Source organism: Desulfosporosinus sp. BICA1-9, assembly GCF_000802135.1.
The window spans coordinates 1-93714 of the sequence record NZ_JUEE01000015.1; the positions used below are offsets into that span (position 1 = coordinate 1).

The window sequence follows — 93714 nt, forward strand, 5'->3', positions numbered from 1 at the left end:
TGGGCCTTTAGCATCGATCTGGCAGTCATTGCGATGAGCAGTCAGATTTTTTTCCGGGTTTTATGGCCGGCAGGCCTTGGAACAACAACCATTAAATCATTTGTACTGATCAATTCACTCTTTCCAGGCATCTGGGGAAGCTTTTATTTTGTTTTAATGACGATGTATTTCGGACAAACGCTGGGGAAAATGATCATGGGAATTAAAGTTGTTAGCAAAGACGGCTGCCTTCTCAACTGGTCTACTGTCGTCATACGGGAAGTTGCCGGAAGAACGATGTCACAGTTGCTCGGCACTTACCTGGGCTATTTGGTTTGCGCATTTCATCCCCGGAAGCAATCCTTGACCGATATCATCAGCGATACCTATGTAGTTTATGATGAGAATAAAAAGTGGGGCAAATGGGTTCAGATCCCGGCAGCAGTGAGTACGAAGCCGGAATGATCAATTTTTGAGTTAGAATAATGGGACATAGCTGATAATATTTTAATAAAGGGTGCAAGTTGGCAGACTAGTTGAAACAGCAGATGACCCGAACTTTATTCTTTTCCGGGTTGTGAACGGGGAGGCCCATTTTTGGACATGGGAAGACAATCTTAAGGAAGCGGACATACCGAGAATTAGATTTTAGTTTATCCAACCTTATTCCTATTTAAAATCCGACTTTAACATGACTTCTGAGCAGCTTATTACCGGGACCGAACCCTAAACAGAAATGGAAGCGGGGGAAATGATTGGATTCAGGACCAATGACCGGACAGCTACTGGCTTTGACGGCAGTAAGCAAAGTATTCCCTGGTCCGCCATATTAAAAGATTATAGGAAGAATGACAGAGGGATTCTCCAGCCGACTGTATTTCAAGCGGTCTGGTATTATCCGGAAGCTGACCTCGTTTATTTTGACGGGAAGATTTTATCATCGGTAGCAAATTTGATTCTAAGACCCGACTTTTAACCTTCAAAAATATATTGGTTTATTGATAAGGATTATTGCATATCATACAATGATTTTAAGCGATCAAGCCCATGTTCCTTCCGAGGACTGGGCTATTTTTATGAGTTAACCACTTTTTGATAAGCGAAAACTTATATCCCAGAGTCAGGGCACGTGGAGTGCTTAATAGTGCTATATGTGCGACACGTTTCTAAATGAAAAGTTTAGACATTTGTAGAAATACAAAGAGAACTAACATCTTGATGAGTCGAATGATAGGGTAACGCCTAAAAAGGCTCCTTTAATACTCCGATGGGCGTGTATATGTATAAGCGTCGAAGCGTCTAGAGCTCGGTGAAGTCGCGTGACCCTGCCCTTTTGGAATTAAAAACCTTTTGGAAACCTGTTCAGAGGTGAACAGTGCGGGTTTAGCGCGGAAGTCTATAAAATATCCATGGTAAGAATGTAGGCAAAACCTACTGACAAAGTTCCGAATGTACGGGTGAATCACTAGGCTAATAGAAATGTTAGTACAAGCAAAAGCTTGGTAGATGAGGAAAAGTAAAAATATATAGTATGAAAATCCTTATGATGTTAAAGGCATCATCAAGTCTACAAACCCAAAGGAACAATCTAAAGGTATATGCATAGATAAAGATGTTGGAACGTGGTAAGCATTGGACGTTAAGGACTTATATTCTATGAAACGGTGATAAGGCAACTTATCTTTATCAATGTGAAAGTAGGGCCACAGTACCAATGAAACCATGATAACAAGTGGTGGAGGGATAGGCCCAAGTCAATCTATTATAAATGAAAACTTACAATCACAAAATCACTCCATAGGTTCTGGTGAGACTAAAAGAGGCTAACCTCGAAAGGAGGTGTTGCCGACTATGGCTACCACTGCCGCGAATGCCAAGTTGCGTCATAACGAATATTATGGGCAACAAAGTACCTTTGATGAATTGTACGAAAGAAGTCTAGATGATGCAAAGTTTAATAAACTATACGAAAAAATTGTAGAAGAAAACAACATCCTCCTAGCCTATCGAAACATCAAGGCAAATACAGGAAGTAAGACAGAGGGCACTGATGGTTTAACCATCAAGGACATCTCAACTATGACCAATGAACAGGTTATTGCCATGGTAAGAGTAAGGTTAAAGCGCTATGCACCACAATCGGTCAGACGAGTAGAAATCTTAAAGGACAATGGCAAATTGCGCCCTCTTGGAATTCCCGCTATGTTCGATCGGCTGATCCAGCAATGTATACTTCAAATCCTCGAGCCAATCTTTGAAGCAAAGTTTCATAATCATAGTTTCGGCTTTAGACCCAATAGAAGCACGGAACATGCCCTATCTACAATGCAAAGAATGATTAATATACAGCATCTACATTTTGTCGTAGATCTTGATATAAAAGGTTTTTACGACAACGTAGACCATGGGAAACTTCTTAAACAGATGTGGACGATGGGAATTCGGGACAAAAACCTTCTTTGTATTATATCGGCAATGTTAAGGGCAGAAATTGAGGGAATAGGAATCCCAAGCGAAGGCGTGCCCCAGGGTGGTATTTGTTCACCATTATTTTCAAACGTGGTTCTGAATGAACTAGATTGGTGGATTAGTGACCAATGGGAAAGCTTTGAAACTTCATCCCCCTACTCTCATAACAGAAGTAAGCTAAAGGCAATACGCAAATCATCGGAACTCAAGGAATGCTACATTATCAGGTACGCGGATGACCTCAAAATCATGTGCCCAACTAGAGAAGTCGCAGAACGAATGTTCATCGCAGTTAAACGTTGGCTCAAAGAGAGATTAAATCTAGATATAAGTCCAGAAAAGTCGAAGATTACAAATCTGAGAAAGAAGTCATCTGAATTCCTTGGTTTCAAGATCAAGGCGGTTGTTAAGGGTATGAAACGAGTCGCTAACTCAAATATTAAACCTATTGCTATTGTGAAAATAATGGCCAAAGGAAAAGCACTAATCAAGAAAATCCAAAAGAATCCAAACCCCAAGAATATAAGTCTCTACAATTCTTATGTTCTTGGTACTCAAAATTACTATCGTATAGCCACGCATTGTACCAAAGATTTCTCAAAAATCGGATATTATCTCGATAGGAATATTAAAATCAGGTGGAAGTCACTTTCTACTAATAAGGGTTCTCCTAGCAAGATATACTTGGAAAAGTACAAGGAATATGCAAAGCAAAAGACATATATTAAGGGGCTTATCATATTTCCAATGTCAGCATGTAAAACTAAAAATGCAATGTCTTTCTCCAAAAAGGTAAATAAGTTCACACCAGAAGGGAGAAAACACATTCATAAACAAATTGAAAGTGTATCAGACTTCGAATTTATACATCTCACTAAAAATCCGGTGACAAAGCGAAGTATTGAGTATAATGATAACCGAATATCCCTATTCTCTGCTCAAAATGGAAGGTGTGGGGTTCTCGGCGAAAGATTAGAGGTAAATGATTTCCACTGCCATAATATCATTCCAATTATTGCTAGTGGAGGAGATCAATACCGTAATCTAGTCATAATTTCTCCTGATATTCACAGATTGATACATGCAACTAAATCCGAGACAATCCATCAAATACTGGCGAAACTTGAACTATCTAAAAAGCAGATAGCCAAAGTGAATAAATTCAGGTTAAAAGTAGGAAATATTGTGATATAAGGAAGTAGTTTTAGATTGATGGAACGCCGTGTGATTACGAAAGTATCATGCACGGTGCGGGGCGGGGGAAAAAGTGGAGATAATATCAAAGCTTTACCTATCGCCATTTAAGCTGAGCTGAAAGCCTTGGTAGAGCGGGTTTGAGAAGTGCATGTTCTTTTTATAGTGACAAAGTGTTTGTGGAAATACATTGAGCCAGGCCTGTGTTTAAGCTAACACTCCAAATAATAGATAATGGCGAGACGGGGAGTAGAATTCTGATTCGTTACGTTTTAGGAGTCAACTTAATTACTTTGTACAAGAGTTGTTATATACGTTGGCTCATTTCAAGCAGTAGGAGAGATCAATGAGGTGATCAATATCCACCTGGAGAAAAGCAGAAGAATATTTTAAGCATTATCTCAGGAGGATCATCGCCTGGTTTCTGTTCAAATTCGGAATCGATTCCGAATTTTAAATTACCATGATCTGAGCGGGCCTGGTTTTTATCCATAAGAGCGGCCATTTGGCCGCAAAATCAAGTGCCATCGGCAGGCGGGGCATTTCCCCTCTGGGGGCTTTAAAACAGGGGTGGATCATACAAATCGGTTGTTGTTGAATCCGTGATTTTTATATCTCTTTTGCCGACTAATTCACCGCCGGTCGTGACAAACATATTTTTGGCAATAATCAGTTCCATAGCGGCTTCAGCTTCCGCGGCGGTCAGGTCTGCCCTTGGCGCCGGCAGGGTAAGCGTAAATGTGCTGCCCAGCGTTGTGGCAAAGGTTAGCCGAAGGGTTTTCTGCTGCGTATTTGCCATCCCCAATCCCCCCTCTCCTTTATGATCGATTGAACAAAGATCTATTCCACAGCCAGGTCAAAGCGGTTATTCCGGGTTACGGATACCAACGGGTATTCCAGCAAATTGAATAATGTGGTTGCAACTTCATAAAGATCCTCATCGGACACGTCCATTTTCAACCCGGAAAAGCTTTTTTGCCGGATAACCGGGGAACCCTCGGCGGTCGTACCGGTCTGATAACGGACAACCATCTCGGTTTCCACCCCTGACGAAATAATAGGCATGGATAATCCCCCCTTGTTTTGGATTTTGACAGGCCAAGCCTTGGTCTGTCTTTTTATCTTATGCACCTTGTCCGGCTGGGGTTACTCTTGTCTAAGGATATTTATGACAAAATAAAGGCAAGACTGCAAAGTGCCTAGGCTCTTTACAGTCTTGTCTTTATTTTTGTCACAAGTGAGGGCTTGAACACATAGGCTATGAGTAAGGTTGTTCAAATCTGTCTTGTCTTATGGGAGCTTTTCCTCCGGAAAAGCTTATGAATAAGCAGAGGAGCTCGAAAATCATGGCGAAGGCAATAAGCGAGCGGACGCCGCAGATTATCGCGGCCGAAATTAACAGTATTAAAGATCAGACCGGCAGAATGCTCCTTTACAGCTCCGTCGAGATCGGACGGCGCCTGACGGAGGCCAAATCCATGGTCAATCATGGAGAATGGGGAAAGTGGCTGGAGAACTCGGTGAGTTACTCCCAAAGCACGGCCAATAAACTCATGCGCCTCTTTGAAGAGTATGGGGCCAAACTCACCGTCGGCCACCAGGACAGTTCAAATTCGGAATCGATTACGAATTTGAGCTACACCCAGGCGATTATCCTCCTGGGAATTCCCGAGGAGGAACGGGAGTCCTTTATAGTAGAGAATGATGTGGACGGCATGTCGACCCGGGAGCTTAAGGAGGCAGTCAGGGAAAGGGACCAGGCCCTTAACGAGAAAGCGGAGCTGCAAAATACTCTGACCGCCAACCAGGGCGCAGTCACGAAAATTACCTCTGAGCGGGACGAGTTGAGAAAACAGACTTCAGGTCTCCGAGCGGCAATCCACACTAAGGAGTTAACCATCAAGACTTTACAGGAGAAGCTGGACGTTGCCAAGGAGGGCGAGGCTTCAGCCACGAAAATCGTCGCCCTGCAAAAGGATATCAAAGCCGCTCAGATCAAGCTGTCATCTAACAAAGTCAGCTTTCTCTACAATAATATCGCTAAAGAATTCGAAGAGTTGCTGAAGGAACTGACTAAGTTAGCCCCGGCAGACCCGGAAGCTCATGAAAAGTATAAAAGTGAGGTAAGCGGGCTTATCGGGAAAATAGCGGAGAGACTGTAAGGCCGCGGGCCCAGGTGCAGGCGGGTTAGTTGAAGGGACTGATGCAAAATGAAGAAAGTTCGTGGAGCATCAGTCTCTTATTACCAAAGGCCATCAATCCCTTCTCGGCCTCATTTATTCTTGGGACTTCCGCTTTTTAACAAGTTCGGCGGTATGTATTATTAGTTCTTCCGGCCTGGGAATCTTACCCTTCTCGCGGAATATTGTCCCAAAACGTTTTCACCTTTGGATCAGCTCTGCATAATCCGTTCATCATAGCGATCTGCATTTGCGTTTTTACATATTCGACGGTAACGCCGTCACGTCTTGCGATTTCCTTGATGGCGTTTTCCACCACTATCTGCTTCTTTTTATTCAATCTGCCGCCTCCACAGGTGCATTTTAGCATATATTAACACTTTGAGAGGCATAATTCAATATAATAAACCTCCAATAGCGTGAATATTACCACTGTCAAAAGTGTAGAATGATATCTAATGACAGTGAGGTGAGAATATTGGGTGTTGAGTTTATCAGAAAGCGCATCACGGATTTACGCTTAAAAAAAGGTGTTTCGGAATATAAAATGAGCCTTGACTTGGGGCACAGCAGAAGCTATATACAGAACATTATCGCAGGGCGTTCCTTGCCATCCATTGAAGAATTTTTGTATATCTGTGAGTATCTGAATGTCACGCCGAAAGCCTTTTTCGATGACAGTGAGGCAGAACCGATTCTGATTCAAAAAGCTCTTGACGGTATGCGCGGTTTGCCCGACAAAGACCTTCTGATGTTAATCGGCCTGATAGACCGTTTGAAGGAAGGCAAAAGCGAATAAATCCGTAAGATATTTAGAGAGGCTGCACAGCCTCTTCTTTTAATTTTTTAACCACGTGCGACAAGAAGTCTCCCACCTTTAAGCTACCTTGCTCACGCTAGTGAGTGCGTAGGAGGGAGATGAATTGTCGCCATTTTATTCCAAATAAGTATTGATAAATTACTTCTATGTATGATAAAATATAATCAGTAGTAATCAAGATAGACGGTGATAAATCAATGGAATTAGATAATAATAATCATTCAGTATTTCTTATGTATTATCATCTTGTTCTGGTCATTAAATTCCGTAGAAACGTAATCGATCAAGTAATTTCTAACAGGCTCAAAGAAATATTTGAGTATGTGTCTCCCCACTACAATATCACGTTGCAAGAATGGAATCAGGATAGAGATCATGTTCATATTCTGTTCAAAGCCCATCCAAACAGTGAGTTATCAAAATTTATTAACGCCTACAAAAGTGCATCATCGCGGTTGATTAAAAAAGAATATCAGCAATTACGTGAATCTCTCTGGAAAGAATACTTTTGGTCAAGAAGTTTTTGCTTGCTAACGACGGGCGGTGCACCGATTGAAGTTATTAGACGTTACATCGAAAATCAAGGTGAGAAGTTATGAATAAAGCGTTCAGATATCGCCTTTATCCCAGTTCTGAACAAGCGATCCTTATCAATAAAACCTTTGGCTGTGTACGATTCATTTATAATCAAATGCTTGCTAACAGGAAAACTATTTATGAGCAGTATAAAGATGACAAAGAAGCGTTGAAGCAGCAGAAGTATTCTCTACCAGCTGCTTACAAAAACCAATTTGAGTGGTTAAAAGAAGTGGACAGTCTGGCCCTTGCTAATGCCCAGCTCAATCTAAATACCGCTTATAAAAATTTCTTCCGGAATAAGTCTGTAGGTTTTCCAAACTTCAAACGAAAGCATAGGGATCGATTATCTTACACAACGAATAACCAAAAAGGAAGCATACGGCTTATTGATAGTAAAACCATCCGGTTGCCTAAATTGAAAGATGTTCGAATTAAATTACACAGACAATTACCGCCAAATTCCACCATTAAATCAGCCACGCTCAGCCAAACACCAACCGGTAAATACTACATAGCGATCTTGGTCGAGTTTGAAGCAAAACTAGAACCAGTAACAGCAACCGTCGAGTCAACGTTAGGTTTGGACTATTCCTCAAAGTCGTTGGTCATCGATAGTGAGGCAAGAAGTGCCGACTATCCCAGATTTTATCGTAATGCGGAGGCAAAACTAAAGAAAGAGCAACGAAAACTATCCAAGAGACTGAAAGGGAGTAAAAACAGAAACAAACAACGACGAAAGGTCGCTGAACTTCATGAAAAGGTAGCGAATCAACGAAAGGACTTTTTGCATAAGCTGTCAAGGCAGATAGTCAATGCCTATACCGCTGTTGCAATCGAAGACTTAAACATGAGAAGTATGGCGCAAGGCTTAAATCTGGCAAAATCAACGAATGACAATGGCTTTGGGATACTAAAAACATTTTTGGCGTATAAGCTGGTAGAACAAGGTAAGCAGCTGGTCAAGATCGATAAATGGTTCCCATCCAGTAAACAATGCCACGTTTGCAAGAACCTATATGTGGAGTTGACACTGGCCGATAGAAGTTGGAGTTGTAAGCACTGTGGTGCAGAACTTGATCGAGATATAAACGCCGCAATAAACATTAAAAATGAAGGCTGTCGGATATTGGGTATAGCCTAATACACTAAGAACCGTTGGGCAAACGGGGATAGCTTGGTAACTATATTGGCATTAGTCGGTACGTCCCAAGAAGCCCCCACCTCTTAGGTGGTGGGAGTATGTCACTTCAAATACTTTCCAGTGCTAAGTACGTAATATTTGAGGCGCAGCCGTCCTTGGCTGCTCTGGCTTCGTAGGGCGTGAGGCTCCGTATAACAGAGAATTTCCGGTGCGTCCTGGCAGGTCGCACGTTCTAGCGGGGGAGGATCCCGTCGGAGTAAGGTCTAGCCAACCGCTCCGTATCGAATGTCTTAATTTTGCATGTGATTATTGTGATTATGGATGTTTCGTAGGAGAATGAGAAAAGACCCCCGGCATGTGGGTCTTAAGGAATGCTACTCCATATTCTTTAAAATAGTCACCTTCTTGAAGAACTAAAACGAATTTCGACTTTCCTTCGGGATATCTTCGATCAAAAGTATATGAGAATTTAACAAAATATACTTCTCCCCTAAGAAGCTCTGCCACTACACTTTCTCCCTATATCACTTGATCGTTTTATATGTTTCTTCTTCTAAATCTTTAAAAAGTTCATTGTATTTTTGCACTTCGCTCTTTGTTGCTTGGTGTCGTAAATCGGGTCTCTGTTTTCTAAATTCTGCTCGTTGTTTTAAGTTGTCTATCTTAGAGGTTTTATAGATAGGTTCTTGCAAAGCAGATAACATATCTTCCCCCTCCTTACTAACTTTATCTTCTTCCTTGTCCATATCATACCACCTTCCAAATAGTTGTTCAATATATTATGCCCAATTTTACCAATTTAGAAGGTGATAATAACATGGTTGTAGAATAATGTAAAATGTTAGTAGAGGGGATTGGAGCTATCCTGAGCTACGAAAATTGGCCAAAGAAAGATTCGAAGTTGCCGTACTTCGCCTACGATGGGATTCCCAATACTTTGCCGAGATGAAGGTAGTATTAGTATGGCGCGTCGGAATTCCCAGAACGCATTGCGTCGAGGGATAATCTATGGGAAATAATTTAATGGCTTGTTAGGAGAAGTACTAGTATGGCACGTAGGCTGTTAAGCGAGATGCACCCAATATTATATTTCTTATCAGTTTGGTCTCGAAGATTAGTAAGATACTCAAGATGGTGTTTCGAGGATAAGAAGTTTGCTTCATTACAAAGTCTTGAAAGATTACCATACAGAGTTAAGAAGCATCAGTCAGTACTGATAAGGAAACTCGGTGACACAGATATGCAGTTGCAGTATAACAAGGTCAAAAATCTTGCGATAGCAATAAAGCGTATTGATGGTATTCTCATAAAACCTGGTGAAACATTCTCTTTCTGCAAATTAGTAGGATTGACTACAAAGCGAAAGGGATATCTACCTGGGATGTTATTGTCTGGTGGAGAAGCAAAGCCTGGTATTGGGGGAGGAATCTGTCAAATCGCTAATTTAATCCATTGGTTGGTCATTCATAGTCCTTTGATAGTTACGAAACGTTATCATCATAGTTTTGATCCGTTTCCCGATGCATAGAAGGGTTTTGCCGTTCGGAAGTGGGGCAACAGTCTTTTACAACTATATAGACTATCAGTTCAGGAATTGTACTCCTTACACTTTCCAATTAAGACTTTGGCTTTCAGATAAGTGTTTAGAAGGAGAATTACGAGTCGATCAGGATCTAGATTTTGCATATCATGTTTTTGAAAAAGACCATCAGTTTCTTAAGATTGGCGAGAAATATTACAGAAAAAATGAAATATGGAGAAACAAGATAGTCAGAAGGAAAAGTGGCGAAATACTAGAAACTGAATTAGTGTCTAAAAATTTTGCTGAGGTCAAATATGTACCGGAGTATTGTCAAGAGGTATCTTCAGTAATGTATGAGGAAAGATCGTATTTGTAATTATGCTAAACATTGAAAAAACATTAGGGGGAGCAGATGGATATCATTATTAGAAACTCAAAACTTGAAGATTTTGATGATGTGATATTACTTTTTAACCAACTTTGGCCTGGTAAAGAATTGAATATAAATGATTTAATGGTTGTTTTTTCTCGGGGTATACAATCGGATAGCGATGAGTTACTTTGTGTGGAGCAAAACGGGAAAGTTATTGGTTTCTGTTCTTTTGCGATAGTCAATAATTTTTGGCAGGAAGGGTATATTGCATATGTTTATGCAATGATAATAGATGATTCCTTTAGAGGACGGGGCATTGGAACAGAGTTGCTTAAAAAGGCATTTGATAAAGCAAAATTAAGAGGTTGTAAGAAGATTGAATTAGATTCGGGATTTCAACGAGAAAAAGCACACAAATTTTATGAAAAAATTGGTTTTACAAAAAGAGCTTATTTATTTTCAAAGGATTTATGAATTATTAATTTGAATAATGTCTAAAAGGAGAGTTTATTATAAGTTGTTATTTTGTTGCCCAAATTCAAATTAATAATTTGGATGAGTATCAAAATTATTTAGGCTTAAATAATAAGACAGTTGAACCATGATCTGGTTCAACTGTCTTATAAACATAAACATCGCTTGGTTACATGCCTAACATTTTCAAAATACAGCCGGCTAATTGTTGACCAGTTGCATCACATTGTTGAATACATTGTGCTAAAGCTAATCCAATCATGAAATTTTGTCACCTCCAAAAATATATAAGACAAGTATAACTTAGAAATATGAAGATCCTATGAATTTGGATCAAAGGATTCTATTTAATTGATTTGATCAGATTGCAATGGGGGGTGTAGTATAAATGAGGTTAGCCAAAATGCTATTTTGGAAATGATAAATTCGTAGATACATCCTACCAGGGAGGGGGGACGGAGCATTGTTTACTTTACAAATCGCATTGGCTGATGACCTAGAATCATTGGCTCAACTCTATGAAGAACTGCTTGACGAACGAACCGATCTTTCGAAAATGAAAGAGAATTTTAAATTGATGGAGGCAAATCCTAACTATGTAGTCTTGATCGCCAAAGAGGACAACTCAGTAGTTGGATCAGTGATGGGGATTATTTGTCTGGATTTAGTTGGTAAGTGCAAACCTTTTATGGTCATTGAAAATGTTGTAGTTAAAAGTGCTTGCCGTGGAAGAGGAATCGGCACCCGACTCATGGAAAAAATAGAGGAAATTGGGCGAAAAAGAAAATGCTATTATACTATGTTCGTTTCCGGAGGTCATCGAAAGAAAGCACATCAATTCTATAAGGCTGTTGGCTACGATTTGGATTTGGTTCAAGGATTTAAGAAGTACCTGTAACATTACTCAAAACATTAAGTGGGTTAACAACAAGTACTTTTCGTTAATAGTAATGTTTTTGATTATTAAGAATAGGTGAGATAATTTAATTTTATTCAAATACTGTCGGCTTTTGAATCGCGTAATTTGTGGAGGGAGTTAATGATGGCAGTAAATGAAGGTTTCAAAGATTACGTCGTCGACCAACTTGAACAGTTGGGTTGGGTTACCGTTAAAAAGATGTTTGGCGGTGCAGGTATTTACTATGAAGGTATCATTTTTGGGTTACTTGCAGATGACGTCCTGTATTTTAAGGTGGACGACTCGAATAGGTCAGACTATGAACAGATCGGAATGGAGCCCTTCCAACCATTTGCTGACAAACCCATGGTAATGCCATGTTATGAAGTTCCTGTTGAAATTTTAGAAAACAAGGAACTGTTATCGGATTGGGCTCGGAAAGCTCTATCGGCTTCCAAAAATATGCCTTCCAAGGGCTCTAAAGGCAAGAGGAGAAGTAAAAATAATTATTCTAATATCTCTTCGCTGGCCAGTAACCGTTCTAAAACCTCCGGTTTAGGAGTCAGGTATAAGGTCCAGTTCAGATCATAGATCACCATTCCGGGTTTAGCTGAGTTAGGCTTTTTTAACTGTTTGACATGTGTGTAGTCGACAGGGACTTGGGAAGAACCACGAGCTTGGCTGTAATAGATTGCCAGGGCCGCTGCTTCTTCAAGGGTGGTGTCGTCTGGAAATTCTTCTCCATCCTCGAGGGGAACGAGGACGTGAGAACCTGGAATTTGCTTGACATGGAGCCATAGATCATTGGGTTTTCCTTTGCGCAACGAGAGCCAATCGTTTTGAGCATTATTTTTACCGACAAAGATACTTTTGCCCTGACTGGAGCGATAGACGCGGGGCTGAGGAACCTCCTTGGGAGATTTTGCTTTAGATTTGGCATTTCCCTGGGGGCGGCCTTTTTTAAGTTTCAGGGTACTTCTTTTCAAATGCTTTCCAGTCACATACCCTTGTCCAACCAGTTCGATATGGATTTCATTCAGCTCAGCAAGGCTGGAGGCCTGATCCAAATTGACTCGCAATGAAGCTAGGTATTGAACTTCATCAAGTGTGGTTTCTTTGAGCGACTTTGTCTTGAGCAAGGTGGCTTTTGCTTTGTTATAAAGTTTGTAGTAGTGCTGGGCGTTGTCAATGACACTGATATGAGGATTGAGCGGAATGACTAGGCTAGTGAGGTTGGGATCAAAATAATCTTCCACAGAGGTTTCGACTGATCCTTGGGGGATGCGGTAGAGGTTCGCAGTCAACAGTTCTCCCCACTTTTGGTAGTTGAGGCTTGAATTAGCGTTGAGTAGAGCCTCCTCATAGATTTTAAGCTTCTTAGTGAAATGGGCATGTTTTTCTTGGACAATCTTTCTTAGAGAGCCCCGTTTCGATTCAAGCGAGTTGTTGCTGGATTTTGACTGATAAAAGATCTGGACTGCGTCATTTATCGAAAGGACGTCTTCCCTTCTTAATTCTTGATATTGTTGAAAAGGGGTAAAACTAAAGGCGATGAGTTTGGTTTCCGGTAGGGGATTATAGTAAAGGCAGGGTTGAATTTCGGGATTCTCCTCAGGATTGCCTAACTTACGGTAGGCCCGGAAAAGCCGTGAACAATCGATGTCACCGCACTGGTGGAGGAGGATTTCTGGATTCAATCCCGCTTGAATTACCATTTCACGGGCCAATTCTGGGCTGATCCCGGCAAAGCGGGCGAGAAGGATACCGGTTATGGAACGATCTAGATCTTCCTGGTAAAGGGTCTCTCGCCAGAGTTCTTCCTCTGCTAGAGGCGGCTGTTTTTCCTGAGAAGGAGGAGAGAGATAAGAGCGACCGGGTAAAACCTCACGGTATTGGCTTAGGACATGTGAGTATCGTTTAAGTCCGTCAAGGATCGTATTTGTGGTTGGGTCAACGAGAATAAGATTACTGTGTTTTCCCATAATTTCTAAATGGAGATGCAACGAAACTAAATCGCCACGGTCATTGTAATTTTGAATTTCAAAGGTCACAACACGTTCCAGATCTTTTTGGTGCAGGTCAATGAGTTTACCACCCTCCAGATGTTTGCGGAGAATCATACAAAACATGGGGGGAGAAGGTGGATTTTTTTTGTTTTCTTGAGTGAGGTGGAAGCGGGGGGAAGTGGCACTGGTACTAAGCAGAAGGCGTCTGGATCCCTGTTGACGCAATTGGAGATGAATCTCATCTTTTTCGGGTTGATGAATTTTATCGATACGTGCTCCGATGAGTTGTGGAGCAAGTTCATTTACGAGATAGGCGAGGGTAACACCGTCTAAGGCCATGTGATGACATCCTTTCTATAGAGAATCCACTTTTTAGTATAACACACTTGTTTTACTGAGGCATTTTTCCATACTTTAGGGAATAAGCATGTACTACAAAAGGGACAAATAGTAAGTCCCCTTAATACTGTTTAGAAAGCAAAAGGAGGAAAAAGGGCATGCGGCAACAGGCGTGGCATGTGCTGCCTTGGCTTGACGTGGCCAAGGCGTTGGATGTACATCCGGCAAAAGGGTTAAATCTTAAAGAAGTTCGTAACCGATTACAGGAGGTTGGAAAGAATGTTTTAGCGGTAAAAAAAGGGACGCATCCTGTGTTTTTGTTTCTGGGACAATTTAAGGATTTTATGGTGCTAGTTTTACTAGCGGCCACTGTAGTCTCAGGACTATTAGGTGAGATCGCGGATGCCATCACGATCTTGGCAATTTTAATGATTAACGCCATTCTAGGTTTTGTGCAGGAGTTTCGCGCGGAGCGTTCCATGGAATCGCTGCGCTCCCTCACGGCTCCAGAGGCGCGAGTGTTACGGGAAGGTATGGAACAACGGATTCCAGCAGCAGATGTTGTGCCTGGAGATATTGTGCTTTTGGAAACCGGAGATCGTATTCCGGCGGATTTGCGTTGGATTCAGGCAGTCAACATACAAGTGGAAGAATCAGCTTTGACGGGGGAATCTCATCCTGTGGGCAAAAGTATTTTTCCACTTCAGGAGGAATTGACCCCCATGGCAGATCGAAAAAATATGGGATACATGGGGACTTCTATCGTGAACGGTCGAGGGGCAGGGGTAGTCGTAGCGACTGGGATGGAAACTGAGATGGGCGTCATTGCCGACATGATCCAAAATGTAGAAAATGAAGAAACCCCTTTGCAGAAGCGTTTAGCGGAACTGGGTAAATGGTTGGTCCTGATCAGTTTTCTTGTCTGTACTGCTGTGGTGGTTACAGGGGTCTTAAGAGGTGAGGACTTTTATAAGATGTTTTTTACAGGAGTTTCCCTGGCTGTAGCGGCTATCCCAGAAGGTCTGCCGGCTATTGTTACCGTTGCTTTGGCAGTAGGAGTTCAACGAATGGTTAAGCGCCAAGCGATCATTCGGAAACTGCCAGCTGTTGAGACGTTGGGGTGTGCAACAGTGATTTGTTCGGATAAAACGGGGACCTTGACCCAGAATGAAATGACAGTACGCCTAATCTATTCAGATGGACGAAAGATTACAGTTTCAGGTGAAGGGTACGATCCCAAAGGTGAGTTCCAGGGTGCTAATCCAGAAAAAGAACGGGATCCCCTCAACGTCGGGTTAAAGATCGCAGCACTTTGCAATAATTCAATCTTGACAAAGAAGGGAGTTCAAGTTGCTGGCCTCTTCCGTTCCAAAGGAAAGGATGCCCCTTGGGGCATCGAGGGAGATCCGACTGAAGGCGCTATTTTAGTGGCTGCGGCGAAGGCTGGGATCTGGCGAGAGGTTTTGGAACGCAAGCAAGAGCGAATTGGCGAGTTGCCCTTTGATTCGGATCGCAAGAGAATGAGTGTTGTTTATCAGACGAAACAGGGACGCAAGGCCTATGTCAAAGGGGCGCCTGATATGGTGTTGCGACTTTGCCAGAACGAGCTGACTGGGCATGGCGTTGTAGAGCTATCCCCGGAACGCAAGAAAAACATCATGCGGGCCAACGACGACATGGCAAGGCATGCTCTCAGAGTTCTAGCAGTTGCTGAAAAACCATTATCAGATTCCGAGCCCCTCGATGAGAACGTAGAACACGGCTTGACCTTTGTCGGGCTGTTAGGAATGATTGATCCACCGCGAGCCAGTGCGGTAAAAGCAATTAAAGTCTGTCGACAAGCTGGGATTAAACCCGTCATGATCACGGGAGATCATCGCCTAACCGCTGAAGCCGTCGCTCATGAATTAGGAATTATCCGCGGTTCGAGCGGGGGTGTCATAACCGGAGCAGAACTGGAGCAGACGTCTGATCGGAATTTAAGTGAGCGAATCATGGATATATCCGTATTTGCCCGAGTGACCCCGAAAGATAAACTCAGAATTGTACGTGCCTATAAAAAGCGGGGACAAGTGGTGGCTATGACTGGGGATGGGGTTAATGATGCTCCGGCAGTCAAAGAGGCGGATATTGGGGTAGCGATGGGTAAAACGGGGACGGATGTGACGAAGGAAGCATCATCGATGGTTCTAGGTGATGACAATTTTGCGACAATTGTGGCGGCAGTGGAAGAGGGCCGAGGGATCTACGACAATATACGGAAGTTTATTCGCTATTTACTTTCCTGCAATTTGGGTGAAGTTCTGACGATGTTTTTAGCAACGCTGGTGGGGCTACCACTTCCTTTACTACCTATTCAAATATTATGGGTTAATCTAGTTACTGACGGGTTGCCTGCGATGGCCTTAGGGGTAGATGGTGCTGAACCAGGTATTATGAACCGTCCACCAAGGGTCCCCGGAGAAAGTATTTTTGCGCGGGGGTTGGCCAGAAAAATTGCAGTCAGAGGTACATTTATTGGCCTAGGAACTCTATTCGTATTTGTAGTGGCACTTTTCATGGGGGTCAATATGCTGGGTGCCCGGACTATGGCCTTTACAACGCTAGTGTTTTCCCAATTGTTCCATGTTTTTGATTGTCGGTCAGAGGAACGTAGTATTTTTGAAGTAGGCCTCTTCTCAAATCTCTATCTTGTAGGAGCGGTGATGGTCTCTACTATCATGCAGCTCTGCGTAATCTATCTTGAGCCTTTACAAGCCATCTTTAAGACCGCACCGTTAGTTAGTTGGCAATGGATTTTAATTCTATGCGTAGCGGGTGGACCGTCCGTTTTGATTGGACTTGCTCGGTTCATTAAGCTCAGTTGGCAAGGTAAAGTGGTTATTGCCAAGGGATAGGGTGTTTTAATCCACTCAGTGAATAACTAACTGAACATAAACTCAAAGGCTGATCGTCTTTTACGGAAAGAATTCTCTCAAAACTTGGGTGATTATAAAGTGTTGGTTGACCATTTAGGACGTATAATGTATATCTCTTTCCCTCCTCGTGTATACTTGCTTCAAATAGGTTGACCCGCTTCATATTGCGTAGTATTCTTTTAAAGAGAAAATGCGTATGATGGAAAAACAAGAGGGGGGAAGCACAGTGGAATTCTTAAAAATGCATGGTCTGGGAAATGATTTTGTTTTCCTGGACCATTTTTCTGTTACTTTGGACGGAGATGCGGATTACCCCGAATTGGCCAAGAAGCTCTGTCACCGTCAATTTGGAATAGGAGGAGACGGATTAGTCGTAATTCTGCCTTCGAAGGTTGCAGATGCCCGGATGCGGATCATTAATTCAGACGGATCTGAACCTGAAATGTGCGGTAATGGCATCCGATGTTTCGCGAGATATGTATACGATCAAGGGATTGTAAGACATAATCCAATGAAAGTAGAAACCCTCGCTGGTGTCTTGACGATTCATCTAAATATCAAAGATGCTCAGGTTCAAGGGGTGCGAGTAGATATGGGAGAGCCCATTTTGCGGGCAGACCTCATTCCAGTTTTAGTACAAGGGGAACCTGTGGTGGGAGAGACCCTTGAAGTGTTGGGGAAAACGTTCCAATATACTGCCGTATCTATGGGGAATCCGCACTGTGTTATCTTTGTGGAGGATCTTGCTACGCTGGATTTTGAGCGTCTTGGCCCGGCGATTGAGAAGCATTCTTTGTTTCCACGTAAGACCAATGTCGAGTTTATAAAGGTCAATTCCCCTCAGGATATGACCATGAAAGTTTGGGAACGGGGAGCCGGACCGACACTAGCCTGCGGGACAGGTGCTTGCGCTTCTGCAGTTGCTGCCGTGCTCAATCAAAAGACAGAACGCACAGTGACAGTTCATCTACCGGGGGGAGATTTATTGATTGAATGGGGATTAGACAATCACATCTATATGACCGGCCCAGCGACGTATGTGTTTAAGGGTGAATGGTTGGAGCCAATGGAATAATGAATTTTGAAATGGAAAATGGTTTGTAGGAGGATTTATCGTACTATGGAAGAAGCCCAACGAATTAAAGCATTGCCTCCTTATTTATTTGCTCGGATTGATGAAAAAATTGCGAATGCGAAGGCAAAAGGTGTGGATGTCATTAGTCTTGGCATCGGAGATCCCGATCTTCCAACCCCAGATCATATCATTGATGAGCTTGTAAAAGCAGCGCGTAATCCGGAGAATCATCGTTATCCATCTTACGCAGGAATGTTGGAGTTTCGTCAAGCGGTGGCGGAGTGGTATAAACGACGCTCAAATATTGTCCTTGATCCCAAAAAAGAAGTGGTTACTCTCATCGGATCTAAAGAGGGGATTGCGCACATTGCGTTTTGTTATTTGAACCCAGGTGATGTAGCCTTGATTCCGGATCCTGGGTATCCTGTCTATGGCGTAGGGACCTTACTGGCAGGAGGAGTTCCTTATACTATGCCGCTTAAGGAAGAAAACGGCTTTTTGCCTGATTTAGAGGGGATTCCAGAAGAGGTTGCGCAGAAGGCTAAACTCATGTTCTTGAATTACCCCAATAACCCTACTGGTGCAGTTGCAGATGAAAGCTTCTATTTAAAGGCCATTGCCTTTGCTGAAAAATACGATATTATTATTTGCCATGATGGGCCTTATTCGGAAATTGCGTTTAAAGGCTATAAGCCTTTGAGCTTTCTTGAGGTTCCAGGGGCCATAGACGTTGGGATTGAATTCCATTCAATGTCAAAAACCTACAATATGACGGGTTGGAGGATTGGTTGGGCTGCAGGAAATGCAAGGGTTATCGAGGCGCTAGGCCGTATTAAATCGAACATTGATTCAGGGGTTTTTCAGGCAGTACAAAAAGCTTCCATCAAAGGGCTTTTGGGAAGTCAGGAAATAATCCAAGAACTTTGTAAGATCTATCAAGAACGACAAGATATAGTGATTGAAGGGTTGACTGCCTTAGGGTGGAATGTGGAAAGGCCGAAGGCGACAATCTATATTTGGCCTAAAGTACCCAAAGGATTTACCTCAACGTCTTTCTGCGAGTTAGTTTTAGATAAAGCCGGTGTGGTACTTACCCCTGGCAATGGTTATGGAGAATATGGTGAGGGTTACTTCCGTATATCTTTGACCATTGGTACGGAACGACTTAGGGAGGCATTAACGCGAATTAGGGAAACTTTAGGAAAATTTGAATTTTAGTATTACTACCAATATCTACGATTCTTAATTAGACATCGGAAAACCTCCATTCGTGAGGGGAAAAGTTTTAGGGGGCTGCTCGTCTGCAGCCCCCTAAAACTTTTTCATTAAACTATTCAATTTCTGCAGAGTTATCATTTTTTAGGAAGGCACCGTTGAGTTCTCATAATTTATAAGGTTATAGGTTATATATCTAATCTGGTATAATATATAAGAAAGAAGTTTAGAGGCATATTAAAGATAGTGTTTCATTAAATAGGGGGTGAATGACCTGGTTGATTGATTCGCCAGGTGACATATGGCAAATAGTATGACTGGATTTGGCCGAGGAGAGGCAAGTGGAAGTGGTTATCAAGTATCTATTGAACTGAAATCTGTTAATCATCGTTTTTTGGAGATTGTAGTAAGGACCCCGCGCAACTATAGCAGCTTTGAGGAACGGATCCGTAAAATGCTTCAAGAAAAGTACCAACGCGGTAGGATTGAAGTATATCTTAATGTGGTGGAAACAGAAGGACGAAAGAGATTGGCGAAGGTTGACAATGATTTGGCACTGTCGTATGATAAGACATTGAAAGATCTCTCTTTAGCTCTACATACAGCGTATGAAACAGATATTTACCGTTTAGTCTCTTTACCAGAGGTTCTCTCGGTTGAGGAGCCTGTCATCGATCTGGATGCTTTATGGGGGGTATGTGCCGAAGCCCTTTTTAAGGCTTCTGAAGGATTCGGGCAAATGCGCCGTACTGAAGGAGGAAAGTTGACAGTCGATCTACTTCAAAGGCTCGATCTCATCAGTGAGCATCTGCAAACAATAGCTGAGCGCGCACCGTTTGTCGTAACAGATTACCAAGAACGTTTACAGGAACGACTTCAGACAATCTTGGGCGAGGTTGAATTGGATGGGGCTCGATTGGCAAACGAAGTTTTATATTTTGCGGATCGTGCCTCGATCACGGAAGAATTGGTTCGTTTTGACAGTCATCTAGCTCAAGGTCGGGAAGCCTTGGGAAGTCAAGATCCGGTCGGTCGTAAACTCGACTTTTTAGTTCAAGAAATGAATCGCGAAATCAATACTATTGGATCTAAAGCGAATGATTTAAGGATTGGCCAACAGGTGGTTAGTGTCAAAACTGAATTGGAAAAGATTCGCGAACAAATCCAAAACTTAGAGTAATGGAGGATTCAACGTGGACATTAAGCTCATTAACATAGGGTTTGGCAATATTGTCTCTGCCAATCGAATTATATCCATCGTGAGTCCGGAATCCGCCCCGATTAAACGTATTATCCAAGAAGCTCGAGATACAGGTATGCTGATCGATGCTACTTATGGACGGCGTACACGTGCCGTGATTATCTGTGACAGTCATCATGTGATTCTTTCTGCCGTTCAGCCTGAAACAGTGGCTCACCGTCTTTCTGCGAAAGAGTCAACTACCCACGCTGAAGACCCGGCAGATTAGGGGTGTAGTGTGGAAAAAGGTCATGGATTATTAATCATACTTTCAGGTCCTTCTGGAGCGGGCAAGGGGACGCTTTGCCAAGAATTGCTTCGCCAGGTACCCAATTTAAAATATTCTGTCTCTATGACGACGCGGTCGCCTCGCCCTGGTGAAGTGGAAGGGATTCATTATTTCTTTCGCCCACAGACAGAATTTGAAGCCTTGATTGCCGTTGATGAATTATTAGAATGGGCATCGTTTTGCGATAATTATTATGGAACGCCACGATTTGCTGTTGAACAGGCGATTCAAGAAGGACAGGATGTCATTTTAGAGATCGAAATTCAAGGTGCATTACAAGTCAAAAAGCGGTTTCCTCAAGGTGTCTTTACGTTTATTGTCCCGCCTTCTTTGGATATTCTAGCTGAACGCATTCACAAACGGGGAACTGAGACGGAGGCTGTCATTCAGAAACGCTTAGCCACCGCAATACAGGAACTGGAATATGTGAGTGAGTATGACTATGTAGTCATCAATGATGAAGTTCCTGTGGCTGTCGATAAACTTAAGAGTATTTTAGTGGCAGAAAAATGCCGGGTTAAACGAAAACCGTTTGTTTTTAAGGGGGAATATTAATGAAACAACCGTCACTTGATGTGCTTATGGGTAAAGTCGATAGCAAGTATACATTAGTCATCGTGGTTGCCAAACGGGCGCGAACGATTATGGAAGAAGCTAAGCATGAGGATTTAGCTAAGGGTATGAAGCCAGTGAGTATTTCATTGGAGGAGATTTCACACTCTAAATTCAGCTATGAGTGTACCCCTGAAGAGGAAGTGTAATATTATGTTTACTGGGAGGAAAATCCTTGTCGGGGTCACCGGTGGAATTGCAGCTTACAAAGCGGCGGAAGTCGTTAGCCGCTTAAGAAAATTGAACGCTGAGGTCCATGTCGCGATGACAAAATCTGCGACAGAATTTATTACTCCCCTTACACTGCGGAGCCTTTCGGCAAATCCGGTGTACGTAGACATGTTTGACGAACCGAAGCATTGGAATGTGGAGCATATCGCCCTAGCGGAGCATATCGATGCAGTCATAGTTGCTCCGGCCACGGCCAATATATTAGCTAAGATGACAACTGGCTTAGCCGATGATTTTCTTTCAACGGTTCTATTGGCAACACGTGTACCCATCTTTGTGGCACCGGCCATGAACCAGGCCATGTATCATCATCCAGCCACTCAAGCTAACCTGACACGTCTCCAAGAGCGCGGGATAAAGATCATTGGCCCTGGCACTGGTTTTCAAGCGTGTGGCACCGAAGGGGTTGGTCGCATGAGTGAAGCGATCGAGATCGTGGAGTCCTTAGCACAGTTTTTCTCTGGGTCGGATTGGTTGAAGGGTAAGAAGGTGCTTGTGACGGCTGGAGGAACTCAAGAACCGCTTGATCCGGTTCGTTATCTGGGTAACCGAAGTTCTGGACGAATGGGATATGCCATTGCTCAGGCCTTACAAGAGGTAGGCGCGGAGACAGTTCTCATTAGTGCACCTACGGATTTGCCAACTCCGCAGGGAGTGACAAGGGTATCAGTGCAGACAGCTCTGGAAATGTACGATGCAGTTTTGGAGCGTTTCCCTGAGGTAGATGTTGTTATCAAAGCAGCAGCCGTAGCGGATTATCGACCTGCGGTTCTTGCTGAGCAAAAGATTAAAAAGGATGGGACAAACCGTACGCTAGAGTTAGTTCCTAACCCGGATATACTTGCGGAACTTGGGCGCAAGAAAACATCTCAAATTTTGATTGGGTTCGCTGCGGAGACGGAGAATCTGATGGCTAATGCCCAAGCTAAAATGCTCAGAAAGAACGTCAATCTCTTGGTAGCCAATGATGTTACCAAGCAGGGAGCCGGCTTTGGTAGTCCAACAAACATTGTCAGTTTTCTCTTTCCCGATGGAAGAAGAATAGATTTTCCTCAAATGAGCAAACTGGAGGTTGCACGGAATCTCGTTGGTGAAATTGCCAACCTCCTCGGCGTAAAAACAAAGGAGTGAAATAATTGGTCAGAAAATTATTTACATCAGAGTCTGTGACAGAAGGGCATCCGGATAAGATCTGTGACCAGATTTCAGATGCTATTTTGGATGCGATTTTTGCCTTAGATCCTAATGCCCGAGTTGCTTGTGAAACAACTGTTACGACAGGATTAGTTCTTGTCGCTGGTGAAATTACAACCTCGTGTTATGTGGATATTCCACATGTGGTACGGGAGACAATCCGGAAAGTGGGGTATACCCGTGCCAAATATGGCTTTGACGCCGATACTTGCGCTGTCTTAACCTCAATCGGAGAACAATCTGCGGATATCGCTCTGGGCGTGGATCGGGCCTTGGAAGCAAAAACGGGGGATATGAGTGATAGTGATATTGAAGCGATCGGAGCCGGTGACCAAGGAATGATGTTCGGCTATGCAACGAATGAAACCGAAAGCTACATGCCAGTTCCCATCGATTTAGCTCACCGTTTAGCACGTCGGCTTAGTGAGATGCGTAAATCAGATCTTTTAAACTATTTGCGTCCGGATGGGAAAACCCAGGTGACTGTGGAATACGAGGACAACAAACCGATTAGGGTAGATACCATCGTAATATCTACTCAGCATCATCCGGATGTAACTCAAGATCAAATACGCCGCGATTTACTTCAATATGTTGTGTACCCAACGGTTCCCAAAGAACTACTTGATGAAGACACGAAGTATTTTATCAACCCAACGGGGCGTTTCGTGATTGGTGGTCCTCAAGGGGATTGCGGACTGACGGGACGTAAAATCATTGTGGACACTTATGGCGGGATGGCACGCCATGGCGGCGGCGCTTTCTCTGGCAAAGACCCCACAAAGGTTGACCGTTCGGCTGCTTATGCTGCACGATACGTGGCTAAAAATGTTGTAGCTGCTGGATTGGCTGACCGTTGCGAACTACAAATTGCTTACGCTATCGGTGTGGCCCGCCCGGTATCTGTCTCTATTGAGACGTTTGGGACCGGTAAATTGCCTAATGATAAGATCGTGGAGTTGATCATGCAGACCTTTGACTTGCGACCAGCGGGTATTATCAAAGCCTTGGATCTCCGTCGACCCATCTATCATCAAACGGCAGCCTATGGACATTTCGGAAGAACAGACCTCGACCTGCCCTGGGAAAGAATGGACAAGGCTGAAACCCTGCGCAAATTAGCAGGACTATAAGGTTTAATTTTAAAACTATGGAAGGAGCCCCTCAGCAGTTCAACTTGAACTGCTGAGGGGCTCCTCATATTATCTACTGATTGTAAACCTATTTATTTACAATTAATGCCCCCTGCTGTATGCCTGGATAGATAAAATCGCCGCCAAGTATCCTAGGCAATGAGGAAAATAAGTGGAATGAAAACCAAAACTGTAGTATATTAGATCATATAATTGCGCTCTAAGGGTAGTGTGTTATAGTAATAAGCATAATTAATAGGCGAATTTTTATAAAAGTAGGAGATGGGGTAATGGACATAGCAGATAAAGTGTCTAAGGTAACAGAGTCTACAGAGAAACAATGGCTAGCGGGTCTTCAAAAAACGGTGAAGCGAGTATGGCCTATCCCCCATTATCAAGAAAGCTATGGTGCTGTAGGAATAACCCAAGCAGCGGATATTAAGTCACTCAGAGATTTTCAGAGACTTCCTTTAACGACAAAAGAAGATTTGCGCAAGAATTATCCCTTTGGACTTTTTGCCGAACCGATGGAAAATATTGTGCGTCTTCACGCCTCCTCGGGAACAACGGGTAAGCCGACTGTTGTAGGGTATACTAGCCAGGATATTTCGTTATGGGCAAAGATTGTGGCCAATGAACTGAGACGAGTCGGTGTAACAAAAAAGGACGTTGTTCAAATTGCTTACGGATACGGCTTGTTTACTGGGGGGATGGGACTGCACTATGGTTGCGAGGAACTTGGTGCTATAGTAGTTCCTATTTCTGGAGGTAATACAGCTCGACAGCTAATGCTAATGAGGGATTTCGGTACAACTGTTTTGGCCTGCACCCCTTCTTATGCTTTATATCTAGCGGAGAGTCTAGAGGAATCGGGAATTTCCCGTGATGAGTTAAAGTTGAAAATCGGGGTCTTCGGTGCAGAGCCATGGTCAGAAGGAATGAGAGAACAAATCGAGACGCGATTGGGCATCAAAGCTTATGATATTTATGGACTCAGCGAAATCATGGGACCGGGTGTTGCTTTAGAATGTCCAGCCCAAAATGGATTACATATTGACGAGCATTTTTATCCGGAAGTCTTAGATGGAGAAGGAAATCCACTCCCTGTCGGCGAACGAGGAGAACTAGTGATTACCAGCTTAGAAAAACAGGGATTTCCGGTTTTGCGCTATCGAACCAAGGATTTGACCAAGTTGCGTTATGGTAGGTGTTCTTGCGGACATATCGGATGGACAATGGAACGTGTTACAGCTCGAGTAGACGATATGTTAATCATTCGGGGAGTTAATGTCTTTCCTAGTCAAGTTGAAGAGGCAATTCTTTCTTCGGGTGGTTTTGAACCGCACTATCTGTTGGTCGTTTATCGCGCTGGGAACTTAGATCAACTAGAAGTCCAAGTGGAAGTTAATGAAACGAGCTTCTTTGATGAAGTCCGTGAATTAGAAGAACGTCAACAACGTTTACAAAAAAGAATAGAGGAAATCTTGGGAATCTCGGTCCGCATACGCCTAGTTGAACCTAAGAGCATACCGCGGAGTGAGGGCAAGGCTATTCGGGTTATTGACAAACGTAATAAGGAGGTAGTAGCTGTTGTTTAATATCTAGACATTTCTATTTAATTATAAACATTTCTACTATTTATTAGTCGTTGTATGTGGTAAAATATAGTAGAGGTGACTAAGAATGCAAAACAATTTAATAGATATAAGTGAAGCATCTCAACGGTTGGGTGTTACAATAGCAACTCTTCGACGGTGGGATACATCGGGTAAACTAAAATCGGTGAGGACTTTTGGAAATCATCGGCGCTACCGACTTGAAGAAATTGAAGCACTTGTTAATCCCACCGTCGATGTGCCATCGACACAGAAAAGAGCCTTTATTTATTGTCGAGTTTCCACTAAAAAACAACAAGAAAGTGGCAATCTTCAACGACAACGAGAGCGTTTAATCCAGTATTGCCAGGATAAGCATTACACGGTGGTTACCCTATATGAAGAAGTCGCTAGTGGACTTAACGACCATCGCAGGGAACTTACGAAACTGTTAAGAAATTTAAGAGATGTTGATGTTGTTGTGGTGGAGTATGCTGATAGATTGGCTCGGTTTGGCTACTCTTATCTAAAGGAATTCGCAGCATCTTTCAACGTCGAGATTGAAACGATTGAACAAGGTGTGAAGTTGCAACCAAATGAAGAAATGGTCAATGACTTAGTGAGTATTGTCACCTGTTTTAGTACAAGACTCTACGGTGCCAGGGGTGGAAGAAAGCTCAAGCAGACGATTGTACAAACCTTAGAGAAACTGGACCAGAATAGAGGTGAGCCCGATGAAAACGACGATGAAAGCGATTCTAATAGACCTCACAAGTGAGCAAAAGGCGCTATTAGATCACATGATGCTCGTTTTCTGTACGGCAGTTCGCTACTCATTCAAGCGACAACTCGAAGGTCAGGTGATCGGTGATCTGGAGAGAGTTGTGGCGCATAAGTACAATTTGAATATACGACAAGCTAAAGACGCTGTGGAATCGGCGAGGCAGACTATTGTGTCACAGCATGTACTCGTCAAGCTCTACCATGAAGACTATACGAAAAAGGTTGAGGCACTTGTTAAGAAACTTAAAAACCCGAAGCTATCTGTTCGCAAGGTCAAAGCATTAACTTCAAAATTAGCAAAACGTCAGCGCAAGCTAAGCTATTGGACGGTGCTCAAAGAGAGTAAGACCTTTCCGCCGGTTACGTTTGGCACTAAAGAAATGTTTCTTAGGCGGTGCAAAGGTTTGATCACAAAGAAGGAATGGAATGACCGCAGGAACAACCGTTTTTACAGTCGTGGTGATAAATCGAAGGGCGGTAATCCGAATTTAAGGGTAGTCTTTAAGGAGGAAGCTGGTTTTTTGGAAGTCTCTACGTTTGAAAAAACACCCAAGAATAGAGCAATCAAAGTACTAATTCCGATTTACCTACCTCAAAAACTGTCTAAGAAGACTGGTAATGTCAACGGCATTCCTTATAGGCAATTGTTTATGGATTCGTTAGAACGAGGTGAAGCCTACCAAGTGGAGTTACTTAAACGAGAAGGTAACTATTATGCTCACATTACGTTTGATGAACTTGAAGCGAAGGTTATCTATACTGGACACCTCAGTGTGATTGGTACCGATACAAATCCCAATGGATTTGGACTCACCGAGGTTGGTATCAATGGCAACTACAAGGGCCACACTTATTTAAAGCAGCATGAATTAACCTTCTGTCGCGGTAATCGGCGGACAAACTTATGTGGTGAGCTTGTAGCTCAGGCAGTTGACAAGGCAGAGAAACATCATTGCGGGATGGCTGCGGAGAACTTGAAGTTTAAGGACGACCTTGATGTAGCAAGTAAGTTGGCGAGAGTCAATCATCAGTTTGTTTATTCAACGCTACTTCAAATGTTGGAACGACGATGCCTACGCCATGGTGTTGAATTTATAAAAATAAAGCCTCAATTCACAAGTAAAATTGGTTTGTATAAGTATTGTCACCAGTACGGTTTGGCTGTTCACAATGGTGCTGCTTTAGTTATTGCAAGACGAAGTTACGGTTTAAAAGAAGCTGTACCAAAACTTCTTCAGGATAAATTAGTACTTGAGAAAAAACTGGTCGCTTTTAAAAAAATGAACGCATGGGGTCAGTGGAGTGAAATTAGTAAACAAGTAACGAAATTATTTAAGAAACGAAAGGAAGTGAACACACCTGGTTTATGGCTAGTGCGTAGGAAAGAACTACTGGGGATTGCTTAACAATTGAACTTAAAATAAACCACTGCACAAGTACACTTAGTTGAAAGGCTTGTGCGGAGTGACCTTTAAGGGCGACTAACAGTCGCACATCTGATGTACTTAATGGATGTCGTGCTCCAAAGGCTCGCGGATGTTTGATACGAAAGTATTAACCCTAGTAGCTGAATCCTGTGATGCTACCACTTTGTTTAGTCGGCAAAGTGAAGATACTGGGCAAATGTATAGAATTGTTCAGTTTTTAGAAACCAGGGGTAAACGTGTTACAATTATCAATTTTTCTGGAAAATGCTAAAGGACGATTAGCTGAGGTCATCAGCCTCTTAGCTGAACTAAAGGTAAATTTAAGGGCCCTGTCGCTAGCCGACACCAAAGATTATGGAGTGTTACGGATTATCGTGGATGAACCTGAAGTGACAGCGGAGAAATTACGTGAACGAAAAGTGGTTGTTTCCTTGACCCCGGTATGGGTTCTAATGGTCCCAGATCGCACGGGTGGATTAGCTGAGGTACTCAATCTGCTCGTCCAACAGGATGTGATCGTGGAGTATATGTATGCGTTCGTTGAGGCGAAGGAGCAGAAAGCTCAAGTTGTTCTGCGAGTTCAGGACAAGGAGATCATGGAAAAGGCCGTGAGGATGCTTAATTTGCCTGTAAGTTAGGGGCGGAAGAAACAAGGTCTTAGTTAATACATTGAACTCTCTGTGGGAACGTCCCTAATTGTGAGAGAAAAATAAAGCAAGAGGCTCTTGCGTACATAGAGCCTCTTGCTTTATTTTGTTATTCTATTTGCCTTAATTGCTTTCCTATTTCTTCCCAGGGCTTGAAGTTTTGATGTGCTGAGATTGCCCCTGAAGTACGAGGTTTAGGGTTATCCCAACGATGGTCGCCCAAGCTACTCCGTGTTCTTTCAACCCAATCCCGAGCGCGAAGATGACGGAAGCGATGATGAGGTTTTTAGTATCAGAAAAATCAACTTTAGCTTCAATAAGAGTACGTAATCCTGCTGCGCCGATCATACCGAAGAGGAGGATTGTGACCCCGCCCATGACGGATATGGGGATGGACATGATAGCGGCTTGTAAAGGGTTAATCATACTGAAGATTATTGCTAGGATTGCGGCAATCCAGATGTTGAAGGTGCTGTATACTTTTGTTACGGCAAGTACCCCTATGTTCTCGCCATAGGTGGTGACAGGAGGACCACCGAGGAAGCTGGCTACGGCGGTAGCTAAACCATTACCGAGGAGGACTCGATGAAATCCGGGTTTTTTTATGGGGTCGGAATGAGTAATGTTTCCTAGAACGATCATATGTCCCAAATCTTCAATGATCGTAACCAAAGCTAGAGGAGCCATCACTAAAATTGCCATTTTATCTAGGCTGGGCAGTTGGAAATCGCTTCCCATTGCGACGGGGAAAACGAATAGTTGGCTAAAGGAGGCATAGAAGGGTTTTAAATCAACAAGGCCCATGACCGTTGCAACGATATAGCCAGCCACAATGGCCACAAGGATCGGGATAATCTTTAGAAAGCCCTTAGCATATACGGAAAGAAAAGCTGCAACAGCTAAAGTGAAGGAGGCAATATACCAATTGGCTGATGCCATGTCTACGGCTACTGGGGTTAGGCTTAAGCCGATGATGGCAACGACTGGCCCAGCAACGATAGGGGGAACAATAGTATGAATCCATCGGGTTCCAAAGGCAGCCATAAGAAGATATAGGATAATATACACCAAGCCGACAGCTAAAACTCCACCCATGGCTCCTGCAGTATTATTACTCTGAACAAAGGTGGTTAAAGCTGCAATGTAGGCAAAAGATGAACCAAGATAGGCAGGAACCTGACTTTTTGTTAATAATAAGAATATAATGGTACCTATCCCTGAAGAAAGGAGAGCCACTGACGGGCTGAGACCGGTTAAAAATGGGACAAGGACTGTGGCACCAAACATAGCAAAGACATGTTGTAGGCCGAGAGGGATCGCCTGGGCAAGGGGGAGTTTCTCGTGAATTTGAACTTCTGTAGACATAGAATAACCTCCTCTTTCTTAAACAAAAAACCTCTTCCCTGCCCGCAAGCAAGAAAGAGGTGTCCATGTCAACTCATGGTTCGCCATTCCCTTCTTAGTCTCACGGGACTAATTTAAAGGTGCAAGATTTAACTTTATTGAGCATATCATAATTCGTTCCATTTTGACAAGGGTATAAATAAACTGTGTCATAAAATTGTTGAGTTAAACTTATTATTTATAGGAGAAAGAATGTGATAAAAATGTAATGTGCGCGTGAATTTGGTATAATGTATTGACCAATCTTGACATTAGCGTATTGATGATTCTTCAATAAGGAGGCGTGTGATGTTTCGCTATGCTGAAGTCCTGATTGATGTAGCAAATCGGCGCCTGGATCAAAGTTATCATTATATAATTCCTGAGTATCTTAGTTTAAGGATCGGAATGAGAGTTGTCGTCTTTCTCCAGAACCGCAAAATACAAGGGCTCGTCGTGAATGTCACCAATGATCTGCCAATGGAACTGGAAAATATCACTCTTAAACCAGTGATTGAAATTATTGATGAGGGAAGTCTTGTTCCGCCGGAACTCATTGAACTGGCTCATTGGTTAGCCCAAACGACCATTTGTTCAGTTGCTCAAAGCTTACATACGGTTTGGCCGCTTCTTAAAGGAAAGATGGATGAGTGGATTATTCTCATTGCCTCGCTTGAGGATTCAGATGTACAGGCTTTAAAATGGCTGGATACGGAAGCTTATCGAGCAATTACAGTGCTGAATAGAGCAAGGAGTAAGGCTATTTCCCTAAAAGTCTTTTTAAAGAGAGCAGATATTTCTGGTGAGACACTCGATAAACTCCTCCACCAAGGTTGGGTGAAAAAAGAAACGCGTTTTGTGTCCCCTCATGGAGCAGGTACAACATCGCCAGTAGCTCATAAACAGGATAACGCTTTTCCTGAGGGAAACGAGGTCAAAGATCAGCGTTTTCCTAAGGGTAGAACCTATGAATTAACGTTGGAGCAAGCTGCAGCCGTGAGGAATGTGCTTACAGCTCTGGCAGAAGAGTCGTCTCAAACTATCTTGTTGCATGGTGTGACGGGCAGTGGAAAGACCGATGTTTACCTTGAGTTAATTTCTCAAGTATTAGCTCAAGGTGGAGATGCCATTCTTTTGGTACCCGAAATTTCCCTGACCTCTCAAGTAGCCCGATATTTCGAAACCCAATTTGGGGAGCAAGTTATTATCTTGCACTCGGGTTTACAACCGAGAGAAAAAATGAAAGCCTGGCAGGATATTTTGTCAGGGCGGAAACGAATTGTTATTGGGGCACGTTCTGCAGTGTTTGCACCTTTGCCACACTTGCGTCTGATTATTTTAGATGAAGAACATGATAGCGCTTATAAACAAGATGAGAATCCAAAATATCTCGCACGAGATGTTGCCCGTAAGCGGATGGAACAGAGAAAGGGTGTTGTCTTGCTGGGGAGTGCTACCCCTTCTCTTGAAGCCTATGCTGCAGCCCAATCAGGTAAAATCCGCATGCTGACCATGTCCTCACGGATCGGAGCCAGTGTTTTGCCAACCGTCGAAATCGTCGATATGCGTATGGAACTGCAAACGGGAAATCGGAGTATGTTTTCCCTGTCATTACAGCAGAAACTGCAGGAAAGACTGGCTCGGGGTGAGCAAACGATGCTTTTCCTGAATCGCCGAGGGTATTCAACCTTTGTGATTTGCCGAGAATGTGGGTATGTGGTCAGTTGCCCTAATTGTGATATTGCTTTGACCTATCATACTCAAGGGCAGGCCATGCGCTGTCATTATTGTAATCATCATGAGCTGCCCCCTCATACATGTCCGAATTGCGGCAGCCGCTATATCCGTTTTTTTGGGCAGGGGACTCAGCGAGTCGAAGAGGAACTACAGGTTTTATTACCAGAGGTTGCTATTTTGCGTTTGGATTTTGATACGACACGATCTAGAGAAGCCCATAGAGAGATATTAGAAAGCTTTCGTCGACAAGAAGCCGCGGTTTTAGTAGGGACTCAGATGATGGCCAAAGGCTTAGATTTTCCGAATGTCACATTAGTAGGGGTCATAGCGGCAGATCAAACCCTCAATATGCCGGATTTTCGGGCTAGGGAACGAACGTTTCAACTATTAACTCAGGTTGCCGGTCGAGCGGGTCGAAGCATCAAACCAGGTGAGGTTGTGGTTCAAACCTATTCTCCAATGGATGGTGCAGTCGTGATGGCAGCTCAGCATGATTACAAGGGGTTCTTTTGGGAGGAGATTCGCTATCGCAAAGAGCGCAAGTACCCACCTTACACCCATATCATTCGGGTTTTGCTGCTTCATGACAAGGAAGATCGAGTTATTAAAGGGGCAAATGATTTGGGAGCTTGCTTGCTGCAAGGACTGCAAGATCCTAAATTTGAAAACACTGGCTTAGATATTTTAGGACCTTCTCCTGCTGTATTGTCCAGGCTTAAAAATCAATGGAGATGGCAGATATCCGTCAAAGGAGCTCGGCAAGACGTGCTAAGAGCGTTCTTGCATCAAGGAGTTCAACAATTTTTTAAAACTCCTGCTAGCAATGGAATAGTTTTGAACATCGAAGTCAATCCTTTATCTATGTAAGTAAGTCAATTGCAGTGAATTAATGGGTTTCAGCGGACATAGATGTGAAAGTCCAAGAATCTGAGGCGAGTGTCCAACGGGGCTAAGTGATATATGACTAAAATACAATAGGATCAACGAAAGGGGTTAGTGGAAATGGCTGTGTATCAGATTGTAGAAATAGGTGCGGATGTACTGCGTGAAAAGGCAAAAGAGGTAAAAGAAATTAATGCGTCGATCATAAAACTTCTCGATAATATGATGGATACGATGGAGGATGCCGAAGGAGTGGGGATAGCTGCTCCTCAAATTGGAGTCTCCAAGCGAGTGATTATTGTTAAAGTGGAGGATGTGGTAGTGGAACTCGTTAATCCAGTCATTTTGGAAAAAGAGGGAGAGGCCGTCGCAGAAGAAGGATGCCTTAGCATACCGAAGATGACAGGAGATGTTGTGAGGGCTGCAAAAGTTCGCGTCCAGGGTTTAAATCGTCAAGGTGAAATGTGTGATATTTATGCAGACCGTTTATTAGCTCGCGCTTTACAACATGAGATTGATCATCTTGAAGGAATATTATTTGTCGATGTTGCTAAGAAAACGTATCGAAGCTAGCGGCGAGGAGCGTTTTTTTGCTGTGTTAACCCGTGCGAAGACAGTGTCTTATTCTGCCGTGATAACCCGTGCGAAGACGGTGTCTTCGTGTTCTGCACGCGTCTGCACGTTACACCGCTGACGAGCTGGACGGTTCACGAGCGCGTCCGAACCTCTGGGCATTCTGGCCGTATGCTATGCCATCCTTGGCGCATACGGCACTAGGAACATCGTGTTCCGTCGCATGTGCGCCGCTCCATGCCATCCTTGGCATCGCGGCATCAGTCCATCCATGGACAAGTCCCTGCGGCGCGCTACGGGGCACGAACCGTCAGAGCTCGTCTGGATCGCGTCTCTACTGAAGCATCCGCTTTGCAGAAAACGCTCCTCTGGGGTAGGGCTACGGAGAACGAATGTAGTCGCGCGGCAGAAAGGCGCTCCTCGGGCTTGGATTTCAGGTGAGGATTTCGAGCATCGATCATCGAATTCAGGACGCATCCGATTAGCCGAAAACGTTCCTTTGGGGTAGGGTTACTAAGAACGGATGTAGTCACTTGGTAGAAAGGCGTTCCTCGGGCCAGGTTGCGGACCTCGGACTACGAACTTCGCCGAAAGGAGAATTAGTATGCGGTTAGTTTTTATGGGTACACCGGATTATTCTGTACCGAGTTTGCGGGCCTTGGTGAGAGAGGGACATGATATTGTCGGTGTCTTTACTCAACCTGATCGACCAGCCGGACGAGGAAAGAACTTAAAACCTAGTTCCGTAAAAGTTGCTGCTCAGGAATTAGGATTGTCAGTTTTTCAACCTTTAAAAATAAAAACACCTGAGGAAATTCAATTGCTAAAGGATCTGGCCCCAGATAGTATTATTGTTGTTGCTTACGGACAGATTCTATCCAAGGATATTTTACAGATCCCTTTAAAAGGGTGTATTAACGTTCATGCTTCTCTACTTCCTGCTTACCGGGGGGCTGCCCCTATTCATTGGGCGCTGATGAAGGGGGAAACCCTAACAGGAGTAACCACGATGTTGATGGACGAAGGCTTAGATACGGGGGACATGTTGCTGAAACGAGAAATTGAAGTTTCTGAAGAGGCAACCACAGGCGAAATTCATGATCAATTAGCGACTTTGGGAGCGGAACTGCTGATAGAAACGTTGCAGGAGTTAGAATTGGGAAGATTAATTCAGAGACCACAAACAGGTGAAACAAATTATGCTCCCCTCCTGAAACGTGAACACGAACGCCTAGACTGGTCACGTAGCGCTGTTGATCTTCATCATCAAATCAGGGGTTTAAATCCTTGGCCGGGAGCCTACACGACCTTCAGAGGGGAGAATCTTAAGATTTGGCGAAGTGCTCCTTTTCTGACCGTCGAAAAGAGTTCGGAACTAACAACTCCGGGACAAATTATCCAACTCAGCGGAGATGGTTTGCTGGTGCAGACAGGGGAAGGAATCTTGCGGATTTTGGAAGTCCAACCAGCAGGAAAACGTAGTATGCCTGCCAAAAGTTTTTTCATGGGTCGACACGGTGAGGCTGGAGAACAATTTGGGAAAATAGATTAGTGGACTCTTCAGTAAAGCTGGTTTTGGAGACAACAGTGGGTATCTACCCCCTCGTTGTAGCAAAGCCTAAAAAACGCCCATATATTAAGGGGCTGCTAGAAAGTAGATAATACGGAGGTGTTATAATGTTTTTTTGGGATGATACTATGGTTCTCTTAATTCCTGCCATCTTACTCTCCCTATTTGCGCAATATCGAATTTCTTCGTCTTTCAAAAAGTATTCGAAAATCCGTTCAGAGGCAGGGCTGACTGGGGCGCAGGCTGCCCGGGAGCTCTTGAACAGTGGTGGATTATACGATGTGCGAGTAGAACCGATCGGAGGTCGTCTTTCCGACCATTACGATCCAAGTACCAGGGTTATTAGGCTTAGTGAGGACGTTTATCATGGCAACTCACTTTCCTCTGTAGCAGTAGCCGCTCATGAAACAGGCCATGCCTTGCAACATGCCTCAGGATATTTTCCGATGCAACTTCGATCAACCTTTGTTCCCGTGGCTAACTTCGGCAGTGGAGCGGGCCCGATCTTGATCATGGTGGGTCTTTTCGTGCCAAGCGTAGACTGGCTTCTACAGCTGGGAATCTTGGCGTTCACCTTTGCGGTAATTTTTCAGTTGATTACACTGCCGGTAGAATATAACGCCAGCAGTAGAGCGATGTCACTTCTTCAAGAGAGAGGTATGCTCGGAGGGAATGAATTGGGCGGTGCCCGTTCGGTGTTAAATGCTGCGGCCCTAACTTACTTGGCGGCTGCTCTGGCTGCGGTTCTTCAGTTAGTAAGATTCATTCTAATTGCGCGGGGGAGAAGCGATGATTAATCTAACAGCCCGAAGCATGGCCGTGCAGATGTTAACTCGAGTTGAGGTCGAAGGGGCTTATGCCAATCTTTTATTACAAAACAATATTGGCAGGCTAACGGATTCTAGAGACCGACAATTTGTGACCTTATTAGTCAATGGCACGCTCAAACATAGACTCACCTTGGATTATGCTTTGCGAAGGTATTTAAGCAAGCCAATGTCAGTACTTCCCCATGAAGTCAGGGCAATTTTGCGGATTGGCGCTTTTCAATTGCTTTATGCCGATAGGGTTCCCCCAGCGGTTGCAGTCAATGAAAGTGTAGAATTAGCCAAAGGTTACCCGAAGTATACAGGGCTGGTAAATGTAGTCTTACGAAAAGTAATGAGTACTGCCTGGGAGTTTCCCTGGCCGGATTCCAAGCGCGAAACTGTGCGCTATCTTTCCGTGCGTTATTCGCATCCTGAATGGATGATTCAGCGTTGGCTAAAACGTTGGGGTCAAGAGGAAACAGAAGCCTTATGTATAGCTAATAATGAACCAGCTCATACTTGGATTCGGACAAACACTTTAAAGATCTCACGTGAGAATTTAAGAGATCGTCTTATCGAGGAAGGAATCACGGTCGAATTAGGAACTCGGATCCCTGAGAGTTTGAAAATTCAAAACTTTAGTGCACTCGATCGACTTGAGAGTTTCAAGGAGGGGTTATTTACCGTTCAGGACGAAAGCTCGCAACTAGTCGCTCATGTCCTTAATCCTCAACCTGGGCAACATGTGTTGGACGCTTGTAGCGCTCCTGGTGGGAAGGCAACTCACTTAGCTCAGCTGATGGAGGATAAAGGGGAAATTCTGGCCTTTGATATCCATTCGCACAAACTTGACCTCATTCAACAATTAACCCAAAGGCTGGGGATCAAAATCATACAACCTCAGCTAGGGGATGCTCGGGACTTGCCCGGTGTAAGACTCGGCTCCCAACAGCGCGTATTGGTGGATGCTCCGTGCTCTGGTTTGGGGGTTTTGCGACGCAGGGCCGACCTGCGTTGGCAAAGGGAGGAAGAGGATCTAAAAGAGTTCCCTACCCTTCAATTAGCCATCTTAGAACGGGCAGCGTCTTGTGTGGACGTTGGAGGAGATTTAGTCTATTCAACCTGTACGACGGAACCGGAAGAAAACTTTGAATTGGTCAAGAGGTTTCGCTCCGGACATCCGGAATTTGAACCAGTCAACTTGGCAGAAAGCTTACCCTTTGAACTTGAGAATCCGCGAGATATTCAACAGGCGAATAAAGGAATGCTTCAGATCTTGCCGAATCGTCATGAGATGGATGGGTTTTTCTTAGCAAAATTTCGCCGTACTAGTTAAAAAGTATTAACTTCTTTACAGGGAAGTTTAATTGGATCGAATTGGGTGAATAATATATATTATGGAAATTATTGAGTTGCGCGGTTGTTTAGAAGATGAGTTGATAGAGATCTGTCGAGAGTTGGGTATAAAACAATTTCGAGGGACTCAGTTATTTCAGTGGGTGCAGCAAAAAGCAGTGCTTACCTGGGATGAGATTAGGAACATTAGCAAGAGTGACCTGCAAACGTTAAGATCCAGAATGCATCTATATTCTTTGAAACATGTGCACGAACAGCGTTCAAAGGATGGCACGCGCAAGTATCTATTCCGTCTTGAAGATGGAGAGATGATTGAGTGTGTTCTCATGGATTATTCGCGCAAATCAGCGCGGGATCGGCATACGGTCTGTGTTTCCACTCAAGTTGGATGTGCGGTCGGATGCACATTTTGTGCGACTGGATTAGAAGGCTTCCGCAGAAACTTGAGTTCGGCTGAGATCGTGGGGCAAGTTCTGGATATTACCCATCTGGTCAGGCAGGAAGATCCGGATTTCCAGGTGACCAACATTGTCTTTATGGGGATGGGGGAACCACTTCTTAATTATGATCATGTCCTAAAAGCAATCAAACTTTTGAATCATGAGCAAGGACAGGCCATTGGCATGCGCCGGATGACGATTTCAACCTGTGGGGTTGTACCCCGAATTATTCAATTGGCAAAGGATAATCCCCAAGTGGGTTTGGCAGTATCCCTTCACGCAGCACAGGATGAAATTAGGAATAATTTAATCCCCATGAATCGTCGTTATCCACTGGCTCTCCTGATGGAAGCCTGTCGTGAGTACTCACGAATCACGCATCGTCGGATTACCTTCGAAGTAGCCTTGACTGCAGATAATACGAGGCGGGAGGAAGCTGCGGCCCTGGCCAGATTACTAAAGGGACAATTAGGACACGTAAATTTAATTCCGGTAAATCCGGTGGAGGGTACTGGGATGGAGCGTCCCAATTCTGAGAAGATAATGGAGTTTACCCAAGTGCTGGAAGATGCCGGGATAGCCGTATCGTCACGTGAAGAGCGGGGGGCTGACATTAATGCAGCTTGTGGACAACTTCGTCGACTGTGGGAGGGTGATTAGTCATGAGCCTATTGGCCCGATTTGAGGGGATGGCCGAATTTCTTTTTACCGAAGCATTTAAAAAAGGTGCAACCCGGCTTCAACCTGTAGAAATTGCTAAAGAACTTGTGAAGGCAATGCTTAAAAATAAGCAAGTCAGTATTTCACAGGTTTATGTTCCGAATATCTACCGGGTCTATCTCCATTCCAGTGATTGGGGGCCAATAGCCAGTTTCGGGGATGCGTTTTTGATTGAACTCTCAAAATATTTATTTGCCGAAGCAGAGCGAAACGGCTATACATTTCTAACTAAACCTGCCGTTGAGTTACATGCGGATGAGACGGTCAATCCTAGACAGATGGTGATTGAAACTGATTTTGATGATTCAATCGTGGTCGACTGGGGAGATGATGAACTCAATGATCAAGGAGTAGAAACGGAAGATGCCCCTTCTAACCGATCGAATTGGAGAGAAAGTACGACTATTTTCCGAGAAAGTGTCAAGACAAACTTCCCTGCCGGGGATAAATCAGGGAGGAATTCCGAATTCTTTCTCGAAATTATTGAAGGTCCAGATATTGGACAGAAGTTCCCGCTCCAGGAGGCGGATCTTTATATTGGTCGTCATGGCCAATGTGATTTGGTACTTCATGATCCAGAAGTCTCACGTCGACATCTGAAGATCGCTTCGGGAGGAGAGAATGGTTGGTGGCTGGATGATTTGGGAAGCACAAACGGTTCCTTTGTGAATGGACAGCGAATTACACATCATACCACAGCTCCAGGGGACCGAATAAAAATCGGACAAAGTGTATTGGTCATACAAAGAGCCCCTTAGGCTCGATTTGGAGGATTGTATGCAATTTGTTTTAGTCATTGGACGACTCATTTTTGTCGCCCTTATCTATCTTTTTATCTTTCGTATTTTTACAGCGTTGTTGGCTGATCTTCAATTAAAGGGGATTTTCCAACGTTCTGTGCATGAGTTCGGGCGTTTAGAAGTCCTTACAGGAGGGGAATCTCTGGCAAGAGGGCGAATTTTTAGGGTAGATGCTAAAGGGCTGCGTTTGGGACGGGGAAAGCATAATGATATCGTTTTAACGGATCATTTTGCATCCATTGATCATGCTGTTTTCCGCTTGCAAAAAGGACAAACGATTGTGGAAGATCTGGGAAGTACGAATGGAACCTGGGTTAATGGAGAACAAATCCATTCTTCAGTGCAACTGGTTGCTGGAGACTATGTGAAAATTGGAAGTATTACCTTCCAATACTCGAGGTGGCAAAATGAGAGTTCTAAGCTTTAGTGAAAATGGGTGTGTCCGTAAAAACAACGAGGATTCTTTTCTGGTGATATCCTCGGCAGGGCTCTATGCAGTAGCCGACGGCATGGGAGGGCATCAGGCGGGAGAAGTAGCATCTTCGACTGCCTTGCATGAATTGGAAAAAATAGTTCCTCAACTTGCCAAGCTTGAAGAGCAGACTTTGGAAAAAGGGTTGACTGAGGCTTTTGCTCAAGCAAATCAAGTAATTTATGAAGCCTCAACCAACCAACCCGAGAATGCCGGAATGGGAACAACCCTGACGGTATTACTGATTTGCAACAGCGAAGTCGTGATTGCTCATGTTGGAGACAGTCGAGCTTATTTATGGCGCGATGAGGTATTAACGCTCTTAACAACCGACCATTCCCTCGTCGGTGAACTGGTGAGGTTAGGTCAGATCTCCCTTGAAGAAGCAAAAAAACACCCTCAACGAAATGTGTTGATGCGGGCAGTAGGCGCAGACCCAAGCGTAGAGGTGGATTGTCAGACTATGGGTTTGCAAACAGGAGATGTTTTCCTGCTGTGCACGGATGGTTTCTCCAATATGATCAGTGACCAAGAACTCACTGAAGAATTTCTAGAACCGGGCGCTTGGGAAGAACGATTGGAGAAATTACGACAGGTTACACTTGAACGAGGTGCCCCAGATAATTTCACAGCTTTATGCTGTATTATGGAGTGAGCCAATGATTCTGAGTTTGACCTCGCGTGTTTTAGTTTTAGGAATGATGTGGCTGGGACTTAGCCTATTGAAGTGGGACGGCGCTATGAGCCCCCTCTTTTGGCAAGCGCTGATCTTTACGGCTATTGTCCTTGTGGGGAGCTTAATGGAACAACTCTTCCATTATCAAGGGGACCCCTATATATTGCCTGTCGTCCAAGCCATCATGGCCTTGGGTCTTGTATTTGTTGTACGAGTTAATCCGGGGGTTGCCTTGCACCAATTCTGGTGGGCGAATATCGGCTTGTTGATGTTTTACACAGTTCTATGGGCAATCCGTGATTATCGATCCTTCGGAAGGTTTAGATACATTTGGGGGCTTTTAGCGGTTGGGCTGTTGCTGGTGACTCTTGTGTTTGGGTCTGAGGAAGGTGGAGCGACGAGCTCGCTGAAGTTCTGGGGATTCGGGTTTCAGCCCGAAGAATTTGTTAAGCTGGCTCTGCTCTTATTCATGGCAACCTACTTAGTAGAAAATGAGGAATTGTTGCGCATAGGGACGGTGCAATGGGGACGTTTCTCTTTGCCTGATTGGCGAACTTTAGGCCCTTTCATGATCATGGTGGCCTTCGTTCTTGGGCTTTTGGCCGCTCAAAAAAGTTTGGGGACTGCCTTGGTATTTTACTTGCTTTTTGTGCTCATGCTCTATGTGGTGACAGAGCGGGCTTTATATTTAGGAATATCTATACCGATTTTTCTCCTGACTGGAACTGTAGGTTATATGCTCTTTAGGCATGTGCGCGTTAGAGTTTCAGTGTGGCTGGACCCTTGGCAGGACCCGACGGGTATGGGGTATCAAATTGCCCAATCTCTGTTCGCTATTGGTGGCGGAAATATCCTGGGAACGGGATTAGGGAACGGGATTGGGGCCTCCACAGTACCCGTTGCAATTAGTGATTTTATATTTTCAGTCATTGCAGAAGAACTAGGATTTGCTGGGGCCATGGCTGTGCTTGTGCTCTTTCTGATTGTGGTTATGAGGGCTTTTGTCGTAAGTATCAGGGCCAAAGATCGATTTGGGCAAATTTTAGCCGCGGGGATTGGGATTCTACTTGGAACAGAGACTTTAATCATTCTGGCTGGGGTTACAAAGCTTTTTCCTTTGACAGGCTTACCACTTCCGTGGGTGAGTTATGGTGGAAGTTCACTCATTGTTCATTTTATCTTACTAGGGGTACTGCTCAATATTTCCAACGCCACAGCAACAAGTTCCCACAGCACGAAGAATAAGGGAAGGGAGTATGCAACATAATGCGAGGGATACGTCAAGTAGCATTGGGCATAGCCTTTAGTTTTTTTGTTCTGAGTCTGGGTTTGGTCTATTGGCAAGTTGTTAAGGCAGATACCTTGTTGAAACACCCCGCCAATCGTCGCATGATCCTGATGGAAAACCGTGTGACTAGGGGAGGAATTTTTGATCGTAACGGCGAAGTGATTGCAAAAACCCAGCTTATTAATGGGAAAAAGGTTAGAGTTTATACAAAAGGAGAAATGTACGAGCCTGCTCTCGGTTATTCGACGGTGAAATTGGGAGCATCCGGTCTCGAAGGAAGCTTAGCGGATTGGTTGTTAGGGCTCAAAAGGCCTACTCCCACTCAATCAGTTCAACAACTTTTTGCGCTTCCCCGGGAAGGGGATGATGTGGTACTTACTCTTGATTCGCGCTTACAGAGCCTGGCTTTTAATGCACTCAAGGGGAAAATGGGAGCAGTGGTGGCTATCGATCCACGCAATGGAGAAGTGTTAGCCTTAGCAAGCCAACCGAGTTTTGAGCCCAATAACCTTGACCAGAACTGGAATGAGATCAGAAGCCGCGAAAAGGATAGGCCACTTGAACCTCGTTACTCTTCCCTATATCCTCCTGGATCGACTATGAAGGTCGTTACATCTGCGGCATTATTGCGGAGTGGAGTTAATACCACAGATTTATACGAGTGTCAAGGATCCACGATTATTAATGGACAAGTTATTCGAGAACAAAACGATAAGGCCCATGGCTGGGTTAATTATAATATGGCTTTAGCCGAATCCTGCAACACGTACTTTGCAACATTTGGGGTACAGGCTGGGAATGAAAAATTCTTAGCCGCGGTCAAGGGTTTTGGGTTTGGGCAAATGGTTCCCTTTGAACTGAATGTTCCAAGAAGCTCTATTACAAAAGCAGAGAAAATTCCCACGACCTTGAACACAAACCTGCTGGCTGCCAGTACCTTCGGACAGGGGGAAGTTCTAGTCACTCCATTTCAAATGGCCTTAATAACAGCGGGTATCGCCAACCAAGGAGTTATTATGACACCCCATCTTGTGGAGCGGGTCCTTGACCCTTCTCAAAATGTAATCTTTAAACAAAAGCCCCAGCCTTGGTTGACTGCTCTTTCCAAAGCAGAAGCGGATAAAATCACCAGCGCCATGGTTACCGCTGTGACGGATGGAACGGCTGCACCGGGTGCTTTACCCAATGTTCAAGTTGCGGGTAAAACGGGCTCCGCCGAACCAGGAGGAGATGTCCCGACGCATGCCTGGTATATCGCCTTTGCGCCTGCGGAGAATCCACGGATTGCAATTGCCGTGATGGTGGAAAATGGGGGAACTGGTGGAGGGGCGGCTGCTCCGATTGCACGACAAATCATTCAAGAAGCACTAACCAGAAAGTAGGTGAGAGATAATGAGTAAAATTTTCGGGGGACGATATGAAGTCCTTGAGCGAATTGGTGCTGGAGGTATGGCAATCGTTTATAAGGCGAAGGATGTTTTGCTTAATCGCGTTGTAACCATAAAGGTGCTCCGGGAGCAGTTTGTCACTGATGAAGACTTTATCCGACGTTTTCGAAGGGAAGCCCAATCTGCAGCGAGTTTATCTCATCCGAACATTGTCTCGATCTATGATGTGGGTAAAGATGGAGATACCGAATATATCGTTATGGAATACGTAGAAGGTCGTAACCTTAAAGAAATTATTCGAGAGTATGCCCCTTTGTCCACAGACCAGTCCATTAATCTGGCGCGCCAAATCACTGGCGCTATCCAAAATGCCCATGAACACCATATTATTCATAGGGATATCAAGCCGCATAACATATTGGTGACCGCGGACGGACACACTAAGGTCACAGACTTCGGTATCGCTAGGGCAGTCTCTTCGGCTACGGTTACCCATACGGGTGATATTGTGGGCTCTGTCCATTACTTATCGCCGGAACAAGCCAAAGGAATTCAAAGTAATGAGCAATCGGACATTTACTCTTTGGGAATTGTTCTTTATGAATTGCTGACGGGTAAAGTGCCGTATGATGGAGAGACTCCTATCGCCATTGCTCTAAAACACCTACAGCAACTGCCTGTTCCGCCAAGCAAGCTTAACCCACGGATCGGCAGGGAATTTGAAGCGGTGATCATGCGGGCGATCTCTAAGTCGCCTGAACAACGATACTTAGCGGCTAAAGATCTCCTGGAGGACCTGAACCACATTCAGAACCGTCGACCGATTACGCGACTTGAGGCCTTTCAAGGGGATGATTCTGAAGCCACTCAGACTCACAAAGGGATGGTTCAAGTTCTGGCACCGATCGGAGTAAAGGACTCTATTCCAGCCAAGTCTAAAAATAAGCAGCGTAGGCTATGGATTATTGGGGGTCTCGTCCTTCTTTTCTCCTTGCTAAGTGGAGTGCTGTGGTTAAAGAGTATTTTTGCGGTACCACCAACCACGGTTCCCGATTTAGTTGGGAAAACTGTGCCTGTTGCAGAAGACTATATAAATAAGGCTAAACTAAGTCTAAGCCCTGAGCCCACCTTCCAGTTCAGTGATCAAGTCGAGAAAGATCGCATTATTGACCAGGATCCGAAGGCAGGGTTATCAGTTAAAGAAGGTCGGGCTGTTAAAATTGTAGTCAGCAAAGGCGTCGATATCGCGGAATTCCCAGATGTCAAGATAGGACAAATGTCAAAGGATAATGCCGTATTCCTTATTAAAAATGCTGGCTTTACCGGAAAGATAACCTTTGAATCCAAGCCGGATGCTAATGTGCCTAAAGATGCTGTTATTGATCAGAATCCTGCGCCAAAAGCCTCTTGGCCTAAAAACGGGGAGATTCATTTAACCATCAGTACTGGACCACAATTAGTTTCAATTAATATGCCCAGTGTGATCGGGAAAACATCTGCAGAAGCGCAGACGATACTCGTTGAACAGAATAGGCTGATTTTAAAGATTGAAACCGAGGACTCTACGACTTTCCCAATCGATGTGGTGATGAGAACCCTTCCTAACCCTGGAGAGGCAGTTCAGCAGGGGACTGAAGTAACGATTGTTGTTTCGCGTGGACCTGGACCGCTTGCCCAAGGAATAGGTGCCCTGGCAAGCAAGAATCCAGTATCGATTGCCCAGGTCTCTGGTATTCATTCGAAAGAATGGTAAACTTAAGAACTATTAATTTAGATCGAGCTTCGTACACGATAATTATAGTGAGGTATTTATGATCAAAGGAGTCTTACTCAAAGGATATGGCGGATTTTATTATGTTTATGCGGAAGACCGAGTATGGGAATGTTCCTTACGCGGTCGCTTTCGTATTAAAGATCAGGAGTTTATACCTGGCGATCAGGTGGTCATTCTTCCCGAAGGGGAAGACAAGGCGACGATTGAAGCAGTAGAACCCAGGCGTAACAGTTTAAGTCGCCCGGCGATAGCCAATGTAGATCAGGCTATTTTGGTCTTTGCTCTGACTTCTCCTAAGCCAGATCGGAATCTTTTAGATCGTTTATTGATTCAGGTCACTGAAGCAGAAATCGAACCTATTATAGTCTTTACTAAATTAGATAAAATAGAAGAGGATGCTTTAAGCAACGACACAGAAGTCCCTTCAATAAGTGATGTCTACCGCAATATAGGATACACAGTGTTCGAAGTCTCCAATAAAACGGGTCAAGGAGTTGAAGAATTTGGGTCTCGGTTGAGCAAGAAAATTAGCGTTCTTGCAGGACCTTCCGGAGTAGGAAAATCGAGTCTTTTCAATGCCTTATCACCAGGTAAGAACCTGAAAATTGGAGATATAAGCGTTAAGTCTAAGCGCGGCCGCCACACCACACGCCATGTGGAATTGATGGTTTGTGCTGGGGGGCTTGTAGCGGATACCCCGGGTTTTTCTGCCCTGGCTATGCCAGTTATGAAACGCGCAGATTTATCAGACTTTTTTCTTGAATTTGCCTCACGTCGTGGCCAGTGCCGCTTCAGCAGCTGTCTGCATGACAAAGAACCTAATTGTGCCATCAAAGCTGCGCTTGAAAAGGGAGAGATTTCTCCTTCTCGATATGAGCACTACCTAATATTTTTGCAAGAAGTAATGGAAGCAGAGAGGAAGTATTAATGTGATTCAGATTGCCCCTTCAATTTTATCCGCCGATTTTTCCCGTCTCGGTGACCAAGTCCAGTTGGTAGAGGAGGCAGGTGCTGAAGTATTACATATCGATATTATGGACGGGCACTTTGTCCCGAATCTTACCTTTGGACCTGCTTTAGTAAAATCCCTCAGGGGTCATTCCAAAATGCGCTTTGACGTTCATCTGATGGTTGAAGAGCCAGAGAAATTCATTGTGGATTTTGCGGACGCTGGTGCGAATCATATTACATTTCATTTAGAAACGTCCCGCCACGCCCATCGTGTGATCCAGCAAATCAAAGAGCATGGGATGACAGCGGGAATCGCCCTTAATCCAGCAACTCCGCTGGACGGTATCAAGTATATTCTACAAGATTTGGATATGGTTTTATTAATGACGGTGAACCCTGGGTTTGGTGGACAAAAGTTTATTCCGAATGTTCTTCCTAAGATTCAGGTACTCCATCGCCATTTAGAACAAACCCACTCGTCTTGCTTGATTGAAGTTGATGGGGGAATTAACCTCGAAACAGCAGCAGCGGTTGCCAAAGCGGGTGCCCATATTCTGGTGGCGGGTGCCGCTGTATTCGCTCAAGCTGATCCGAAACTAGCCGTGGCTAAAATTCGGCATGCAGCGGTTTTGATCAAGGGTGAATAAATTCAAAATTGCAGTCTTGGCAAATGGTGTTTGGGATTCTAAATGGGGAAAACATGTTCTGAATGAGGTCGATTTCTTAATATGTGCGGATGGGGGGGCAAATTATGCCGCCCTTTCTGAGTGTATGCCGGATCTTGTGATAGGGGACTTAGATTCGATTTCTCCTGAGAACCTAAGTCAATGTGAAACTTCGGGATGCATAATTGAGCGGTATCCGAGTGAAAAGGATGAGACGGATCTTGAATTGGCGTTTTTAAGGGCCGTGGAAATGGCTGATCTCGTCGGGGAACGAGATATTTGGTTGTATGGGGCAACTGGAAATCGAATCGATCATTTTTTGGGTAATATCGCCCTAATGCTGGCCTACGCGCGAAAAGGGTATCGGATTCGGTTGGTTGATCCTGAACACGAAATGTGGGTCCTGCAAGGTCGGGAAGAGATTAGCGCATCACGGGGGCAGGAACTCTCTTTGATCTCTTTATCAGAGCAGGCGGTCGTCACGACTGAGGGGTTGTATTATCCGCTTGATCGGGGTGTGCTTTATCAAGATTCCCCGCGGGGGATTAGTAATGTCTTTCTTGGTGGGGAGGCCGTGATTGAGGTGCATCAGGGGTGGGTGATGGTGGTTATTCCCAACGGGGGTGGGAACGACGGGAGGGCGTGATGTTGCTCCACTCACCCACGGCACCGTCCGAACCAGTTGAAGGAGGGAACTTTCCGTATGCTGAAAAAGCTTGAAGGCAATAACGCAGCATTATTTAAAACGTGGTTCCACAATAATAAAGATACAATTGTAGATATCGAAGGCAAGCATTTTTTAATCAAGCCGCTGGAAAACATGGTACAAGAGGAAATTGAAAGCGACATGGAACTTAAAACCTTGATTATGCAAGCGAAAGAAGATATTTCCAATGGAGTGGTTTACTCAACCGATGACATTATAGAGGCTATAGAAAAAGGACTGTTATAATGCAAATTAAATGGACTCCTTCGGCGAGACAAAGTCTGGGGCAAATCCGAAGTATTCATTTTACACAGCAAGAAACAAAGCGCTACAAGGTTGAATTGGTTCGGGGCTAAAGAACCGTCAAAAACATGAGTATAGCAAATCGGCACATCTGGCCGCATTTCCATACCGGGGAGTGTGGCCATTTTGAGTTTCCTTAGTTCGATGGCAGGCAAAGGATAATAAAGAGATTTGGAAGCCATAATTTACTATATATTTCATATAATATTTGCTATCAATATACGGGAATGTAACTAATATTATAATTATGCGTGCCTGATACTTTTTTGATATGTTTAGAAAATGAAAATACACTAAGGAGCCCTTATATGATCTGGTTATACCAAATGAAAACATTATTCAGATCTAAGAAGAGCAAGTGTAGGATCTGCTTTTATTGATATCCTGTTGATAACTGTGCCAAAACTAGCATATAATAAGAGCATAATTAAGTCGGAATTTTGCCTAGGAGTGATGAACAATGATTATTAAACCCACATCTGCCCTGAGGACAGAGCTTGGTGAAATAACAAGAATATGTAAAGAAAGGTCTGAACCTGTTTATCTGACCAAAAATGGTGAGGGCGAGTTGGTTGTAATGAGCATTGTTGCGTTTGAACGTAGGGAAGCAATGCTTAACCTAAGAGCCAAACTGTTAGAGGCCGAACAACAACGTCTTAGCGGCGCACCAACCTACACTACAGATGAGGTGAGAGAATATATCAAAGGTCTGCACAATGAGCAAGTATAGGATTGCGATATTACAGATTGCTCGTGAGGACATTGTGGAAATATTCTTTTACTTTGCAGAAGACAGTCTGACATCAGCGCTTGCAATGACCGACAAGATTACTGGCAAAATTGATACGCTTGCAGAGCATCCGTACATCGGTAAAATCGTACCGGATAGTGAGTTGGCAAAACAGGAATACCGTATGCTGATTATAGACAGCTACATCGCTTTTTATAAGGTAATTAATGACGAGGTCGTAGTATACAGAGTACTTCATGGAATGCGGGATTATCCCGACTTATTGAAATGATCGTGGGTTCCTTGGTCCACCTGTAAATGTCGTAAACTCTACGTGTAATTAATTAGAACTGACAAAAAAGTGAAAAATACTTCCTAGAATAGTAACAGTTAATGATTGTGTTTTAGGGAATACTATAGATGATATTTATCGGGTGATGGAATGAAGGTTAGGGATGCAAGTTAAGAACCGTCCCTGACTTGCACTTGAAATTTTAATAAAGGAAGTCGATTATGAAGCAGGATGAACTTTTGATTGGGACTATGCTTGACGGGAAGGTCCGTTGGGTTTTGGCGAGGACGACGGATACGGTGGAAGAAGCTCGTAGGCGTCATGGGATGTCGACCGTTGCTACGGCGGCGCTGGGCAGGTTGATGACAGGGACTCTTATTCTTGCTAGTTCTCTTAAAGGGACAGAGAGTATCACTTTGCGCTTATTGGGAGACGGCCCTTTAGAAGGGGTTGTGGCCGTAGGAAATGCGCGGGGAGAGGTTCGGGGTTATGTTAGGGAACCTTTGGTGGATTTGCCGCTTAAAGCTTCAGGGAAACTTGACGTGGGGGCTGCGGTTGGTCTTGGGGAGTTGTCTGTAAGCCGAAGCTTGCAAAATGGCGAGGTTTTTACTGGGACGGTTCCGATGGTGAGTGGTGAGGTCGCAGAAGATCTCGTTCATTATTTATTGACCTCTGAGCAGATTCCTTCTGCTATGCTGCTAGGTGTATTGGTTGAAAAAGACTATCATGTAGCAGGCGCAGGGGGGCTTTTAATTCAACCCTTGCCTGGAGCGACAGAAGAGGATATCCAGGCTATTGAAAATCTACTTGGACACTTGAAGATTGGGATTAGTGAACTAATTGCTCAGAACCAAATTCTAGAGGAATTACTAGGTCTTTTGATGGGGCAACTTTCTTATCGCGTTTTAGAACGCCGTAAGGTGACGTTTTGTTGTACATGTTCCAAGGAACGGTTAGGTGATACTTTGGTTTCGATCGGAAAAAAAGAAATAGCAGACCTAATCTCGGACGGAAATGCCGAAATGATTTGCCATTTTTGCAATGAACATTATCAATTTAATGCGGAAGAACTTCAACAAATTTTGGAGAGGGCGTGATGGGGAGGATGGGGCGGATGTTAAGGCGAGGATGTGAAGTTACTTCGCTCACCCACGGCGCCGTCGCTACCATGCTTGATTACTCGGCGAGAACGGCAAACCTCTGGGCTTTCTGAATGTGAGTCGCTCCTTGCCATCCTTGGCACCGCGACATCAGTCCATCCATGGACAAGCCCTATGCCGTTCTGGCCCCGAGTAATCTAAGCATGGTTGATCGCGACTATGCCTAACGGGTTCGCTCCGTAAAATCACATCCTCTGAGCTGGGGTCGACGTAGAATGGGAACGAAGGTGGATTGGAACGACTAGGGCGTGAAACAGTTGAATTGCTTCGCTCTCAACAGCGCTGTTGGCGCTTGGGTTTCGAACTAATATGGAGGGTGTGTAAGTTAAGTACAAGTCGAGAACCGTCCCCGACTTGCAGGGGGATGGAATTGTGGGTATGAAAAAAGCCCGACATAATGTCGAGCTTTTGATTCATTAGCTAGCGCGTTGAACTTTTCCGGAACGTAAACATCTAGTACAAACCTTGATCCGGGCAGGAGTGCCGTTCACAATAGCACGAACGCTTTGTAAGTTTGGTTTCCATGTTCGCTTTGTCCGTATATGAGAGTGACTCACTTGAAATCCGGTGACTACTCCTTTGGCGCATATTGCACATACTCTAGCCATGTGCTAAACCTCCTTTGCAACCGAAATGACACTAATACATTCTATCAAAAGTCTTACTGGTTGGCAAGGTTTACTAATGAATTTTCTTAGTGGATCGTGAAAGTATCTTTTGGAAGTTGCCTTTAGACGGATAAATAGTTTTTGTTAAGAAATATTGAGTTTTTCTTTGAACATTTCTCATTTCCTTGGTAGAATAGGGTCAACGTGGACGATACCGGAAGGGGAGGGTCCTTAAATGGCAAAAGAAATTATTAATCATTTAGGTAAAATTGAAATCTCTGAAGAAGTCATATCCACGATTGCAGGTGCTACCGCGATTGAGTGTTACGGCTTAGTAGGTATGGCATCACGCAAAATTACGGACGGAGTTGCAGATTTATTAGGACGGGAAAATTTGGCCCGTGGAGTAGTGGTTACCAATAAAGATAATGAACTTGTGATTGATCTCTATATCGTTGTCGGGTATGGTGTTAAGATTTCTGAAGTTGCATCAAGTGTAATGGAGCGCGTCCGTTATACTACAGAAAAGCTTACGGGATTAAACGTGTCCCAAGTGAATGTGAACGTCAAAGGTGTTCGCATCTTAGAGTAGAGCATAAGAGTAGGGGGATGCGGTTTTGAGACCAGCAGCTACACATAATATGAAAGTCCTGGACGGACAACTATGGAAACTGATGATGACGGCAGGGGCGAAGTCCTTAGAAGCAAAAAAACACGATGTAGATGCTTTAAATGTTTTTCCTGTACCAGATGGAGATACAGGCACAAACATGTTTTTAACCATTCAATCAGCCGCCAGGGATTGCGAAAAAGTATCCGGCTTAGCTATCAGTGAGGTGGCAGCAGCAGCTTCTATGGGATCCTTAATGGGAGCTCGCGGTAACTCGGGAGTAATTCTGTCTCAGCTCTTACGTGGCATTGCCAAGGGACTTGATGGATTACAATCAGCAAATGCTCTTCAAGTGGCACAAGCGATGCAATCGGGAGTAGATACGGCGTATAAAGCGGTTATGAAGCCGGTTGAGGGTACGATACTGACGGTTTCCAAGGAAGCGGCACGAGCTGCCTTAGCCACGGCTAAGGGGGGAGGCTCACTGCTTGAAACACTTCAAGAAGCACATCAAAAGGGAATGAAGTGCTTAGCAAAAACCCCGGATATGCTGCCAGTATTAAAACAAGCGGGGGTTGTTGATGCGGGAGGACAAGGATTCCTGATTATTTTGGGCGGATGGATCGCAGTCTTAACTGGCGAAACGCACATTCCTGATACACTATCCGTACCAGTGACCACGCCGACTGAACGTGAAGATCATGATTCAAAACGAGAGTTTATGCAGATTGAAAGCCTGGACTATCCATACTGTACAGAGTTTTTGGTCAAGGGTTCTGATTTACGGATAGACCAAATGAGACAGGATTTGAGCGATCGTGGAGACAGCCTCCTGGTCGTTGGAACAGCTGAAGTGGTAAAGATTCATGTGCATGTTAAAAATCCGGGAAAAATCCTGGATTATGCTATACAGTGGGGTACGCTTCACCAAGTTCAAATTCACAACATGTTAGAGCAAAACGAGAACATGGCTCATGCGACAAAAGCTGAATCGACAGATTCCGTTGATGCCCTGACAGAGACTCAGAATGAGGTTCAACCTCTGAAGGAATTTGGAGTCGTTGCTGTAGCCATGGGGCAAGGGATTTCCGATGTATTTATAAGCTTAGGTGCTGATGAAGTTGTCTTCGGCGGACAAACCATGAATCCGAGTACTGAAGATCTGGCTGAAGCGGTTCGGAAGGTTCCGGCACGTCAAGTTTTCATCCTGCCCAATAATGGGAATATTGTCATGGCCGCTCGTCAAGTTAAAGATGTCGTACAGGACCGAGTCGTTCATGTCATTTCCAGTAAATCAATCCCCCAAGGAATTGCTGCACTTCTAAACCTGAATACAGACGGAGATGCAGAGACTAACCTGAAAAGTATGGAACGAGGACTGGGAAATGTTCGCTCTGGTGAAGTGACTTATGCTGTTCGTGATTCACAGTATGGAGATTTAAGCATTTCAGATGGAGATATTTTAGGTCTAGTAGATGATGTGATAGTTACTACAGGAGAATCCTTATTTAAGGTAGCACAGTCGACCTTGGAAAAGATGGAATGGAAAACCCATGATTTGGTCACAATATTTTATGGAGAAGAAACAAAACAAGAAGAAGTTGAATTACTCCAGAAGTGGCTGCAGGAAGAGAATCCGAGGGTTGAAGTTGAGGTTCATCCCGGTCGGCAACCGCTCTACTATTATATTTTGGGTGTGGAATAGGTTATCCTCCGGAATTTTTCCGGAGGTTTTTTATAGACCCCCATGCCGTTGTGCAATATCACTGATTCATAGGAGGTAATAACAGTTGTGAGTAAGAGTAATGTTTTTGATCTTTTAGGTCCGATCATGGTGGGTCCGTCAAGCTCTCATACGGCGGGTGCAGTCCGTTTGGGTGTGATGGCCAGAAAGATTTTAGGAGAAGAACCAGTAGAAGGGACGATCATTCTACATGGTTCATTTGCTAAGACGGGGAAAGGGCATGGCACAAATTTGGCCTTGGTTGCGGGGCTGTTAGGCATGAATCCCGATGACGAACGGATACCGGATTCTCTCAAAATCGCTCAAGAGCGCGGACTGAATTTTAGTTTTAAAACGGGGGACCTGGGAGATGTCCATCCAAACAGCGTGAAGTTTGACTTGATATCTAAGACCAAAGGCCAGGTTCAGGTTACAGGGTCCTCTGTTGGAGGAGGGACAATTGTCATTCAGGAGATCAATGGTTTTCAAGTAGAAATAAAAGGAGACTACCCCACCTTAGTCATCCTGCACCAAGATATTCCAGGAGTTGTTGCGCAAGTGACGCTTCTTCTGACGACGGCCCAGATCAACATTGCGCGAATGTTGGTTTCCCGTGAAAAGAGGGGAGCTCAAGCGCTCATGGTCTTAGAGACAGATCAACAAATTGACGAGGCTGTCCTTGGTTTATTAAGAAAACTACCTAAAATTAATCAGGCATTGGCTATTGAGCCCTTGTGAATTTATAGGAGGCAACGAATTATGCGCGCCTACGAAGATTGGGTTATCGAGGCAGAAACAAAAGGGCTGAAAATTAGTGGAGTTATTCTCCAAGACCAAATAGAGGAATTAGAGCAATCGGAAGAAGCGTTAATGCAACGAATGAGCACAAACTTGAAGGTTATGAGAGAATCCGTCGCAGCCGGTCTAATCGGGGAACGTCGTTCTTTATCGGGTTTGGTAGGAGGGGACGCAGTAAAGGTTGAGAGTTACCGAAAAAACGGCGCAAGCTTAGTGGGTGAAGTCATGAGTGGGGCAATTTCTAAAGCACTTGCTGTAGCGGAAATTAACGCTTGCATGGGTAAAATAGTTGCTGCACCAACTGCGGGTTCCTGCGGGGTACTGCCAGCAGTTTTGTTAGCGGTTGAGGAGTCCCGTCAAGTCTCGGAGAAGGAACTCTTACTGGCCCTTTTTACTGCGGCGGGATTAGGAATGATTCTTGCGGAGCGGGCTAGTGTCTCGGGAGCTGAGGGTGGATGTCAGGCTGAAATCGGGTCTGCTGCAGCGATGGCAGCAGCGGCAGCTGTGGAATTGGCGGGTGGATCGCCGAGGCAGACGGCCGATGCTGCAGCGATCGCCATGAAATCGATGCTGGGTTTAGTTTGCGATCCTGTCGGTGGACTGGTTGAGGTTCCTTGTGTCAAACGAAATGCAACGGGAGCAACGATTGCTTTGGCAGCAGCTGAAATGGCGCTGGCGGGTGTCAAGAGTGCGATCCCTATTGATGAAGTTATTGATACCATGGGCGAGATAGGAAAACAAATGCCTTGCTCGTTGAAGGAAACAGCGCAAGGTGGGCTTGCGGTAACACCCACAGGACGGCGAATTCGGGCTGATTTTCTATGAACTTAACTCAGATTCAGCTCGTGCTTAATAACTTTCAACGGGCGCTTTCCGCAGAAGAAAAACAAGGGTTCACGAATACCGGGGTGTTGGGAGGATTTAATGTATTTTTGCGGGGAATCCTCCCTCGTCTGGAACAGCTCTTTCCTGGAAAGGACATGGAGTTGTTGGGAAAGTTAGCTCAGAACTATCCAACCTGGAGCCCGCTTCGGCGTAGAGAAGCTTTTTCTGAACTCCGCCGCTTCATACAAGAAGTTCTGCTTGAGGCAGAGGATATTATCCCTCAAAGTGTACCAACAAAAGAGGATATTGGATCACAGAAGAAACAGGTTGAAGAACCCGAGAAAAAGGGACAACCTGAGAATGAGAATAAGCTTGAAAAACTCGATCAGGTACAATATCAGGAACTAACGGAAAAGCAGAGGTCAGAAGAGCAAAAAACACCCCAAAAGCAGGAGATCTCGATTAAGAGCGGAGAAGATGAAAACCACAGTGTCCAAGTCCAGGAAATACATAAAAAACGTAGCAGTACTTCCTTGCGAACAAGGCCCCTCCAATACTTAAAAGGGGTTGGTCCGGAAAGAGCGAAGCAACTTGAGCAATTAGGGATACAGAATGTCCATGACTTGCTGCTTTATTATCCACGGCGGTATGAAGATCGTCGCAAGCGGATGATTGCAGAGTTGAATGACGGAGAAGTGGCGACCATTGAGGGTAAAGTAGTTGCAGGGCATGTGACAAGCGGCAAGCTGAAAGTCGTTAAGTTAAGTATCGAGCAACAAGGGCGTTTGTTCCACGCGACCTGGTTTAATCAAACGTTTATTTTGAAACAATACCCTGTGGGAACTCAAGTGATTGTGACGGGGAAGGTGCGCTGGCAGCAACAGGTACCGGAAATATTAGCGACAGATATTGAAAAGGTTGGTGCAAGTAGTCTCGAGAATGTGCATAAACAAGACTCAGAAACTATTTTACCGATTTATTCAGAAACAGCGCGTTTATCCTCAAAAGTAATACGCAGTATCATGCAAAGTATTTTGCATCAAGTGGAAGAAGGGTTTCCTGAGATCCTCCCCCAAGAAGAATTGCGAGAATGGATGGGGCGTTCTCAAGCCCATCGAGAAATTCATTTTCCTAAGAATTATGCCAATCTGTCTCGAGCTAGAAACCGACTGGTATGGGAAGAGGTTCTCTTTCTGCAACTAGCAGTTGCTGGATTGCGTCAAGGCCTGGCCCGGGAGGGAAGCCCTCCGCTTATCGGGGGAGAGGGTTTGCTCCAGAGTTTTTACAAGGGCTTGCCCTTTCAACTGACGTCAGCCCAACAACGAGTTATCCATGAAATATCCCAAGATTTGAAAAAATCACAAGGAATGGCACGCTTGGTTCAGGGGGACGTAGGATCAGGCAAAACGGCGGTTGCCATGGCCGCCTTGTTACGCTCGGTGGGATCAGGGTACCAGGGAGCAATGATGGCCCCCACTGAAATCTTAGCCTTACAGCATTTGAAGTCCCTTGAGAAAGTGTTCACCCCTCTGGGTATTTCAGTGGTTTGTTTGCTAGGGAGTCAAAGTAAAGGTCTCCGGGAAGGGATTTTGGCAGAGATTGCAGATGGAACGGCGCAAGTCGTCGTGGGCACCCATGCCCTTATTCAAGAGACCGTGGTATTTAAAGCCCTGGGTCTGGCCATTACGGATGAGCAACATCGTTTTGGGGTACGGCAGCGTACTCTACTTCAGAGTAAAGGTGAAAGTCCTCATGTTTTAGTGCTCACAGCGACGCCGATTCCACGGACCTTAGCTTTGACACTCTACGGGGATTTGCAGCTCTCGGTACTTGACGAAATGCCAGTCGGACGAAAGACCATTATTACTCGAAAATTGACGGAACGACAACGTCCAAAGATGGAAAAATTCCTGGATGAACAAATCAACCTAGGGTTGCAGATTTATGTGGTCTGCCCACTGGTGGAGGAATCCGAGACCCTCGATCTAATTTCTGCCACGCAACGTGCGGCAGATCTTCAGGTTCGGTTTCCAGAGCGTCGTGTCGCCCTTCTGCATGGAAGAATGAAGGGGGCGGAAAAAGAATCGATCATGACTGCTTTTCACGCCGGGGAGATTGATATTCTGGTTGCAACGACTGTGATTGAAGTTGGGGTTAATGTTCCTAAAGCCTCTGTGATGGTGATCGAGTCGGCAGAACGGTTCGGGCTCGCCCAGTTACATCAGCTTAGAGGACGAGTAGGACGAGGGAGTGAACAGTCTTATTGCTTTTTGATGGCTGGAAATAACAGTCGTCGTTTAGATGTTCTCTGCGAAACCGAAGATGGTTTTAAAATTGCCGAAGAAGATATGCGCTTGCGTGGAACGGGGGAACTATTAGGGACGAGGCAACACGGTTTGGCCGAATTACGTCTGGCTGATCTCTCGCGAGATGGGCTCCTTGTCGAGAAGGCCTATCAGATGGCACAGAGAGCGTTAGAGAACCCAGAGAAGTATGAATTGCTTTTTCAAGAAGTGCAGAGGTGTTTTCCGCCGGATAAGATTGGGGTGCATTAGGGGAGATGGAATCAAGAAGATCGGACCAGTACATAAGATCTGTTAGATTAAATCGAGCAGAGGTTCCCACATTCACCGAATATCCTTTCGATTTAGCCGCAATTAGGAATTTGGAAACTCTATCATTTCATCCTCAAGTAACCTTTATTGTTGGAGAAAATGGTTCGGGGAAGTCAACTATCTTGGAATCAATAGCAGTCGCCTATGGCTTTAATGCTGAAGGGGGCACTAAGAATTTTAATTTTTCTTCGAAAGCAACTCATTCCAACTTGAATCAATACATTAGATTAGTCAAAGGCTTGAAAAGCCCGGAAGATGGCTTTTTTTTACGAGCTGAAAGTTTTTATAATTTGGCGACGAATATCGATAAATTAGATTCAGAACCTTCCTTTGGACCGCCATTAATCAATTTCTATGGAGGCCGGTCTCTCCATGAACAATCTCACGGAGAATCATTCTTTGCAGTTTTTCAAAATAAATTTCGAGGGAAAGGGATATATATTCTAGATGAACCTGAAGCCGCTTTATCACCTTCGCGGCAAATGTCAATGATAACGAGATTACATGAATTGGTTCATCAAGGGTCGCAGTTTATCATTGCCACTCATTCTCCCATCATAATGGCTTATCCCCAGGCGCGAATATATCAGATTCAAGATGGATTTAAAATTGTTAAGTATGAAGAAATAGAACATTATCAAATTATGCGAGCTTTTATGAATAATACACAGAAGATGTTGGATATTCTCATGGAATTAGCCTGAGTTCTGGCAGGATTTGCCGAGTATTTTTTTAATGAAATGGTCAAATAATATCATCAAGAAGCGGATGCAAATTAACTAGACAGCAGCGAAGAAGGTCTGCTGTCTGATTCGTTCAATCGTTGATATAGAAAATCTAAGGAGGTGTAAGCATTGGCTAATCAAAGCAAAACCATCGCCCAACTCACACCAGAATTAGAGAAATTCAAGTATGAAGTCGCACAGGAGATTGGGATTGCAAATCGTAAACACAAAAGTTTTCCCAATTCCCAAAAACAATAAACTCATAATGGAAAGGGTCAGGTTTAAGTAACCTGGCCCTTTCCCTACTTTACGTAACAGATGTATTAACCTACCAAATCGCAATTGTATTTCTACTTAGTCAAATCTGGAGGAAAATGGAATAAACTATTACTGTAAGTAACGCTCGTAATCTTCACGATCAATACCTGGATGTAGGCTGATTGCTAAAGCACCTGCAATAATTTTAGCTACGGTTTGAATTAGGGAATCGATTTCTTTAGGTGTTACCATGAGGTTTCCTTGGAAAGGGGAAAGAACATCATCGATGATTTGACTGAATGTTTCTGGTTTTATACCCTTGTATAGTTGATATAACTTAGGACTGGTAACAAATTGTTGAAAAACCCCTTCAACCACATCATGAGCGATCACGCCAGCATTGACAACTGTTGGTAGACCGATGGCAATCACTTTGCAGCCTAACGTTTCTTCGGTAATGCCTGCTCGCCGGTTTCCTACACCTGAACCAGGGTGGATTCCAGTATCGGCGAGCTGAATGCTTGTCCCAATCCGTTCTAGGGAACCAGCTGCAAGGGCATCAATGGCAATGACTAAATCGGGCTTGACATGTTCTACGATACCCCGAATGATTTCAGCGGTTTCAATTCCAGTAATTCCCAATACTCCAGGAGCGATGGCGCTGATTTTTCTCATTTGGCCTTTCAATTCATCCGGAGAAAGTTGGAAAAGATGACGGGTAACCATAGTTTTGTTAATAACTTGAGGACCTAGAGCATCGGGTGTAGCATTCCAATTACCTAACCCCACGATTAAAATGCTAGCATCTTCTTTGAGACCCATTAGTTCAATTAATTGATCTGCAAGAACATGGGTGATGTTTTCGTGGATGACATAATTATTAGTACGGATTTCAGGTGCATCAATGGTTATGTAATGTCCTTTTGGCTTACCAATTGCATTAACTCCTTCATCAGTTTCGACGGTAATGATGGTAACTTTAGCGTGTTCGAGTTGCTCTTCATTCATGCGAACGCCTGGTATTTCTTCCCCGCTTTCCCCCCGGAAGAGCTGGTGGGCCTCCACGGCTAAGTCAAGCTGAACATTGAGGTGTCGATAGAGATCAGATTTGTTCATTTTAAGTTTCATTCCTTTCGCTGTGCTCAAGGCACAAAAAATTATGTTCTTTCAAACTAATAACTCCTTTAAATTGCAATTATACATAACTTGGCTGGCGCTTATACTAAGCTTAAAAAAGTCACTGGGGCGATTAAGCTCCAGTGAACAGAGAGGAAAAACGAAAGGAAGAGTTGGATGGGGGAAGGGCAATCAATGATTAGTAATGTTCATCGTTGCCATCTTTAGTATTAACAAAAACAGCAAGGATATACAGGAAATTTAGCTATTCACTGTGGTATACTATTACATAAAAGAGATGGAGGAATCGTAACTGGAAAATCCATTTTTTGATGCTTCGGCATCTGAGTATGATAAATGGTATCAAACTCAACGAAGCAATGAAACAGGAAGAAAGTCAGCAAGGGAACCCTGGATTTCTCGTAGCAAAATGGGTAAAAGCATGAGATAAGTGAACTGATTGGCAGTTGTAGTGTAAAGCTTAATAGGCTCTGCTATAATACAGTATGGAGGATGTATGAGGATTATTGCCGGTGAAATGCGTGGCCGACAGGTTAAGGCTGTCGAGGGAATGCAGACACGCCCGACTTCGGACAAAGTAAAGGGTGCGATTTTTAGTGTTCTAGGGGACAAAGTTTTAGATGCGCGGGTTTTAGACCTTTTTGCTGGAACCGGTAACTTGGCGATTGAAGCGCTCTCCCGAGGTTCTTGTGAAGCGGTGCTAGTCGAAAAGAGTTTTGAAGCGCATCAGGTCATACTGAAAAATCTTGATCAAATTGGGGTAAGCCAAAAGACCAACCTCTTTTTGATGGATGCCTTTAAATACATAGATAGATACCCTAATGAAGTTTTCGACCTTATTTTTCTGGACCCCCCTTATCGTAAGGAGCTTGTGCTTAAGGTTCTATTGACCTTAAAGAAATACTCTTATTTGACACCAGACGGAGTGATTGTTGCTGAAACAGCCAATGATGAAGAATTGAGTAATGATACTATTTATCCGTTTGAAGTCCGTAAATCACGGGAATACGGAGACACAAAAGTATGGTATCTACAGAGAATTGATGATGAAGAGGGAGAGATATAAGTGGAAAATGATATTCTGAGCTTGCTCAATGAAGTTGAAGAGATCATAGATCATGGGACGAAGATCCCCATGACAGGAAAAGTATTAGTCGATGATTCTGTAGTCTTCGAGTTGCTTGATCGAGTGAGAGCAGCCTTACCGGAAGAGCTAACAAATGCTAAGTGGGTTTTAAAAGAACGGCAACGTATTCTAGATGAAGCTGAAGCGGAAGCGCAAAAATTAATCGAGCGTGGAAAAACCTACGTTGATAAGATGGCGATAGAAAATGAAGTGGTTAAACAAGCTCAGAGCTATGGCGAGGATATCGTTAAGCAGGCGCAAACATTTGCTCGTGATGTCAAGACTGGTGCTGTACAATACGCTGATGAAATGCTTCAACATGTTGAACAAAGTCTATACCAGACGCTTCAGGCTCTGCGTAAAAACAGGGAGGAATTAAAGGGGTTAGCTAAGGAAGACCGGGACCGGAAAACTGTCATCACTGAAAATGAGTAGGGTGAGTAATCTCACCCTACTTAATGTCAGAGAACCCGATGCCGCTGGTCGAACTACGATCTGCGGACTCGGATCAAGGCGAGAACTATTAGAGTGCTCATCATCCCAATAAATACGAGAGAACTTAAATGCCAAGTATTCCAGACCAGGGCGGTAGTGTCTGGAACTTGAATGGGAAGCGTCGCGGTGGGTACCTTAGCAACTATGAGGAAAAGCTGGCTCAGACCCATTGCCAGAATTGCCTGGAGTGCGCGGGCGATTACAAAGGACGAGAAGCGCAAATCCGTGCCGCTGATTAATCCAGCAACTTGCGCAAACACAGAGAGTCCACCCCAGCCCATAATTAAGGTCAGAAGTGCTACTTGTTGATGGAGGGAGGAAAGCGCTCGGATTGCTTCCTGACAACCCAACGTCATTTCAAAAAGACCATTGAAAAAGGCCTGAAAAACGGGAATAGGAATGCCTTGGACAACCATATGACTTAGGGACGCCAGAAACAAGGTGATGTGCCAGAGGTTTAAGAGTCTTAGAATCACCGAGAAAAAAGCCATGTAACCAGCTACCATCAGAACGGTGTTAGTACTTTGCTTGACTGCATCCCCAAGGACCTGTCCGAAGGGACGGTTGTCTCTACTTTGGGCATTTTTCATTTCGTTCCAAGCCCGTTTGAAAGAGGGAAGCTGCAGGCGTTGCGGGGAACTAGAAGCTACTCGATAAAAACGGTAAAAGAAGCCAACGATCAAATTTGCCAAATAAACTGAGCTGGCTAACAGGATTCCGAGTGCCGGTTTACCTAACATACCTGAGGCAACGGCACCAAACATAAAGCCTGGGCTGGGATTATTAGTAAAAGCTAAGAGACGTTCCCCCTCCTCCCGGGAAATTTCTCCGTCTTTACGAAGCCGAGCGGTGAGTACTGCCCCCATCGGAAAGCCTGACGTATAGCCCATAGCTACGACAAAAGCTGCTTTGCCAGGAAGACGGAAGATCGGACGCATAAAAGATTCCAGCAGAACACCAAGAAAATGAACAAATCCTGAAGCCATCAGCAGTTCGGAGAGAACAAAAAAGGGGAGTAATGCAGGGAGGACAAAACGCCACCATAAGGTCAAGCCACCACCGGCAGAACTAAGCACTTCCTGTGGATACATAAACATGCCGAGGGCAAGGAGGCTCAAGGCCAAGACCCGGGTAACGTTAGACATAGAAATATCACCTTCCTTCACCTTCCTACATAATTTATATGGAAGTATGCCAGGCCCTAGAAGTCTTGGTAAGGAGGAAACTATCCATGAATCCTATAAGAGGACTTGTTTTGGGCGCCGGAGGCGCTCGAGGGTTCGCCCACTTAGGTATCTTACAAGTACTTGAAGAAAAAAAAATTAGTATGGACGTTGTAGTCGGATGTAGCGCAGGTGCTATATTCGGCGCTTTGTTGTGTTCTGGAATGGATCTTTATCGGATTGAGCGATTGTTGACGTATCCAGGTTTTGCTAAGAAGATTCTCGATCCTGCCGTTTCTAAAGCAGGACTCATCAAAGGAGATCGGATACTTGAAGTTATTCGACTCTTAACCAAAGATATGTCATTTTCGGACCTGAAAATTCCTTTAGCGGTCGTAGCGACTGACATCGAGTCCGGGGAGCTTGTCGTATTTCGTGAAGGTAGTGTAGCTCAAGCAGTTCGAGCGAGTATTTCTATCCCCGGTTTTTTTAAACCCTATCGTTATCAGGGTCGTCTCCTGGTCGATGGTGCCGTTAAAAATCGTTTACCTATACATATTGCTCGGGAAATGGGGGCGGAGAGAGTTTTAGCAGTGGATGTAAAAAAAGGACTAGTTAACAAACTAACTAGTGCCATGGATATTTTACTCCAGTCCATTGAAATACTCGAAGAGGAAGTGTTTCAGGCCCGTTGCCATGGTGCAGATCTGCTAATCCAACCGGATATTGGACATATCGGAAGTTTTCACTTTGATCGTGCTGAAGAGGCAATACAACTTGGTCGCGCAGTAGCTTTGGCGAAATCTTCTGAAATTAGGAGAATAATGGCGTAAGGGGTTAAAAAACCAAAGATTTTGTGCTACACTCTTTTAAGATATATAATCAAAGGTGGAAAGAAATGGAGCAAGTTAAGAAGTGGAAAACTAATTTTTCAGGGAAGACTATAGAATAATACTTATCGACTAAAGATTGGAAAACACAAAAGGGGTATTAACAATGAAAATACTGGTTATAAATTGTGGTAGTTCTTCTCTGAAGTATCAAGTGATTGATATGGCCACAAAGAATGCTATAGGCAAAGGACTGGTTGATCGCATTGGTCTTCAGGGGTCGGTGCTTACTCATCGAACGGGATCAGGAGAAAAACACGTCATTAGGTCTGAAATCCCAAATCATACCATGGCTATTAAGCTCGTACTAGAGGCCTTGATTTCCCCTGAATACGGTGCCATTAAGGATTTAACCCAAATCTCTGGAATCGGGCACCGTGTGGTTCACGGGGGGGAAAGGTTTTCAAAGTCCGTAGTTATTGATGAAGCGGTCATGAAGGCTCTGAAGGACTGTATTGAGCTGGCCCCCCTCCATAATCCTCCAAATATTGCAGGAATCAAAGCTTGTCAGAAAATGATGCCTGGAGTTCCCCAAGTGGCAGTTTTTGATACTGCCTTCCATCAATCCATGCGACCAGACAGTTATATTTATGGATTACCCTATGAATATTACAAAAAATATGGAATTCGGAAATATGGTTTTCATGGGACTTCTCATAAATATGTCAGTCAACGTGCTGCGATTCTTCTCAAGAAACCACTCAAAGAACTAAAGATTATCAGTTGTCATTTAGGAAACGGGGCCTCGATTGCTGCCATCCGAGGAGGGAGATCGATTGAAACATCAATGGGCTTTACTCCTTTAGACGGTCTGATGATGGGGACGCGCTCTGGTGCCTTGGATCCGGCCATTGTGACCTACATTATGTGTCGAGAAGGCTTTAACGTTGATCAAATGAATGATTTTCTCAATACAAAATGCGGAGCTTTAGGGGTTTCGGGGATAAGCAGTGATTTCAGGGACATCGAAGTGGCAGCAGAACAAGGACACGCCCGTGCACGACTCGCCTTAGATATTTTCGAACATGATGTTAGGCAATATATTGGTGCTTATGCCGCAGTGTTGGGTGGAGTCGATGCCATAATATTCACGGCAGGCGTTGGCGAAAACGCAGCCAGCATGCGAGAAACGATCTGTAAAAACCTGGATTACCTTGGCGTAAGCCTTGACCGTGAGAAAAATAAGGTTCGAAGTGAGGAAGTAGATGTTTCTAAACCTCACGCTCGATGTCGGGTTCTCGTAATACCAACTAATGAAGAATTGATGATTGCGCTGGATACGAATGAATTAATCCGTGAAAATGAATAATACCATCCAAAGTACGTGGTAAAGAGTTTTCCCTTGACAAAGAAAAATGTGCCAACTATAATAATGAATGTGTATTGGGGTGGTAATATGAAAGTGAATGTAGCTCAGGTTCGTTATAGAGGTGGAGAAAGTGTCCATTTTGATTTAGTGGAAGACTTTTCTGCTCTGGATTTGGGAATTGAAGCCCTCTCATTTCAAGCACCGGTACGCGTACAACTTCAGGTAAACAACACAAGTAAAGCGATGCTCGTTAATGGAACGATTCACACAGAACTTAAAGCTATGTGTGGACGTTGTCTGGAGTCGTTCGTATATCCCTTAAATCTCTCCTTCCAAGATGAATGGGTTTTCCGAACGCTTGCAACAGACGATCAACTAGAGACAGCTCTCCTTTTGGATAAAGATGAGATTGATATTAAGGATCGAATTCTTGAACAAATTGTAGTAGCTTTACCGATGAAGTTTATATGTTCAGCAGAGTGTCAGGGGCTATGCCCGACCTGTGGTGCAAATCGAAATCTGACCCCGTGTGATTGCGGGGAAGGTGTCAGGGACCCTCGGTTAGCAGCACTGGAAAAGTGGCAAACCAATGACTGATAAAGTTTTTAAAACATAAAGGGGGTGTAACTATGGGTGTTCCGCAACATCGACAATCGAAATCAAGAGTGCGTAAACGTCGGGCTATGTGGAAACTAACTGCACCGAACCACATCAAATGCCCCCAATGCCATCAGCCAAAAATGCCTCATTATATATGCCCAAGTTGTGGGTTCTATAATTCTAAGGCAGTTATTACAGTTGAAGCATAAAGCTTATACGCTAAAAACAAAGAACTCTTTGCATAAGAGTTCTTTGTTTTTTACTTTCCGAAGGCTTTCGACAGGTTTATTTCTTGATAAGTATCTTAAGATAGTCTATAATTGTGACCAGGTACTAAAATCGAGGTTCGAGGTTCGAGGTTCGAAGCACGAAGCACGAAGCACGAAGCACGAAGCACGAAGCACGAGACACGAGACATGTTGCATGCACATAGGGTTTCAAACCTTACATAAGTAGTTTTAGTCATTAGGCGAAGTGATTGGAAAAATGCATGATGAGAAATGGTGATATACATGGGTCGTTATCATAAAGAAGAACGGCGTAAGGTTTTAGGGGAAGCTCTAGCCAAGGATCCTTTTTTTACCGATGAGGAACTTTCTGAGAGGTTTAAAGTGAGTGTCTCAACCATACGTTTAGATCGAGGCGTACTGGGGATCCCGGAACTTCGAGAACGAACTCGGGTCGTAGCCCAAGAAGTTTATTCGTCCTTAAAATCCTTAGATGATCAGGAATTGATCGGAAATTTAGTAGAACTAAAGGTTGGGGAAAGAGCTCGTTCTGAGTTGAAGATTGAAGAGAGCATGGTTTTAAGCAAGGCGCGAGTGGCTCGGGGGCATTATTTGTTTGCCCAAGCAAATTCCTTAGCGATTGCCTTAGTAGATGCGCCGATGGCTTTAACCGGAAGTGTTGATTTAAAATTTTTACGACCCGTTCGATTAGGTGAGGTTGCTGTTGCTGAAGGAAAAGTAGAGAAACGAAAACAGAATAAATATTGGGTTCAAGTAACAGTAAACGTCAATTCAGAGGAAGTACTCCGTGGAAATTGGATTCTTTTCGCGATCGATGATTGATTGGGTGTGGGGATAAGGAGATGAAACAATGAGAATCGCTGTGGATGCAATGGGTGGTGATCATGCCCCAGAAGAGATAATCAGAGGTACCCTGATAGCAGCAGAAGCAAATCCGAATGTACAGCTAATTTTGGTAGGGCAAGAAGAACGGATACGACCACTACTCTCTGACTCGAAATTGAAGAATATTTCAGTCTATGGAGCTTCTGAAGTTATAGAGATGGACGAACATCCGGCCAATGCCGTTCGTAAAAAGAAGGATTCTTCGATTGTTGTAGCGACCAAATTAGTCAAGCAGGGAGATGCTGATGCCGTCGTAAGTGCTGGAAGTACAGGTGCCCAAATGGCTGCTGCCCTTTTGGGTTTGGGGAGGATCAAGGGAATCGAACGCCCAGCCATTGCCACGGTTCTGCCGACTCCGGAAGGTGGGAAACTCCTCCTCGATGTAGGGGCAAATATGGATGCTACTCCGGAGCAACTTTCTCAATTCGCTTTAATGGGTAACATCTATGCCCAGAAAATTTTGGAGATTTCAAATCCACGCGTGGGTCTATTAAATGTTGGGAGCGAAGAGGGAAAGGGCAACGAACTGACCCAGAAGACTTACCCTTTGCTAAAAGCAAGTCCTCTTAATTTCATGGGTAACGTTGAAGGACGGGATGTTCCCTATGGACGTGCTGATGTGGTGATTTGTGATGGTTTTGCGGGTAATATCTTGCTAAAAACCTTAGAAGGCTTGGCCGGGGTATTGTTTGAGCAGATTAAGGAGAGAATTACTTCGAACCTGGTTCGAAAACTAGGTGCTCTCGCTGTAAAACCGGGCTTAAAAGAAATTGCTCAAATGATGGACTATGCGGAATATGGTGGAGCACCCTTACTTGGAGTGAATGGGATTAGCATTATCTGTCACGGAAGTTCGAAAGCGAAGGCAATTATGAATGCCATCCGCGTCGCCAGAGAATGTGTACAAGTGGGTCTGATTGAACAGATTCGGGAAGATCTCCCCAAGTGAGCCTGATGTTACTAATGAGAAAAGAGGACTGCGATTGATGCGTAGTGTGGGAATTGTGGGTTTAGGGTCATACGTTCCTGAAAATGTAGTGACCAATCTGGATTTAGAACAATTTGTGGACACAAATGATGAATGGATTGTATCTCGAACAGGGATTAAACAGCGTCATATAGCCCCTAAGGACATGCCTGTGTCGGAACTATGTTATCAGGCAGGTTTGAAGGCCTTAGAGGATGCTCAGATCGCCCCTGAAGAGGTAGAATTGATTATCGTCGCCACGATAACACCCGATTATGCGTTCCCGGCAACAGCATGCTTGGTTGCTGATCGTTTGGGAGCAAAAAATGCGGCGGCCTTTGATCTGGAAGCCGGATGCACAGGGTTTATCTATGCTGTGGCGACTGGCAGCCAGTTTATTGCCTCAGGATTATATAAAACGGTGCTTGTCATTGGTGGGGAAACCTTGAGCAAAATCCTTAATTGGCAAGACCGTTCAACCTGTGTTCTTTTCGGTGATGGTGCTGGAGCTGCGGTTTTGCAGCAGGTGGAAGAGGGTTTTGGTTTCTTGAGTTTCGAATTAGGTTCAGACGGTTCTGGTGGCGCGTTATTAAGCCAACCCGCTGGAGGCTCAAAGTGTCCAGCTAGTCTGGAAACCGTGGAAAAGAATCTCCACACCCTTCAGATGGAGGGCAAGGAAGTCTATAAATTTGCAGTTCGGATTATGGGGGATGTTTCGGTCAAGGTTCTTCAGAAGGCTGGTTTGACGAAGGACGATATTGATCTCCTAGTTCCCCATCAAGCTAATATGCGGATCGTCGATGCCGCTGTCAAGCGATTGGGAATTTCAAAGGATAAAGTGGTGATCAATTTAGACAAATATGGTAATATGTCAGCTGCGTCCATTCCGATTGCCTTAGATGAGGCTTTTCAAGCAGGTCTCATCACAGAGGGGGATATCATTGTGATGGTTGGATTTGGAACAGGCTTGACTTGGGGAGCGTGTGTTTTGAAATGGACGAAAGTAGGCCTAAAACGATGATTAAAACGAGGATCTGTGAACTTATCAATATTGAGTACCCAATTTTCCAAGGCGGAATGGCTTGGGTTTCGACAGGAGAATTGGTCGCTGCGGTCTCCGAAAGTGGAGGTTTAGGCATCATTGGATCAGGACAGGCTCCGGCTGATTGGTTGCGTGTGGAAATTCGCAAAGTGAAGGCCATTACAAAAAAGCCATACGGGGTTAATGTCATGCTCATGTCCCCATTCGTAGATGAAGTCATGCAGGTCATCCTTGAGGAACGTGTCCCGGTGATTACAACAGGGGCAGGGAACCCGGGAAAATACGTGCCAATGCTAAAAGAAATAGGCACAAAAGTAATCCCTGTAGTTGCTTCGGTGGCCTTGGCCAAACGTTTAGAAAAGGCAGGGGTTGACGCACTCATTGCAGAAGGCATGGAATCTGGCGGGCATATTGGGGAAATTGGAACCTTTCCACTAGTACCCCAAGTTGTCGATGCTGTGAAAATTCCAGTGATTGCAGCAGGAGGAATTGTGGATGGCCGTGGTTTAGTGGCGGCTTTGGCTCTCGGCGCTGAAGGGGTCCAAATGGGGACACGCTTTATGTGTGCGGAAGAATGTACTATTTCCCATCTTATCAAAGATAAAATTACCAAAGCAAAAGATCGCGCTACGGTCATTACCGGGCGCTCAACGGGTCACCCAGTTCGTTGCTTGGATAACCGCTTTACCCGTCTAATAGAGCAACATGAACGGGAGGGAATGCTGGCTGCGGATATAGAGAAACTGGGAATCGGAAAATTGCGCTTAGCCATGGTGGAAGGGGATATCGAGAATGGTTCTATCATGGCCGGTCAAATCGCAGGAGCGGTTCAGCGTATCGAACCTGCCGCCCAGATTATTCAAGACATCATGCAATCTGCAGAACGGGAATACAAGCGTCTGGCTGCGCGATTTGGAGATGGGAGGGCATGATCGTTGGGTAAACTAGCCTGTATATTTCCAGGACAAGGATCTCAATATATTGGCATGGGAAAAGAACTCTTCCAGACTCCGAGTGGCGGGAAAGCGCTGGAGCTGGCACGTGAAATCCTGGGTGATGAGTTTATCTCCTTAATCGAAGAGGGCCCGGAAAACGAACTCCAACAGACGATCAATACCCAACCTGCGATTCTTCTCGTAAGCGTCGTGGCTTGGCAGCAACTTCAGGAGGCAGGGATAGAACCTGATTTTGTTGGAGGGCACAGTCTGGGCGAGTACTCGGCACATGTCGCAGCGGGCAGCTTTAATTTAGCTGAGGCTTTACGTGTCGTGAGACGACGTGGAGAACTTATGCAAGCAGCGGATCCCAAGGGTGTAGGAGGGATGGCTGCCATCCTAGGCTTATCTGCGGATCAAGTGGAAGAAGCTTGCCGGCTAGCCTCTGGCCACGGTGTTGTGGCACCGGCAAATTATAATTGTCCAGGACAAGTGGTTATCTCTGGGGAAAAAGAGGCTGTAGCCTATGCCATTGAGATGGCTAAGGGATTAGGCGCAAAACGGGCAATACCGTTAACCGTGAGCGGGGCATTTCACTCCAGTTTGATGGCAGGTGTGGGCGAAGCTCTGCGTTTAGTCTTAGAAAAAGTGCCTTGGCAAACCCCTCGTTGCCCAGTCGTGGCCAACATTGATGGGGCGGAGGTTTTTTCTTCGGAACGTACGGTTAGTACCTTAATAAAGCAAGTTAGCAGCGCAGTTTTATGGGAGCAATCCGTTCTGCGTCTGCTAGACTTAGGGGTTGATACGTTCATAGAGTGTGGACCTGGTAAAGTCTTGACAGGTTTAGTTAAAAAAATTGCTCCTGACGCTAAGCTCCTCCGGATCGAGGATAAAGCGTCCCTGGAAATGTCACTTGCATATTTGAAGGAGAGTCGTTAAAATGGTGCTGAATGATAGCGTAGCCATTGTTACTGGGAGTGGGCGTGGAATCGGGCGCGCCATAGCATTGGAGCTGGCAACCGCAGGGGTAAAGATCGTGGTTAATTATGCCGGTCGTGCCGATAAAGCAGAGGAAACGCTAAGCTTGATCCGTGAAGCAGGTGGAGAAGGTTTGGCCGTTCAAGCGGATGTCAGCCAAGCGGCGGAGGTTGATCGGTTGTTAAAAACAACCTTGGATCATTTCGGAAAGGTTGACATTCTTGTCAACAATGCAGGGATTACACGGGATTCTCTGTTGCTCCGCATGAAAGAAGCGGACTGGGACTCGGTCCTGGCAACCAATCTCAAAGGGGCTTACCTTTGCACTAAGGCGGTCAGTAAAGGAATGCTAAAACAACGCTCGGGGGTTATCGTTAATATTTCCTCTGTAGTGGGCTTATCAGGGAATGCGGGACAAGCCAATTATGCAGCAGCTAAAGCGGGCATGATTGGATTTACCAAATCCATTGCTAAGGAATTTGCATCGCGTGGAATTCGTGTTAATGCGGTCGCACCTGGGTATATTTTCACAGATATGACGGAAACATTACCAGAAGGGATGCAAAGTGATATTTTGCGTGGAATCCCACTAGGTCGCATGGGAAAGCCTGAAGACGTTGCCAAAGTGGTTCGATTCCTTGTGTCCCCAGAGGCGTCCTACATAACTGGACAGACTTTATGTGTCGATGGGGGTATGGAAATGTAAGGTTCAAGTTAAGTTTTGAGAGGAGGTGAAGAAGCAGATGGGAGTTTTCGATAAAGTGAAAGCCATCGTCGTCGAACAACTTGGGGTAGATGAAGCAAACATTACCCCGGAAACCTCCTTTGAAGAGCTAAATGCAGATTCTTTGGATATCGTTGAATTGATTATGGCTCTTGAAGAGGCATTCGACTTGGATATTCCGGATGAAGAAGCAGAAAAAATTCGGACAGTTGGAGATGCAGTGAACTTCATTAAGGAAAACAAATAACCTCAGAAGGTCCCGTATTCAAATGCGGGACTTTCTTTTAAAGAAGGTTGTTTCTCTTATCTATTTTGAGGTTAAGAGAAATTGAAATAGATATTTAGAAGATAAGTGTTAGGCGATTTAAAGGGGTAAGATCTCTAAATGGGAGGAAAAATCGTGAAAATACCTGTACTACGTATTGCAAATTTAGTAGCCAAAATTCCTGTAATCCAAGGAGGAATGGCTGTAAGGATATCCATGGCCCCTCTCGCAGCTGCAGTAGCAGAAGAAGGGGGGATCGGCATAATTGCAGGCAGTGGTTTGTCCGTAGAGGAACTGAGAGCGGAGATTCGTGAGGCGCGCAGGCGAACCAAAGGAATTATTGGGGTTAACATTATGTTTGCTGTCCGCGAATTTGCCCAATTAGTTCAAGCCGCTTTTGAAGAGAAGATTGATCTTTTAGTTTCGGGAGCCGGATTTTCAAGGGATATGTTTGCCTGGGGTAAGGAAAAGGGCATACCGGTCGTACCGATTGTATCATCTGCCAAACTTGCTAGACTATCCGAAAAGCTGGGTGCGGCTGCCGTGATTGTGGAAGGGGTAGAGGCTGGCGGACATCTTGGAACAGATCGTTCCATCCACGATATTCTGCCAGAGGTCATCGCAGCTGTCAGTATTCCTGTCATTGGCGCGGGAGGTGTCGTTGATGGCCAAGGTGTTGCAGAAATGTTGAAGCATGGTGCAGATGGGGTGCAAATGGGAACACGGTTCGCCCTTAGCGAAGAGAGCAGTGCAGCTTTCGCTTGGAAAGAGGAAATGTTAAAGGCTGCGGAAGAGGACGTCGTGTTCATTCATAGTCCTGTGGGGATGCTGGCCCGGGGGATAAAGAACCCCTTCACCAAAATGCTTGATGAAAAGGTGGACGTCACGCCGACGGATTGCATGGGTTGTCTCAAACAGTGTGAGGGAAACTTCTGTATCATGAATCGTTTAATTAAGGCGCAAACGGGTGATGTTCATGAGGGCCTAATTTTTTCAGGGGCCAAAGTCCATAAAATCAATGATATTTTATCGGTCCATGAGATTTTTGAAGATATTAAAAAAGGAATCCTGGGTTTGAAGGAGGAGTCGGTGTGAAACATCGTGCAGTCATTACGGGAATGGGAGTAGTCACTCCCTTGGGAAATCTTCTGGATGAATTCTGGAATAATTTAATGGCAGGAAAGTCCGGAATTGGATTATTGACACGGTTTGATGTTGCCGGTCTTCCCACAAAAGTTGCCGCAGAGATTAAGGATTTTGAGCCAACGGACTATATCGATAAAAAGGAAAGTCGACGCATGGACCGCTTTACTCAATTCGCTATGGCCGCAGCTAAACTGGCGTTGCAAGATTCCGGACTAAATATGGAAAACGTGGACAAGGAACGAGTTGGAACTGTGATTGGCTGTGGAATCGGTGGCGTGACCTCGTTTGAGGACCAAAAAGAGGTACTTATGAATAAAGGCAGCAACCGAATTAGTCCCTTTTTTGTTCCTATGCTGATTAGTAATATGGCAGCGGGACATTTATCGATTGCCTTTGGCTTTCAAGGTTCTAGTATTACGGTGGTTACAGCCTGTGCTTCAGCAACCAACGCCATAGGAGAAGCGCTGCGTATCATTCAACGCGGAGAAGCAGACATCGTGATCTGTGGAGGTACCGAGGCACCGATTACTCATTTGGCGTTTGCGGGTTTTTGTTCCATGAAAGCGATGTCAACCGAGAAGGAACACCCTGAACAAGCTTGCCGACCCTTTGATAAACGCCGCAGTGGATTTGTCATGGGTGAAGGAGCGGGGGTTTTGGTTTTAGAATCTTTGGAGCATGCTGAGGCTCGTGGTGCTCGTATCTATGCTGAACTGGCGGGTTATGGGAGTACATCGGATGCCCATCATATTACGACCCCAGCTCCTGGCGGCGCAGGCGCTGTCCGTTCCATGCGTCTGGCTTTAAATGATGCCGAGGTAAATGTTGAAGAGGTTGATTATATTAATGCGCATGGTACAGGTACGGGTCCCAATGATGCGACGGAAACAGAGGCCATTAAGACGTTGTTTGGCAGTCATGCAGCGAAGCTGGCGATTAGTTCAACTAAATCCATGACGGGGCACTTAATGGGGGCAGCTGGTGCTATTGAGGCGATCATTTGTGCCCTGACCATCGATCGGGGTTCGATCCCACCGACCACCAATTACGGAGAACCTGACCCGGAATGTGATCTGGACTATGTTCCTAATTACTCGCGAAAACAGGCTGTCAACGTGGCGATGTCTAATTCACTAGGTTTTGGTGGACATAATGCCACAATCGTATTGAAGAAATTTGCCTAAAGGTAAGGAGATCAAGAGTATGGTCGAAAAGAGATCCGACGCGACTGCAAACTCAACAAAAACAGAAGGAAGATCAGGGCGAAAAAAATACGCCCTATCTTCCTTTAAATTAGAGCCGGGAATTAAGCTGGCCAAACGGTTGGAATTGGGGACCCCACCTAATCGGTTGTTTGTCACTGCCTTGACGCATCCTTCGTACATCTTTGAAAACCCACAGTTTGGCAAAGAAAATAATCAACGCCTGGAATTTTTAGGGGATGCGATTTTGGATTTTGTGATTGCAGAATATCTATATCTCAGTTATCCGGACCGCCCAGAAGGAGAGCTCACTAAGATGCGGGCAGCTGTTGTTAATGAGACAACCTTGGCTCGCAAAGCCCATGAAATTGAGTTAGGACAAGAGCTATTATTAGGTAAAGGGGAACTGGTATCTGGGGGACGGGAACGGCCTTCTATTTTGGCTGATGCCTGGGAGGCAGTCGTTGGAGCAATTTATTTACAATATGGATTGCTGGAAGCTCGACGGGTTATATTAGAGCTGCTTAAACCGTCGATTGAGGAAGTCGCCAAGGGAAATTATGGGGACTATAAGACCGTACTACAGGAAAAAGCACAACGGGAAGAAAAAGAAGTTAACTATCAGATTTTAGTGGAGGAAGGCCCTGATCACAACAAGTGCTTTACGGCGGGTGTTTTTATCGGAGGAGATTTATTGGGAAAAGGGATAGGCCGAACTAAAAAAGAGGCTGAGCAACAGGCTGCTCAACAGGTACTAGACCTTTGGGGGAGTGAGAACGATGATTAAACCTGAGAATTTCCCAGTCTTCTTGAAGGGGATTCATATTCAGGGTTTTAAATCGTTCGCTGATCGTGTGAAATTGGAACTAGGCCAGGGATTAAGCGTTATTGTCGGTCCGAACGGGAGTGGAAAAAGTAACGTTGCTGATGCTGTTCGTTGGGTCTTAGGTGAACAAAGCGCTAAGAGCCTTCGAGGCGCAAAAATGGAGGACGTTATCTTTTCTGGGAGTTCACAACGGCGCCAAGTCGGAATGGCAGAAGTATCCCTGATTTTTGATAACTCAACTGGAATTTTCCCGTTAGACTTTCGGGAAGTGACGATCACCAGGCGGGTTTATCGTGATGGTGAATCTCAATATTTAATTAATAAAGCTCTTTCTCGACTTAAAGATATTCAGGAACTTTTCATGGATACGGGAGCGGGAAAAGAAGGATTTTCGATCATTGGGCAGGGGCGGGTTGAGGAGATACTAAACCTAAAATCAGAAGAACGGAGATCACTCATCGAAGAAGCGGCAGGGATTACCAAGTTCCGTTTTAGAAAGCGCGAAGCCTTAAAGCGTCTCGATGATACGGTCCTGAATCTGCAACGGCTGGAAGATATTGTCCAAGAAATTGAGGATCAGTTGACTCCTCTGGCTGCCCAAGCCCAAGTGGCCGAGCAAAGTCTAGCTCTCTCTGAAGAACAAAAACGCCTAGAAATTCTGGGAGTAGTCCTAGATGTCACCGAGGTAAAACAAAAGTTGTCTGCAGGAGAGTCGAACTCTGAGAAATTGCAATCAGCGCTGATGTCAGTGCAAGCAGCGTTAGCCCTTAAAGAGAGTCTAACTATTGAGGATAAGGTTAACCTGAAACATAGTGATGAAACAATCCAAAGGCAGCAAAATGAGGTATTCCAGGCAGAGCAAGCCCTAAATGCTTTAAAACATGAGTTAAATCTGCGGGTTGAACGGGCTGGATATTTCGCTGATCAAATCACCCGCTTGGGACGAGAGCGTCATGTCGACGAAGAGCGGCTTAAGGATGTGCTGGAACGAATTAAGGCGCTAGAAGCTAAACAGAGTGTCTTAAAACATACGGTTGGAAAAGCACAGCAAAATGTCATGCTCCAGGAAGAAAGACTTTCTGAAGCACGCAGAAATAATGGGGCAAAGGAGATCGAACAATTAAAAACAGACTTGTTCGATGCCCTATCAGAACAATCCCACAGTTCAAATCAGTTAACTGGAACTCAACACACGCTTTCGTCTTTGGAGCAACAAGTCAGACAGCTTGAACAAGAGCTGCTGCAAAAAGAAAAAGAGCATGGAACTTTACAAGAAAGGCACCTGGCTCTGGAAAAAGAACAGCTGGAGATTGAAACTGCACTACAGATTACTGACAAGGAACGGCTTCGCTTAGTAGATGAGCTAGAGAAGATTAAGAGACATCGTCAAGAGCAGCAACAGCAAGTACAGCGACTCATGAACCAAGCAGATCAAACGAGAGCTCGACTCCAGGCGCTTCAAGCCTTAGAGGACAATCTGGAGGGGTATCAACGCGGGGTTCGTGAGGTGATGCTGGCTAAGAAGAAGGGTATCCCCGCAGGTGTGGGATTGTGTGGAACGGTCGCTGAATTGATCAACGTCAAAGAGGATTATGAACTAGCTTTGGAAACGGCTTTAGGAGCCGGATTGCAAAATATTGTTGCGGAGAGTGAACAGGCGGCAAAAGCAGCGATCCACTACTTAAAAGCCCGTCAATTGGGGAGAGCTACCTTTCTTCCTCTCGATGTTATCCAAGGGAGTAAGATATCTGTTCTGCCTGCAGTCCAAAAAGATCCTGGTTTTGTAGGTATAGCCCTCGATTTAATCAGTTTCGAAGAGAAGTATCGACCCGCGCTAGCTTCACTGTTAGGTCGAATTACCGTTGTTACAGATATGGATGCGGCAACTCGAGTGGCACGTTTCTCGGGTTATAAGCTAAGGATTGTCACCTTAGAGGGAGATCAGGTTCACCCAGGGGGCTCCTTAAGTGGAGGGAGTGTCCAGCGCAAAGGCGGAAATTTGCTCGGACGTTCCCGCGAAATTGAGTCCCTAGCTGAAACCCTATCTCGCCTGAAAAACGAAGGGCGACAAAAGGAGCAAGAGCGAGCAGAAATCGAGGCAGAACAAGGTCGAATTCAAGCAGTGATCGACCAGCTTACCCAAGAACAACGTGAAAAACAAGAGTATCTCGTCATGCTTAGGACTCAGTTTGATAGCGCGACTACTCAAATTCGTCGCTTCAAGGAAGACCTACAGATTGCCTCCCATCGTTACCAAGGGGCCATTGAACAGAAGGCAGAACTTTCTTTGGCGCTGGAAGGGCTGAAAGACCGCTTTGAAGCTGCTGAAAAGAAGTCAATCTCTTTGCGAGAGGCACTTCATAAACGTGAGCGAGAAGCGAAGACAGCTGCCGAGTCGTTGGAGGCTGTCGGAGAGCATTTAACTCAGGAAAAAATCCAACTCGCAAAATGGGAACAAGAATTATCCCAGTGCCTAGAAACGTTAGATCAAGAACGATTGGTATGCAAAGAAAATGAAGCCAGTCTTAAACTCAAACTCCAAAATCTTGAAGAGGTTCAGCTTGCGAATTCTGGGGTTGACGATGAAAAGACTGCTTTAATCATCCAGTTAGAGGAACAAAGTCAGTCTCAGGCTGCTCAGCAATTCTTATTGATGCAAAAGCGCCAAGAACGCGAAGTTTTAGCAACTCGTGTGCTGGAGTGGGAAGCGGATATTCAGAAAAAACGTGAGGAAGCCCATACGCAGGAGCAACGTCTTCATGCCAATGAATTGCGTGTTGCACGTTGGGAAACGGAGTGGCAAACGGGAATCACTCGGTTAAGCGAAGAATTCTCTCTGTCCTGGGAGGAGGCCATGATGTATAAGTCCGTCGAAGATCGGGCGACGATCGGGCAACGAATCCAGGAGCTCAAACAACAGATCAAGGCATTAGGCCCCATTAACCAAGCGGCAATAGAAGCCTATCCTAAGCTGCTCAGTCGGCATGAATTTATGTTAAATCAACGGGAGGATTTGATCGAGGCCAATCAAACCTTGCGCCAACTCATTGCGGAATTAGATAAGATCATGATGGAGCGTTTTGCTGAGAGTTTCAATGCGGTAAACCATGCGTTTAAGGATGTTTTTAAAGAACTCTTTAAAGGCGGAAGTGCAGAACTGTGTTTAGTGGATCCCGAGCATTTATTAGAGACGGGCGTAGAGATTATCGTTCAGCCACCCGGCAAAAAACAACAACTTCTCTCTTTATTATCAGGAGGGGAACGGGCGCTAACAGCCATCGCGTTACTCTTTGCATTGCTGCGCGTGAAGCCCAGTCCGTTTTGTCTACTTGATGAGATCGAAGCCTCGTTAGATGATGCTAATGTTCAGCGTTTTGCCGAATATATTCATCGCTTATCACACTCCACTCAATTTATCGTTATCTCCCATCGCAAAGGGACCATGGAATCAGCGGATGTTCTATATGGGATAACAATGGAAGAGTCAGGCGTTTCAAAATTACTTTCTGTGCAACTTGACGATCGGACGAATAGAGACGAGTCGGCCTAGGTAGAGAAAGGGGTTATAAAATGTTTGAGACAAGCCGTTGATTATGTTAAAATAACGACAATAGTGACCATGAGAGGAAGGAAAAACGTGGCAGGATTTTTTTCTCAACTTAAAGCAGGCCTTACGAAAACTCGGCAAAACTTTGTGGAAAAGATTGAGCAGGTTTTTACAGGTCGCAAGAAAATAGATGAAGAACTATATGAAGAATTGGAAGAAGTATTGATCCGGTCGGATGTCGGTGTTAACACCTCCTTCGAATTAGTTGAACGCTTACGTAAAGAAGTTAAACTACGCAAAGTTTCTGAGCCAAGTGAACTGACCTTAGTCCTACAAGAATTAATCGGGGAGTTATTAGGGGAAGAAACACACCTCACTTTCGCCAAGCAGGGTCCAAGCATTATTCTTGTGGTTGGAGTCAACGGAGTGGGTAAAACCACAACCATTGGTAAGCTCGCCAACCAGTTCAAAAAGGACGGCAAACGGGTTATGATGGCAGCTGGAGATACCTTTCGGGCTGCAGCCATTGACCAACTTGAGATTTGGGGAGAGCGATGCGGGGTAGAAGTGATTAAACAGCGGGAAGGTGCAGACCCTGCTGCCGTTGCCTATGATGCGGTACAAGCTGCTAAGTCTCGTAATATCGATGTCGTGATTGTGGATACGGCTGGTCGTCTTCACAATAAGGTAAACCTGATGGAAGAGCTGAGAAAGGTCAAGCGGGTGATTGAACGCGAAATTCCAGGTGCACCCCATGAAGTCTTACTTGTGTTAGATGCTACGACAGGACAAAACGCTCTGCAACAAGCAAAACTTTTTCAGGAAGTGGCCGGCGTGACTGGAATCGTCTTGACTAAGTTGGATGGAACGGCCAAAGGGGGAGTTGTGCTGGGAATTCAAGGGGAAACTCGGATCCCGGTAAAATTCATTGGCATTGGTGAAGCAATGGAAGATTTGCGACCGTTTGTTCCTTTGGATTTTGCAGCGGCATTGTTCGGAAGCCCTGAAGAGGAGGAAGAATTCTGATAAATTATGCACTTATTGGGGGAACCGGAGTTGAACACTTTACCCTCACTGAACAGCGCATTATTACAGTGAAGACTCCCTATGGGACGGTAGAACCAATAGTTGGAAAGCTTGCCAATCGAGAACTAGTGTTCATGAGTCGACATGGCCGTGGTCATGTCACACCTCCCCACCTCGTGAATTACAGGGCAAATATTTGGGCGCTTCGTGAACTAGGCGTGCGAAAAATTCTTGCTACGGCGGCTGTCGGTTCTCTATCTGTAGATTACCACTTGGGCGAATTGGTCCTCTTCGACCAGTTTCTTGATTTTACTAAAAGTCGCCCACTTACTTTCTATGAAGGAGGGCACCACGGTGTACTCCATGTCGATATGACAGAACCCTATTGTTCTGCTGCGCGCCAGGTAATCGTGAATGCGGCAGAAGACCTAGGGCTTGTGGTTAAGAATGGGGCATGTTATGTTTGTACTGAAGGCCCACGTTTTGAAACCCCAGCAGAAATTCGGATGTTTCAGCAACTTGGTGCTGACGTTGTCGGAATGACCAGTGTCCCTGAAGTAGTTCTGGCACGTGAACTAGGAATGTGTTATGCTTCCATCGGGATGGTGACCAATGAAGCGGCTGGAATCGCAGCTCATCGCTTAAGCCATGCCGAAGTAATGGAGAGCATTAAGAAATTAGGAAGCAACGTTGCACAACTTATTCAAGCGACCGTTGAATTATGGTCTCCAGATCAGGAATGTCTATGTGTCTCAGCGAATGTTGAAGTTGGAAAATTTTAAAAGGCGGTGGGACTTTGAAATCGATTGAATGGCTTGGTAATGCATTACGAATATTAGATCAGTCCAAGCTCCCAGTAGAAATTGTCTATCGAGATGCTACGTCTTATGAGGGAGTGGCTGAGGCCATTGAACAAATGGAAGTACGCGGTGCGCCTGCCATTGGAGCAGCTGCTGCCTATGGATTTGTGTTAGGAGCTCTTGAGTACCAGGGAAGTAGAGATGAGTTATCCGGTTACATGGATGTCGTACAAGCTAGACTTGCTGCTACTCGTCCCACAGCCGTTAACTTGTTTTGGGCCCTTCGGCGCATGGAGGACAGGCTCCGGGAGTGCTGGGATGTTGACGATTTGGAGGATGTACGACGGATTTTACTCGAGGAAGCAAATCGAATTTCTGAAGATGATCGTCGTATGAATCGCCTAATTGGAGAATTCGGCAATGAGATTGTTCCTGAAAAGGCAAATATCCTGACCCATTGCAATGCAGGGGCCTTAGCTACCGTAGAATATGGAACTGCCCTTGGTGTTGTTCGGAAGGCTCATGAAGCAGGGAAAGGAATCCACGTTTATGCAGATGAAACACGACCATATTTGCAAGGGGCGCGTTTAACGGCCTTGGAACTTCATCAAGACAAGATCCCAGTGACCTTGATTGCCGATAATATGGCTGGGTATTTAATGCAGCAAGGTAAGATTGACCTCGTGATTGTGGGAGCTGACCGCATTGCGGCTAATGGTGATACCGCCAATAAAATCGGGACTTACTCGGTAGCAGTCTTGGCGCAAGCTCATGGTATTCCTTTTTATGTGGCAGCCCCAACCTCTACGATTGATTTAAAAGTGGCTACAGGGCAAGAAATCCCCATCGAACAAAGGCCGGCTAAAGAAATTCAGGAGTTTTGTGGGATAGCCGTGGCACCTGGGGAGGTCAAGGTTTATAATCCAGCTTTTGATGTCACTCCAGCGAAATATATCACGGGAATCATTACTGAAAAAGGGATTGTTGTTGCACCGTATTCTGTCAACCTCCTGAAATTAATGGTTCGCCCGTAAGGAGATGAAGCTATGTCCAAATTTTTAATTAGGGCTATGGTTTTGCCCATGACCGAACCAGATGTATTTTATCCCCAAGGGGAAGTTGCTGTCGAGGGTGACAGGATTGTTTCAGTAGGGGAAAAGGGGTCTGCACCGCCAGGATTTAGGCCGGATCGAATTCTGGATTTGCCGGATGATGTGGTGATGCCCGGCTTGATTAACACCCATACTCATGCAGCCATGACTTTGCTCAGGAGCTATGCAGACGATCTTCCGCTTATGCCTTGGCTTAACGAGAAAGTTTGGCCTTTCGAAGATAAGTTAACGGCTGAGGATATTTACTGGGGGACGGCCTTAGCGCTTTGTGAAATGATTCGCTCTGGAACGACCACGATGCTCGATATGTATGCCTCCATGGATCAAGTTGCGGAAGCAGTACTGCACGCAGGAACGCGTGCTGTTCTTTCTCGAGGAATGATCGGGAATGGACCGAACGGAAAGCTAGCCCTCCAAGAAAGCCTCGATTTAGTAAAGCAGTACCACGGGGCGGGTGAAGGGCGTGTGCTGGTTATGTTCGGTCCCCACGCACCCTATACATGCTCAGGAGAGTACCTTCAGCTTGTGAAAGCAGAGGCAGATCGACTGGGTGTTGGTATTCATATTCATGTCGCAGAAACCCTGGATGAGATTAAAATTATTCAAGATCAATATGGAAAAACCCCTGTTCAGTGGCTTGAAGGGCTTGGAATCTTCGGAGGACACGTTGTGGCAGCGCACTGTGTCCACTTAACTCCGGAAGATCGAGAAATTTTAGCTCGCAGGCAAGTTTGTGTGGCCCACAATCCGGAAAGTAACATGAAACTACATAGTGGAACCGCCCCGATTCCGGAGTTGAGAGCAGAAGGGGTCGTTGTCGGGCTTGGTACTGACGGAGCTTCAAGCAATAACAATCTTGATCTTTTTGGGGAGATGAGATCTGCTGCCTTTCAGCAGAAGTTAAGAGTGGATTCCACGGTGCTTCCGGCCTATGAAGTGTTAGAAATGGCAACCGTAGGGGGGGCCCGGACACTTGGGTTAAAAGATGTTGGGATGCTTGCCCCAGGTTTTAAGGCTGATTTGATCACCATTGACCTGGATCAACCCCATTTCTATCCTCGGTTTTCAATTCCAGCGCATCTAGTCTATGTTGCCCATGCTGGAGATGTACGCACAGTGATGGTGGATGGAAAACTTCTCATGGAAGACCGAAAACTTTTAACCATGGATGTCAAAAAAGTTTGCCAAGAAGCAGAGACTCGGGCCAAACGAATTTCTGCGCTGTTCGAAGCATAGCTTCCGTTCGTCGCAGTCGGAAGGTTCCTTCTGGCGTAATTCAATAAATTCCTTTAATTCAGTTGAGGGAGTAAAGAGCCTACTGTATTCCTAAGCCAAACGAGTCCACTAAGCGAAAAGAGTCTTTCACCATTTGTTTTTGTGAAAGACTTTTTGAATTTGAGTGGGCACTATTTCTTACTAGAGTACTAAGCTACTCTTGACAAACTTATAGATATAGTCTAAAATTCGGTTGTAAAGTAATAATGCTTTACAGGGGGTTGCGATGGATAAACTCGCCGAAATGGCTCTCTTAGTAGATTTTTATGGTCCACTTCTTACAGAGAAACAAAAAAATGTTTGGGATTTGCATTACCAACAAGACCTCTCCTTAGCTGAAATTGCTGAGATTGAACATATTAGTCGACAAGCTATTCATGATTTGCTCAAACGGACAGAACGGATTTTAGCCGAATATGAAGAAAAGTTAGGGCTAGTTCAGAGGTTTTGGACAGATCGTGAAAAGTTAATGGAAGTGCAAACTTTGTTAGAAGGATTGAAGAAAGAGGATTTTACCAACTCGGCTGCCTGGGAGCGCCATTGTCAAATGCGTATCATGTTCGAAGATGTTTCTAAAAATATTACTGCGGTATGATAACAGAGGTCGGTGGTCAGAAGCCAGAAGCCAGAAGCCGGAGTTTATGGCATAACTACGGGCGATATAGATGTTCAACAATAGCGAAAAGCAGAGTACAGAATACCCACTGAGAGAAGTGAGACTCTTGAAGGCGGATCAAATCGAAAGCGGGGACAGGCATGTTTCAAGGTCTAAGCGAAAAACTCCAAGAAACATTTAAACGGTTAAAAGGAAAGGGCAAGCTAAAGGAAGCGGATGTCAATGATGCGATGCGTGAAGTCCGCGTTGCCTTATTAGAAGCGGATGTTAACTTTAAAGTTGTCAAGGACTTTGTGGCTAGGGTAAAAGAACGTGCCATCGGGCAGGAAGTACTGGAATCCCTTTCGCCAGCACAATATGTCATTAAAATCGTACATGAAGAAATGATCCAACTTATGGGTGGTGCAACAGGCAAGATTCTCATCTCCCCGAAGCCGCCAACGGTTATTCTCTTAATAGGCTTACAAGGGGCAGGAAAAACGACTCATGCTGCAAAATTGGCCAATATGCTTAAAAAACAAGGAAAACATCCTTTGCTTGTGGCCTGTGATATTTATCGTCCTGCTGCGATTAAGCAATTGCAGGTTTTGGGTGATCAATTGAATGTTCCGGTTTTTTCTATGGGGCAGGAATCCCCGCCCAAAATTGCTAGTGAGAGTATAAAACAGGCTCATCAAAATGGGCAAGATGTTGTGATTATTGATACTGCCGGTAGGTTGCACATCAATGAAGAATTAATGGGCGAATTACGAGATATTAAAGCGACAGTAAGGCCTCATGAGATATTATTGGTGGTTGACGCGATGACCGGTCAAGATGCGGTCAATGTAGCTGAGTCATTTCACAGAGATTTAGGTCTTGACGGGGTTATTCTCACAAAACTGGATGGAGATACTCGTGGTGGGGCAGCTCTTTCGATAAAAGCAGTCACAGGGTGTACCGTGAAATTTGTTGGTTTAGGGGAGAAAATGGACGCTCTGGAGCCTTTTCATCCTGACCGTATGGCCTCCCGGATTTTGGGGATGGGGGATGTTCTTACTCTCATCGAGAAGGCTCAAGAGTCTTTCGATGAGAAAAAAGCCAAAGAAATGGAACAGAAGCTACGTAAACAAGAATTCACCCTCGACGATTTTTTAGATCAGATGCAGCAAATGAAAAAAATGGGTCCGCTTTCTTCGATTCTGGAAATGATTCCCGGCGTCGGAAAGCAGTTAAAAGATGTGCAAATTGACGAAAAAGATACTTCCCATATAGAGGCTATCATTCGCTCGATGACTACAGAGGAGCGCAGGAAACCTGCTGTTATCAAAGATTCTCGCAAAAAGAGGATTGCCAAAGGTAGCGGGACATCAGTGCAAGAAGTAGGTCGCCTCTTAAAACAGTTTGAACAAATGCAAAAGATGATGAAGCAATTTGCCGGCGGTGGCGGCGGCCTGGGTATGCTCGGGGGCAAGAAAGGTAAAAAGGGCAAGAAACCGAACTTTAGGGGACTTGTGTGACACAGCGCTCGGTGCTTACGACGCAGAGCAAACTAACCGTTCAAGCTCCTAATATGGGGCGCGGGGTTCATCCTTCGGCGATAGTATTATATATAAGAACTCGCCTACGGCGATAATCTCCACTGGAGACTATCGTGCCAAAAGCGCCATCCTTGGCGCATTGGCGGCAGTGCACATCCTTGTGCACTGCCCCGTATCTGGGGTCGGTCGCTTGAACGGAAGTTTGCTATTCTGCTTACGTAAAGACGTCGCGCTCGTGTCACACTGCGTCCTTGGCTTGGGTCGGGGACCGGAAAGCTTATGCAAGTCGCTTGCAAGTTTGGGATGTTCTTGACTTGCATTTCCAATGGATCAGGGGGGACGGCACATTTCATGTGCACCGTCCTGCCTGGGGAGTAACGGGTGGGTTGCAAGTCGGGGACCTGCCCAAGAGAGAATCTGAGGTTTCGAATATCGAATATCGAACCTCGTATATGATGGACACACGCTATCAATGTAGCGTTGTTTATATAATAAACTCTTGAAACGGAGTTCGAAACTCTATCTTGAAGTTTAGTTAAACTAATCTAGGGGCAAAATGTTCGATATGAGATATTGAATGCATGTCATTCGAACCTCGAACCTCGAACTTCGAACCTCGAATTGGGGGAGGTGAAAACATGGCTACTAAAATCCGTTTATGCCGAATGGGCGCAAAAAAGAATCCGTTCTACCGTATGGTTATTGCTGATGCTAAAGCTCCCCGTGATGGTCGTTTCATTGAACAAATTGGGTATTATGATCCAACAAAAAGCCCGGTAGTTTTAAATATCGATGAGGAAAAGGCTATCAAATGGTTATCAACAGGAGCTCAGCCTTCAAATACTGCTAAATCTTTGCTGAGCCAAGCTGGTATCATGACCAAATTCCACGAGTCCAAGAACTAAGTGTAGAGTTTGGGGGGGTGGTTCCTGTGAAGGAATTAGTAGAAATCCTCGCGAAAGCGTTGGTGGATCATTCGGACCAAGTTCTCGTTATCCAGTCTGAGACTGAGAAAAGTGTGCATTTACAATTAAAAGTTGCACCTGAGGACATGGGAAAGGTTATCGGGAAACAGGGGAAGATCGCAAACGCTATTCGTACGCTGGTTAAAGCGGCTGCCGTCAAAGATGGACGCCGAGTTCATATGGACATTGATCAATAACGTTGAGAAGGGCTTAGTGCCCTTCTCAACGTTTAAAACTATCTGCTCGAAAGGAGCAAAGAGTTATGGATGAAGTGCTGATTGGAGAAGTGTTACGTCCACAGGGGTATGGTGGGGAGTTGAAGATTTACCCGTTAACGACAGACCCTGATCGGTTTCAAAATCTGCAAAAAGTAACCTTGCGACGTGGAGAGAACGATCAACACTTCAAAGTTGTTTCAGCTCGTAAACAGATGGAGTTTGTCTATCTCATAGTTGAAGGTATAGAATCTTTAGAACAGGCAGAAAAGTACAGAGGGTGGGAAGTGCGTATTGACCGATCCGAAGTCCCTCCTCTCAAAGAAGGATGGTACTATTTCGAGCTTGAAGGAATGCAAGTCTATGAGGGGGATACCTTGCTAGGTACCTTATCTCAAGTCTTGGAAACTGGGGCGAATGATGTCTATTTGGTCAAAGGGACCAAAGGGGAAATATGTGTCCCAGCCCTGAAAACTGTGGTTCAGCGTGTAGATGTTCCGGGGCGGCGCATGGATGTCGTACTTCCCCCAGGCCTGCACGATGTTCGATGATCGATGTTCGATGTTCGAACCACGAATCAAAGCCACATACTACGAACCTTATAGTTCGCTATTTGCTATTGATGTTCGAACCACGAATCACGAACCTCGAATATCGAGTAGGGGGTTAGACAACGAATGTTGAAAATAACTGTTTTAACATTATTCCCTGAAATGTTTGCGCCTCTGCAAGAAAGCATTCTGAAGCGCGCACAAGAGACCGGTTTGATACATATTAAGCTGGTTAATTTCAGGGATTATGCGACCAGTAAACATAAAAATGTTGATGATGTCCCCTATGGAGGGGGAGCAGGCATGCTCTTAAAACCTGAACCCATTTATGCGGCAATTCGAGATTTGCCCCAAGTTTCTGCTGGGCGGAGGGTTCTTCTCATGTCTCCGCAAGGGGAAGTCTTTCACCAAGAAAAGGCTAAGCAGTGGTCGACCCAGGAAGAACTTGTTTTTATATGTGGGCATTATGAAGGTTTTGATGAGCGTATTCGTGACTTAGCCGATGAAGAAGCCTCCCTGGGGGACTATGTGTTGACGGGCGGCGAGCTAGCAGCAATGGTTATGATTGATGCCGTAGCACGACTTATACCAGGTGTGCTGGGGGAGGATGCTTCTGCTGAGGAGGATTCGCATTCCTCTGTGCTGTTAGAATATCCGCAATATACGCGACCAGCTGATTTTGAAGGGCAGAGGGTTCCAGACGTGTTGTTATCTGGGCACCACGCAATGATTAGACGATGGCGGAAAAAAGAATCTCTTAGGCGCACATTTATACGGCGTCCTGATTTAATGAGTGCAATGATATTTAGTGGGGAAGATTATCCGATCTTGGAGGAACTTCTCCTTGAACACCCTGAGATAGTAGTTTGGCGGGAGAAATGGGAGCACCTTTGCCCAAAGCCTAAACGACGGCGGCGGACATAATCGAGGTTCGAGGTTAGAGGTTCGAGGTTCGAACATCGAACATTAAAACATCGATCAAGCTTCAGGATAAGTTCAAATAAACACGGATGGAGTAAAACTCCACCCCAAGTAAATTGCAATATCAAGTGTCCAATGATTCAAGAAGTACGACGATTGGGAGGAAATCTTGCGTGGCAGACATTTATTTAGCACTAATTCATGCCCCTGTCTATAATAAAAATATGGAGACTGTCGCAACTTCGATCACAAATCTAGATCTTCATGATATCGCGCGCTGCGCTACTACTTATGGTGTAAAACGCTATTACGTAGTTCATCCCGCTGAAGCCCAGCGTCAATTGGCTAAACGAATCATGGGCTTCTGGCAAGAGGGTTATGGTGCAGACTATAATCCAGATCGCCAAGAAGCGTTTTCAAGAGTGAAAATCGCAGATAATTTAGCTGAAGTTTATGCTGAGATTAAAGAAATGCACGGAATAGGGCCGATCAAAGTTGCTACCGATGCTCGAAAATATGCCAATACTGTTACTTATTCACAGCTTCGTGAGGACATGGAAACGTCGGAAACCCCTATTCTGTTGTTGTTTGGAACGGGTTGGGGGTTGCTCAAAGAAGATGTTGAGAACATGGACCAAATTTTGGAACCAATCTATGGACCGACAGAGTATAATCACTTGTCGGTTCGTTCCGCAGTGGCCATTATTTTAGACCGACTACGTGGCCATTAAGCTAAAAGCATGAATTAAAGAGACGGTTTAAGAAACTAATTGCATAACCCAATAGGTTGTGATAAAATAAATTGGTCTATGACAGATGGTCCGCTCGCTGAAAGTCAGTGTATGAACATCTAGGCAAGGAAGGGGGGAATATTATAATGGATTATATTCGCATGATTGAAGAAGAGCAAATGAAAAAGGATCTTCCTAACTTCCGGCCAGGAGATACAGTACGCGTACATGTGCGTATTGTAGAGGGTACTCGTGAGCGTATTCAGGTATTCGAAGGGCTTGTCATCGCAATGAAAGGTGGCGGCATCAGAGAGACCTTCACTGTTCGTCGTGTTTTTGCTGGCGTTGGGGTAGAACGAACTTTCCCTTTACATTCACCTCGTTTGGAAAAAATTGAGGTGGCACGTCGAGGTGTTGTTCGCCGGGCTAAGCTTTACTATCTACGTTCACTCTCAGGTAAAGCGGCGAGGATTCGCGATCGTCGTATCGGCTAAGCAGAGAACTCGTCCAGCTAAAGCTGATATCTTAACTTGGGATTGGAAAAGAGCTGGAGCAATCTGGCTCTTTTTTTACTGCTATCAGAAAGAGTATTTGTCTGAATTGATTTCAAAAGAACATAAATTAAATTTTCTTAAGGTAGTTCTTCAACGTATGCTCTTCTAAATCTTGTTCATACTAAAAGAGTAGTGCAAGAGGGGAGCGAAATAATGGAGTATAAGAAGTCAAAAACAAAATGGGTTTTGATATTGCTTGGCGTAGTGTTGCTGACTGGTGGGTTATTGCGTTGGGCAGTATTACAACCCTATTTAATTCCATCACCTTCTATGGAGCCCGGACTTATTCCGGGTGACCGTATTATTGTCAATCGACTTTCGTATCGCATGTGGGCTCCAACTCGCGGAGATGTGATAGTATTTGCTTTTCCAAAGGACTTAAAGCGAACTTTCGTAAAACGAGTGATTGCAGTAGAGGGTGAAACGGTTGAACTTCGTGATAATAAAGTCTTTGTCAATGGCACCGCAATTGAGGAACCTTACGTCAAACCCGGGGATTACCCACCCTACGGTCCAGAAATTGTACCAATAGATAAGGTATTTGTGTTAGGGGATAATCGCCGTGAGAGCGAAGACTCTCGAGAGTGGGGTCTTCTTCCTAAAAATGATCTGCTTGGTAAAGCCTGGTTTATTTACTACCCCTTGCAGCGTTTTAGGTTCTTTTAGCGAGGTCGACTTTAAACGTCATACTCCATTATGAAGAATTTACTATCCAATCGGGAGACGACTCCCACTTCAAGTGGGAGTGGTGCCCCGTACTCTGCTTCACTGGGGTTCTTCTAATTATAAGAATTTGCTCCCAATACTGTGAAGGCTATGCGAGAAGAATGAAGAGGGGTATTCATGAGTATTCAATGGTTTCCGGGGCATATGGCTAAAGCAAGACGTCTTTTACTGGAACAACTTCAATGGGTTGATGTTGTTTTAGAACTTGCTGATGCTCGTATACCCATTAGTAGCCGTAACCCGATGCTGGATAAATTACTAAGTAATAAGGCAAGGGTGTTGGTGCTGAATAAAGCAGATTTAGCCGACTCTAAGTTGACGGCGAAATGGCTCACATACTTAAAAAAATCAGGTCCTGTTTATGCGGTTAGTGCAACTACAGGACTAGGGGTTAAACAGATTGTACCTGAACTGGAACGCTTGGTCCAAGTTAAACAAGCAAGGCAAGCGCAAAAAGGCATCCGTCAGCAGATGATTAAGGTGATGATTGTTGGGATTCCGAACATAGGTAAATCCTCGTTAATCAATCAATTCACAGGTGGAGCCCAAGCGAAAGTTGGGAATAAGCCAGGGGTGACTCGAGGAAATCAATGGGTTAGGATTCATGAACGAGTTGAACTCCTCGATACTCCAGGGATGTTATGGCCCAAATTTGATGACCCCGAAGTCGGGCGAAAGCTAGCGGCACTCGGTGCCATCAAAGATGATGTTTTTGATATAGAAGAATTATCGACATGGATTATAGACTGGCTAACGTTGTATACTCCTAATGCCTTAGTTCGATATCAGGGTTCGGATTCAGGGGTGGTTACCTTAGAGAGCTTAGGACGGAAACGCGGGTGCTTGATTCATGGTGGACGAGTAGATACCCTAAAGGCGGCCCAGATTTTCCTGCGTGAACTTCGAATGGGACAACTTGGTCCAATTACCATGGATATCTTACCGAAGGGATGAGGAAGCGTTAACTTGAGGATAGCTAACGCTTATACCTAAAAAAAGGAGATTATCTTATTTCGTTGAACTGAGTTTATAGAGAGAAGAGGTGAAAGTGTGGAGCAGTTATCCCAGATGAATATTAGGGAAGTTGAAGAAGCACTCTATAAGGACCCTTCACCTCGCATGCTGATTGCCTGCCAAAACGATCAGCGCCAAGGTGTTCGACGACTAGCCGATCGTCTAATCAAGTGTCAACAAGCAGAAGCGCTTGAACAAATCCGTATCCAGAAACTGCTTGTGGAAGAGAAAAAGTTATGGAAAAAAGGATATTTATTACTGGCGGGAATTGATGAAGCTGGCCGAGGACCGTTAGCTGGACCAGTCATTGCAGGGGCTTGTATATTACCTGCGAAGTTTGATTTACCCGGACTTAATGATTCGAAAATGCTGACGGAAAGCAAACGAGAAAAGCTCTTTATTCAAATTCAAAACCAGGCGATTGATTATGCCATTGGAAGTGCTGAACCAGCTGAGATTGACGCCTTGAATATTTTGCAAGCGACTAAATTGGCCATGAAGCGCTCAGTAGAAGGGTTAACAGTTCGCCCCCATTACTTGCTAATCGACGCCCTAATACTCCCTGAAATACAACTTCCTCAGCTTCCGCTCATCGGGGGAGATCGCTTAAGTGCCTCAATCGCGGCGGCCTCGATCTTAGCAAAAGTGACACGGGATCGCTTGATGGTTCAACTGCATTCTCTTTATCCGGAGTATACGTTTTCGAAGAACAAAGGGTATGGCACAAACGAACACATGCAGGTTCTAAAGCGCTTAGGACCATGTCCACTGCACCGAAAGAGTTTTACTCCGGTGAAGCAAGAGACATCTATTAGCTAAGGAGGAAGAAAATAACAGAATACTCTATTAATTGACCATTATCGATGGTTGTGGCACAATATGCTTAGCAATAGAAGCATGCTATTGAAAATTTTTATGAAGGGAGGTTAGTCAATGCTTGATAATAATTTTGCTGCTGTAGGCGTGTTTCTTGTAGGTGCAATAGCGGTAGCCGTCATCATGATGATTATGCCAAAATTGCTGGCGCCCAATAAACCACATAAAGAGAAGTTAACAACTTATGAATGTGGTAACGAGACCATCGGAAGAACATGGCTCGGATTTAAGAGCAATTATTTTATGTATGCCTTAGTTTTTGCTGCTTTTAGTGTTGAAACAATATTCTTATATCCTTGGGCCTTAACATTCCAAAAACTGGGAACGTTTGCCTTCGTGGAAATGTTCATCTTTATTGTCATTCTCTTAGTTGGTTACTGGTATGCTTGGAAAGAAGGTGCTCTAGAGTGGATGTAGCCTCAGAAAAACGTCTTCGCGAAGAGGAAGCGTTGATTGAAAAAAATGTTTTGGTTACTACGATCGATAAAGCCTTGAACTGGGCAAGAGGGCATTCCTTCTGGCCGGTCACTCTGGGCTTAGCTTGCTGTGCGATCGAAATGATGGCTACCGGTGGACCTCGTTATGATATTTCCCGCTTTGGGTATGAGGTTTTCCGTGCTTCACCGCGTCAGGCTGATGTCATGATTGTAGCGGGAACCTGCACACGCAAGATGGCCCCACTGTTAAGACGAATTTATGACCAAATGCCCGAGCCAAAATGGGTAATCGCCATGGGCAGTTGTGCTAATGCAGGAGGTCCCTTTGTCGACTCATACTCTATGTTGGCGGGCGTCGATAAGATTCTACCAGTCGACGTTTACATCCCAGGTTGCCCTCCGAGGCCAGAATCCTTAATTTATGGGCTTTTGCAACTTCAATATAAAGTTTCAAATCCCGCTAAGGTGAGGTTAATGAGACATGGAAAATAAAGTATTAAGCCGATATGTGGATGAACTTGCTACTCGAGTGAACGGTGAAGTCGAAGAGAGTTTCGGGGTACTTGTTTTAAAAGTTAAAGCTCCATTTATTTCTGAAACCTTAATCGGAGCTAAAAACTTCCCCGATGTCCCATGTGACTTTCTGCACGACCTATGTGGAGTAGACGGTGGAGATCATTTAGAAGTCGTTTATCAATTATCAAGCCTCCATGGGCCACAGCTTTTGCGAGTAAAGGCGAGCATGGACCGTGAGAATCCGGTGATTGATTCCGCAACTCGTATTTGGGAGGGTGCAAACTATCTAGAGCGTGAAGCCTATGACATGTTTGGCATTAAATTCAAGGGACACCCTAATCTGAAGAGGATTTATATGTGGGATGATTTTGAAGGATATCCGCTGCGCAAAGACTACGTGACCGAGCCCATCGAGGTTCGCAATGTCGTGCGCACGCGAATAGAAGGGGAATAGGGGGAAACGTCATGTCGATTGAAAAAACGGAAGAACTTATCTTAAACATGGGCCCCCAGCACCCGAGTATGCATGGTCTGTTTCGCATGGTGGTCCATTTAGCAGGAGAAACGATTACCAATATCGAACCGAAAATTGGGTATTTACATCGAGGCATGGAAAAACTAGCTGAAAGTCGGACTTATTCTCAGTTTATACCTTATACAGATCGGTTGGATTACTTGGCCTCACCCCATAATAACTGGGCCTATGTGCAAACGGTAGAGAAACTGATGGGTGTTGAAATATCAGAACGTGCGGAATACCTACGGATAATCTTTGGTGAACTTGCTCGGATCGCTAGCCACCAAGTTATGATTGCCAGTACAGCCCTGGATATGGCGGGTTGGTCGGCATGGTCTTATGCTTTCCGAGATCGTGAACGGATTTGTGATATGTATGAAATGACCGCAGGAAGTCGCTTAACCGTGAACATTATGCGCATTGGAGGAATGAGTGCAGAGCCACCGGAAGAATTCTGGCCTGCCTTAAAATCATTCCTTGATGACACACCTGAGATGCTGGAAGAATATTATGGTATCTTTTTTGGCAATGAAATTGCTATGGGTCGGTTAAAGAACGTGGGTATCTTATCCAAAGAATTGGCGGAAAATCTTTCGATCACGGGTCCAGTCTTACGAGCCTCTGGTGTCAATTACGACGTGCGTAAAGCAGAACCCTATAGTATCTACGATCGGTTTGACTTTGATGTGCCGGTTCGAACAGGGTGCGATAGCTATGATCGTACTATAATCCGGATGGACGAGATTGTGGAAAGTATCAAAATCATTAAACAGGCAGTCCGTGACATTCCAGACGGTCCGATTATGGCCAAGGTACCCAAGGTTATTAAACCTCCGGTGGGGGAAGTATATCACCGCGTTGAGAACCCCAAAGGAGAACTAGGATTTTATATTGTCAGTGATGGAACGACTAAGCCTTCACGGGTCCGTATCCGACCAGCTACATTCATAAACTTACAAATGCTCCCAATAATAGCCAAAGGCTGGAAAATTCAAGATGTTGTAGCTATTTTCGCCACCTTAGATGCTGTATTGGGTGAAGTTGATAAGTAGTAAATTGCGATGAGGGGAGAATAAGATGGAGACTCTAAATTATCTGCTGGAGACTCTAGATAATCTGTTTTTGATTATTGCGGCTTTCATCCGTAGTCTTTTTGCGGATCCCCACTCAGTTTGGGCTAATTTAACCATGAATGTGATAAATTTTATCATCGTGGTTATCATTGTTGTCCTGGCTGCTTTGATTTTGATCTTACTTGAACGCAAAGTAGCAGGTTGGACTTCACAAAGGCCAGGGCCCAATCGTCTCGGTCCGCGCGGATGGTTCCAGACTATAGCTGATGCCTTAAAACTCATGGGCAAAGAAGATGTTACCCCTGCAGGTGCTGATAAGTTCATTTTCAAAGTTGCACCGATGATTATTTTCTGTCTCCCAATGATGACCCTGGCAGTCATACCCTTTGGGGATGGACTGGCACCGATTAATCTCGATTTAGGTATCTTTTACTTTGTTGCCATCTCCTCAATTTCAACCTTAAGCTTCTTAATGGCTGGCTGGGGATCCAACAATAAATACTCGTTACTCGGCGGCATGCGAGCAGTTGCCCAAATGATCAGTTACGAAATTCCCTTACTCTTTTCATTACTTGGGGTCGTCATGATCACTCAATCCTTTAACTTAGGAGTGATTGTAGAAGCTCAAGGAACGGTTCCTTTCATAATCCTTCAACCTTTAGCTTTTGTAATCTTCATTATTGCAGGTTTGGCAGAACTGAATCGTGCACCGTTTGACTTAGTTGAAGCGGATCAGGAGGTTGTAGCCGGACCGTTCACAGAGTATACGGGACTTCGCTGGGGATTATTTTTCCTTGGTGAATACGGGAACATGACCGCTGTGTCGGCACTTGCTGCGACAGTATTTTTAGGCGGTTGGCAAGGTCCTGCTTTCTTACCGGGATATGTTTGGTTCTTTATGAAAGTTGGAGTTATCATTTTCTTTATGATGTGGGCTCGTTGGACCTTCCCGAGAATACGTATTGACCATTTAATGCACTTAGCTTGGAAGGTCTTGTTACCACTTTCAATTTTAAACATTTTGTTAACGGGTCTGGGAATTTACATTTACCGATTCGTGATGGGAGGGTGACACAGTGTTTGGTAAAGGTCTACTACAAGGTCTAGGCATCACATTCAAACGCATGGTCGGTCCGAATATCACTGAGTTTTACCCTGAGGAAAAACCGAACCTTCCGATTAGGGTGCGTAGTTCCATGGGGCTTGAAAAGGATAAGTGCATTTCTTGCAATATGTGCGCGATGGCCTGCCCTAACTCAGTCATCAAATTGACCAGCGAAAAGAATGAAGCCAATAAAAAAGTTCTCAAAACCTATCATATGGACGTGGGTCGCTGTCTGTTCTGTGGTATGTGTGCTGAAGTCTGTCCAACCAAGGCTTTAAAGGTAACTCAAGACTTTGAAAACGCAATCTATGAGCCGGACGACATGCAGTGGGATATGATTCAACGCGCGGAGCGAAAAGGGAAGGTGGAGTGAGCATGGGCACTATCGTTTTCTTTATTTTTGCGATCCTGTCGATTGCAGCCGCTTGGGGTGTTGTGACCTCCAAGAACATTGTGCATAGCGCGCTTTATCTAGCCCTATCGTTTTCGGGAGTTGCCGTGCTCTATAT

General features: G+C 44.7%; 98 protein-coding genes and 1 pseudogene. 90 read left to right on the plus strand and 9 right to left on the minus strand.

Annotated features, from left to right (window positions below; translation table 11 throughout):
* From JL57_RS01275 to ltrA, 3 genes are all read left to right on the plus strand, one after another.
* Nucleotides 1-444 (plus strand): RDD family protein (locus tag JL57_RS01275; protein WP_034140245.1); only part of this gene is annotated, 444 nt, incomplete at its 5' end.
* A gap of 286 nt (nucleotides 445-730) precedes the next feature.
* The gene (locus tag JL57_RS01280) at nucleotides 731-955 is read left to right on the plus strand and encodes a DUF6544 family protein (RefSeq protein ID WP_034140246.1); all 225 of its coding nucleotides are present in this window, start codon (nucleotides 731-733) and stop codon (nucleotides 953-955) included.
* A gap of 875 nt (nucleotides 956-1830) precedes the next feature.
* Nucleotides 1831-3642 carry a group II intron reverse transcriptase/maturase gene (ltrA, locus tag JL57_RS01285; protein ID WP_034140247.1) on the plus strand — a complete coding sequence of 604 codons (1812 nt, stop codon included), beginning with the start codon at nucleotides 1831-1833 and terminating at the stop codon, nucleotides 3640-3642.
* A 559-nt stretch (nucleotides 3643-4201) separates the two neighbouring features.
* Here ltrA and JL57_RS01290 read toward each other — a convergent pair.
* A complete protein-coding gene (locus JL57_RS01290; RefSeq protein WP_034140248.1) occupies nucleotides 4202-4441 on the minus strand; it encodes a DUF2922 domain-containing protein in 240 nt (79 codons plus the stop codon).
* A 41-nt stretch (nucleotides 4442-4482) separates the two neighbouring features.
* The gene (locus tag JL57_RS01295; RefSeq protein WP_034140249.1) at nucleotides 4483-4707 is read right to left on the minus strand and encodes a DUF1659 domain-containing protein; all 225 of its coding nucleotides are present in this window, start codon (nucleotides 4705-4707) and stop codon (nucleotides 4483-4485) included.
* 281 nt (nucleotides 4708-4988) lie between these two features.
* Here JL57_RS01295 and JL57_RS01300 point away from each other — a divergent pair, with 281 nt between their 5' ends.
* Complete coding sequence (locus JL57_RS01300; protein WP_034140250.1) at nucleotides 4989-5804, plus strand: DUF3102 domain-containing protein; 816 nt, start codon at nucleotides 4989-4991, stop codon at nucleotides 5802-5804.
* 184 nt (nucleotides 5805-5988) lie between these two features.
* Here JL57_RS01300 and JL57_RS33240 read toward each other — a convergent pair whose 3' ends face one another.
* Entirely contained in the window at nucleotides 5989-6162 is a 174-nt protein-coding gene (locus tag JL57_RS33240) for a hypothetical protein (RefSeq protein ID WP_291299566.1), read from the minus strand.
* Nucleotides 6163-6300: 138 nt separating this feature from the next.
* Between JL57_RS33240 and JL57_RS01305 the strand changes: the two genes are divergently transcribed.
* The 3 genes from JL57_RS01305 to JL57_RS01315 all read left to right on the plus strand — a co-directional run bounded on the left by JL57_RS01305 (nucleotide 6301) and on the right by JL57_RS01315 (nucleotide 8362).
* Entirely contained in the window at nucleotides 6301-6621 is a 321-nt protein-coding gene (locus JL57_RS01305) for a helix-turn-helix domain-containing protein (RefSeq protein ID WP_034140251.1), read from the plus strand.
* A 218-nt stretch (nucleotides 6622-6839) separates the two neighbouring features.
* The gene (gene tnpA, locus JL57_RS01310; RefSeq protein WP_034140252.1) at nucleotides 6840-7241 is read left to right on the plus strand and encodes an IS200/IS605 family transposase; all 402 of its coding nucleotides are present in this window, start codon (nucleotides 6840-6842) and stop codon (nucleotides 7239-7241) included.
* Complete coding sequence (locus JL57_RS01315) at nucleotides 7238-8362, plus strand: RNA-guided endonuclease TnpB family protein (protein WP_034140253.1); 1125 nt, start codon at nucleotides 7238-7240, stop codon at nucleotides 8360-8362. The genes tnpA and JL57_RS01315 overlap by 4 nt, the downstream gene beginning before the upstream one ends.
* A 524-nt stretch (nucleotides 8363-8886) precedes the next feature.
* On the opposite strand, the gene JL57_RS01325 is transcribed toward JL57_RS01315, so the two are convergent.
* Nucleotides 8887-9108: a hypothetical protein gene (locus JL57_RS01325; protein WP_034140255.1), complete on the minus strand. Its 222-nt coding sequence runs from the start codon at nucleotides 9106-9108 to the stop codon at nucleotides 8887-8889.
* A gap of 494 nt (nucleotides 9109-9602) precedes the next feature.
* Between JL57_RS01325 and JL57_RS33245 the strand changes: the two genes are divergently transcribed.
* From JL57_RS33245 to JL57_RS01345, 5 genes are all read left to right on the plus strand, one after another.
* On the plus strand, nucleotides 9603-9890 hold the full coding sequence (locus JL57_RS33245) for a VanW family protein (RefSeq protein WP_291299567.1): 288 nt from the start codon (nucleotides 9603-9605) through the stop codon (nucleotides 9888-9890).
* Nucleotides 9883-10260 carry a VanW family protein gene (locus JL57_RS33250; RefSeq protein ID WP_291299568.1) on the plus strand — a complete coding sequence of 126 codons (378 nt, stop codon included), beginning with the start codon at nucleotides 9883-9885 and terminating at the stop codon, nucleotides 10258-10260. The genes JL57_RS33245 and JL57_RS33250 overlap by 8 nt, the downstream gene beginning before the upstream one ends.
* 36 nt (nucleotides 10261-10296) lie before the next feature.
* Nucleotides 10297-10731 carry a GNAT family N-acetyltransferase gene (locus JL57_RS01335; protein WP_034140256.1) on the plus strand — a complete coding sequence of 145 codons (435 nt, stop codon included), beginning with the start codon at nucleotides 10297-10299 and terminating at the stop codon, nucleotides 10729-10731.
* A gap of 463 nt (nucleotides 10732-11194) precedes the next feature.
* Nucleotides 11195-11629 carry a GNAT family N-acetyltransferase gene (locus tag JL57_RS01340; protein WP_034140257.1) on the plus strand — a complete coding sequence of 145 codons (435 nt, stop codon included), beginning with the start codon at nucleotides 11195-11197 and terminating at the stop codon, nucleotides 11627-11629.
* Nucleotides 11630-11770: 141 nt separating this feature from the next.
* Nucleotides 11771-12220: a TfoX/Sxy family protein gene (locus JL57_RS01345; protein ID WP_034140258.1), complete on the plus strand. Its 450-nt coding sequence runs from the start codon at nucleotides 11771-11773 to the stop codon at nucleotides 12218-12220.
* Here the strand turns inward: JL57_RS01345 and JL57_RS01350 are convergent.
* Nucleotides 12136-13974 (minus strand): NFACT family protein, encoded by a 1839-nt coding sequence (locus JL57_RS01350; protein ID WP_034140259.1) that lies wholly within the window; start codon nucleotides 13972-13974, stop codon nucleotides 12136-12138. The two genes, JL57_RS01345 and JL57_RS01350, sit on opposite strands and share 85 nt — an antisense overlap.
* A gap of 158 nt (nucleotides 13975-14132) precedes the next feature.
* On the opposite strand from JL57_RS01350, the gene JL57_RS01355 reads away from it, so the two are divergent.
* The 13 genes from JL57_RS01355 (at nucleotide 14133) to JL57_RS01415 (ending at nucleotide 28324) form a co-directional block, all read left to right on the plus strand.
* The gene (locus JL57_RS01355) at nucleotides 14133-16871 is read left to right on the plus strand and encodes a calcium-transporting P-type ATPase, PMR1-type (RefSeq protein ID WP_034140260.1); all 2739 of its coding nucleotides are present in this window, start codon (nucleotides 14133-14135) and stop codon (nucleotides 16869-16871) included.
* Nucleotides 16872-17118: 247 nt separating this feature from the next.
* Complete coding sequence (dapF, locus tag JL57_RS01360) at nucleotides 17119-17967, plus strand: diaminopimelate epimerase (protein WP_291299569.1); 849 nt, start codon at nucleotides 17119-17121, stop codon at nucleotides 17965-17967.
* Between the two features lie 45 nt (nucleotides 17968-18012).
* Complete coding sequence (locus tag JL57_RS01365) at nucleotides 18013-19185, plus strand: LL-diaminopimelate aminotransferase (RefSeq protein ID WP_034140261.1); 1173 nt, start codon at nucleotides 18013-18015, stop codon at nucleotides 19183-19185.
* 298 nt (nucleotides 19186-19483) lie between these two features.
* Nucleotides 19484-20362, plus strand: a complete 879-nt coding sequence (locus JL57_RS01370; protein ID WP_034140262.1) for a YicC/YloC family endoribonuclease — start codon at nucleotides 19484-19486, stop codon at nucleotides 20360-20362.
* A gap of 13 nt (nucleotides 20363-20375) precedes the next feature.
* Nucleotides 20376-20651, plus strand: coding sequence for an extracellular matrix/biofilm regulator RemA (gene remA, locus JL57_RS01375; RefSeq protein WP_034140263.1), 276 nt, complete (start codon nucleotides 20376-20378; stop codon nucleotides 20649-20651).
* A gap of 9 nt (nucleotides 20652-20660) precedes the next feature.
* A complete protein-coding gene (gene gmk, locus JL57_RS01380; RefSeq protein WP_034140264.1) occupies nucleotides 20661-21266 on the plus strand; it encodes a guanylate kinase in 606 nt (201 codons plus the stop codon).
* Nucleotides 21266-21472: a DNA-directed RNA polymerase subunit omega gene (gene rpoZ, locus JL57_RS01385; RefSeq protein WP_034140265.1), complete on the plus strand. Its 207-nt coding sequence runs from the start codon at nucleotides 21266-21268 to the stop codon at nucleotides 21470-21472. The genes gmk and rpoZ overlap by 1 nt, the downstream gene beginning before the upstream one ends.
* Nucleotides 21473-21476: 4 nt before the next feature.
* Nucleotides 21477-22685, plus strand: coding sequence for a bifunctional phosphopantothenoylcysteine decarboxylase/phosphopantothenate--cysteine ligase CoaBC (gene coaBC, locus JL57_RS01390; RefSeq protein ID WP_034140266.1), 1209 nt, complete (start codon nucleotides 21477-21479; stop codon nucleotides 22683-22685).
* Nucleotides 22686-22690: 5 nt separating this feature from the next.
* Nucleotides 22691-23881 carry a methionine adenosyltransferase gene (metK, locus tag JL57_RS01395; protein WP_034140267.1) on the plus strand — a complete coding sequence of 397 codons (1191 nt, stop codon included), beginning with the start codon at nucleotides 22691-22693 and terminating at the stop codon, nucleotides 23879-23881.
* A 290-nt stretch (nucleotides 23882-24171) separates the two neighbouring features.
* Nucleotides 24172-25479 (plus strand): phenylacetate--CoA ligase family protein, encoded by a 1308-nt coding sequence (locus JL57_RS01400; protein ID WP_045691233.1) that lies wholly within the window; start codon nucleotides 24172-24174, stop codon nucleotides 25477-25479.
* An 85-nt stretch (nucleotides 25480-25564) separates the two neighbouring features.
* The gene (locus JL57_RS01405; RefSeq protein WP_034140268.1) at nucleotides 25565-26254 is read left to right on the plus strand and encodes an IS607 family transposase; all 690 of its coding nucleotides are present in this window, start codon (nucleotides 25565-25567) and stop codon (nucleotides 26252-26254) included.
* Nucleotides 26211-27665 carry an IS200/IS605 family element transposase accessory protein TnpB gene (locus JL57_RS01410; RefSeq protein ID WP_034140269.1) on the plus strand — a complete coding sequence of 485 codons (1455 nt, stop codon included), beginning with the start codon at nucleotides 26211-26213 and terminating at the stop codon, nucleotides 27663-27665. The genes JL57_RS01405 and JL57_RS01410 overlap by 44 nt, the downstream gene beginning before the upstream one ends.
* Before the next feature lie 257 nt (nucleotides 27666-27922).
* Nucleotides 27923-28324, plus strand: a complete 402-nt coding sequence (locus tag JL57_RS01415) for an ACT domain-containing protein (protein WP_034140270.1) — start codon at nucleotides 27923-27925, stop codon at nucleotides 28322-28324.
* Nucleotides 28325-28468: 144 nt separating this feature from the next.
* Here JL57_RS01415 and JL57_RS01420 read toward each other — a convergent pair whose 3' ends face one another.
* The gene (locus JL57_RS01420; RefSeq protein ID WP_034140271.1) at nucleotides 28469-29698 is read right to left on the minus strand and encodes a solute carrier family 23 protein; all 1230 of its coding nucleotides are present in this window, start codon (nucleotides 29696-29698) and stop codon (nucleotides 28469-28471) included.
* Between the two features lie 327 nt (nucleotides 29699-30025).
* On the opposite strand from JL57_RS01420, the gene priA reads away from it, so the two are divergent.
* The 19 genes from priA to hslO all read left to right on the plus strand — a co-directional run bounded on the left by priA (nucleotide 30026) and on the right by hslO (nucleotide 48945).
* Complete coding sequence (gene priA, locus JL57_RS01425; protein WP_034140272.1) at nucleotides 30026-32320, plus strand: primosomal protein N'; 2295 nt, start codon at nucleotides 30026-30028, stop codon at nucleotides 32318-32320.
* 135 nt (nucleotides 32321-32455) lie between these two features.
* Nucleotides 32456-32908 (plus strand): peptide deformylase, encoded by a 453-nt coding sequence (def, locus tag JL57_RS01430; protein WP_034140273.1) that lies wholly within the window; start codon nucleotides 32456-32458, stop codon nucleotides 32906-32908.
* Nucleotides 32909-33512: 604 nt separating this feature from the next.
* On the plus strand, nucleotides 33513-34460 hold the full coding sequence (gene fmt, locus JL57_RS01435) for a methionyl-tRNA formyltransferase (RefSeq protein WP_034140274.1): 948 nt from the start codon (nucleotides 33513-33515) through the stop codon (nucleotides 34458-34460).
* Nucleotides 34461-34585: 125 nt separating this feature from the next.
* Nucleotides 34586-35275, plus strand: coding sequence for a zinc metallopeptidase (locus JL57_RS01440; RefSeq protein ID WP_034140275.1), 690 nt, complete (start codon nucleotides 34586-34588; stop codon nucleotides 35273-35275).
* Entirely contained in the window at nucleotides 35268-36623 is a 1356-nt protein-coding gene (gene rsmB, locus JL57_RS01445) for a 16S rRNA (cytosine(967)-C(5))-methyltransferase RsmB (RefSeq protein WP_034140276.1), read from the plus strand. The genes JL57_RS01440 and rsmB overlap by 8 nt, the downstream gene beginning before the upstream one ends.
* A gap of 52 nt (nucleotides 36624-36675) precedes the next feature.
* Nucleotides 36676-37743 (plus strand): 23S rRNA (adenine(2503)-C(2))-methyltransferase RlmN, encoded by a 1068-nt coding sequence (gene rlmN, locus JL57_RS01450; RefSeq protein WP_291299573.1) that lies wholly within the window; start codon nucleotides 36676-36678, stop codon nucleotides 37741-37743.
* 2 nt (nucleotides 37744-37745) lie between these two features.
* Nucleotides 37746-38561: an FhaA domain-containing protein gene (locus JL57_RS01455; protein WP_034140278.1), complete on the plus strand. Its 816-nt coding sequence runs from the start codon at nucleotides 37746-37748 to the stop codon at nucleotides 38559-38561.
* 19 nt (nucleotides 38562-38580) lie between these two features.
* Entirely contained in the window at nucleotides 38581-39030 is a 450-nt protein-coding gene (locus JL57_RS01460; protein WP_034140279.1) for an FHA domain-containing protein, read from the plus strand.
* On the plus strand, nucleotides 39011-39730 hold the full coding sequence (locus JL57_RS01465) for a Stp1/IreP family PP2C-type Ser/Thr phosphatase (protein ID WP_034140280.1): 720 nt from the start codon (nucleotides 39011-39013) through the stop codon (nucleotides 39728-39730). Before JL57_RS01460 ends, JL57_RS01465 begins: the two co-directional genes overlap by 20 nt.
* A gap of 4 nt (nucleotides 39731-39734) precedes the next feature.
* Complete coding sequence (locus JL57_RS01470) at nucleotides 39735-41018, plus strand: FtsW/RodA/SpoVE family cell cycle protein (RefSeq protein ID WP_034140281.1); 1284 nt, start codon at nucleotides 39735-39737, stop codon at nucleotides 41016-41018.
* The gene (locus JL57_RS01475) at nucleotides 41018-42421 is read left to right on the plus strand and encodes a penicillin-binding protein 2 (protein WP_034140282.1); all 1404 of its coding nucleotides are present in this window, start codon (nucleotides 41018-41020) and stop codon (nucleotides 42419-42421) included. Before JL57_RS01470 ends, JL57_RS01475 begins: the two co-directional genes overlap by 1 nt.
* 10 nt (nucleotides 42422-42431) lie before the next feature.
* Nucleotides 42432-44180 carry a Stk1 family PASTA domain-containing Ser/Thr kinase gene (gene pknB / locus JL57_RS01480; protein ID WP_034140283.1) on the plus strand — a complete coding sequence of 583 codons (1749 nt, stop codon included), beginning with the start codon at nucleotides 42432-42434 and terminating at the stop codon, nucleotides 44178-44180.
* A gap of 58 nt (nucleotides 44181-44238) precedes the next feature.
* Nucleotides 44239-45129, plus strand: coding sequence for a ribosome small subunit-dependent GTPase A (gene rsgA, locus JL57_RS01485; RefSeq protein ID WP_034140284.1), 891 nt, complete (start codon nucleotides 44239-44241; stop codon nucleotides 45127-45129).
* A gap of 1 nt (nucleotide 45130) precedes the next feature.
* Nucleotides 45131-45799, plus strand: a complete 669-nt coding sequence (rpe, locus tag JL57_RS01490; protein ID WP_034140285.1) for a ribulose-phosphate 3-epimerase — start codon at nucleotides 45131-45133, stop codon at nucleotides 45797-45799.
* Nucleotides 45792-46463, plus strand: coding sequence for a thiamine diphosphokinase (locus tag JL57_RS01495; protein ID WP_034140286.1), 672 nt, complete (start codon nucleotides 45792-45794; stop codon nucleotides 46461-46463). Before rpe ends, JL57_RS01495 begins: the two co-directional genes overlap by 8 nt.
* Before the next feature lie 57 nt (nucleotides 46464-46520).
* Nucleotides 46521-46769: a hypothetical protein gene (locus JL57_RS01500; RefSeq protein ID WP_034140287.1), complete on the plus strand. Its 249-nt coding sequence runs from the start codon at nucleotides 46521-46523 to the stop codon at nucleotides 46767-46769.
* 517 nt (nucleotides 46770-47286) lie between these two features.
* Nucleotides 47287-47556 (plus strand): type II toxin-antitoxin system Phd/YefM family antitoxin, encoded by a 270-nt coding sequence (locus JL57_RS01505; protein ID WP_034140288.1) that lies wholly within the window; start codon nucleotides 47287-47289, stop codon nucleotides 47554-47556.
* Entirely contained in the window at nucleotides 47543-47848 is a 306-nt protein-coding gene (locus tag JL57_RS01510; RefSeq protein WP_034140289.1) for a type II toxin-antitoxin system RelE/ParE family toxin, read from the plus strand. Before JL57_RS01505 ends, JL57_RS01510 begins: the two co-directional genes overlap by 14 nt.
* Before the next feature lie 221 nt (nucleotides 47849-48069).
* Nucleotides 48070-48945: an Hsp33 family molecular chaperone HslO gene (gene hslO, locus JL57_RS01515; RefSeq protein ID WP_034140290.1), complete on the plus strand. Its 876-nt coding sequence runs from the start codon at nucleotides 48070-48072 to the stop codon at nucleotides 48943-48945.
* A gap of 479 nt (nucleotides 48946-49424) precedes the next feature.
* On the opposite strand, the gene rpmB is transcribed toward hslO, so the two are convergent.
* A complete protein-coding gene (gene rpmB, locus JL57_RS33255) occupies nucleotides 49425-49616 on the minus strand; it encodes a 50S ribosomal protein L28 (RefSeq protein WP_291299570.1) in 192 nt (63 codons plus the stop codon).
* Between the two features lie 235 nt (nucleotides 49617-49851).
* On the opposite strand from rpmB, the gene JL57_RS01520 reads away from it, so the two are divergent.
* The 7 genes from JL57_RS01520 (at nucleotide 49852) to JL57_RS01550 (ending at nucleotide 57170) form a co-directional block, all read left to right on the plus strand.
* A complete protein-coding gene (locus JL57_RS01520; RefSeq protein WP_034140291.1) occupies nucleotides 49852-50208 on the plus strand; it encodes an Asp23/Gls24 family envelope stress response protein in 357 nt (118 codons plus the stop codon).
* Nucleotides 50209-50257: 49 nt separating this feature from the next.
* Nucleotides 50258-51931 (plus strand): DAK2 domain-containing protein, encoded by a 1674-nt coding sequence (locus tag JL57_RS01525; protein WP_034140335.1) that lies wholly within the window; start codon nucleotides 50258-50260, stop codon nucleotides 51929-51931.
* 87 nt (nucleotides 51932-52018) lie between these two features.
* On the plus strand, nucleotides 52019-52687 hold the full coding sequence (gene sdaAB / locus JL57_RS01530; RefSeq protein WP_034140292.1) for an L-serine ammonia-lyase, iron-sulfur-dependent subunit beta: 669 nt from the start codon (nucleotides 52019-52021) through the stop codon (nucleotides 52685-52687).
* 21 nt (nucleotides 52688-52708) lie between these two features.
* Nucleotides 52709-53572, plus strand: coding sequence for an L-serine ammonia-lyase, iron-sulfur-dependent, subunit alpha (gene sdaAA / locus JL57_RS01535; RefSeq protein ID WP_034140293.1), 864 nt, complete (start codon nucleotides 52709-52711; stop codon nucleotides 53570-53572).
* Nucleotides 53569-56127, plus strand: coding sequence for an ATP-dependent DNA helicase RecG (gene recG, locus JL57_RS01540; protein ID WP_034140294.1), 2559 nt, complete (start codon nucleotides 53569-53571; stop codon nucleotides 56125-56127). Before sdaAA ends, recG begins: the two co-directional genes overlap by 4 nt.
* Nucleotides 56128-56132: 5 nt before the next feature.
* Nucleotides 56133-56891, plus strand: coding sequence for an AAA family ATPase (locus JL57_RS01545; protein ID WP_034140295.1), 759 nt, complete (start codon nucleotides 56133-56135; stop codon nucleotides 56889-56891).
* A gap of 150 nt (nucleotides 56892-57041) precedes the next feature.
* On the plus strand, nucleotides 57042-57170 hold the full coding sequence (locus tag JL57_RS01550) for a small, acid-soluble spore protein, alpha/beta type (RefSeq protein ID WP_034140296.1): 129 nt from the start codon (nucleotides 57042-57044) through the stop codon (nucleotides 57168-57170).
* A 129-nt stretch (nucleotides 57171-57299) separates the two neighbouring features.
* Here the strand turns inward: JL57_RS01550 and gpr are convergent, their stop codons facing one another.
* A complete protein-coding gene (gene gpr / locus JL57_RS01555) occupies nucleotides 57300-58286 on the minus strand; it encodes a GPR endopeptidase (RefSeq protein WP_034140336.1) in 987 nt (328 codons plus the stop codon).
* A 517-nt stretch (nucleotides 58287-58803) separates the two neighbouring features.
* Here gpr and rsmD point away from each other — a divergent pair.
* Together rsmD and JL57_RS01565 are read left to right on the plus strand one after the other, a co-directional pair.
* Nucleotides 58804-59373, plus strand: coding sequence for a 16S rRNA (guanine(966)-N(2))-methyltransferase RsmD (gene rsmD / locus JL57_RS01560; RefSeq protein ID WP_034140297.1), 570 nt, complete (start codon nucleotides 58804-58806; stop codon nucleotides 59371-59373).
* Nucleotides 59374-59868, plus strand: coding sequence for an ATPase (locus JL57_RS01565; RefSeq protein ID WP_034140298.1), 495 nt, complete (start codon nucleotides 59374-59376; stop codon nucleotides 59866-59868).
* A 53-nt stretch (nucleotides 59869-59921) separates the two neighbouring features.
* Here JL57_RS01565 and ylbJ read toward each other — a convergent pair whose 3' ends face one another.
* Entirely contained in the window at nucleotides 59922-61073 is a 1152-nt protein-coding gene (gene ylbJ / locus JL57_RS01570) for a sporulation integral membrane protein YlbJ (protein WP_034140299.1), read from the minus strand.
* 86 nt (nucleotides 61074-61159) lie between these two features.
* Between ylbJ and JL57_RS01575 the strand changes: the two genes are divergently transcribed.
* From JL57_RS01575 to JL57_RS01750, 37 genes and pseudogenes are all read left to right on the plus strand, one after another.
* Nucleotides 61160-61924 carry a patatin-like phospholipase family protein gene (locus tag JL57_RS01575; RefSeq protein WP_034140300.1) on the plus strand — a complete coding sequence of 255 codons (765 nt, stop codon included), beginning with the start codon at nucleotides 61160-61162 and terminating at the stop codon, nucleotides 61922-61924.
* Between the two features lie 163 nt (nucleotides 61925-62087).
* Nucleotides 62088-63290, plus strand: a complete 1203-nt coding sequence (locus tag JL57_RS01580) for an acetate/propionate family kinase (protein WP_034140301.1) — start codon at nucleotides 62088-62090, stop codon at nucleotides 63288-63290.
* 87 nt (nucleotides 63291-63377) lie between these two features.
* Nucleotides 63378-63887, plus strand: a complete 510-nt coding sequence (locus tag JL57_RS01585; RefSeq protein WP_034140302.1) for a DUF177 domain-containing protein — start codon at nucleotides 63378-63380, stop codon at nucleotides 63885-63887.
* A gap of 32 nt (nucleotides 63888-63919) precedes the next feature.
* Nucleotides 63920-64099 carry a 50S ribosomal protein L32 gene (gene rpmF / locus JL57_RS33260; RefSeq protein WP_082075005.1) on the plus strand — a complete coding sequence of 60 codons (180 nt, stop codon included), beginning with the start codon at nucleotides 63920-63922 and terminating at the stop codon, nucleotides 64097-64099.
* Nucleotides 64100-64402: 303 nt separating this feature from the next.
* Nucleotides 64403-64960 (plus strand): transcription factor FapR, encoded by a 558-nt coding sequence (gene fapR, locus JL57_RS01590; protein ID WP_034140303.1) that lies wholly within the window; start codon nucleotides 64403-64405, stop codon nucleotides 64958-64960.
* Nucleotides 64961-64988: 28 nt separating this feature from the next.
* Complete coding sequence (plsX, locus tag JL57_RS01595; RefSeq protein WP_034140304.1) at nucleotides 64989-65972, plus strand: phosphate acyltransferase PlsX; 984 nt, start codon at nucleotides 64989-64991, stop codon at nucleotides 65970-65972.
* Between the two features lie 37 nt (nucleotides 65973-66009).
* Nucleotides 66010-67011, plus strand: coding sequence for a beta-ketoacyl-ACP synthase III (locus JL57_RS01600; protein ID WP_034140305.1), 1002 nt, complete (start codon nucleotides 66010-66012; stop codon nucleotides 67009-67011).
* Nucleotides 67008-67964, plus strand: coding sequence for an enoyl-[acyl-carrier-protein] reductase FabK (gene fabK / locus JL57_RS01605; RefSeq protein ID WP_034140306.1), 957 nt, complete (start codon nucleotides 67008-67010; stop codon nucleotides 67962-67964). The genes JL57_RS01600 and fabK overlap by 4 nt, the downstream gene beginning before the upstream one ends.
* Nucleotides 67965-67967: 3 nt before the next feature.
* On the plus strand, nucleotides 67968-68906 hold the full coding sequence (gene fabD, locus JL57_RS01610) for an ACP S-malonyltransferase (protein WP_034140307.1): 939 nt from the start codon (nucleotides 67968-67970) through the stop codon (nucleotides 68904-68906).
* Between the two features lies 1 nt (nucleotide 68907).
* Nucleotides 68908-69651, plus strand: a complete 744-nt coding sequence (gene fabG, locus JL57_RS01615) for a 3-oxoacyl-[acyl-carrier-protein] reductase (RefSeq protein WP_034140308.1) — start codon at nucleotides 68908-68910, stop codon at nucleotides 69649-69651.
* 37 nt (nucleotides 69652-69688) lie between these two features.
* Nucleotides 69689-69916, plus strand: coding sequence for an acyl carrier protein (gene acpP / locus JL57_RS01620; protein ID WP_034140309.1), 228 nt, complete (start codon nucleotides 69689-69691; stop codon nucleotides 69914-69916).
* Nucleotides 69917-70069: 153 nt separating this feature from the next.
* Nucleotides 70070-71029: a nitronate monooxygenase family protein gene (locus JL57_RS01625; protein ID WP_034140337.1), complete on the plus strand. Its 960-nt coding sequence runs from the start codon at nucleotides 70070-70072 to the stop codon at nucleotides 71027-71029.
* A complete protein-coding gene (gene fabF, locus JL57_RS01630; RefSeq protein WP_291299571.1) occupies nucleotides 71026-72264 on the plus strand; it encodes a beta-ketoacyl-ACP synthase II in 1239 nt (412 codons plus the stop codon). Before JL57_RS01625 ends, fabF begins: the two co-directional genes overlap by 4 nt.
* Nucleotides 72265-72283: 19 nt before the next feature.
* On the plus strand, nucleotides 72284-73069 hold the full coding sequence (gene rnc / locus JL57_RS01635; RefSeq protein WP_034140310.1) for a ribonuclease III: 786 nt from the start codon (nucleotides 72284-72286) through the stop codon (nucleotides 73067-73069).
* Nucleotides 73062-76658 (plus strand): chromosome segregation protein SMC, encoded by a 3597-nt coding sequence (gene smc, locus JL57_RS01640; protein WP_034140311.1) that lies wholly within the window; start codon nucleotides 73062-73064, stop codon nucleotides 76656-76658. Before rnc ends, smc begins: the two co-directional genes overlap by 8 nt.
* 87 nt (nucleotides 76659-76745) lie before the next feature.
* Nucleotides 76746-77681, plus strand: coding sequence for a signal recognition particle-docking protein FtsY (gene ftsY / locus JL57_RS01645; protein WP_034140312.1), 936 nt, complete (start codon nucleotides 76746-76748; stop codon nucleotides 77679-77681).
* Nucleotides 77681-78463, plus strand: coding sequence for an S-methyl-5'-thioadenosine phosphorylase (gene mtnP / locus JL57_RS01650; RefSeq protein ID WP_034140313.1), 783 nt, complete (start codon nucleotides 77681-77683; stop codon nucleotides 78461-78463). Before ftsY ends, mtnP begins: the two co-directional genes overlap by 1 nt.
* Nucleotides 78464-78477: 14 nt before the next feature.
* Nucleotides 78478-79515, plus strand: coding sequence for an S-methyl-5-thioribose-1-phosphate isomerase (gene mtnA, locus JL57_RS01655; RefSeq protein ID WP_034140314.1), 1038 nt, complete (start codon nucleotides 78478-78480; stop codon nucleotides 79513-79515).
* A 12-nt stretch (nucleotides 79516-79527) separates the two neighbouring features.
* Nucleotides 79528-80829: an amidohydrolase gene (locus JL57_RS01660; RefSeq protein ID WP_034140315.1), complete on the plus strand. Its 1302-nt coding sequence runs from the start codon at nucleotides 79528-79530 to the stop codon at nucleotides 80827-80829.
* Nucleotides 80830-81094: 265 nt separating this feature from the next.
* Nucleotides 81095-81463, plus strand: a complete 369-nt coding sequence (locus tag JL57_RS01665; protein ID WP_034140316.1) for a putative DNA-binding protein — start codon at nucleotides 81095-81097, stop codon at nucleotides 81461-81463.
* A 161-nt stretch (nucleotides 81464-81624) separates the two neighbouring features.
* Nucleotides 81625-82983 carry a signal recognition particle protein gene (ffh, locus tag JL57_RS01670; RefSeq protein ID WP_034140317.1) on the plus strand — a complete coding sequence of 453 codons (1359 nt, stop codon included), beginning with the start codon at nucleotides 81625-81627 and terminating at the stop codon, nucleotides 82981-82983.
* A 659-nt stretch (nucleotides 82984-83642) separates the two neighbouring features.
* Nucleotides 83643-83909: a 30S ribosomal protein S16 gene (gene rpsP, locus JL57_RS01675; protein WP_034140318.1), complete on the plus strand. Its 267-nt coding sequence runs from the start codon at nucleotides 83643-83645 to the stop codon at nucleotides 83907-83909.
* Between the two features lie 26 nt (nucleotides 83910-83935).
* Nucleotides 83936-84166 carry a KH domain-containing protein gene (locus JL57_RS01680; RefSeq protein WP_034140319.1) on the plus strand — a complete coding sequence of 77 codons (231 nt, stop codon included), beginning with the start codon at nucleotides 83936-83938 and terminating at the stop codon, nucleotides 84164-84166.
* 65 nt (nucleotides 84167-84231) lie between these two features.
* The gene (rimM, locus tag JL57_RS01685) at nucleotides 84232-84735 is read left to right on the plus strand and encodes a ribosome maturation factor RimM (protein ID WP_034140320.1); all 504 of its coding nucleotides are present in this window, start codon (nucleotides 84232-84234) and stop codon (nucleotides 84733-84735) included.
* Nucleotides 84736-84861: 126 nt separating this feature from the next.
* Nucleotides 84862-85659, plus strand: a complete 798-nt coding sequence (gene trmD, locus JL57_RS01690) for a tRNA (guanosine(37)-N1)-methyltransferase TrmD (RefSeq protein WP_034140321.1) — start codon at nucleotides 84862-84864, stop codon at nucleotides 85657-85659.
* A 170-nt stretch (nucleotides 85660-85829) separates the two neighbouring features.
* The gene (locus tag JL57_RS01695) at nucleotides 85830-86387 is read left to right on the plus strand and encodes an RNA methyltransferase (RefSeq protein WP_034140322.1); all 558 of its coding nucleotides are present in this window, start codon (nucleotides 85830-85832) and stop codon (nucleotides 86385-86387) included.
* Between the two features lie 146 nt (nucleotides 86388-86533).
* A complete protein-coding gene (rplS, locus tag JL57_RS01700) occupies nucleotides 86534-86881 on the plus strand; it encodes a 50S ribosomal protein L19 (RefSeq protein ID WP_034140323.1) in 348 nt (115 codons plus the stop codon).
* A 213-nt stretch (nucleotides 86882-87094) separates the two neighbouring features.
* The gene (lepB, locus tag JL57_RS01705) at nucleotides 87095-87607 is read left to right on the plus strand and encodes a signal peptidase I (RefSeq protein ID WP_034140324.1); all 513 of its coding nucleotides are present in this window, start codon (nucleotides 87095-87097) and stop codon (nucleotides 87605-87607) included.
* Between the two features lie 177 nt (nucleotides 87608-87784).
* Nucleotides 87785-88621: a ribosome biogenesis GTPase YlqF gene (gene ylqF, locus JL57_RS01710; protein ID WP_034140325.1), complete on the plus strand. Its 837-nt coding sequence runs from the start codon at nucleotides 87785-87787 to the stop codon at nucleotides 88619-88621.
* A 96-nt stretch (nucleotides 88622-88717) separates the two neighbouring features.
* Entirely contained in the window at nucleotides 88718-89500 is a 783-nt protein-coding gene (locus JL57_RS01715) for a ribonuclease HII (RefSeq protein ID WP_291299572.1), read from the plus strand.
* 114 nt (nucleotides 89501-89614) lie between these two features.
* Nucleotides 89615-89974 carry an NADH-quinone oxidoreductase subunit A gene (locus JL57_RS01720; protein ID WP_034140326.1) on the plus strand — a complete coding sequence of 120 codons (360 nt, stop codon included), beginning with the start codon at nucleotides 89615-89617 and terminating at the stop codon, nucleotides 89972-89974.
* Nucleotides 89965-90486 (plus strand): NADH-quinone oxidoreductase subunit B, encoded by a 522-nt coding sequence (locus JL57_RS01725; protein ID WP_034140327.1) that lies wholly within the window; start codon nucleotides 89965-89967, stop codon nucleotides 90484-90486. Before JL57_RS01720 ends, JL57_RS01725 begins: the two co-directional genes overlap by 10 nt.
* On the plus strand, nucleotides 90476-90964 hold the full coding sequence (locus JL57_RS01730) for an NADH-quinone oxidoreductase subunit C (RefSeq protein WP_034140328.1): 489 nt from the start codon (nucleotides 90476-90478) through the stop codon (nucleotides 90962-90964). The genes JL57_RS01725 and JL57_RS01730 overlap by 11 nt, the downstream gene beginning before the upstream one ends.
* Nucleotides 90965-90975: 11 nt before the next feature.
* Nucleotides 90976-92079: an NADH-quinone oxidoreductase subunit D gene (locus JL57_RS01735; RefSeq protein ID WP_034140329.1), complete on the plus strand. Its 1104-nt coding sequence runs from the start codon at nucleotides 90976-90978 to the stop codon at nucleotides 92077-92079.
* Between the two features lie 25 nt (nucleotides 92080-92104).
* Nucleotides 92105-93172, plus strand: coding sequence for an NADH-quinone oxidoreductase subunit NuoH (gene nuoH / locus JL57_RS01740; protein ID WP_034140330.1), 1068 nt, complete (start codon nucleotides 92105-92107; stop codon nucleotides 93170-93172).
* A 4-nt stretch (nucleotides 93173-93176) separates the two neighbouring features.
* Complete coding sequence (locus JL57_RS01745) at nucleotides 93177-93578, plus strand: NADH-quinone oxidoreductase subunit I (protein WP_034140331.1); 402 nt, start codon at nucleotides 93177-93179, stop codon at nucleotides 93576-93578.
* A 2-nt stretch (nucleotides 93579-93580) separates the two neighbouring features.
* Nucleotides 93581-93714: pseudogene (locus tag JL57_RS01750) on the plus strand (NADH-quinone oxidoreductase subunit J); the annotation flags it as partial.

Coding starts and splice junctions, on each gene's coding strand:
- JL57_RS01280 (WP_034140246.1), top strand. CDS start 731: ATGATTGGATTCAGGACCAATGACCGGACAGCTACTGGCTTTGACGGC.
- ltrA (WP_034140247.1), top strand. CDS start 1,831: ATGGCTACCACTGCCGCGAATGCCAAGTTGCGTCATAACGAATATTAT.
- JL57_RS01290 (WP_034140248.1), bottom strand. CDS start 4,441: ATGGCAAATACGCAGCAGAAAACCCTTCGGCTAACCTTTGCCACAACG.
- JL57_RS01295 (WP_034140249.1), bottom strand. CDS start 4,707: ATGCCTATTATTTCGTCAGGGGTGGAAACCGAGATGGTTGTCCGTTAT.
- JL57_RS01300 (WP_034140250.1), top strand. CDS start 4,989: ATGGCGAAGGCAATAAGCGAGCGGACGCCGCAGATTATCGCGGCCGAA.
- tnpA (WP_034140252.1), top strand. CDS start 6,840: ATGGAATTAGATAATAATAATCATTCAGTATTTCTTATGTATTATCAT.
- JL57_RS01315 (WP_034140253.1), top strand. CDS start 7,238: ATGAATAAAGCGTTCAGATATCGCCTTTATCCCAGTTCTGAACAAGCG.
- JL57_RS01325 (WP_034140255.1), bottom strand. CDS start 9,108: ATGGACAAGGAAGAAGATAAAGTTAGTAAGGAGGGGGAAGATATGTTA.
- JL57_RS33245 (WP_291299567.1), top strand. CDS start 9,603: ATGCAGTTGCAGTATAACAAGGTCAAAAATCTTGCGATAGCAATAAAG.
- JL57_RS33250 (WP_291299568.1), top strand. CDS start 9,883: ATGCATAGAAGGGTTTTGCCGTTCGGAAGTGGGGCAACAGTCTTTTAC.
- JL57_RS01335 (WP_034140256.1), top strand. CDS start 10,297: ATGGATATCATTATTAGAAACTCAAAACTTGAAGATTTTGATGATGTG.
- JL57_RS01345 (WP_034140258.1), top strand. CDS start 11,771: ATGATGGCAGTAAATGAAGGTTTCAAAGATTACGTCGTCGACCAACTT.
- JL57_RS01350 (WP_034140259.1), bottom strand. CDS start 13,974: ATGGCCTTAGACGGTGTTACCCTCGCCTATCTCGTAAATGAACTTGCT.
- JL57_RS01355 (WP_034140260.1), top strand. CDS start 14,133: ATGCGGCAACAGGCGTGGCATGTGCTGCCTTGGCTTGACGTGGCCAAG.
- JL57_RS01365 (WP_034140261.1), top strand. CDS start 18,013: ATGGAAGAAGCCCAACGAATTAAAGCATTGCCTCCTTATTTATTTGCT.
- JL57_RS01370 (WP_034140262.1), top strand. CDS start 19,484: ATGGCAAATAGTATGACTGGATTTGGCCGAGGAGAGGCAAGTGGAAGT.
- rpoZ (WP_034140265.1), top strand. CDS start 21,266: ATGAAACAACCGTCACTTGATGTGCTTATGGGTAAAGTCGATAGCAAG.
- coaBC (WP_034140266.1), top strand. CDS start 21,477: ATGTTTACTGGGAGGAAAATCCTTGTCGGGGTCACCGGTGGAATTGCA.
- JL57_RS01400 (WP_045691233.1), top strand. CDS start 24,172: ATGGACATAGCAGATAAAGTGTCTAAGGTAACAGAGTCTACAGAGAAA.
- JL57_RS01405 (WP_034140268.1), top strand. CDS start 25,565: ATGCAAAACAATTTAATAGATATAAGTGAAGCATCTCAACGGTTGGGT.
- JL57_RS01410 (WP_034140269.1), top strand. CDS start 26,211: ATGAAAACGACGATGAAAGCGATTCTAATAGACCTCACAAGTGAGCAA.
- JL57_RS01420 (WP_034140271.1), bottom strand. CDS start 29,698: ATGTCTACAGAAGTTCAAATTCACGAGAAACTCCCCCTTGCCCAGGCG.
- priA (WP_034140272.1), top strand. CDS start 30,026: ATGTTTCGCTATGCTGAAGTCCTGATTGATGTAGCAAATCGGCGCCTG.
- def (WP_034140273.1), top strand. CDS start 32,456: ATGGCTGTGTATCAGATTGTAGAAATAGGTGCGGATGTACTGCGTGAA.
- fmt (WP_034140274.1), top strand. CDS start 33,513: ATGCGGTTAGTTTTTATGGGTACACCGGATTATTCTGTACCGAGTTTG.
- JL57_RS01440 (WP_034140275.1), top strand. CDS start 34,586: ATGTTTTTTTGGGATGATACTATGGTTCTCTTAATTCCTGCCATCTTA.
- rsmB (WP_034140276.1), top strand. CDS start 35,268: ATGATTAATCTAACAGCCCGAAGCATGGCCGTGCAGATGTTAACTCGA.
- JL57_RS01455 (WP_034140278.1), top strand. CDS start 37,746: ATGAGCCTATTGGCCCGATTTGAGGGGATGGCCGAATTTCTTTTTACC.
- JL57_RS01460 (WP_034140279.1), top strand. CDS start 38,581: ATGCAATTTGTTTTAGTCATTGGACGACTCATTTTTGTCGCCCTTATC.
- JL57_RS01465 (WP_034140280.1), top strand. CDS start 39,011: ATGAGAGTTCTAAGCTTTAGTGAAAATGGGTGTGTCCGTAAAAACAAC.
- JL57_RS01470 (WP_034140281.1), top strand. CDS start 39,735: ATGATTCTGAGTTTGACCTCGCGTGTTTTAGTTTTAGGAATGATGTGG.
- JL57_RS01475 (WP_034140282.1), top strand. CDS start 41,018: ATGCGAGGGATACGTCAAGTAGCATTGGGCATAGCCTTTAGTTTTTTT.
- pknB (WP_034140283.1), top strand. CDS start 42,432: ATGAGTAAAATTTTCGGGGGACGATATGAAGTCCTTGAGCGAATTGGT.
- rsgA (WP_034140284.1), top strand. CDS start 44,239: ATGATCAAAGGAGTCTTACTCAAAGGATATGGCGGATTTTATTATGTT.
- JL57_RS01500 (WP_034140287.1), top strand. CDS start 46,521: ATGCTGAAAAAGCTTGAAGGCAATAACGCAGCATTATTTAAAACGTGG.
- JL57_RS01505 (WP_034140288.1), top strand. CDS start 47,287: ATGATTATTAAACCCACATCTGCCCTGAGGACAGAGCTTGGTGAAATA.
- JL57_RS01510 (WP_034140289.1), top strand. CDS start 47,543: ATGAGCAAGTATAGGATTGCGATATTACAGATTGCTCGTGAGGACATT.
- hslO (WP_034140290.1), top strand. CDS start 48,070: ATGAAGCAGGATGAACTTTTGATTGGGACTATGCTTGACGGGAAGGTC.
- rpmB (WP_291299570.1), bottom strand. CDS start 49,616: ATGGCTAGAGTATGTGCAATATGCGCCAAAGGAGTAGTCACCGGATTT.
- JL57_RS01520 (WP_034140291.1), top strand. CDS start 49,852: ATGGCAAAAGAAATTATTAATCATTTAGGTAAAATTGAAATCTCTGAA.
- JL57_RS01525 (WP_034140335.1), top strand. CDS start 50,258: ATGAAAGTCCTGGACGGACAACTATGGAAACTGATGATGACGGCAGGG.
- sdaAA (WP_034140293.1), top strand. CDS start 52,709: ATGCGCGCCTACGAAGATTGGGTTATCGAGGCAGAAACAAAAGGGCTG.
- recG (WP_034140294.1), top strand. CDS start 53,569: ATGAACTTAACTCAGATTCAGCTCGTGCTTAATAACTTTCAACGGGCG.
- JL57_RS01545 (WP_034140295.1), top strand. CDS start 56,133: ATGGAATCAAGAAGATCGGACCAGTACATAAGATCTGTTAGATTAAAT.
- gpr (WP_034140336.1), bottom strand. CDS start 58,286: ATGAACAAATCTGATCTCTATCGACACCTCAATGTTCAGCTTGACTTA.
- rsmD (WP_034140297.1), top strand. CDS start 58,804: ATGAGGATTATTGCCGGTGAAATGCGTGGCCGACAGGTTAAGGCTGTC.
- ylbJ (WP_034140299.1), bottom strand. CDS start 61,073: ATGTCTAACGTTACCCGGGTCTTGGCCTTGAGCCTCCTTGCCCTCGGC.
- JL57_RS01575 (WP_034140300.1), top strand. CDS start 61,160: ATGAATCCTATAAGAGGACTTGTTTTGGGCGCCGGAGGCGCTCGAGGG.
- JL57_RS01580 (WP_034140301.1), top strand. CDS start 62,088: ATGAAAATACTGGTTATAAATTGTGGTAGTTCTTCTCTGAAGTATCAA.
- JL57_RS01585 (WP_034140302.1), top strand. CDS start 63,378: ATGAAAGTGAATGTAGCTCAGGTTCGTTATAGAGGTGGAGAAAGTGTC.
- rpmF (WP_082075005.1), top strand. CDS start 63,920: ATGGGTGTTCCGCAACATCGACAATCGAAATCAAGAGTGCGTAAACGT.
- fapR (WP_034140303.1), top strand. CDS start 64,403: ATGGGTCGTTATCATAAAGAAGAACGGCGTAAGGTTTTAGGGGAAGCT.
- plsX (WP_034140304.1), top strand. CDS start 64,989: ATGAGAATCGCTGTGGATGCAATGGGTGGTGATCATGCCCCAGAAGAG.
- JL57_RS01600 (WP_034140305.1), top strand. CDS start 66,010: ATGCGTAGTGTGGGAATTGTGGGTTTAGGGTCATACGTTCCTGAAAAT.
- fabK (WP_034140306.1), top strand. CDS start 67,008: ATGATTAAAACGAGGATCTGTGAACTTATCAATATTGAGTACCCAATT.
- fabG (WP_034140308.1), top strand. CDS start 68,908: ATGGTGCTGAATGATAGCGTAGCCATTGTTACTGGGAGTGGGCGTGGA.
- acpP (WP_034140309.1), top strand. CDS start 69,689: ATGGGAGTTTTCGATAAAGTGAAAGCCATCGTCGTCGAACAACTTGGG.
- rnc (WP_034140310.1), top strand. CDS start 72,284: ATGGTCGAAAAGAGATCCGACGCGACTGCAAACTCAACAAAAACAGAA.
- smc (WP_034140311.1), top strand. CDS start 73,062: ATGATTAAACCTGAGAATTTCCCAGTCTTCTTGAAGGGGATTCATATT.
- JL57_RS01660 (WP_034140315.1), top strand. CDS start 79,528: ATGTCCAAATTTTTAATTAGGGCTATGGTTTTGCCCATGACCGAACCA.
- JL57_RS01665 (WP_034140316.1), top strand. CDS start 81,095: ATGGATAAACTCGCCGAAATGGCTCTCTTAGTAGATTTTTATGGTCCA.
- ffh (WP_034140317.1), top strand. CDS start 81,625: ATGTTTCAAGGTCTAAGCGAAAAACTCCAAGAAACATTTAAACGGTTA.
- rpsP (WP_034140318.1), top strand. CDS start 83,643: ATGGCTACTAAAATCCGTTTATGCCGAATGGGCGCAAAAAAGAATCCG.
- rimM (WP_034140320.1), top strand. CDS start 84,232: ATGGATGAAGTGCTGATTGGAGAAGTGTTACGTCCACAGGGGTATGGT.
- trmD (WP_034140321.1), top strand. CDS start 84,862: ATGTTGAAAATAACTGTTTTAACATTATTCCCTGAAATGTTTGCGCCT.
- rplS (WP_034140323.1), top strand. CDS start 86,534: ATGGATTATATTCGCATGATTGAAGAAGAGCAAATGAAAAAGGATCTT.
- lepB (WP_034140324.1), top strand. CDS start 87,095: ATGGAGTATAAGAAGTCAAAAACAAAATGGGTTTTGATATTGCTTGGC.
- ylqF (WP_034140325.1), top strand. CDS start 87,785: ATGAGTATTCAATGGTTTCCGGGGCATATGGCTAAAGCAAGACGTCTT.
- JL57_RS01720 (WP_034140326.1), top strand. CDS start 89,615: ATGCTTGATAATAATTTTGCTGCTGTAGGCGTGTTTCTTGTAGGTGCA.
- JL57_RS01730 (WP_034140328.1), top strand. CDS start 90,476: ATGGAAAATAAAGTATTAAGCCGATATGTGGATGAACTTGCTACTCGA.
- JL57_RS01735 (WP_034140329.1), top strand. CDS start 90,976: ATGTCGATTGAAAAAACGGAAGAACTTATCTTAAACATGGGCCCCCAG.
- nuoH (WP_034140330.1), top strand. CDS start 92,105: ATGGAGACTCTAAATTATCTGCTGGAGACTCTAGATAATCTGTTTTTG.